The sequence below is a fragment of the Tardiphaga robiniae genome (genome assembly GCF_001618955.1).
Lineage (GTDB): Bacteria > Pseudomonadota > Alphaproteobacteria > Rhizobiales > Xanthobacteraceae > Tardiphaga > Tardiphaga robiniae_A.
Genome location: NZ_LVYV01000006.1, coordinates 1 through 115,343 on the forward strand (window position 1 = coordinate 1; position 115,343 = coordinate 115,343).

At 61.7% G+C, this 115,343-nt stretch carries 108 protein-coding genes and 1 tRNA gene (1 of these 109 running past the window's edge); 20 read left to right on the forward strand and 89 right to left on the reverse strand.

Annotation, left to right across the window (positions count from 1 at the left end; translation table 11 throughout):
• Positions 1–423 precede the first annotated feature (423 nt).
• The 3 genes from A4A58_RS09785 to A4A58_RS09795 form a co-directional block, all read right to left on the reverse strand.
• A complete protein-coding gene (locus tag A4A58_RS09785; RefSeq protein ID WP_068731401.1) occupies positions 424–3,912 on the reverse strand; it encodes an indolepyruvate ferredoxin oxidoreductase family protein in 3,489 nt (1,162 codons plus the stop codon).
• Positions 3,913–4,212: 300 nt separating this feature from the next.
• Positions 4,213–4,578: a response regulator gene (locus A4A58_RS09790; RefSeq protein ID WP_068731403.1), complete on the reverse strand. Its 366-nt coding sequence runs from the start codon at positions 4,576–4,578 to the stop codon at positions 4,213–4,215.
• Positions 4,579–4,580: 2 nt separating this feature from the next.
• Positions 4,581–6,068 carry an RAD55 family ATPase gene (locus A4A58_RS09795; RefSeq protein ID WP_068731405.1) on the reverse strand — a complete coding sequence of 496 codons (1,488 nt, stop codon included), beginning with the start codon at positions 6,066–6,068 and terminating at the stop codon, positions 4,581–4,583.
• A 210-nt stretch (positions 6,069–6,278) separates the two neighbouring features.
• Here A4A58_RS09795 and A4A58_RS09800 point away from each other — a divergent pair, with 210 nt between their 5' ends.
• Positions 6,279–6,530: a hypothetical protein gene (locus A4A58_RS09800; RefSeq protein WP_068731407.1), complete on the forward strand. Its 252-nt coding sequence runs from the start codon at positions 6,279–6,281 to the stop codon at positions 6,528–6,530.
• Here A4A58_RS09800 and A4A58_RS09805 read toward each other — a convergent pair.
• Complete coding sequence (locus A4A58_RS09805; protein WP_244499717.1) at positions 6,527–7,315, reverse strand: formyltransferase family protein; 789 nt, start codon at positions 7,313–7,315, stop codon at positions 6,527–6,529. The genes A4A58_RS09800 and A4A58_RS09805 overlap by 4 nt on opposite strands.
• Before the next feature lie 95 nt (positions 7,316–7,410).
• Here A4A58_RS09805 and A4A58_RS09810 point away from each other — a divergent pair, with 95 nt between their 5' ends.
• Complete coding sequence (locus tag A4A58_RS09810; RefSeq protein WP_068731411.1) at positions 7,411–7,872, forward strand: hypothetical protein; 462 nt, start codon at positions 7,411–7,413, stop codon at positions 7,870–7,872.
• Positions 7,873–7,931: 59 nt separating this feature from the next.
• On the opposite strand, the gene A4A58_RS09815 is transcribed toward A4A58_RS09810, so the two are convergent.
• Positions 7,932–8,240, reverse strand: a complete 309-nt coding sequence (locus A4A58_RS09815; protein ID WP_068731412.1) for an NIPSNAP family protein — start codon at positions 8,238–8,240, stop codon at positions 7,932–7,934.
• 70 nt (positions 8,241–8,310) lie between these two features.
• Here A4A58_RS09815 and A4A58_RS09820 point away from each other — a divergent pair, with 70 nt between their 5' ends.
• The 4 genes from A4A58_RS09820 (at position 8,311) to A4A58_RS09835 (ending at position 11,919) form a co-directional block, all read left to right on the forward strand.
• Entirely contained in the window at positions 8,311–9,024 is a 714-nt protein-coding gene (locus tag A4A58_RS09820) for an ArsR/SmtB family transcription factor (protein ID WP_068731414.1), read from the forward strand.
• Between the two features lie 73 nt (positions 9,025–9,097).
• A complete protein-coding gene (locus tag A4A58_RS09825) occupies positions 9,098–10,105 on the forward strand; it encodes an alpha/beta fold hydrolase (RefSeq protein ID WP_068731415.1) in 1,008 nt (335 codons plus the stop codon).
• A gap of 192 nt (positions 10,106–10,297) precedes the next feature.
• A complete protein-coding gene (locus A4A58_RS09830) occupies positions 10,298–10,555 on the forward strand; it encodes a GCG_CRPN prefix-to-repeats domain-containing protein (RefSeq protein WP_068731416.1) in 258 nt (85 codons plus the stop codon).
• A gap of 122 nt (positions 10,556–10,677) precedes the next feature.
• Positions 10,678–11,919 (forward strand): glycerophosphodiester phosphodiesterase family protein, encoded by a 1,242-nt coding sequence (locus A4A58_RS09835; RefSeq protein WP_068731417.1) that lies wholly within the window; start codon positions 10,678–10,680, stop codon positions 11,917–11,919.
• Between the two features lie 9 nt (positions 11,920–11,928).
• On the opposite strand, the gene A4A58_RS09840 is transcribed toward A4A58_RS09835, so the two are convergent.
• Positions 11,929–12,282: a trimeric intracellular cation channel family protein gene (locus A4A58_RS09840; protein ID WP_068731418.1), complete on the reverse strand. Its 354-nt coding sequence runs from the start codon at positions 12,280–12,282 to the stop codon at positions 11,929–11,931.
• 122 nt (positions 12,283–12,404) lie between these two features.
• On the opposite strand from A4A58_RS09840, the gene A4A58_RS09845 reads away from it, so the two are divergent.
• The gene (locus tag A4A58_RS09845) at positions 12,405–12,674 is read left to right on the forward strand and encodes a hypothetical protein (protein ID WP_139069821.1); all 270 of its coding nucleotides are present in this window, start codon (positions 12,405–12,407) and stop codon (positions 12,672–12,674) included.
• Positions 12,675–12,697: 23 nt separating this feature from the next.
• Here A4A58_RS09845 and A4A58_RS09850 read toward each other — a convergent pair whose 3' ends face one another.
• From A4A58_RS09850 to A4A58_RS09865, 5 genes are all read right to left on the reverse strand, one after another.
• Positions 12,698–13,015 carry a hypothetical protein gene (locus A4A58_RS09850; protein WP_068731420.1) on the reverse strand — a complete coding sequence of 106 codons (318 nt, stop codon included), beginning with the start codon at positions 13,013–13,015 and terminating at the stop codon, positions 12,698–12,700.
• 99 nt (positions 13,016–13,114) lie between these two features.
• A complete protein-coding gene (locus tag A4A58_RS09855) occupies positions 13,115–13,822 on the reverse strand; it encodes an alpha/beta hydrolase (protein WP_068731421.1) in 708 nt (235 codons plus the stop codon).
• A gap of 77 nt (positions 13,823–13,899) precedes the next feature.
• A complete protein-coding gene (locus tag A4A58_RS09860) occupies positions 13,900–14,568 on the reverse strand; it encodes a Fic family protein (protein ID WP_068731422.1) in 669 nt (222 codons plus the stop codon).
• The gene (locus A4A58_RS31130; protein ID WP_139069822.1) at positions 14,565–14,777 is read right to left on the reverse strand and encodes a hypothetical protein; all 213 of its coding nucleotides are present in this window, start codon (positions 14,775–14,777) and stop codon (positions 14,565–14,567) included. Before A4A58_RS31130 ends, A4A58_RS09860 begins: the two co-directional genes overlap by 4 nt.
• A gap of 43 nt (positions 14,778–14,820) precedes the next feature.
• Positions 14,821–16,353 (reverse strand): acyl-CoA carboxylase subunit beta, encoded by a 1,533-nt coding sequence (locus A4A58_RS09865; protein WP_068731424.1) that lies wholly within the window; start codon positions 16,351–16,353, stop codon positions 14,821–14,823.
• A 219-nt stretch (positions 16,354–16,572) separates the two neighbouring features.
• Here A4A58_RS09865 and A4A58_RS09870 point away from each other — a divergent pair, with 219 nt between their 5' ends.
• Together A4A58_RS09870 and A4A58_RS09875 are read left to right on the forward strand one after the other, a co-directional pair.
• Entirely contained in the window at positions 16,573–17,583 is a 1,011-nt protein-coding gene (locus A4A58_RS09870) for a dienelactone hydrolase family protein (protein WP_081421803.1), read from the forward strand.
• Between the two features lie 227 nt (positions 17,584–17,810).
• Positions 17,811–18,269 (forward strand): DUF4260 domain-containing protein, encoded by a 459-nt coding sequence (locus tag A4A58_RS09875; protein WP_068731426.1) that lies wholly within the window; start codon positions 17,811–17,813, stop codon positions 18,267–18,269.
• A 9-nt stretch (positions 18,270–18,278) separates the two neighbouring features.
• Here A4A58_RS09875 and A4A58_RS09880 read toward each other — a convergent pair whose 3' ends face one another.
• The 12 genes from A4A58_RS09880 to A4A58_RS09935 all read right to left on the reverse strand — a co-directional run bounded on the left by A4A58_RS09880 (position 18,279) and on the right by A4A58_RS09935 (position 29,587).
• A complete protein-coding gene (locus A4A58_RS09880) occupies positions 18,279–18,950 on the reverse strand; it encodes a carboxymuconolactone decarboxylase family protein (protein WP_068731428.1) in 672 nt (223 codons plus the stop codon).
• Between the two features lie 111 nt (positions 18,951–19,061).
• Entirely contained in the window at positions 19,062–20,291 is a 1,230-nt protein-coding gene (locus A4A58_RS09885; RefSeq protein ID WP_068731616.1) for an HlyD family secretion protein, read from the reverse strand.
• Positions 20,284–20,733 (reverse strand): hypothetical protein, encoded by a 450-nt coding sequence (locus tag A4A58_RS09890; protein WP_068731430.1) that lies wholly within the window; start codon positions 20,731–20,733, stop codon positions 20,284–20,286. The genes A4A58_RS09885 and A4A58_RS09890 overlap by 8 nt, the downstream gene beginning before the upstream one ends.
• A 235-nt stretch (positions 20,734–20,968) precedes the next feature.
• Positions 20,969–21,244, reverse strand: coding sequence for an EscU/YscU/HrcU family type III secretion system export apparatus switch protein (locus tag A4A58_RS09895; RefSeq protein WP_068731431.1), 276 nt, complete (start codon positions 21,242–21,244; stop codon positions 20,969–20,971).
• Positions 21,241–22,965 (reverse strand): flagellar hook-length control protein FliK, encoded by a 1,725-nt coding sequence (locus tag A4A58_RS09900; protein ID WP_068731618.1) that lies wholly within the window; start codon positions 22,963–22,965, stop codon positions 21,241–21,243. Before A4A58_RS09900 ends, A4A58_RS09895 begins: the two co-directional genes overlap by 4 nt.
• A 57-nt stretch (positions 22,966–23,022) precedes the next feature.
• A complete protein-coding gene (locus tag A4A58_RS09905) occupies positions 23,023–23,814 on the reverse strand; it encodes an ATP12 family chaperone protein (RefSeq protein WP_068731620.1) in 792 nt (263 codons plus the stop codon).
• 76 nt (positions 23,815–23,890) lie between these two features.
• Positions 23,891–24,205: a hypothetical protein gene (locus A4A58_RS09910; RefSeq protein WP_244499718.1), complete on the reverse strand. Its 315-nt coding sequence runs from the start codon at positions 24,203–24,205 to the stop codon at positions 23,891–23,893.
• Between the two features lie 38 nt (positions 24,206–24,243).
• Positions 24,244–24,924, reverse strand: coding sequence for a 5,6-dimethylbenzimidazole synthase (gene bluB, locus A4A58_RS09915; RefSeq protein ID WP_244499719.1), 681 nt, complete (start codon positions 24,922–24,924; stop codon positions 24,244–24,246).
• Positions 24,925–24,928: 4 nt separating this feature from the next.
• On the reverse strand, positions 24,929–26,377 hold the full coding sequence (locus A4A58_RS09920) for an RluA family pseudouridine synthase (RefSeq protein WP_068731435.1): 1,449 nt from the start codon (positions 26,375–26,377) through the stop codon (positions 24,929–24,931).
• Positions 26,374–27,705, reverse strand: a complete 1,332-nt coding sequence (locus tag A4A58_RS09925; RefSeq protein WP_068731437.1) for a replication-associated recombination protein A — start codon at positions 27,703–27,705, stop codon at positions 26,374–26,376. The genes A4A58_RS09920 and A4A58_RS09925 overlap by 4 nt, the downstream gene beginning before the upstream one ends.
• On the reverse strand, positions 27,702–29,114 hold the full coding sequence (locus A4A58_RS09930; RefSeq protein WP_068731439.1) for a DegQ family serine endoprotease: 1,413 nt from the start codon (positions 29,112–29,114) through the stop codon (positions 27,702–27,704). Before A4A58_RS09930 ends, A4A58_RS09925 begins: the two co-directional genes overlap by 4 nt.
• A gap of 65 nt (positions 29,115–29,179) precedes the next feature.
• Positions 29,180–29,587 carry a winged helix-turn-helix transcriptional regulator gene (locus A4A58_RS09935; RefSeq protein WP_068731441.1) on the reverse strand — a complete coding sequence of 136 codons (408 nt, stop codon included), beginning with the start codon at positions 29,585–29,587 and terminating at the stop codon, positions 29,180–29,182.
• A 119-nt stretch (positions 29,588–29,706) separates the two neighbouring features.
• Here A4A58_RS09935 and A4A58_RS09940 point away from each other — a divergent pair, with 119 nt between their 5' ends.
• Both A4A58_RS09940 and A4A58_RS09945 read left to right on the forward strand, forming a co-directional pair.
• The gene (locus A4A58_RS09940; RefSeq protein WP_068731443.1) at positions 29,707–30,720 is read left to right on the forward strand and encodes a zinc-binding alcohol dehydrogenase family protein; all 1,014 of its coding nucleotides are present in this window, start codon (positions 29,707–29,709) and stop codon (positions 30,718–30,720) included.
• 364 nt (positions 30,721–31,084) lie between these two features.
• Positions 31,085–32,530 (forward strand): OprO/OprP family phosphate-selective porin, encoded by a 1,446-nt coding sequence (locus A4A58_RS09945; RefSeq protein ID WP_068731445.1) that lies wholly within the window; start codon positions 31,085–31,087, stop codon positions 32,528–32,530.
• Between the two features lie 108 nt (positions 32,531–32,638).
• Here the strand turns inward: A4A58_RS09945 and A4A58_RS09950 are convergent, their stop codons facing one another.
• The 33 genes from A4A58_RS09950 to A4A58_RS10110 all read right to left on the reverse strand — a co-directional run bounded on the left by A4A58_RS09950 (position 32,639) and on the right by A4A58_RS10110 (position 53,768).
• A complete protein-coding gene (locus A4A58_RS09950) occupies positions 32,639–33,433 on the reverse strand; it encodes an SDR family NAD(P)-dependent oxidoreductase (protein WP_068731447.1) in 795 nt (264 codons plus the stop codon).
• Positions 33,434–33,567: 134 nt separating this feature from the next.
• Positions 33,568–33,981 carry a 50S ribosomal protein L17 gene (gene rplQ, locus A4A58_RS09955; protein ID WP_068731449.1) on the reverse strand — a complete coding sequence of 138 codons (414 nt, stop codon included), beginning with the start codon at positions 33,979–33,981 and terminating at the stop codon, positions 33,568–33,570.
• Positions 33,982–34,103: 122 nt separating this feature from the next.
• Positions 34,104–35,135, reverse strand: a complete 1,032-nt coding sequence (locus A4A58_RS09960) for a DNA-directed RNA polymerase subunit alpha (RefSeq protein ID WP_068731451.1) — start codon at positions 35,133–35,135, stop codon at positions 34,104–34,106.
• Positions 35,136–35,234: 99 nt separating this feature from the next.
• Positions 35,235–35,624, reverse strand: coding sequence for a 30S ribosomal protein S11 (gene rpsK, locus A4A58_RS09965; RefSeq protein WP_068731453.1), 390 nt, complete (start codon positions 35,622–35,624; stop codon positions 35,235–35,237).
• A 107-nt stretch (positions 35,625–35,731) separates the two neighbouring features.
• Positions 35,732–36,100: a 30S ribosomal protein S13 gene (gene rpsM, locus A4A58_RS09970; RefSeq protein ID WP_068731455.1), complete on the reverse strand. Its 369-nt coding sequence runs from the start codon at positions 36,098–36,100 to the stop codon at positions 35,732–35,734.
• Positions 36,101–36,279: 179 nt separating this feature from the next.
• Complete coding sequence (locus tag A4A58_RS09975; protein WP_068731457.1) at positions 36,280–37,209, reverse strand: adenylate kinase; 930 nt, start codon at positions 37,207–37,209, stop codon at positions 36,280–36,282.
• On the reverse strand, positions 37,206–38,537 hold the full coding sequence (gene secY, locus A4A58_RS09980) for a preprotein translocase subunit SecY (RefSeq protein WP_068731459.1): 1,332 nt from the start codon (positions 38,535–38,537) through the stop codon (positions 37,206–37,208). Before secY ends, A4A58_RS09975 begins: the two co-directional genes overlap by 4 nt.
• 150 nt (positions 38,538–38,687) lie before the next feature.
• Positions 38,688–39,173: a 50S ribosomal protein L15 gene (gene rplO, locus A4A58_RS09985; RefSeq protein ID WP_068731461.1), complete on the reverse strand. Its 486-nt coding sequence runs from the start codon at positions 39,171–39,173 to the stop codon at positions 38,688–38,690.
• Between the two features lie 115 nt (positions 39,174–39,288).
• Positions 39,289–39,483: a 50S ribosomal protein L30 gene (gene rpmD, locus A4A58_RS09990; RefSeq protein ID WP_068731463.1), complete on the reverse strand. Its 195-nt coding sequence runs from the start codon at positions 39,481–39,483 to the stop codon at positions 39,289–39,291.
• Between the two features lie 80 nt (positions 39,484–39,563).
• A complete protein-coding gene (gene rpsE, locus A4A58_RS09995; RefSeq protein ID WP_068731465.1) occupies positions 39,564–40,136 on the reverse strand; it encodes a 30S ribosomal protein S5 in 573 nt (190 codons plus the stop codon).
• 87 nt (positions 40,137–40,223) lie between these two features.
• A complete protein-coding gene (gene rplR, locus A4A58_RS10000) occupies positions 40,224–40,586 on the reverse strand; it encodes a 50S ribosomal protein L18 (RefSeq protein ID WP_068731467.1) in 363 nt (120 codons plus the stop codon).
• 11 nt (positions 40,587–40,597) lie between these two features.
• Complete coding sequence (rplF, locus tag A4A58_RS10005) at positions 40,598–41,131, reverse strand: 50S ribosomal protein L6 (protein WP_068731469.1); 534 nt, start codon at positions 41,129–41,131, stop codon at positions 40,598–40,600.
• A 13-nt stretch (positions 41,132–41,144) separates the two neighbouring features.
• Entirely contained in the window at positions 41,145–41,543 is a 399-nt protein-coding gene (rpsH, locus tag A4A58_RS10010) for a 30S ribosomal protein S8 (RefSeq protein WP_068731471.1), read from the reverse strand.
• A 12-nt stretch (positions 41,544–41,555) separates the two neighbouring features.
• Positions 41,556–41,861, reverse strand: coding sequence for a 30S ribosomal protein S14 (gene rpsN / locus A4A58_RS10015; RefSeq protein WP_068731473.1), 306 nt, complete (start codon positions 41,859–41,861; stop codon positions 41,556–41,558).
• 43 nt (positions 41,862–41,904) lie between these two features.
• A complete protein-coding gene (gene rplE, locus A4A58_RS10020; RefSeq protein WP_068731475.1) occupies positions 41,905–42,465 on the reverse strand; it encodes a 50S ribosomal protein L5 in 561 nt (186 codons plus the stop codon).
• Entirely contained in the window at positions 42,458–42,772 is a 315-nt protein-coding gene (rplX, locus tag A4A58_RS10025; protein ID WP_068731477.1) for a 50S ribosomal protein L24, read from the reverse strand. Before rplX ends, rplE begins: the two co-directional genes overlap by 8 nt.
• Positions 42,772–43,140 (reverse strand): 50S ribosomal protein L14, encoded by a 369-nt coding sequence (gene rplN, locus A4A58_RS10030; protein WP_068731479.1) that lies wholly within the window; start codon positions 43,138–43,140, stop codon positions 42,772–42,774. Before rplN ends, rplX begins: the two co-directional genes overlap by 1 nt.
• 42 nt (positions 43,141–43,182) lie before the next feature.
• The gene (rpsQ, locus tag A4A58_RS10035; RefSeq protein ID WP_068731481.1) at positions 43,183–43,431 is read right to left on the reverse strand and encodes a 30S ribosomal protein S17; all 249 of its coding nucleotides are present in this window, start codon (positions 43,429–43,431) and stop codon (positions 43,183–43,185) included.
• 10 nt (positions 43,432–43,441) lie between these two features.
• Positions 43,442–43,651 (reverse strand): 50S ribosomal protein L29, encoded by a 210-nt coding sequence (rpmC, locus tag A4A58_RS10040; protein WP_068731483.1) that lies wholly within the window; start codon positions 43,649–43,651, stop codon positions 43,442–43,444.
• A gap of 4 nt (positions 43,652–43,655) precedes the next feature.
• On the reverse strand, positions 43,656–44,069 hold the full coding sequence (gene rplP / locus A4A58_RS10045) for a 50S ribosomal protein L16 (protein ID WP_068731485.1): 414 nt from the start codon (positions 44,067–44,069) through the stop codon (positions 43,656–43,658).
• Between the two features lie 32 nt (positions 44,070–44,101).
• Positions 44,102–44,800, reverse strand: a complete 699-nt coding sequence (rpsC, locus tag A4A58_RS10050) for a 30S ribosomal protein S3 (protein ID WP_068731624.1) — start codon at positions 44,798–44,800, stop codon at positions 44,102–44,104.
• 19 nt (positions 44,801–44,819) lie between these two features.
• The gene (gene rplV / locus A4A58_RS10055; protein ID WP_068731486.1) at positions 44,820–45,206 is read right to left on the reverse strand and encodes a 50S ribosomal protein L22; all 387 of its coding nucleotides are present in this window, start codon (positions 45,204–45,206) and stop codon (positions 44,820–44,822) included.
• A 10-nt stretch (positions 45,207–45,216) separates the two neighbouring features.
• On the reverse strand, positions 45,217–45,495 hold the full coding sequence (gene rpsS, locus A4A58_RS10060; RefSeq protein ID WP_068731488.1) for a 30S ribosomal protein S19: 279 nt from the start codon (positions 45,493–45,495) through the stop codon (positions 45,217–45,219).
• A 12-nt stretch (positions 45,496–45,507) separates the two neighbouring features.
• Positions 45,508–46,341, reverse strand: coding sequence for a 50S ribosomal protein L2 (rplB, locus tag A4A58_RS10065; RefSeq protein WP_068731490.1), 834 nt, complete (start codon positions 46,339–46,341; stop codon positions 45,508–45,510).
• Positions 46,342–46,353: 12 nt separating this feature from the next.
• Complete coding sequence (locus A4A58_RS10070) at positions 46,354–46,653, reverse strand: 50S ribosomal protein L23 (RefSeq protein ID WP_068731492.1); 300 nt, start codon at positions 46,651–46,653, stop codon at positions 46,354–46,356.
• On the reverse strand, positions 46,650–47,270 hold the full coding sequence (gene rplD, locus A4A58_RS10075; protein ID WP_068731494.1) for a 50S ribosomal protein L4: 621 nt from the start codon (positions 47,268–47,270) through the stop codon (positions 46,650–46,652). Before rplD ends, A4A58_RS10070 begins: the two co-directional genes overlap by 4 nt.
• A 1-nt stretch (position 47,271) precedes the next feature.
• Positions 47,272–47,997, reverse strand: a complete 726-nt coding sequence (rplC, locus tag A4A58_RS10080; protein WP_068731496.1) for a 50S ribosomal protein L3 — start codon at positions 47,995–47,997, stop codon at positions 47,272–47,274.
• A 51-nt stretch (positions 47,998–48,048) separates the two neighbouring features.
• The gene (gene rpsJ / locus A4A58_RS10085; protein WP_013166261.1) at positions 48,049–48,357 is read right to left on the reverse strand and encodes a 30S ribosomal protein S10; all 309 of its coding nucleotides are present in this window, start codon (positions 48,355–48,357) and stop codon (positions 48,049–48,051) included.
• Positions 48,358–48,440: 83 nt separating this feature from the next.
• Positions 48,441–49,631, reverse strand: a complete 1,191-nt coding sequence (tuf, locus tag A4A58_RS10090) for an elongation factor Tu (RefSeq protein WP_068731498.1) — start codon at positions 49,629–49,631, stop codon at positions 48,441–48,443.
• 39 nt (positions 49,632–49,670) lie between these two features.
• Positions 49,671–51,743: an elongation factor G gene (gene fusA / locus A4A58_RS10095; protein WP_068731500.1), complete on the reverse strand. Its 2,073-nt coding sequence runs from the start codon at positions 51,741–51,743 to the stop codon at positions 49,671–49,673.
• A gap of 30 nt (positions 51,744–51,773) precedes the next feature.
• Positions 51,774–52,244 (reverse strand): 30S ribosomal protein S7, encoded by a 471-nt coding sequence (gene rpsG / locus A4A58_RS10100; protein WP_068731502.1) that lies wholly within the window; start codon positions 52,242–52,244, stop codon positions 51,774–51,776.
• A 15-nt stretch (positions 52,245–52,259) separates the two neighbouring features.
• Positions 52,260–52,631 (reverse strand): 30S ribosomal protein S12, encoded by a 372-nt coding sequence (rpsL, locus tag A4A58_RS10105; RefSeq protein ID WP_068731626.1) that lies wholly within the window; start codon positions 52,629–52,631, stop codon positions 52,260–52,262.
• Between the two features lie 738 nt (positions 52,632–53,369).
• The gene (locus A4A58_RS10110; RefSeq protein ID WP_068731503.1) at positions 53,370–53,768 is read right to left on the reverse strand and encodes a RidA family protein; all 399 of its coding nucleotides are present in this window, start codon (positions 53,766–53,768) and stop codon (positions 53,370–53,372) included.
• 111 nt (positions 53,769–53,879) lie between these two features.
• On the opposite strand from A4A58_RS10110, the gene A4A58_RS10115 reads away from it, so the two are divergent.
• A complete protein-coding gene (locus A4A58_RS10115; protein WP_068731629.1) occupies positions 53,880–54,476 on the forward strand; it encodes a TetR/AcrR family transcriptional regulator in 597 nt (198 codons plus the stop codon).
• A 25-nt stretch (positions 54,477–54,501) separates the two neighbouring features.
• Here A4A58_RS10115 and A4A58_RS10120 read toward each other — a convergent pair whose 3' ends face one another.
• The 16 genes from A4A58_RS10120 to A4A58_RS10195 form a co-directional block, all read right to left on the reverse strand.
• A complete protein-coding gene (locus tag A4A58_RS10120; protein ID WP_068731505.1) occupies positions 54,502–56,535 on the reverse strand; it encodes an ABC transporter ATP-binding protein in 2,034 nt (677 codons plus the stop codon).
• Between the two features lie 125 nt (positions 56,536–56,660).
• Positions 56,661–58,715 carry an FAD-dependent oxidoreductase gene (locus A4A58_RS10125; RefSeq protein ID WP_068731507.1) on the reverse strand — a complete coding sequence of 685 codons (2,055 nt, stop codon included), beginning with the start codon at positions 58,713–58,715 and terminating at the stop codon, positions 56,661–56,663.
• 267 nt (positions 58,716–58,982) lie between these two features.
• Positions 58,983–63,182, reverse strand: a complete 4,200-nt coding sequence (gene rpoC, locus A4A58_RS10130) for a DNA-directed RNA polymerase subunit beta' (RefSeq protein ID WP_068731509.1) — start codon at positions 63,180–63,182, stop codon at positions 58,983–58,985.
• 125 nt (positions 63,183–63,307) lie between these two features.
• On the reverse strand, positions 63,308–67,423 hold the full coding sequence (gene rpoB / locus A4A58_RS10135) for a DNA-directed RNA polymerase subunit beta (protein WP_068731511.1): 4,116 nt from the start codon (positions 67,421–67,423) through the stop codon (positions 63,308–63,310).
• Between the two features lie 430 nt (positions 67,424–67,853).
• A complete protein-coding gene (rplL, locus tag A4A58_RS10140) occupies positions 67,854–68,231 on the reverse strand; it encodes a 50S ribosomal protein L7/L12 (RefSeq protein ID WP_068731513.1) in 378 nt (125 codons plus the stop codon).
• A 54-nt stretch (positions 68,232–68,285) separates the two neighbouring features.
• Positions 68,286–68,804: a 50S ribosomal protein L10 gene (gene rplJ, locus A4A58_RS10145; RefSeq protein ID WP_068731515.1), complete on the reverse strand. Its 519-nt coding sequence runs from the start codon at positions 68,802–68,804 to the stop codon at positions 68,286–68,288.
• Positions 68,805–69,621: 817 nt separating this feature from the next.
• Entirely contained in the window at positions 69,622–70,263 is a 642-nt protein-coding gene (locus A4A58_RS10150; protein WP_068731517.1) for an Isoquinoline 1-oxidoreductase subunit, read from the reverse strand.
• Positions 70,260–72,425 (reverse strand): xanthine dehydrogenase family protein molybdopterin-binding subunit, encoded by a 2,166-nt coding sequence (locus tag A4A58_RS10155; protein ID WP_068731520.1) that lies wholly within the window; start codon positions 72,423–72,425, stop codon positions 70,260–70,262. Before A4A58_RS10155 ends, A4A58_RS10150 begins: the two co-directional genes overlap by 4 nt.
• Positions 72,426–72,428: 3 nt before the next feature.
• Complete coding sequence (locus tag A4A58_RS10160; RefSeq protein WP_068731522.1) at positions 72,429–72,893, reverse strand: (2Fe-2S)-binding protein; 465 nt, start codon at positions 72,891–72,893, stop codon at positions 72,429–72,431.
• A gap of 161 nt (positions 72,894–73,054) precedes the next feature.
• Positions 73,055–73,711, reverse strand: a complete 657-nt coding sequence (locus tag A4A58_RS10165; protein WP_068731523.1) for a TetR/AcrR family transcriptional regulator — start codon at positions 73,709–73,711, stop codon at positions 73,055–73,057.
• Between the two features lie 141 nt (positions 73,712–73,852).
• The gene (locus A4A58_RS10170; RefSeq protein ID WP_068731525.1) at positions 73,853–74,803 is read right to left on the reverse strand and encodes a 2-hydroxyacid dehydrogenase; all 951 of its coding nucleotides are present in this window, start codon (positions 74,801–74,803) and stop codon (positions 73,853–73,855) included.
• A 111-nt stretch (positions 74,804–74,914) separates the two neighbouring features.
• On the reverse strand, positions 74,915–75,607 hold the full coding sequence (rplA, locus tag A4A58_RS10175) for a 50S ribosomal protein L1 (protein WP_068731526.1): 693 nt from the start codon (positions 75,605–75,607) through the stop codon (positions 74,915–74,917).
• Positions 75,608–75,613: 6 nt separating this feature from the next.
• A complete protein-coding gene (gene rplK / locus A4A58_RS10180) occupies positions 75,614–76,042 on the reverse strand; it encodes a 50S ribosomal protein L11 (protein WP_068731528.1) in 429 nt (142 codons plus the stop codon).
• Between the two features lie 129 nt (positions 76,043–76,171).
• A complete protein-coding gene (nusG, locus tag A4A58_RS10185) occupies positions 76,172–76,702 on the reverse strand; it encodes a transcription termination/antitermination protein NusG (protein ID WP_068731530.1) in 531 nt (176 codons plus the stop codon).
• A 12-nt stretch (positions 76,703–76,714) separates the two neighbouring features.
• Positions 76,715–76,906, reverse strand: coding sequence for a preprotein translocase subunit SecE (gene secE / locus A4A58_RS10190; RefSeq protein ID WP_068731532.1), 192 nt, complete (start codon positions 76,904–76,906; stop codon positions 76,715–76,717).
• Positions 76,907–77,152: 246 nt separating this feature from the next.
• On the reverse strand, positions 77,153–79,309 hold the full coding sequence (locus A4A58_RS10195) for a hypothetical protein (RefSeq protein WP_068731534.1): 2,157 nt from the start codon (positions 79,307–79,309) through the stop codon (positions 77,153–77,155).
• Between the two features lie 322 nt (positions 79,310–79,631).
• On the opposite strand from A4A58_RS10195, the gene A4A58_RS10200 reads away from it, so the two are divergent.
• Positions 79,632–80,783, forward strand: a complete 1,152-nt coding sequence (locus A4A58_RS10200) for a GGDEF domain-containing protein (protein ID WP_081421805.1) — start codon at positions 79,632–79,634, stop codon at positions 80,781–80,783.
• Positions 80,784–80,852: 69 nt separating this feature from the next.
• On the opposite strand, the gene A4A58_RS10205 is transcribed toward A4A58_RS10200, so the two are convergent.
• Both A4A58_RS10205 and tuf (A4A58_RS10210) read right to left on the reverse strand, forming a co-directional pair.
• A tRNA-Trp gene (locus A4A58_RS10205) sits at positions 80,853–80,928 on the reverse strand.
• A 150-nt stretch (positions 80,929–81,078) separates the two neighbouring features.
• Positions 81,079–82,269 carry an elongation factor Tu gene (tuf, locus tag A4A58_RS10210; RefSeq protein WP_068731498.1) on the reverse strand — a complete coding sequence of 397 codons (1,191 nt, stop codon included), beginning with the start codon at positions 82,267–82,269 and terminating at the stop codon, positions 81,079–81,081.
• Between the two features lie 175 nt (positions 82,270–82,444).
• Between tuf (A4A58_RS10210) and A4A58_RS10215 the strand changes: the two genes are divergently transcribed.
• Positions 82,445–83,668, forward strand: coding sequence for a serine hydrolase domain-containing protein (locus A4A58_RS10215; protein ID WP_068731536.1), 1,224 nt, complete (start codon positions 82,445–82,447; stop codon positions 83,666–83,668).
• 212 nt (positions 83,669–83,880) lie between these two features.
• On the opposite strand, the gene A4A58_RS10220 is transcribed toward A4A58_RS10215, so the two are convergent.
• Both A4A58_RS10220 and A4A58_RS10225 read right to left on the reverse strand, forming a co-directional pair.
• Positions 83,881–84,648: an SDR family NAD(P)-dependent oxidoreductase gene (locus A4A58_RS10220; RefSeq protein ID WP_068731538.1), complete on the reverse strand. Its 768-nt coding sequence runs from the start codon at positions 84,646–84,648 to the stop codon at positions 83,881–83,883.
• A 41-nt stretch (positions 84,649–84,689) separates the two neighbouring features.
• Entirely contained in the window at positions 84,690–85,427 is a 738-nt protein-coding gene (locus A4A58_RS10225; RefSeq protein ID WP_068731540.1) for a histidine phosphatase family protein, read from the reverse strand.
• A 135-nt stretch (positions 85,428–85,562) separates the two neighbouring features.
• On the opposite strand from A4A58_RS10225, the gene A4A58_RS10230 reads away from it, so the two are divergent.
• Positions 85,563–86,348, forward strand: a complete 786-nt coding sequence (locus tag A4A58_RS10230; RefSeq protein ID WP_068731542.1) for an SDR family NAD(P)-dependent oxidoreductase — start codon at positions 85,563–85,565, stop codon at positions 86,346–86,348.
• Between the two features lie 29 nt (positions 86,349–86,377).
• Here the strand turns inward: A4A58_RS10230 and A4A58_RS10235 are convergent, their stop codons facing one another.
• The 5 genes from A4A58_RS10235 to A4A58_RS10255 all read right to left on the reverse strand — a co-directional run bounded on the left by A4A58_RS10235 (position 86,378) and on the right by A4A58_RS10255 (position 92,163).
• Positions 86,378–87,619: an MFS transporter gene (locus A4A58_RS10235; protein WP_158005668.1), complete on the reverse strand. Its 1,242-nt coding sequence runs from the start codon at positions 87,617–87,619 to the stop codon at positions 86,378–86,380.
• Positions 87,620–87,738: 119 nt separating this feature from the next.
• Positions 87,739–88,701: a DMT family transporter gene (locus A4A58_RS10240; RefSeq protein WP_349509573.1), complete on the reverse strand. Its 963-nt coding sequence runs from the start codon at positions 88,699–88,701 to the stop codon at positions 87,739–87,741.
• Between the two features lie 111 nt (positions 88,702–88,812).
• Complete coding sequence (locus tag A4A58_RS10245) at positions 88,813–89,724, reverse strand: DMT family transporter (protein ID WP_068731549.1); 912 nt, start codon at positions 89,722–89,724, stop codon at positions 88,813–88,815.
• A 119-nt stretch (positions 89,725–89,843) separates the two neighbouring features.
• Positions 89,844–90,905 (reverse strand): phosphotransferase family protein, encoded by a 1,062-nt coding sequence (locus A4A58_RS10250; protein WP_068731551.1) that lies wholly within the window; start codon positions 90,903–90,905, stop codon positions 89,844–89,846.
• Positions 90,906–90,927: 22 nt separating this feature from the next.
• Positions 90,928–92,163, reverse strand: coding sequence for an acyl-CoA dehydrogenase family protein (locus A4A58_RS10255; RefSeq protein WP_068731553.1), 1,236 nt, complete (start codon positions 92,161–92,163; stop codon positions 90,928–90,930).
• Positions 92,164–92,432: 269 nt separating this feature from the next.
• On the opposite strand from A4A58_RS10255, the gene A4A58_RS10260 reads away from it, so the two are divergent.
• Both A4A58_RS10260 and A4A58_RS10265 read left to right on the forward strand, forming a co-directional pair.
• Complete coding sequence (locus tag A4A58_RS10260; protein ID WP_068731633.1) at positions 92,433–93,104, forward strand: TetR/AcrR family transcriptional regulator; 672 nt, start codon at positions 92,433–92,435, stop codon at positions 93,102–93,104.
• A gap of 85 nt (positions 93,105–93,189) precedes the next feature.
• Complete coding sequence (locus A4A58_RS10265; RefSeq protein ID WP_068731555.1) at positions 93,190–93,918, forward strand: YkgJ family cysteine cluster protein; 729 nt, start codon at positions 93,190–93,192, stop codon at positions 93,916–93,918.
• 117 nt (positions 93,919–94,035) lie between these two features.
• Here the strand turns inward: A4A58_RS10265 and A4A58_RS10270 are convergent, their stop codons facing one another.
• Positions 94,036–94,269, reverse strand: coding sequence for a hypothetical protein (locus A4A58_RS10270; RefSeq protein ID WP_068731557.1), 234 nt, complete (start codon positions 94,267–94,269; stop codon positions 94,036–94,038).
• 265 nt (positions 94,270–94,534) lie between these two features.
• On the opposite strand from A4A58_RS10270, the gene A4A58_RS10275 reads away from it, so the two are divergent.
• Entirely contained in the window at positions 94,535–95,149 is a 615-nt protein-coding gene (locus A4A58_RS10275; RefSeq protein WP_068731559.1) for a hypothetical protein, read from the forward strand.
• Positions 95,150–95,179: 30 nt separating this feature from the next.
• On the opposite strand, the gene A4A58_RS30770 is transcribed toward A4A58_RS10275, so the two are convergent.
• Entirely contained in the window at positions 95,180–95,347 is a 168-nt protein-coding gene (locus A4A58_RS30770; protein ID WP_158005669.1) for a hypothetical protein, read from the reverse strand.
• 156 nt (positions 95,348–95,503) lie between these two features.
• Here A4A58_RS30770 and A4A58_RS10280 point away from each other — a divergent pair, with 156 nt between their 5' ends.
• Entirely contained in the window at positions 95,504–95,872 is a 369-nt protein-coding gene (locus tag A4A58_RS10280; protein ID WP_068731561.1) for a hypothetical protein, read from the forward strand.
• Between the two features lie 6 nt (positions 95,873–95,878).
• On the opposite strand, the gene A4A58_RS10285 is transcribed toward A4A58_RS10280, so the two are convergent.
• Complete coding sequence (locus A4A58_RS10285; RefSeq protein ID WP_068731563.1) at positions 95,879–97,006, reverse strand: serine hydrolase domain-containing protein; 1,128 nt, start codon at positions 97,004–97,006, stop codon at positions 95,879–95,881.
• A 236-nt stretch (positions 97,007–97,242) separates the two neighbouring features.
• Between A4A58_RS10285 and A4A58_RS10290 the strand changes: the two genes are divergently transcribed.
• Complete coding sequence (locus A4A58_RS10290; RefSeq protein WP_068731565.1) at positions 97,243–98,010, forward strand: DUF4145 domain-containing protein; 768 nt, start codon at positions 97,243–97,245, stop codon at positions 98,008–98,010.
• A gap of 435 nt (positions 98,011–98,445) precedes the next feature.
• Here A4A58_RS10290 and A4A58_RS10295 read toward each other — a convergent pair whose 3' ends face one another.
• The 5 genes from A4A58_RS10295 to A4A58_RS10315 all read right to left on the reverse strand — a co-directional run.
• Positions 98,446–109,173, reverse strand: a complete 10,728-nt coding sequence (locus A4A58_RS10295; RefSeq protein WP_068731567.1) for a filamentous haemagglutinin family protein — start codon at positions 109,171–109,173, stop codon at positions 98,446–98,448.
• A gap of 162 nt (positions 109,174–109,335) precedes the next feature.
• Positions 109,336–110,370 (reverse strand): FecR family protein, encoded by a 1,035-nt coding sequence (locus A4A58_RS10300; protein WP_081421806.1) that lies wholly within the window; start codon positions 110,368–110,370, stop codon positions 109,336–109,338.
• On the reverse strand, positions 110,354–110,923 hold the full coding sequence (locus A4A58_RS10305; RefSeq protein WP_068731571.1) for an RNA polymerase sigma factor: 570 nt from the start codon (positions 110,921–110,923) through the stop codon (positions 110,354–110,356). The genes A4A58_RS10300 and A4A58_RS10305 overlap by 17 nt, the downstream gene beginning before the upstream one ends.
• Positions 110,924–110,951: 28 nt before the next feature.
• On the reverse strand, positions 110,952–111,557 hold the full coding sequence (locus tag A4A58_RS10310) for an STN domain-containing protein (RefSeq protein ID WP_139069823.1): 606 nt from the start codon (positions 111,555–111,557) through the stop codon (positions 110,952–110,954).
• 302 nt (positions 111,558–111,859) lie between these two features.
• On the reverse strand, positions 111,860–115,343 hold the 3' portion of the coding sequence (locus A4A58_RS10315) for a filamentous haemagglutinin family protein (RefSeq protein ID WP_204378173.1). It continues 8,876 nt past the right edge of the window; the window shows 3,484 of its 12,360 coding nt (coding positions 8,877–12,360); its start codon lies off the right edge, out of view; its stop codon occupies positions 111,860–111,862.

Genomic DNA, 115,343 nt, shown 5'->3' on the forward strand with positions numbered 1-115,343 from the left:
GGTGCAACGGGCACCTGGCGTTCCGCACGCCCTCTCACAAGGGGCTAGGAATGCAAGCGACGACGGCGCCCCCGCGCCGCAAACAATGGGGGCGATGACGCATGTCTGAAGAGCAGTGGCTGTTTGAAATTCGAAGACGCTGAGGCGCGCAGGCGGTCGCGATATCCCTCCCTCAAGCGGCGAAGCCGCGCAGTGGGGTCTGGCGGACGAATTCGTCCGCCATGGTCGGGCGAACGAGACGATGCGTAGCATCGACGAAGTGGAGGCCGGGGTGGGGTGCCCCACGTGAGAGCGGTGCCTCTTGCACCACCCCACCCGTCACGTCGCTCGCAAGTGCTCGCAACGTGCCACCCATGGCGGACGAATTCGTCCGCCAGACCCCACTGCGCGGCTCGCCGCTTGGGGGAGGGAAAAGCAAGAGCCCTACTCCGCCGCGATCTGCCGCGGCGCGGGCGGCGGATTGGCGAGGTCCTTGGCGAGTTCGGCATAGCGCGCCTTCGCGGCCTGCACCGAGGCTTCCTTCACGGGGCCATAGCCACGAATGCTGTCCGGCAGCGAGAGGAGCTGCACGGCAGTATCTACAGTGAGCGGCGACAGCAGGTTCAACACCGTCGCGACGTCCTTCTCGTAGCCCGCAATCAGATCGCGCTCCAGCTTGCGGTCGGCGCTGTAGCCGAACACATCCAGCGGCGTGCCGCGCAAGGTGCGCAGCTTCGCCAGAATGCGAAACAGCGGCAGCATCCAGGCGCCGAACGCGCGCTTCTTTGGGCGCCCCGACGCGTCCGTACCCGGCAGCATCGGCGGCGCGAGATTGAAGCTGATCTTGACGTCACCCTCGAACTGATCGCGCAGCTGCTTCTCGAACTTGCCGTCGGTATAGAGCCGCGCGACCTCGTATTCGTCCTTGTAGGCGAGCAGCTTGGCGTAGTTGATCGCCACCGCACGCGGCAGTTCATCGTCATAGCCACCACGCATGGCGGCCTCACGGACCAGATCGACCATCGCCTGATAGCGCTCGGCGAGCTTGCTGTTCTGATAGTCCGTCAGCAATCCGCTGCGATGGGCGACGATCTCGTCGAGGCTCATCTCATCCAGCGTCTTTGGCGCGATGGTCTCATCGGCCCCCTTGAGCATGCCCGCGAGCCGTGCCGGATCGGCGGCGGCAAGACGGCCAAGCTGGAACGCCAGCATGTTCATCTTGATCGACACGCCATTGAGCTCGATGGCCTGCTCGATCGACGCTGCCTGCAGCGGCAGCAGCCCCTGTTGATAGGCAAAGCCCATCATCATCATGTTGGTCGCGATGGAATCGCCGAGCAGTGCTTCGGCCGCCTTGGTGAAATCGAGGAACGTCGATTCCTTGCGCAGCGACATTTCCAGCACGTTGTTGACCTTGCGGGACTGGAAATTGAAGTCGCGGTTGCGCACGAAATCCGCGATCGGAATGAGATGGGTGTTGACGATGCCAGTGGTGCGCGAGCTCTCGCAGAGCGAGATCGTGTCCTTGGCGATGGCCACCACTTCATCGGCCGCGATCAGGACATCTGCTGTGCCGGTGACGATGCGCGAGCAGGTAACGTCGCCGGTGTCGTTGGCGAGACGCACATGGCTGAGCACCGCGCCGCCCTTCTGCGCGAGGCCAGACATGTCGAGGATCATCGAGGCTTTGCCCTCGATATGCGCGGCCATGCCGAGCAGCGCACCGATGGTCAACACGCCGGTGCCACCGACGCCGCCGACGGCGACATTATAGGGCTTGTCGAGCGTCGGCCGCGTGGCGGGCTCCGGCAATGCACCGATGGCGCCGAGTTCGACGGGCGCCTTGCGCTTCAGCTTGCCGCCATCAACCGTGACGAAGGACGGGCAAAAGCCCTTGAGGCACGAATAGTCCTTGTTGCAGGAGGACTGATTGATGGTGCGCTTGCGACCCAATGGGGTCTCGAGCGGCTCCACCGAAATACAGTTCGACTGCACCGAGCAATCGCCGCAGCCTTCGCAGACTGCCGGGTTGATGAGCACGCGGCGCTGCGGATCTTCCAGAATGCCCTTCTTGCGGCGGCGACGCTTCTCGGCGGCGCAGGTCTGCACGAACACGATGGCCGAGCAGCCCGGCACATCGCGTAGCGTCTTCATCACGGCGTCGAGTTCGTCGCGATGCGCCAGCTTCACGCCCGGCGCAATGGTGTTGGCGGGATAGGCATCGGGATTCTCGGACACGAGGTAGATGTCGCGGATGCCCTCGCTGTGGAGCTGGAACGTGATCTTCTGCGGCGACAGGTCACCGTCATGGTGCTGACCACCGGTCATCGCCACCGCATCGTTGTAGAGGATCTTGTAGGTGATGTTCGCTTTAGAGGCGATCGACTGGCGGATCGCCAGCGAGCCGGAATGGAAGTAAGTGCCGTCGCCGAGATTGGCGAAGATGTGCTTCTCCTTGGTGAAGGGCGCGATGCCCGTCCATGGCACGCCCTCGCCGCCCATATGGGTGAAGGTCTCGGTGGAGCGATCCATCCACAGTGACATGAAGTGGCAGCCAATGCCGGCCAGCGCGCGCGAGCCCTCCGGGACCTTGGTCGAGGTATTGTGCGGACAGCCCGAACAGAAATACGGCGTGCGCGTGATCGGCACGACGTTCTGGACCTGCGAGGCCTCGCGTCCGTGAAACCAGTCGGCCTTGGCGCGCAGCAGTGCCGCGATCTCCGGATCGATCTCCATCGCCAGCAGGCGATCCACCAGCGAGGTCGCGACCTTGGCGACGCTCAGCTCTTCGGCGAATGGCAGGAAGCGATGATCGTGGGAATCCATCTTGCCGACGATGCGTGGCCGCACATCGTCACGCCAGTTGAACAGCTCCTGCTTGACCTGGTTTTCGACGATCTCGCGGCGCTCTTCGACGATGAAGATCTCTTCGAGGCCCACGGCAAACTTGCGTACACCTTCCGGCTCCAGCGGCCACGGCATGCCGATCTTGTACAGTCGCAGACGAATCTTGGCGGCGACCTCTTCGGTAATACCCAGCTCACGCAATGCCTGGCGCACGTCCTCATAGCTCTTGCCGGAGGCCATGATACCGAAGCGCGCATTCGGCGAGTCCATGGTGACACGGTTGATGTTGTTGGCGCGGGCAAAGGCAATCGCCGCGAAGCCCTTGTAGTCCTGCAAGCGGCGATCCTGCACATAGCGGTCGTCCGGCCAGCGCAGGTTCAGACCATCCGGCGGCAGTTCGAAATCGGTGGGAATATTGAACGGGGTCATCTCGTCATTGAGGTTGATCTCCGCCGTGGTCTCCACGGTTTCGGTGATCACCTTCATGCCAACCCAGCAGCCGGAATAGCGCGACATCGCGATACCGAGCAGACCCATCTCGATCATCTCGTGGATCGACGACGGGTAGAGATAGGGCATCAGCGCCGAGATGAAGGCATGGTCGGACTGATGCGGAACAGTCGAGGACTTGGCGCCGTGGTCGTCGCCGGCGAGACAGAGCACGCCACCGAATTTCGCGGAGCCGGCAGCATTGCCGTGACGGAAGACGTCGCCGCAGCGATCGACGCCAGGGCCCTTGCCGTACCAGATGCCGACCACGCCATCATATTCGGCGCCGGGCGAGAGATTGAGCTGCTGGGTGCCCCAGATCGCGGTGGCTGCGAGATCTTCGTTGACGCCAGGCTGGAATTTGACGCCGTATTGATCGAGGTGTTTCCGTGCCGCCACGAGCTGCTGGTCGTAGCCGCCGAGCGGCGAGCCGCGATAGCCGGTAACAAAGGCTGCGGTGTTCAGACCCGCCGCGCGGTCCCTGCGGACCTGTGCCATCGGCAGTCGCACCAGCGCCTGAATGCCGGTCAGGAAAATGTGGCCAGAGCCCTGGGTGTATTTCTGATCGAGACTGATCGCGCCTTGATTAATTCCCATTCCCACCCTCGTCACTGCGGCCTCTGAACTGTCGCCCGGGGCTATCGCCCCGGACTGCGTCGTCCGGCCTGCTCGCGCCTATTATCTGGGGTCGTTCGACTCCCTTAGAAACAGTCTATGTTGGATTTTGAACGGGACGCACCACAATTCTGGGCAATGGAGCCCCGCGTCCAAAGAACGCAATTTCGTGATGAATGCGGCCGGTAGACTTGTCACGTTGTGTCGCCGCAAAGGCCTTTGGCGCAAGGACGTAACGGCTTCACGCTGCAGTGCGATGCAGCACGATCTGCCAAAGGAGGCTCAGGCCTCGCCCGGGAATATCTCGCTGATGATCTTCATCAGATCGGCCTCGCGAAACGGCTTGCGCAGATAGGCGCGAAAACGCCCTGCCCGGTCGCGCACGACATGCTCCAGCAACGAGGTCATGACGACCACCGGAATTCCGCTCAGCCGCTCGTCCTGCCCCATCGCTGCGATCAGGCCGGCGCCGTCGAGGAACGGCATCATAAAATCGGTAAGCACGAGATCGGGCGTGTCCCGATGCAGAATGTCGAGCGCCTCGCGGCCATTGCCGGCCACGAGGACATTGAAGGCATATTCGCTCAACAGGACTTCGAGCCAGTCGGCGATCGCCCATTCGTCCTCGACAATCAGGACAGTTCGCACCGCTATTCTCCAGTCAACTTAAGATCCGTCGATGGAGTTGGTGCAGGTCCCTGACTAGAAATGTCCCTGAGGATGCGCTCCGCACTCTGGAAATCGGCATCAAGAACGATGCCGCCGTCGAGAATTTCAAAGCGGCGCATGCGCATATCGGTCCGGCGGTCACGCGATTTCAGAATGGTCATCAGACGATGGTTTTCCGAGCGCAAGGCTGCGAGATGCAGCGCGATGATGTTCTCGGCAACCGCCGAGAGACCCGTCTGGTTGACGCCCTTGAGCGGCTGCCCGGGTGTCATGCCAGCGTGGTCCGTTTCTGCGGTTGCCAGCGTGGTAACACCGAGTGCGCGCAACTCGTTGCACAGCGCCGACAAAAAAGAGCCGATGCGCTCCTTTTCGTCGGTGAGCTTCGAGAAGCCTTCGATGCCATCGATCACCAGACGGCGCACGCGGTTCTGCCTGATGGTCGAGAGCAGCTCGGTTGCGACCTCGTCGAGCACCGCTTCTGTCTGCGGACGCCACATCAGCGTGACTTTGTCGCCCCGCGATTTGAGCGGCAGCTTGAGGCTGTCGGCCTTGATGCGCAGTGCCATCGGATTCTCGTGGAACCCGAACAGCATCGCCGGTTCATTGGCGGGACCGCCGGTCAGGAACTGAAGACCGGCCGTGGTTTTGCCCGACCCGGAAGGCCCGAGCACCACCGTCACCGAATGCGTATCGACGCCGCCGCCAAGCATCTTGTCGACGCCGGCGATGCCGACCGACACCATCGGACCGTCGGCGCTGTCCCAAACGCTCGGTGTCTCCAGCAGCGCCTCGATACGCGGATAGATGGCGTGGCCGTTCTCAGTGATGCGATAGGAGTGCTTGCCGCCCATGAACCAGGTGCCACGCAGTTTATGGACCTGCAGCGAACGCTCGGCACGGCGGCCATGCAGTGCCGACTGCAGCTCGATGAGACCGTCCACCATCGTATGCTCAGGCGGATGCGCATCGGCGTCGAAGGCGCTGGTCAGAAGGAACATGGTGCAGTTACTGAAGGCGGCCTGGGTTTGCAATTCGTGGATGAACTTCTTCAACTCAAGCTCGGAGCGCGCCTTTTCGTGCACGGTGATGAGACCATCGAGCACGAGGATGCTGGCCTTGCGCGTGCGAACCTCGCGGCGGACCACGTCCAGCAGTCCGCGCAGCCCGTCGTCTTCCAGCGTCTTGAAGGCGCCGACATAGGACATGCGGTCGGGAATTGCTGCTTCATCGAAGAAGGTCATCCGCCGCATGTGTCCGATCATGCGGGCGTGGCTTTCGGCAAGCAGCGTGATGTAAAGCGCGTTCCGCCCCTGCGCGGCCTGCGCGAAACAGATCTGGTTGCCCAGAATCGTCTTTCCGGCGCCCGGGGCGCCCTGAATGATGTAGATGCCGCCGTCGAAAACGCCCCCACCCAGGATCGCATCGAGACCCGGTACGCCGGTTGCAAACCGGCCGTTATCGCCACTCATTCCGAAACTGCCCCTAACGTGTCACCTATACCGGTGAGATGTTGAAACGTGTCGGGGAGCGATGGGTTCCAAAGCTTTTTCAGAAATATTTCGAAACGCTGCCTCTCAGCAAGGCAGCATCCCGCTAATAGCGCACCCGAAACGGAACATCGGCCTTTACGGGCCATTGCTGTCCGGTCACCCTGACAACATCAGGCATGGAGGACGGAAATGGATCAGAAGCTGAATACCTGGACGTCGCAGCCTGAACTCGCCGGCAACGATATGGCGTCGACGAATGACGGTTCTTATCATCCGGATTGCGGCGAAGAGCATGATCACAAGCCGACCAAGGCCATCATCGGCGTGGGACTACTCGTGGTGCTGAGTTTCCTGCTCTATGAATTCAACGGCAAGGTGTCCAAGACCCACACGTCAGCGACCCCGCCCGCGCAGCACCAGAGCTTCGCGGCTAACCGTTAGGCTTCGACAGCTTCGTCCGCAATAGCGCTTTCAGTCTCGGGCACGACGACCCGAAACTGGAAGCCGTGCAGACCGATGGTCGGCACGATGCCGAAATGGTCAGTGCCGAAGACTTTGACCCGATGCTGCAATTCGTCTTTCTCGATGCTTACCGGGATGTCGCAGATCTGCTCATAGGCCTTGCGTGTGTGGCGCTTGTTACCCCAACGCAGTGCGCGCTCGATCAGCGGCTCCGGCTGTGTGGCCAGGACGCGTGCCATCCGCCAGAAAGTCTGCACCAGCTTCGTATAGGCAATCTCTTCCAGACCCGCGACACTGATGTCCGCCGGAATTGGGAACGCCTCGACATCCACGATCGGTCCGGCATCGACACGTGCAATCATGCGATGGACCGTGCAGCCGAAGTCGGTCGCATGATCGTAGAGCGCAAAATGTGCCGGGGCCCAGCCGGGATATTGCGGCGGGCCGGGATGGAAATTGTAGGCGCCAAAGCCAAGCTGATCGAGCACCGCGCCGGGGACTATCACGCCAGTGGTGAACGAAATCATCCGTGCCCGGCGCAGCCAATCGGGCTCGATCGCCGCCAGATCTTCAGCTGTGAAAACAGGAAGGACCGTCAGGGCCGGATTGTGACCACGGAGCAAAGTTGTAAAGACCGAGTGCTCAGCAGGACCCGTCAGGAGGATAATCGTATCGAACATTCGAGCTGCCACGCGCTTCTGCGAATCAATAATCGCCTCAGCGTCGCAGCCAGGTCTTAACATCTGATGAGCAGACCCGATCACGCTGCATTGCCACATAGGATGAGGCTCTGGAATGGCACAATCTCTGGAACATGCACCTCATCTGACGATTGTCTTGCCGCACAGGAGGACACGACATGGCGAACATTCCTAATCCCAATGATCCGTATCGTCCAAATCCCGCCGATGACATCCGCAATCCTGCGCGGCTCGACAATGAGCTGCAGGCCGATCCTGAACTCGCGGAAGGGCCAGCGAGCGGTAGCCGCATGGCAATTTATGCACTTGGCATTGTTGTCTTGCTCGGCGCCGTATTCTACGGCCTTAACAATACATCGATGAATCCGGGCGACGCGACGAAGACCGCATCCCAATCCGCGCCGGCGACGCAAGACAATACGCCAAAGGCGCCGGCGCCAACCAACGACATCGCGGATTCCTATTCGAAGCCGCCGGTGGCACCCGGCGTACGTGACGTGACGCCGACCAACAACCAGCCCGGCGTCACCACCGGTGCGGCACCTGCGCGACCGCAAGCCCCGCAATCGGCTCCGACCGGCACCGAGATCGACAGCTCGAAGGGCGGCGCGCCGAAGTAACGGCGCGACGGGCAGACAAAGCTGCGGACAGCAATGCCCGCGGCTTTGTCGCGCGTGGGCTATGCAGTCACCTGGCGCAGGAATGTGCGCTCTTCCGCCAGGATGAACTGGTGCTCCTCGGCCGACGCGAAATTCGCGACGCCGTCAGCGTCAGTGCGCAGTCTGGCGCGGTAGGCCTCATAGGCTGCCAAATCTGGAAACGAGATCAGGCCGAATGCAATGTTGTTCGTTCCTTCATGCGGCATCCAATAGCCCTGCAGATCACCACCGCATTTGGGAATAATCGTCAGCCAGCGCTTGGCATAGGCCTCGAACAATGTGCGTTTGAACGGATCGATCTGATAGCGAATGAAGACAGTGATCGTCATGACGGCTCCCTCTGCAGATGCCTGGATATAGCCGCTTGCTCGACCGAGATACTTCGATTAGCGTCGAAGTATGAAAGCAGGTCCGGACATCGCCATGGTCGCTGCGCTTGTTGGCGATCCTGCACGCGCCAATATGCTGACGGCGCTGATGACAGGCCGTGCGCTGACTGCGAGCGAGCTCGCCCAGGAAGCCGGGATTACGGCGCCGACCGCGAGTTCACACCTCTCCAAGCTCGAAGCGGGCGGCCTGATCGAGCCGGAAAAACAAGGGCGCCATCGCTATTATCGCCTCACCGGCCCCGATGTCGCCGGTGTGCTGGAAGGTCTGGCCGGCCTGGCAGCCCGCGCGGGCCATCTTCGCGTTCGCACCGGGCCGAAAGAACCCGCATTGCGCCACGCACGGATTTGCTACGACCATCTCGCCGGCGATCTCGGCGTGCAGATGCTCGACAGCATGCGGGCACAGAAGCTGATCCGGCAGACCAAGCAGACCATCGAACTCACGACCCAGGGCAGCCGGTTCGTTGCTGAAGAATTGAGGATAGATCCGGCGACGCTGGCGCATCCACGTCGGCCGGTCTGCAAGGCCTGCCTCGACTGGAGCGAGCGGCGCCACCATCTGGCCGGCACACTCGGCGCCGCCATCATGACCTCGTTCACCACGATGAAATGGGCGGCAAGGGACCCCTCGCCCAGCAGCCGCGTAGTGCATTTCACCCGCAGCGGCGAGAGGCGCTTCGAGGCATTGTTCGGCACGACCGGCGACGCTATCCGGAAAACGTGAAGACGCCGGCTTACCTTCGCCGCAATGCAGCCTGAAACCGCGCCGGACCTTCTTTCCCCCGGAGCTTTCCCCAATGAACCGCCTGCTGCTCGCCGCGCTGATTGCCACATTACCGCTCACCACATCGCAGGCGGCCGAGCCACCGGCGGCACGCGAGCCCTATGGCATCGGTCTCGAAGGCTTCCCCTATCCCTACCCCGTCAACATGCTGCCGCTGGTCAATGACGGCGAGCAGGTGCGCATGGCCTATATGGATGTGCCGTCGCAGAAGCCGAACGGACGCACCGTGCTGCTGCTGCACGGTCGCAATTTTCCGTCGAGCTACTGGGCACCGGTGATCGGCACATTGAACGATGCAGGTTACCGCGTGGTGGTCCCCGATCAGATCGGCTTTGGCAAATCATCGAAGCCATCAGGCGATCTGCATTTCGACAACCTTGCCCGCAACACCGTCGCGCTGATGGATCACCTCGGGATCGCGAAATTCGACATCGTTGCGCATTCGCTCGGCGGCATGTTGAGTGTGCGCATTGCCCGCGCCTATCCCGATCGCATCGATCACCTGCTGCTCGCGGCGCCGATCGGACTTGAGGACTATCGGCTCTATGTGCCACCGACACCGACCGAGAAGATTCTGGAGAACGAAGACAAGCTGACGGCGGAAGGCTACCGCAAACAGCTCGAGGTGAATTATTCGCTGAAGATGCAGCCCGACCAGGTAACGCCCTTGATCGACGCACGTTTCAACATCAAGGGGTCGGCTGAATATCCGCGCTGGCTGCGCGCCTTCGTCAGCTCGGCGCAGCTCATTTATCGCGAGCCCGTGGTGCACGAAATTCCGCTGATCGCACTGCCAACCCTGTTCATCATGGGGGCCGACGATCACAACGCGCCGGGCAAGCCGAATGCACCGGAAGCGCTACGGCCGAAGATGGGTCAGAACGCCGATCTCGCCAAGGCACTGGCGGCGAAGATGCCGAACGCGAAGGCCGAGGTGCTTCCTAACGCGGGTCATATCGTGTTTCTCGATGCACCGGCCAAATTCAACGAGCTGATGCTGGCATTTCTCGCGGCGAAGTAGCAACCACTGCGCCCTGCTACGCAGATATCCCGAAACATTCATGCTGTATTCAGATCGAATCGGCTTAACTCAGCCTGCGTAGCGTCGATCCCTTGCAACTTTCTTGCCCCCCTAAAAGAGCTGCACCGGGTGACGCGATGCCATCATTATTCTCTGCGCCGCAGAGCGGCACCATCGAGGGAGAACACACGAATGAAGACGATTTTTGCGGCCGCCTTGTTTGCCGCCAGCGTCGGGGGCATCGGTGCCGCCAGCGCAGCAATGCCACTGGCGCCGCTCAGCGCAGCCGATACGGCCGGCGTAATCCAGGTCGCTCAGGGCTGCGGCCCGGGCTATGCCCGTGGTCCGCAGGGTTTTTGCCGCCCGATGCGCATGGGCCCCCCTCCGGGCCGTTTCTGCCCGCCCGGCTTCTTTCGCAATCCCTACGGCCGCTGCATCCGCCGCTGGTGATCGATTCACAATCGTGACGACGAAAGCCCCGCCATTGGCGGGGTTTCTTGTTTTGCACGCTGCTCGGTTACAGCCGTCACACAGAGATGACAGACTGACTTTCCGCTATATTGGGGATCGCGATGTCAGGCACTCCGCTTCGTTTCATTCTGGCCGGGCTCCTTGGCCTCTCGCTAACGACCGCGCAGGCCCAGACGATCTCCCTGCCCGATCCGCAACTCGGCCCGCGGCCGTTCTATCTCGTCGACAAGATGAAAGACGGCCCGCTAAAGGCAAAGCTGAGCACCTGTACCGGGCCGTTTCGCAAGAGCGATTTTTCCATCGCCCATCGCGGGGCGCCGCTGCAATTCCCCGAGCACAGCCGGGAATCCTATCTGGCCGCGGCACGGATGGGCGCCGGCGTGATCGAATGCGACGTGACCTTCACCAAAGACCGCCAGCTCGTGTGCCGGCATTCGCAATGCGATCTGCACACGACAACCAATATTCTCTCGGTGCCGGCGCTGGCGGCGAAATGCACGCAGCCTTTCAGCCCCGCCGATCCCGCCACCGGCAAGAAAGCATCGGCGAAGTGCTGCACCAGCGACATCACGCTGGCTGAGTTCAGGACGCTGACAGCGAAGATGGATGCCGCCAACACCTCTGCCACGACCGTCGCGGATTATCAGAACGGCACGCCGCGCTGGCGCACCGATCTCTATGCAAGCTCTGGCACACTGATGACCCATGCCGAGAGCATCGCGCTGATCAAGAGCCTCGGCGCCAAATTCACGCCGGAGCTGAAGGCGCCGGAAGTGCCGATGCCGTTCGACGGCGATTACAGTCAGGAGAAATACGCAACCCAGATGCTCGACGAGTATCGCGGCGCCGGCATTCCACCTGGCGACGTATTTGCCCAGAGCTTCGATCTCAACGATATCAAGTTCTGGATCCGCACCGCGCCGGACTTCGGCGCGCAGGCGGTTTATCTCGATGGCCGCTATGAAACACCGGGTTTCGATCACATGCGCGCGGAAACGTGGAAGCCGTCGATGCCGGAGCTCAAGGCTGCCAATGTGAAGATTCTGGCGCCGCCGATCTATATGCTGCTGACGCTGGGTTCCGATGGGCGCATCGTCCCCTCCCCATATGCCAAAGCGGCGCGCGATGCCGGGCTCGATCTGATCACCTGGTCGCTGGAGCGCGACGGGCCGCTCGCAAACGGCGGCAGCTTCTTCCATCGCTCGGTCAAACCCGCCATCGACCGCGACGGCGACACGCTGACGGTGCTGGACGTGCTCGCGAAGGATGTCGGCGTCCGCGGTGTCTTTTCCGACTGGCCGGCCACGACGACGTTCTATGCCAGCTGCATGGGGCTGCGCTGACGCAGCACGCTATTTGGCGTCGCTGTCATAGATGAATTTCGGCATTTCCAGCTTCAGCCGGATCGCCAGCAGGCGGAATACCAGTCCGGTCACGGCCGCAACCAGCGTGACGAGATCCGGACTGAATCCGTATTTGATGCCGCCGATATAGAGAAGTCCCGTGACGATCGACACGCTGGCATAGAGTTCGGCGCGAAACAGCAGCGGCACGTCGTTGCACAGCACGTCGCGGAGCACGCCTCCGACGCAGCCGGTGATCATCCCGGCCACCACGACGATCAGCAGCGGCTGATCCATGGCGAGCGCAATGTTGCAGCCCATGATGGTGAAGAGAGGAAACAGCAGGGCTTCGGTATGGGGCATGGGACTCGTCGGCAGCGGATGACGGCGACCTGTAACACAAATCCGTGCATGCGGTGACCGGCGGCGGACAAATCCCCGCCATCTTCCTGAGCCTCCATCACAACCTCACAGCAGGAGGTGTCATGACCCGTCTGTTTCTCACCCTCTCCATTCTACTCATGGCTGGCGCGGCCATGGCGGAGGACGCGCGGCTGTCGATGCCCTATTACGGCAGCGCTACCATGAATGCCGATGACAGTCTGGTGCTGCATTTCACCCGCACGGTCGATGGCAAGGCGGCCGACGGTTCGCAGACCTTTGCCCCCGGCGATCGCAGCTATGACAATGTGCGTCGCCACCTGAGCGGCATTGCACCCGGCCAGACCAAACCGCTGACGCCCTGGAGAGACTGAGCGTCAGCACAAACGGGCTTTACCTACCAGTAGCGGCGGCGGCGCCAGTAGCGACGACGGACGACGTAGCGGCGACGCCAGCCCCAATGCCGACGGCGGCGATAGCCCCAGAACCGGCGACGCCGCCAGCCGCGACGATGCCACCGCACTTGCTCCGGCTGCAGCCGATCGACGTCGTCCTGCGACGCCACCGCGGCTTGCGGTTCTGTGTCCGGTTTGTGGTTGTCGAGCGGATTGGTCGGTAGCAGCGGAGCGGCTTGGGCCCGGGTGACAGTCTGGGCAACCAACCCGGCGCCTGCGACAAAGCCGAAGGCGATCTTCAGAAAATGACGGCGTTCCATCGCGATCCCTCCTGATATCCGTGAGGGCATCAGGATCGGACCGGCGGCATGAATGGAAACTGAATGTGCGTGGGAACTCACACATTCGGCATCTCGCCGTTATCGAAAGCCGGTAGCGAGCCCGACCACCTGGCCATCAAGCCCATTGAAGCCATGATATCCCCGTGCCTCGCAGGGATCGCCGTCGTTACGTCCGCCGCTCAGCCACGCCACGCGGGCGCGACCGGCCGACCATTTCACGAACGGAACGACGCCGGCCGGCGCGGTGAACTTGCAGCCGTCATTGCGATGATGGATGACGAGCGTGCGCGGCAACGCCGAGGGCGAGCCGACGATCGACATCACATTGCTGCCGCTGCCAGACTCCGCGCTGAGAAAGCCCGAGGTCAGCACCAGCGCATCCGGCCGCGCGCCGCGGGCGATGCCTTCGGCGGCACGCTGTGTGCCGCGGCTGGTCGCCACCACCGTCACCGGGCGCTTGATTGCGGCCATGTATTGCACGGCGCTGGACAGATCGACTGACGCGTCGACCACCAGCACCGCCAGCCCGCGCGCCGCATAGGCGCTGCGGGTTCGCACGAGCTGATTGCCTTTCAGCCCGTTGATCTCGCCGTGCTCGCCAGGATTGATGGCCCCGCTGCCGCCCGGCATCAGGATCACGCTGGCGCGGGGTGATGCAGGCTTGATGAGCACGGCGCGGGAGCCACCGACGCTGACGGTTTCGTCGGCAATAGCAATACTGTTGGAAAAGCAGATCAGGGTTAGAAAAGCGGCGATCCGGAGGACCCAGACAGGAGCCTTCGTCATGTCAAACCTCGCTGGTCGACGATCAAGGGTGCTGCAGCCACTATAGACGTATATGCCACACTCGTCGGTCTTGTGCGCTAATCTGGTAATTTCCCGCCCGCAGCTTGGTAAAAGCCGGCAAGTTGATTTGCCAGCAGCGACGCTAACAGCGTCTCCATCTTGGACACATCAATCTTGCCTTCCCGGCACGCCGCATCAGCAGCGTCCAAAGCGTCGAAATATGGTTTGCGATTGTCTACAATCTGATCAGGTATCGTTGGCGTGCCAGGAAGTATCGCTCCCGCTCGGATCGAAAGAACGACATAGGAAATAATGCGAGAAGTTCGTCCGTTTCCATCAGCGAATGGATGGATCCAGTTCAATCGCCACATTAGATAAGCGGCAAGATGGATCGGTGTGCTATCTTTCCAATGATCATTGACGTAGTCGCACATGTCCTCGATCAATTCGGGGACTAGATGCGCTCCAACAGGCTCGTGCCTGCTTCCCTCGATAGCAACCCCGCCCGGGCGATAGTTGCCGGCGTAAGAGCTTATGCCGATCAGCGCTTCTCGCTGAAGACCGAGAATTAATGAAGGGCGCAACTTAAACGAAGCACGATCGAGCGCGGTTTGGATTGCACCAAGAGCCGCATCGTACTGCCTAAAGCCATTTCGGGCTTCGGCCGCGGCCTTCGCTTGCGGATCGGTAATTAACTCAGGCTCAAGCGCGCGGCTATCTCGCCGTTCGCGCTCTTCTCCTGTCATTTGCCTTCCTTGGCAAGCTTTTCGGCCTCACGATCAACCATGTCGCGGGTAATCAAATCATTCTCAAAATGCGTGTTACCATAGACAAAGCTACGCCGTTGCTGCTCACGATGCTCAGGGCTTGGCTGAGCAGTTTTTGCAGCATCAAGAAGTTTTTTTAGAGCATCGGTCATAACAGCAATATAAGCGACTCGCCCGAGAGATTCCACGAAAATTCATCGCCCAACTGATGGGTGCGCCCAAGTTCCGCCCCTACAACGGCATGTTGTCATGCTTCTTCATCGGCACTTCGAGATGCTTGTCCTTCAGCATCGCCAGCGCCCTCGCGATGCGCTTGCGGGTTGAGTGCGGCATGATCACGTCGTCGATATAGCCGCGCTCGGCGGCGACGAAGGGTGACAGGAAGCGGTCTTCATATTCCTTGGTGCGCGCGGCGATCTTGTCGGCGTCACCGATGTCCTGGCGAAAGATGATTTCCACCGCGCCCTTGGCGCCCATCACGGCGATCTGCGCCGTCGGCCAGGCATAGTTCATGTCGGCGCCGATTTCCTTCGAGGCCATCACGTCGAACGCGCCGCCATAGGCCTTGCGGGTGATCACGGTCACCAAGGGCACCGTGCACTGGCTGTAGGCGAATAGCAGCTTGGCGCCGTGCTTGATGAGGCCGCCATATTCCTGCGCGGTGCCCGGCAGGAAGCCCGGCACGTCGACGAAGGTGACGATCGGGATGTTGAAGGCATCGCAGAAGCGCACGAAGCGCGCGGCCTTGCGTGAGGCGTCAGAGTCGAGCACGCCGGCCAGCACCATCGGCTGGTTGGCCACGAAGCCCACGGTCTTGCCGGCAATGCGGCCGAAGCCGGTGACGATGTTCTTGGCGAAGGTCTCCGCGATCTCGAAGAAGTCGCCCTCGTCCACGACCTTCAGGATCAATTCCTTCATGTCATAGGGCTTGTTCGGATTGTCGGGGATCAGCGTGTCGAGCGACAGGTCCTGGCGCTCGATGTCGTCGAAGCTCGGCCATTCCGGCACGCCTTCGGTATTGTTGGCCGGCAGGAAATCGATCAGCCGGCGCATCTGCAGCAGCGTCTCGACGTCGTTCTCGAACGCGCCGTCGGCGATCGAGGATTTCGTCGCGTGCACGCTGGCGCCACCGAGTTCTTCGGCGGTGACGACCTCGTTGGTCACGGTCTTCACCACGTCGGGGCCGGTGACGAACATGTAGCTGGTGTTCTTCACCATGAAGATGAAGTCGGTCATGGCCGGCGAATAGACGTCGCCGCCGGCGCAGGGTCCCATAATGACGGAGATCTGCGGGATCACGCCCGAAGCCTGCACGTTGCGGCGGAATACGTAGGAATAACCCGCGAGCGCCGCGACGCCCTCCTGGATGCGCGCGCCACCGGCGTCATAGAGGCCGATGATCGGCGCCCGCGCCTTCATCGCCATGTCCTGCAGCTTGGTGATCTTGAGCGCGTGGGTCTCGGACAGCGAACCACCGAACACGGTGAAATCCTTGGCGAACACGAAGGTCTTGCGGCCGTTCACGGTGCCCCAGCCGGTGACGACGCCGTCGCCGGGAATCCTGGACTTTTCCATGCCAAATTCCACGGAGCGGTGTTCGACGAACATGTCGAATTCCTCGAAAGACCCCTTGTCCAGCAGCAGCTCGATGCGCTCGCGGGCGGTCAGCTTGCCCTTGCTATGCTGCGACTCGATGCGCTTCTCGCCGCCGCCCAGTTTGGCGCCTGCACGACGCGCTTCGAGGGTGTCCAGGATGTCTTTCATTGTGCGTCCCCTAGCGGCCGCGGCGGGACCGCGGGCGTCACAAGCTTCGTTGTTGAGGGTTGTCTAGCATGCGGTTGCCGGGCTGCAAAAGCCGGGTCGAGCCGCGCGCTGGCCTGCGTCCCTGCAACTTGACAGTGAATATCCGCCCCGCTCTAGTTGCCGGCAAGATCGCCGCGACGGCCCAAGGCTGCGCAGGACGATCGTGCCAGGGAGAGAGCCATGCGCCACCGAGCAGCCATTCTCGCAGTGTCTCTGGTCTTTGCGGCGAGTTTCTTTGGAGAATGTCTCTTTGGGGGGTGTCATGCCCAAGCGCAAACCGCCAACCCCAAACAGGTCGCAGCCCGCGTCGAACTCCACGCGATTCCGACCACGACGCTGTCCGACCAGCAATTCCTCAATGGCGAAGCCGGCACGCCGGCGACGGTCACCGGCGAATTCCGTGTGGCGCAAGGCACTGGCCGCCTGCCCGTCATCATCCTGATCCACGGTTCCGGCGGCATCAGCGCCAACATGGAGCCCTGGACGCAGCATTTCAACGCCACGGGCGTCTCGACTTTCGTCATCGACGGCTTCACCGGACGCGGCCTCATCTCGGTCAACACCGATCAGGCCCTGCTCGGCCGGCTCAATTTCATCGTCGACATCTATCGCGCGCTGGCGATCGTCGCCAAACATCCACGCGTCGATCCCGAGCGCATCGCGCTGATGGGATTTTCGCGCGGCGGACAGGCGGCGCTCTATGCCAGCGTCACGCGCTTCCAGAGCATGTGGAATACATCCGGCGCGCAATTCGCGGCCTACATCCCGTTCTATCCAGATTGCGCCACGACTTACCTGACGGACAGCGATGTGGCCGCGCGACCGATACGGATTTTTCATGGCATGCCCGACGACTACAATCCGGTCGCCAGTTGCAAAGCCTATGTGCAGCGCCTGCGCGACGCCAAGCGCGACGTAGTGCTAACCGAATATCCCGACGCCCAGCACGGCTTCGATACGCCGCTGAATGTCGGGACCGTGGCGGTTGCGACCAATGCACAGACAGTGCGGTCCTGCAGCATTCGCGAGGCCGATGGCGGCATCTTAATGAACGCCAAAAGCGGCCAGCCATTCACCTACAAGGACGACTGCGTCCAGCTCAATCCGCATGTCGGCGGCAATGCCGAGGCGACGCGGGCCGCGCGTATCGCCGTCTCAGACTTCGTACGGCAGGTCTTCAAGTTGGAATAGTCGCCGTCACGGCCTTGTGACGCGATAGCCAAAGCGACGCGAACAAGCTGACTCACAGCCTGGTCGCGCCTATTTGTGCCAAGTCTCTGCCAGGCAAGTGATTTGCGCGGCTCCAGGCATGCCCGCAGGCTCCGGGCAACCGCGTTTTCGATGACCTGCAATGCCTCCAGATAAGATGGCAGCGGCGGCAATCCTCCCTATATCGGGCGAGAGGCAGGGAGGCCCCAATGGCGAATATCGTGATCAATGAAAACAGTGGCGCAGCCACGGGTGGCGTGCGTGATCTGCTGCGTTGGGAAGGCGTGGCACTGTTTGTCGGAATGACGCTGTTCTACTGGATCTCGGGCGCGCCCTGGCAGATCTACGCCCTGTTTTTCTTCGTCCCGGACCTCAGCATGCTGGCCTATCTGGCCGGCCCGCGGATCGGCGCAGGGATCTATAATCTGATGCATGCGACCATCGCGCCGCTGCTGCTCGCCCTCGCCGGTATCGCCACCGCCGAGCCAATCGCCGGTTCCATCGCACTGGTCTGGTTCGCCCATATCGGCTTCGACCGCGCACTCGGTTATGGGCTGAAATACGACGCCGGTTTCCGCTTCACCCATCTCGGCCGCATCGGTAAGGATGCGACCGCACCGGCCACGGCGGAAAACCCGACAACCGGCAACCCGATCAAGGCTGCCTGACGCACGGCCTCACGGCTCGCCGGGCTTGAACGGCGCCTCCTTGCCGGGCGGTGTGCTCTCCTCGGCCATCGCCAGCAACATCGCCACCATCACGTAATTGCCGGCCACGGCCGTGAGATCGACGATCTGCTGATCGTTGAAGATCTTCTTGGCGCGCGCATAGGTCGCGTCGGAAACCTTGTGCGTGGTCGTCAGCTCGGTGACGAAGTCGTACACCGTCGCCTCGTCCTCGGCCATATTCGCCGGCCGCTTGTTGGCCTTGAGATCGGCGATGATCTGTGGCGACAGCCCCGCTTTCTGTGCCAGCGGCGCATGGGCAAACCATTCGACCTGCGAGCGCCATTGCCGCCCGATAATGATGATCGCGAATTCGTTGAGTTTGACCGGAACGGACGTATCCCAGCGCAGATAGGCGAACAGATCGAACAGCTTTTGGCCAAGCACCGGGCTGCGCATCATCGGATTGTAAGGACCGGCGAGACCCACGCTCGAGACCTTCATCACCTGCTCCCCCAGCGGCTTCTGCCTGGCATCGAGCTGATCCATGGTGAGCTGCGGAAAACGCGGCTCCTTGCTGGTGGCGGGCCCTGCAAACATGGTGGCGGCGAACCAGCCGCTGGCCGCGGCAACTGCGAGCGACGACAGTCCGATGGACGACATCCAGAGCGATGGTGACTTCATGCTTTCCTCCGTGAGCTTTTTTATTGTTCACAGAGGCTAGTTCAGCGGGCATGACAACGCCAGTTTCAGAGCGTCCCGAAATTGACACGTCATCGCGCAAGAGAAGCGGAGCTAGTGTCCGCTCATCACCAGTGTCTTGACAGGAAGCAACAGCGCCTGGATCCGCAGCAACATCGCGTGGACGATGCCGACGGCATCGACGGCATGAAGCGCCAGCCGCTTGAAAAAGCCGGTCCCCTTCTCGGCAATGACGTCATGATTGCTGGTATAGGCGTTGACGATACAACTACTGCCGGGCGTCACACCGTCCAGACCGCCCTGATAGATTGGCTCCAGGAATGTGAGAATGGTGCCCGGCGCGCGGACATGCTGCGCTTCCACCAGCTGCTCGCCGCCTCGGAACTGACCGGCCGCGATATAATTCTGGACGCCGGTTACCACCATGGGGATGATGGTCCACGGCTTCGAAATACAGGTCGCCTCGGCAACCATGCCTACCTTCATCACCTGCGCTTCAATTTGCCCGAAACCCGCCGAAAGCACGCGGCCAGCATTCTCCGGAATGAGAATGCCCGCTGACCGCATGATGGGATTGACGACATCGCCAACACGCAGCGTGAACTGCTCGACGCGTCCGTCCACGCCTGCGCGAATAAACGTCTTGTCGAGATCGACTTGCGCCTCCGCAAGTGCCGCCTGCGCGCTCGCCTTCTCCGCCGGCAGCAGCGCGGAGATGCGTGTCATCGCGGATTGTCGCGCGGCCATGGCCGCATCGAGCGCCCCCTGGCGACCGGCCAGCAGCACCTCGAGTTTCTCGATGTCACGTTGCGGCACTATGCCGGGATTGCGCTTCTGTAACTCACGTTTGGTATCGAGTTCGTCCGAGGTCTGCTGATAGGATCCCTTGGCTTCCTGCGCCTGTCCTTCGGCCTTCAGGATATCGGCCTGTGCGGCCAGCATGGCGGCATCGACCTCGGCAATCTTGCGCCGCGCGGTCTCCATCGACGCTTCCTGCTTGGCGTTATCGAGCCGGAAGATCATGTCGCCCTTCCTGACCGGCGCGCTGAACTGAACGTGAACTTCCGCCACCCGGCCATTGACCTCGGGAAGGATCGGCACGGTTCGATAGTACAAGGTCGCCGTTGTCGTCGACGGATGGAAATAGAAGATCACCGTGATCAGAGCGACCGTCAGCATCACGCAGGCTGTGATCCCCCATCTGAGTTCGAACCACACCGAATAGAACGTGATCTCCCGCCCCAGGCGCTTGCCTTGTCTGTAGCGGCGATAGAGATAATCCGGAAAAACCGTCAGCAGCGAACAGAGGAGAAGCTCAAGCATGACCATGCCCTCCGGCTTCGCCGGGGCGGCTCGATGTTTCCGCCGTGATGGGAAGCGATGGCGCTTCAGCGGACAGCTCGGTGGTGTCGCTGGTAGCATCACCGTTGGCAATCTTCTGAACCGATCCTGCAATACTGCGCAGTGGCGTACTGAAATCCGGCAGATCGATCATCGCAAGTAACAGCCCGATCACCCAGAACAGATGGATATGGGTGAACAATGCGATCAAACCCAACACGGCGACGATTTCAAACTGCAGCTTCTGCGATTTGTGCGCCATGCGCTCCGGCATGCTGTGCAGACGCAGATACAGATTACCCACTATCATGACGGCGACGATCAGAAAGATTCCGACCACGACCATGAGCGTGTCAGTCTCGCCGGGAGCAGTAATGAAGCCAGGCAGATGATGCGGAGCGTTCGGATGCAGCGTCTCACTCACGTGATCCCCCATTCCAACAGCGTCAGTCGAGCATGAGCCTCTCCCGGTTTCCATAGTTGCATAAAGCTGGAACTTGGCAAGCATCAGCTTGTGCGCGATAGGAAATGCGCTGCAGCAAATCTACATACGGGCGGACTGAGGGTTGATAGCTCGCGGATGCGAGATCACCAGCCTCGAAAGGTCGGCGCAGAACAGCCACCGACGCGTTGACGACTATCGTCGCCAGATAACGCGACTAGGCGCGCCCGGACAGCCGCAGCACGAAGACCAGCACTTCCGCGACAGCCTTGTAGAGCTCGGCTGGAATCTCGTCGCCGAGCTCGACGTTGGAGAGTGCACCGGCCAGCACTTCGTTTTCCTCGATCGGAATGTTGTGGGCCTTCGCGACCTCGATGATTTTCTCACCGATCGCGCCCTTGCCTTTCGCGGTGACAACAGGCGCGCCGGTCTTGTCGTAATGCAGCGCGACGGCCAGCGATCTCTTCGATGATCCTTTGGGCTGCACGATCATAGCGCGCGGTCCAGAAAATGCCCGGCCGATGCCGGCGCGGGCTGCGTCGGTGCGCCCTCACGGACCACGATATCGCCGGGCTGCAAATTGGCGCGGATCAGCGCCTGATTGAGCTGCGCCGTACCGGCCTGCAATTGCAGCGCCGTTGCCGGCCGCTCCGCCCACATCCGCACCGATGTCTTGTCGCCGGTCAGCGAGACCAGCGCATGGACCGGGCCAGCGGGCTCGACATCGAGCGAAAAGCGCGCACGCCAGACTTGCTTGGCCGCTTCAGCCTCACTGCCCGTACCGCCATCACGCGAAATCTCGAACTGCGCCATGGCCGTGCCGGCCGGCACCGCAAACGGAATTTCAAAACTCCAGCGCGGCGATGCCTGATCGAGCCGCGGCGTCGCGAGGCCGTCCGCACGATCCGGCAACGATGCCACCTGCAGCAGGGTCTGGCGCGCCAGCGCCGCATCGGTGTCCGCGAGCAGATGATGCACGGTGGTGCCCAGCGGCGCGTTTGCCGGGAGCGTCGGCAGAGCCATCGCCTGCGCCGTCGGCAGCCCACCGCGCAATGGCGGCGGTGGCAGGGTGTTACGCGCGATGTTGGTGTCGGCACCTGGCTGGCCCGCTGGCGCCTTCGTAGCAGGCAGCAGATCCATCATCATGCTGTCGTCGAACACCAGCGATGCTGCGCTTCCCATGCCCTTCGGAGCCGTTTGCAGCGCTTCCCTAAGCAGATTGAGCGCTGCGCCATTGGTCGCCAAGCGTGCAGCCGCTTCGGGAGCTTTTGCCACGGCCGGTGCGGTCTGAGCCGGGACATCGAGCACGGGCTCGTCTGCAGCGAGAAGTCCAGCCTGCTGCAGCGGATCGTTCTTGATGCTCGCCTTGGGCAGCATGACCACCGTCGCTGCAGCGGCCTGCGCCTGCTGTGCTGTGACCTGCGCCGCTGCATTGGGAAGCGCGTTTGCCAACGCCGATACTGGCTGCTCCGGTGTCGCTGCATTCGCCGTCGCTGGCGTTGTGCTCTGGGTCGGACTCGCTGTGGCGAGTGTCGTCGCCAACGCCTGGCGCAACACGATCAATGCCGCTTTCATGTCGGGCAGCCCGCCTTGCGGCAGCGCTCCCTTGGCCAGCGATGCCTCCAGAAACAGGCCGGAATTTTGGAACGCCGATTTGACTTCCTCGCCGGTGAGCTGGGCGTCGAGCGGCGGACGTTGCGCCAGTACTTGCGCGACCGCTTGCTGCAACTGCTGCGGCAGCCCAGTCAGCGAGGTGGCGGCTCCGAGATTGGCAAACAGTGTGGCCAGGCTCGCCTGCTGCGTCACGGCACTTTGCGTGGCGGTAGAGAGTGCCTGTGCTTCCAGCGATGTCAGCTGGATCTTGGAAGTCGCGATGGCATTAGCGAGATTGATTGGCACGTCTGGCGCGAGCGTCACATTGCCGGAGGACGCGCCGCCCGCCTGCCCTGCACCTGTGTTCTGCGGTGTAACGACGGCAAGCTGGACATTGCCATTGTCCGTCTTCGACACGGCGAATTGCAGCACCTGCCCGGCCTGTAATGGCACCTGCGATTGCACGTCGATCGTGCTGTGCCCGATGGCGATACGGACCTGATTGTCTGGCGAGATCGACAGCACGCGGCCGGCAATCACGCTGCCGGGCTGAAACGCGACTTCGCTCGCCACGCCCTGCGCGGAGACAACCGGTAAGATCGAGTTGACGGGAGTCGGCATGATGAGCGGCACCGGACAATGGTGCAGCTACGCTAGTTAATGGTCGTTAACTTCGCATTAACCCGCTGACGGTGCGACCGCCTTCAGCACCAGCACGGCAGCCTTGAAATCCACCTGCCGCGCCGCGCGTCGGGCCGCGACTTCCTCATCGAGGCCCCACTTCTCGATATTCCAGTCCTCGTCGACAAAGGCGGCTGTCCAGACCTGATCGGCATTCAGATGGCCATGGAGCAGCGCCAGCGCGAGCAACGCCGAGCCGGTGATCGTCGTCACCAGATGCAGCGCGGCGATCGCCCATGGATCGCTCGGCAGCGCCGCGCGGGCAGATGCGATGGCCCGTTCGGGCTGGCTGACATGCACGATGCCCTCAGCCAGGATGAAATGCGCGCCGAGATCATCGGCAGCCCAGAACAATACGGGATCCCACGCCGCAGCCTCGCGCGCGCTAAGCGCCTCGGGATAGCCCGCGCGATAGAACAGCAGATCGGTGCTGAAGTATTTGGTGATATCGTCAGCCACCGCCTGGGTCTGCGCCTCATCGCGGATCGCGTCGATCACGCTGTTGGCCAGGCGTGTCACCGGCATGCTCGTGGGGTCGATGACATCCTGCTGTTCGTCCCATTCCGCGACCATGACTTCGGCAATGGCTGATGTAGGAACGACCAGCGGATGGCGCGACGGCGTGCGTACGGTCTTGTCGTCAAGCATGATGGCATAGCCGTCCGGTGTTTCGCTCAACCCGACGGTCTTGTAGAAGCGCTTGCGCTGCGGACCACGCGTCGACCGTCGCACCGCCTCTTGCGGATCGAGCTGCGCCTGGCCGTACACTTCGTCAAACAATTCACGCATCGATGGTCTCAATTCCTGTTCGCCAGCCATCAATTTACGCGACAGACGGGCGCCACGCGAGACCAAATCGCTCGTGTCAGCGATTGGCACAGGCCCGCGAATAGGTCGCACGATCATTCGGGCCGAGACCCGCAGCAGCACCATCGTGCAAACAATTGGTGATACGATCGCTGAAAGATCCCCGCGCCTGCGGTACATTCTGCTGCCGCGGCAGATCGCCGAGCTGAGGCACGACAGGTACTTCTATCCGTGGCGGTGGCGGTGCGGGCGGCAGTGGCGTGATCAAAGCCGAATTGCCGGGCACTCCGATAACCTGCGCGACCGCAGGCGCAGCAGAGAGCGCCGCCGCAACGGCGACCAACACAGCGAATGGGATGGAGTGATGTCTCATTGGTCTCATGTTGTCACGATTATCAGGCACATCAAGTGTCAGCGCCGGACAATGTGATCCGCTGCCGAATGACGGCGTTCCCATCCGGCGCGCTCGAGTTCCGGCCGATCGTCGTCGATCTCCGGATAACCGATGCAGAAATAGCCGATCAGCCGCCAGTCACGAGGTATATCGAGTGTCACGGCGATCGCAGCAGGATCGAGGATCGAGACCCAGCCCATGCCGATGCCTTCGGCGCGCGCGGCCAGCCACATGGTCGCAATCGCCGTCACAACCGAATAATCCGCCATCTCCGGCATCGTGCGCCGGCCAAGCCCGTGGCCGACCTCAGTGCCATGATCGGCAAATACCGCGAGATGGCACGGCGCTTCGCGCAAGCCGGCGAGCTTGAGCGTCGCATAGCTCTGCGCGAGATCACCGGTATAGGCTCTCAATGCCTCGGCGTTGCAGGCACTGAAATTCTCCAGCACGGCCTGACGGCGTGACGCATCATCGACGATGACGAAGCGCCATGGCTGGCTCAGGCCCACCGACGGCGCGAGGCACGCAGTATCGATCAGACGATCGAGCAGGCCCTCTGGCAGCGGATCGGATCTGAAGCGCCTGATATCGCGGCGCCACACGAACAGGTCGTGCAGGCGCGCACGAAACGCGGCGTCGAATTCAGGTGCGTCGGTTGTTGCCGGCGTCGCACACGGGATGTTGTCGGAGCCCGACAACGCCCTACTCTTCCGGTGCGTTCTCGATCGGGTCGAACCGGTCGTGTTCGAGACCGAGCAGATTCCACGACTGCAGCATATGCGGCGGCAACGGCGCCGTGGCGTCGATCACGCCGCCACGCGGATGCGGGATCACGATGCGGCGCGCCAGCAGATGCAGGCGCTTCTGAATGCCGCCCGGCAATTGCCAATTCTCGATGTTGAAATATTTCGGGTCGCCGACGATGGCGTGGCCGATATGCGCCATATGCGCGCGCAACTGATGCGTACGCCCCGTCACCGGCTTGAGCGATACCCAGGCGAGTTTCTGCGCCGAGGTTTCCACCACTGCATAATACGTCACCGCATGGCTTGCGCCTTCGTCACCATGTTTGGCGACGCGCATGATGGTGTCTTCCTCGTTTTCTTCCTTCGCCAGGTAGGTCGAGATACGGCCCTGCTTCGGCTTCGGCACGCCGGCAACCAGCGCCCAATAGATCTTTCGTGCTGAACGTTCGCGGAACGCGCCGGTGAGCTTGGTCGCCGCAAAACGCGTCTTGGCGATCAGCAGGCAGCCCGACGTTTCCCGGTCGAGACGATGCACCAGGCGCGGCTTCTGTCCCTTGGCGTCGCGCATCACCTCCAGCATCATGTCGACGTGCCGCGTCATGCCCGAGCCGCCCTGCACCGCAAGGCCGGCGGGCTTGTTCAGCACCATGACGTCGGCGTCCTCGTAGATCGTCATCTCCTTGAGCGCCTGCAGAGTCTTGTTGGCGGCCTCCGAGAGTTCACCGACGACCTTCGGCGCATCGAGCTTCAGCGGCGGAATGCGGACGGTTTGTCCCTCTTCCAACCGATCCTTGCTGTCAGCACGCTTGCCGTTCACGCGCAGCTCGCCTTTGCGGACGATACGCTGGATATGGGAGAACGACAGGCCGGGGAAATGCGCTTCGAGAAAGCGATCGACACGCATGCCGTTCTCGTCAGGCGTCACGATGACGTTCTGTACGGCGGTGGGCAGCGGCGCAGGCGCGACTTCAGGTTTAGCCGGCTCTTCAAGATAGGACACAGGCGGCCGCGGCTCACGCAGCGGCGCGTTGCCATAACGCGGCGCGGCCTTGCCGCCCGGACGCGAACCGGAAGGACGCGAGCTTGGCGGCCGCTTGCTGCTCGGCCGCTCGGAACGTTGCGGCGCATCGAAGCGCTCGCTTCGCTCGGCACGCTGAGGGCGTTCGGATCGCTCGGACCGCTCGGCCCACTCCGAACGTTCACCGGCGCGCGCGCGCGGCGGACGCGCGCTCATCGGACGATCGCTGCTCACGCGGCCGGCCTTGCCGAATGACGGCCGCTCGCCCTTCGACGGGGCGGCCTTGGATGCAGCGTTCTTCGGGGCGGCACCCTTGCCACGCGGCGCCTTGCTGCGCTCACCACCGGGACCACGCTTGGCGAGAGGCTTCTTGTCGCGACGGCTCATGATTGTCTCTCGTTCCTCAGTCTGGTCCAGTAATCCAGCCGCTTGCGAATCTCGCGTTCGAACCCGCGCTCCGGCGGATCATAGAAGGTCTGACGCCCCAAGGCTTCCGGGAAATAGTCTTGCCCGGAGAAAGCTTCGGGCGTGTCGTGGTCATATTGGTACCCGTCACCATAGCCTTCGGACTTCATCAGCTTGGTCGGCGAGTTCAGGATGTGTTTCGGAGGCAGCAGCGAGCCGCCCTCTTTCGCGGTCCGCATCGCGGCCTTGTAGGCCATATAGGCGGCATTCGATTTCGGCGCGGTGGCGATGTAGATCACCGCCTGCGCGATGGCGAGTTCGCCTTCGGGATGGCCGAGGAAATCATAGGCGTCCTTGGCTGCGTTGCAGATCACCAGCGCCTGCGGATCGGCAAGACCGATGTCCTCCACGGCCATCCGCACCACGCGGCGCGCCAGGAACAATGGATCCTCGCCAGCATCGAGCATGCGGCACAGGTAATATAGCGCCGCGTCGGGATCGCTGCCGCGCACCGATTTATGCAATGCCGAGATCAGATTGTAATGGCCATCGGCCGACTTGTCGTAGATCGGCGCACGGCGTTGCAGGATGTCCTGCAGTTGCGCGGCATTGAATATCTCATTGGTCCGCGCGGCGCGCCAGACTTCCTCGACCAGTGTCAGTGCAGCGCGGCCATCGCCATCGGCCATGCGTACCAGCACAGCGCGAGCCTCATCATCGAGCGGCAGAGCGCGACCGACGACGCTCTCCGCATGCGCAAACAGTTTCTCGATCGCCGCCGCATCCAGCGACTGAAATACCAGCACGCGCGCACGCGACAACAGAGCGGCGTTGAGTTCGAAGGACGGGTTCTCGGTAGTGGCTCCGACCAACACCACGGTGCCGTCTTCCATCACGGGCAAGAACGAGTCCTGCTGTGCCTTGTTGAAGCGATGCACCTCGTCGACAAACAAGAGCGTGCCACGGCCCATCTCGCGACGGGCGCGCGCGGCTTCGAACACTTTCTTCAGATCGGCGACGCCGGAGAACACCGCCGAGATCTGCTCGAACTGAAGCTCCGTCGCGTCCGCAAGCAAACGTGCCACGGTGGTCTTGCCGGTGCCGGGCGGTCCCCAGAACACCAGCGAACCCAGCGTGCGCGTTTCCAGCATGCGCGTCAGCGCGCCATCAGGCCCGAGGATGTGATCCTGCCCGACCACATCGGACAGCACACGCGGCCGCAGCCGCTCCGGGAGCGGACGCGGCGCGTCCTGCTCCAGCCCGGCTGCGGCAAACAGGTTTGCAGAAGGCGTGGGTTGTTTCGGGCTCATCCGCCGAGTGTGACGTTGATCTGCTGGCCTCCGCGCACCACGACGATGCGCCACAGCCGCGCGCCGTCGCGCGTCACCTTGTCGAGATCGCTGGTCTTGCCTATCTTGGTACCGTTGACCGCGATGATGAGATCGCCTTTCTGAAAGCCGACGCCAGCCGCAGTGGCGGAGTCGGTCAACTCTGTAATGACAACGCCTTCAGTGTTGGAATCCAGCCGCAACTCGTCGGCAACGGCCGGCGAAATATTGGCGATCTTGGCGCCCTGGAATGGCGAACGCGCCGTCAGCGTGATCTCGTCACGCCCCGTATCGGGCGCAGCTTCGAGCGCAACGGTCAGCTTCACCGGCTTGCCACTGCGTTGTGCATCGAGCTGCGCGGTCCCGCCGAGCGGCCGCGTCGCGAAGCGATATTCGAACGCATTTGGATCCTCGATGGCCTGGCCATCGATGGCAGTCACGAGATCGGAGACTTTGAGGCCGGCCTTCGCAGCCGGGCTGTTCGCGGTGACATTGACGACCAGCGCGCCAGATGGCGTCTTGAGCCCGAGCGTCTCGGCGATCTCAGGCGTGATGTTCTGCAGCCGCGCGCCGAGCCACGGACGCTTCACGGCCTTGCCACCGCTCTTGGCGGAGGCAACGACGACGCGCACCATATTCGCCGGGATCGCAAAGCCGATACCCTGCGAACCGCCGGAGCGCGAGAAGATCGCGGTGTTCACACCGATCAGCTTGCCGGTCATGTCGACCAGCGCGCCACCGGAATTGCCGGGATTGATCGCAGCATCGGTCTGGATGAAGAACTGATAGTCGGTGATGCCGACCTGCGTGCGCGCAAGCGCGGACACGATGCCGTGGGTCACGGTCTGGCCAACGCCGAACGGATTGCCGATCGCGAGCACGACATCGCCGACCAGCAGATCATCGGAGTTGGAGAAATCCAGCGTCGGGAATTTCTCCTTGCCGTCCTTGATGCGCAGCACCGCCAGATCGGTGCGGCTGTCCTTGAGCACGATCTCGGCCTCGAACTCGCGCTTGTCCGCCAGTGACACCTTCACTTGGTCGGCGCCTTCGATGACGTGGTTGTTCGTAACGACGAGGCCCGACGCATCGACCATCACGCCCGAACCAAGCGAGCGCTGCATCTGCTCCGGCTGCATACCCTGGCCGCCGAAGAAGCGGCGGAACACCGGATCGTCCAGCAACGGATTGCGATTCTGCACCGTCTTGGCCGCATAGACGTTCACCACGGCCGGCTGCACCCGCTGCACGATCGGCGCGTAGGACAGCTTCATTTCCGTCGGCGAAGTCGGGACCCGGCGATCCTGTGCAAGAGCCGGCGCGAGTGCGGACGACAGGACAATGGCGCACAAAGTCGAAGCGGTCGCGGCGTTGCGGAAAAATGGGATCATCGGGGCCTCTTTGAGGAAATCGCGGCGAATATAGGCTGCTGAGCGGGGCAATAGAAGGGCGGGAACTAGCTTGCGTCCGCCGGCACATCCTTGTTCTCCACCGGCGCTTTTTTGCGCGGCTGGGGCGCTGCGACCGCGGCCGACTTCTGGCGCATCTTGTGCGCATCACCCCATGCCTTGAGGGCATCGATTACCGGGCGCAATCCGAGCCCGGTTTCCGACAGTGCATATTCGACCCGCGGCGGGACCTCGGCATAGACCGTCCGGACGATCAGCCCATCCTCCTCGAGCGCGCGAAGCTGTTTGGTCAGCATGCGCTGGGTGATCCGTGGCATCAGCTTGCGCAGCTCGCCGAAACGCAGCCGCCCCTGCTGCAAATGATACAGGATCACGCCCTTCCATTTGCCGTCGATCAGATCGAGCGTCACCTCGACCGGACAGCCCGGCCCATTGCCGAAATCACGCCGCTTCATCGCAAATATCCAATAGTATCCATTCGGTGACTATATCCCTGAAATGACAGTACTTGCAATTATTGTCGCGTCGGGACACCTCTTCGGGACATTTCCGCCAGGAGCATGGAGCACACCCAATGAAGGCAGTCGGCTACACCAAATCCCTCCCGATCGACGCAGCTGACGCGCTGGTCGATTTCGAGGCTCCGAAGCCCGAACCGACCGGTCGCGACATCCGCGTATCGGTGAAGGCGATCTCGGCCAATCCCGTCGATTTCAAGGTGCGCAAGCGCGCGGCGCCGCCGGCCGGCGAAACTAAGATCCTCGGCTATGACGCTGCCGGCGTCGTCGATGCTGTCGGCCCCGATGTGACGATGTTCAAGCCGGGCGACGAGGTGTTCTATGCCGGCTCGATCCAGCGCCAGGGCACCAATGCCGAGTTCCATCTGGTCGATGAGCGCATTGTCGGCCGCAAGCCCTCCTCGCTCTCCTTTGCACAGTCTGCGGCGTTGCCGCTCACCGCGATCACCGCCTGGGAACTGCTTTTCGATCGGCTCAGCGTCGCGCCTGGCAAGAGCCTCGATCCGCGCACGCTGCTCATCATGGGCGGTGCCGGCGGCGTCGGCTCGATCCTCATCCAGCTCGCACGCCGCCTCACCGGCCTCACCGTTGTGGCAACGGCATCGCGGCCCGAGACGATCAAGTGGTGCCAGGATCTCGGCGCACATGCGGTGATCGATCACAGCAAGCCGCTGAAGGAGCAAATCGACGCATTGAAACTGCCGCCCGTCGCCCTCATCGCCAGCCTCACGGGGACGGAGCAGCACTACAAAGCGCTTGCCGATCTGATCGCACCGCAGGGCAAGCTCGGACTGATCGACGATCCCGTTGAATTCAACATGTCCGCGTTCAAGGGCAAGGCCGTCTCGGTGCACTGGGAATCCATGTTCACGCGATCGTCATTCCAGACGCCCGACATGATCGCGCAACACTACCTCCTCAACGACGTTGCAGACCTTATCGACAAGGGTGTGCTGCGCACGACGCTCGACAAGACCTTCGGCACCATCAATGCCGCGAATCTCAAGCGCGCGCATGCGCTGCTCGAATCCGGCAAGTCGCACGGCAAGATCGTGCTCGAAGGCTGGTGATCACGAAACTGTCACCACGACATTCCCGCCTGGAGACACCTACGATAACAGAGCGCATCCATGGATGCGCTCTTCTCAAACAATAGCTAATTAAGATAGCTAACTATCTAAATCGCTTGTGATCGAAAAGCGACACAGCGGTGTCGTTCACTACAATGCGATGCGGGTTTTACAGAACTGTCGCAAAGCTTGCCTAGTTTGCCCGCGAGCTCAACGGTAGCTCGCTTGTTAAATGAGAACGGTCCCTGGCGAGAGCCTCCGGACGTTCTCTTTCGCAAGATCACAAACACAGATCCATACGCGTCCATCACCTACGGAGCAATTCGCGGGGCGTGTCGGATTTTGTCTTCTACAGGGGTACTCCATGTCTTTCACGACACACAAAATCCTCGGCACGCTCGGCGTGATCGGTGCGCTGGCCGCAAGCCCGGCGCATGCGCAGTCATCGAATGACGAGATCGCCGTATTGAAAGCGCAGCTCCGCGCGCTGGAAAAGAAGCTCGATAACGTTCAGAAGCAGGCGAACACCACGCAAAAGCAGACGGAAACGGTCAAGCAGAACTTTGCGAACGCCAACGCTGCCATGCACAAGAAGGCTGTGCCCTTCATCAACGCGAACCTGACGATGCCCGGCAACCGTCCGACCTTCTGCACTGACGACGGTTTGAACTGCATCGCCATCACCGGCCGTCTGCACCTCGACACCGCCGCCTACTCGTTCTCGCCGAAGTCGGCCGGGACCACCCCGCAGAGCGTGAATGACGGCATCAACGCCCGTCGCGCCCGTCTCGGCCTGATCGGCACCTTCAACAAGGATTGGGAATACGGCGTGATCGTCGATGCCGGCGGTACCACCGATGGCGACGTCACTCTCAACAACGCCTATGTCGCCTATAAGGGCGTCAAGGGCCTGTTGATCCAGGGCGGCTATATCGACGTGCCGTATACGCTGGATGAAGCTACCAGCTCGAACAACATCATGTTCATGGAGCGCGCGGCTTCGCAGGTTCTCGCAACGAACCTCGCCGCAGGCGACAACCGCGCTGCGTTCGGTGGTCAGGTATTCGGCGATCACTACTGGGTCGGCGCTTACGTGACCGGTCCGACGACCGGCCTGAACGTCAATCACAGCCAGCCGCAGCCGCTCGGCGCCACCTTCCGCGCCGTCGGTCTGCCGATCAACAACGAAGTCGGCACCGTCCTCGTCGGCTTCGACGCGCTGTATCTCGCCCAGACCGGTGGTGTGACCAACAACACGCTCGGCATATCCGATCGCATCGAAGTTCGCGTCGATCCGGCGACCAACGCATTGCTTAACACCGGCACCATGAACTTCGTGAACAATGCCCGTGTGCTGAGCGGTGAAGCCGCCGTCAAGTTCGGCAGCTTCATGGCGTCGGGCGAATACTTCGACTACAACATCCAGCGCAGCAACGGTCTGTCCGACCTGAGCTTCAATGGCGGTTACGGCCAGGCCAGCTACGTCATCACCGGCGAACAGCACAAGTACAACACATCGGCCGGTGCCTTCGGCGGCATCAACCCGGCCCGTCCGGTCAACTTCGCGACCGGCGATCTTGGCGCATGGGAACTCGCGGTGCGCTACAGCTACGCCAGCCTGAATGACGGCGTCATTCGCGGCGGTGAGTTGAAGAACACCACGGTCGGCGTAAACTGGTACGTGAACCAGAACATGCGCTTCATGTTCAACTGGATCCACGGCACCGTCGACAAGTTCGCCGTCAACAGCAACGTGAATACCGGTGCTGACTACGACGTGTTCGCGATGCGCACCCAGGTGGCCTTCTAAGCGCAAAACTTTCTGTAATCCTCCAGGCTCGGGGCTACATGCCCACGGTCCCACAACGAAAAAAGGCGGCGCTTCAGCGCCGCCTTTTTATCTTTGCGGGGCGTAGGCTTATGCGATGGTCTGGACGATCCCGCCTTCCGCACGCAGTGCTGCACCGTTGGTCACCGATGCCTCCTTCGACGAGACATAGACGACCATGTTCGCGATCTCCTCGACGGTGGCGAAGCGCTGGATCAGCGACGTCGAGCGGTGCTGCTTGACGAAGTTCGAAGCAGCCTCTTCGACCGATTGCCCGTTCTGTTTGGCGAGATCCTTGACGAAAGTCTCGACGCCCTCCGACATAGTCGGTCCGGGCAGCACGGAATTGACCGTCACGGCCGTGCCCTTGGTGAGCTCCGCGAGACCACGCGAGATCGCGAGCTGCGCTGTTTTCGTCATCCCGTAGTGGATCATCTCGCCGGGAATATTCAGTCCGGACTCTGATGAGATGAAAACGATGCGGCCCCAGTTGCGCTTCAACATGCCCTGCATGTAAGCGCGCGACAGACGGATGCCCGACATGACGTTGACCTCGAAGAAGCGCGTCCAGTCCTCGTCGGGAATGTCGAAGAAGCCCTTGGGCTCGAAGATGCCGGCATTGTTGATAAGGATATCGACCTCGGGGAGTGCCGAGGCGAGCGCATTGCAGCCCTCCGCTGTCGACACGTCGGCAGCGACGCCTTTCACCTTGGCCCCGGGCACGGCCTTGGTGATCGCAGTGATTGCCGCGTCCACCTTGCCCTGACTGCGGCCGTTCACAACAACCTGAGCGCCAGTGGCGGCCAGGCCCTTGGCAATGGCGTGACCAATGCCCGAGGTCGAGCCCGTCACGAGTGCCGTCTTGCCCGTCAGATCGATTTTCATATCAATGCTCCATCAAGTGATGGGGCTCATATCGGAACGCGGACCAATAGATGCAACTGCATTCAACGGGCGATGGCACAACAAAAAAGCGGCGCACAAGGCGCCGCTTTTCCGAAATTCTGATGTGACGTGGCTTACGCCGCTTCGGCCGAGCCCTGCACCGGACCCGAATCCTTGCCCTTGGCGTCTTCGTCGCGATCGACGAATTCGATCAGAGCCATCGGGGCGTTGTCGCCGTAGCGGAAGCCGGCCTTGATGATGCGGGTGTAACCGCCCTGACGATCAGCGTAGCGCTTGGCCAGCACGTCGAACAGCTTGCGAACCTGATCCTGGTCCTTCATCTCGCTGATAGCCTGGCGGCGCATGTGGAGGCCGCCCTTCTTGCCGAGGGTGACGAGCTTCTCCACGATCGGGCGGAGCTCCTTTGCCTTCGGAAGCGTGGTGATGATCTGCTCGTGCTTGATCAGCGACGCGCACATGTTGGCGAACATCGCCTTGCGATGTTCTGCGGTGCGGTTGAGCTTGCGATGAACCTTGCCGTGACGCATTGGAATATTCCTTATATTTCAGTTTGCCGCGACGGTTCGTCGGACATCATGTTGCAGGTGGGCTGCCTGCGTTCGCCCATAACGTCATGGCCGGGACAACCCGGCCACGCCGCTCGTGATGCTCAGTAGTGATCTTCGAAGCGCTTGGCCAACTCGTCGATATTTTCCGGCGGCCAACCGGGCACTTCCATGCCGAGGTGCAGACCCATCTGGGCGAGCACTTCCTTGATTTCGTTCAGCGACTTGCGGCCGAAGTTCGGAGTGCGGAGCATTTCTGCTTCCGACTTCTGAACGAGATCGCCGATGTAAACGATGTTGTCGTTCTTCAGGCAGTTTGCCGAACGTACCGAGAGCTCGAGTTCGTCGACCTTCTTGAGGAAAGCCGGGTTGAAAGCGAGATCCGGAATGACTTCCTGAGCAACTTCCTTGCGGGGCTCTTCGAAGTTCACGAACACGTTGAGCTGGTCCTGCAGGATGCGCGCGGCGTAAGCGACCGCGTCATCCGGCGTCAGCGCGCCGTTGGTCTCGATGGTCATCGTCAGCTTGTCGTAATCGAGGATCTGGCCCTCACGCGTGTTCTCGACCTTGTACGACACCTTGCGAACCGGCGAGTACAGGCTGTCGATCGGGATCAGGCCGATCGGCGCGTCTTCCGGACGGTTATGCTCGGCAGCGACGTAGCCCTTGCCGCCGGCAACGGTGAATTCCATGCGGATCTCGGCGCCCTCGTCGAGGGTGCAGATCTGCATGTCGGGATTGAGAACGGTCACATCGCCGACAGTCTGAATGTCGCCGGCGGTCACGACGCCCGGGCCCTGCTTCTTCACGACCATGCGCTTCGGGCCTTCGCCCAGCATCTTGATCGCAATGTCCTTCACGTTCAGCACGATGTCGGTGACGTCTTCACGCACGCCGGCGATCGAGGAGAATTCATGCAGCACGCCGTCGATGTGCACCGACTGCACGGCAGCGCCCTGCAGCGAGGACAGCAGGATGCGGCGGAGTGCGTTACCGAGGGTCTGACCGAAACCACGCTCAAGCGGTTCGGCAACCAGGGTCGCAAAACGGGTTGGATCGCTGCCAGGGGTTACCTGCAGCTTGTTCGGCCGGATAAGTTCTTGCCAATTTTTCTGGATCGTCACTGTGTCACCCATGCCATCAAACTCACTGGCGTTGGAGATCGCGGATCAGTCCGCGTAAGTCGCATCGCAAAAGCGATCGCGGGCAGCCAAGCCACCCGCGATCAAAAAGTATCAAACGCGCCGACGCTTGCGCGGGCGGCAACCGTTGTGCGGGATCGAGGTCACGTCGCGGATCGAGGTGACCGTGAAGCCCGCAGCCTGCAGAGCGCGGAGAGCCGATTCACGACCCGAACCCGGACCGCCGACTTCGACTTCCAGCGTGCGCATGCCGTGTTCCTGCGCCTTCTTCGACACGTCTTCAGCAGCAACCTGCGCTGCATACGGGGTCGACTTGCGCGAACCCTTGAAGCCCATCGTGCCAGCCGACGACCAGGCAATCGTGTTGCCCTGCGCGTCGGTGATGGTGATGGTCGTGTTATTGAACGACGAATTCACGTGCGCGATGCCCGATGCAATGTTCTTGCGCTCGCGGCGACGAATACGTCCGGCTTCCTTTGCCATCTCTAACCTTTCTGAGGATCTCAACGCCGCCGTAATGCCAGCGGCTACACCAAAAATAATTGCAGAAGCGGATGATCATCCGCTTCCGCAAACTCGTATTCGAAAGCTTACTTCTTCTTGCCGGCGATCGACTTGGCCGGACCCTTACGGGTGCGCGCATTGGTATGCGTGCGCTGGCCACGAACCGGCAGACCGCGACGATGACGCAAACCGCGATAGCAGCCGAGGTCCATCAGACGCTTGATGTTCATGCCCGTCTCACGACGAAGATCGCCCTCGACCAGATAGTCGCGGTCGATGACTTCGCGAATCTGCAGAACTTCCGCGTCGCTGAGCTGATTGACGCGGCGCTCTGGAGTGATCTTCACCTTCTCGATGATATCGGCGGCGTTCTTCTGGCCGATGCCATGAATGTACTGCAGCGCGATCAGCACGCGCTTGTTGGTCGGGATGTTTACACCGGCGATACGGGCCACAACTTCTCTCCTGTCACCAGTCCATCACGAACCGGCATTATCATCATTTGTCGGGCGGGTATTCACAAACGCGAACACGACGCCCGTCCCCTGGATTTCAGTGGGGCCCGGCATCGTTGGAATCTTCCGACTGGATGAGGGCCTTATTAAAGTATTCGACTTCGTTTCGTCAACCTGCTCTAGCGTTTGACGCGCTTTTTGCCGGCTTTCTTGGCCACTTTACCGGCCTTCTTGGCTGGCTTTTTGGCCGACTTGCTGGTTTTGGCCTTCGAAGCCGATTTTACAGCCTTTTTGGCCGCTTTTACAGCCTTTTTGACGGTTTTCTTGACGGTCTTCTTTACAGCTTTCTTGGCGGCCTTTGCCTTCTTGGCGACTTTTACCGGCGCCTTCTTGGCCTTCTTGACTGCCTTCACGGCTTTTTTGGCCGATTTGGCCGCTTTCTTGGCCGGAGCAGATCCACGCTTGGCGGCAGCGGCCTTCTTGGCGGACTTGCGGGCCGACTTCTTCGCCGACTCATCGGCGGCGAGAATCGCTGCCAGCACGCGGTTGATCTCAGCCGTTACCTCTTCGATGGTCATCATGCCATCGATGGTCACCAGCTTCCTCTTCTCCGAATAATAATGCACCAGCGGCTCGGTCGAGGTGCGGTAGCTCGCCAAACGCTTCGACAGCACTTCCGGCGTATCATCGATGCGCACGGTCTCGCCGCGCTCCATCATCTGCGCGACACGGGCTTCGACACGCTGCAACAGCGCGCTCTCATTGACGCGGAGCTCAACGGCCGCATCGAGATGAAGCCCCTTGGACTTCAGCAGTGCATCCAGCGCTTCGGCCTGCGGCACGGTACGCGGGAAGCCGTCGAGGATGAAGCCGTTGGCGGCATCCTGCAACTCGATGCGATCCGAAATGATCCCGATCACAATATCATCGGGCACCAAGCCGCCAGCGGCCATGATGTCCTTGGCCTTGAGGCCAACTTCGGTCTCGGCGGCCACGGCAGCACGCAGCATGTCACCGGTGGACAGCTGAACGATGTTGTGACGCTCGACAAGACGATGTGCCTGAGTTCCCTTGCCCGCCCCCGGCGGCCCGAGAAGAATCAACCTCATTTGCGCCGGCCCCTCAGCTTCGACTTGCGGATCAAACCTTCATACTGGTGCGCCAGCAGATAGCCCTGCACCTGCGCCACAGTATCCATGGTGACACTGACCACGATCAGCAGCGACGTGCCGCCGAAGTAGAACGGCACCGAGGCGTAGGAAATCAGGATCTCGGGGATCAAGCAGACCACGGCGAGATAGGCAGCGCCGAGTACAGTGATGCGCGAGAGCACATAGTCGATGTATTCCGCGGTCCGCTCACCCGGGCGAATGCCTGGGATGAAGCCCCCGTGCTTCTTCAGATTGTCGGCAGTCTCGGTCGGGTTGAACACGATCGCCGTGTAGAAGAACGCGAAGAATACGATCAGCGACACATAGAAGATCAGGAACAGCGGACGGCCATGGCTGAGCTGCGTGGTCAGCCACTGGAACCATTCCGGCCCCTTCCCTGCGTTGAAGCTCGCGATAGTCGCTGGCAGCAACAGCAGCGATGACGCGAAGATCGGCGGGATCACGCCCGAGGTGTTGAGCTTCAGCGGCAGATGCGAGGATTGGCCCTCGAACATCTTGTTGCCGACCTGGCGCTTCGGATACTGGATCAGCAGGCGGCGCTGGGCGCGCTCCATGAACACGATAAAGGCGATCACGACCACGGCCATCACGATGACGACCAGGATCAGACCGGTCGACAGTGCGCCCTGACGACCCAGTTCGAGCATATTGGCGATCGCCGACGGGAGCTCCGCCACGATGCCGGCCAGAATGATCAGCGAGATGCCGTTGCCGATGCCGCGCGAAGTGATTTGCTCACCCAGCCACATCAGGAACATCGTGCCGCCGGTCAGCGTGACCGAGGTCGAGATCAGGAAGAACATGCCGGGTTCGCTGACGACATTGCCTGCGCCCTGCAGACCCGCCGCAATGGCATAGGACTGGAATGCAGCGAGGATGACAGTCAGGTAACGGGTGTACTGGTTCAGCGTCTTGCGGCCCGCTTCGCCCTCTTTCTTGAGAGCTTCGAGCTGGGGCGACACGGTGGTCAGCAGCTGAATGATAATCGATGCCGAAATATACGGCATGATGTTCAGCGCAAAAATCGCCATGCGATTGATGCCGCCGCCCGCGAACATGTTGAACATGCCGAGGATGCCGCCGGCCTGCTGCTTGAACACCTGTTCCCACGCGGCCGGATCGATGCCGGGCAGCGGAATATAGGTGCCGAGCCGATAAACAAGCAGCGCACCCAGTGTGAACCAGATGCGCTTCTTCAGTTCATCGGCCTTGCCGAGGGCCGAAAAGTTGAGGTTTGCTGCTAATTGCTCTGCTGCAGAGACCATGTTTGGCTTTCTCCCGCGCCCCTTTCGCCATCATGCCCCGAAAGAGCGGGGCATGCAGCGGAGGCCGGACATTATTTGGTGCTCGGCATTGATAAAATCTACTGCCACATCACGCAAGGCCGCCCACAGACGCAGGCGATGCCGCAGATGTTACGCAGCTTCGCCGTCGGCCTTCTTCGGCGCAATGATCTTCACCGAACCGCCGGCCTTCTCGATGGCTTCGATCGCCGTCTTGGTGGCGCCGTGCACTTCGATGTTGATCTTGGCCTTGATCTCGCCACGGCCGAGAACACGCACACCAGCCTTCGAGCGGCGCAGAACGCCAGCCTTCACCAGCGATTCAGCGTTGATCACGGCCTTGATGTCGATGGTCTTCGCATCGATCGCGTCCTGGAGGCGGTCCAGGTTGATCTCGGCGTAATCGAGACGGAAGATGTTGTTGAAGCCGCGCTTCGGCAGACGACGATGCAACGGCATCTGGCCGCCCTCGAAGCCCTTGATGCGGACGCCCGAACGCGCGGTCTGGCCCTTGCCGCCGCGGCCCGCGGTCTTGCCCTTGCCGGAGCCGATGCCACGGCCGACGCGCATACGCTTCTTACGGGAGCCGGCGTTATCGGCGATATCGCTGAGCTTCATCGTTCTTTTCCCTGTTTCGCCCTGTCTTCCCGAGGCTTACCGGCAGATCCGGACCTCGAAGGTCAACAGTGTCATCCCTGCGGCAACCTGGCGGCCGCAGTGAGACGACGTGAACTTACTTATCCTCGACCACGCGGACGAGGTGCTGCACCTTGGTGATCATGCCGCGAACTTCAGGAGTGTCCTGCAATTCGCTGACGCGACCGATCTTGTTGAGCTTGAGGCCGATCAGCGTAGAACGCTGCGAGTGGTGCCGGCGAATTGCGCTGGCGACCTGCTCGACCTTGATCATCTTTGCGGCCTTGGCCATCGTGATAACTCCAAAAGACTTCTTAGAGTGGCATGATCCTATCGGAAAACCGGAAAACCACTTTTCCGGATCATGCCTCGTTATTCGGCAACCAGCTCGGCGTCACCGCCAACGCGGCGCGACTGCAGGGTGGACACCTTGATGTTGCGGCGAGCAGCAACCGAACGCGGCGAATCCTGATGCTTCAGCGCGTCGAAAGTGGCGCGAACCATGTTGTAAGGATTCGACGAACCGATCGACTTGGCCACCACGTCCTGGATACCCAGCGTTTCGAACACAGCGCGCATCGGACCGCCGGCGATGATGCCGGTACCAGCCGGAGCAGCACGCAGATACACGCGACCCGCGCCATGACGGCCAGCGATGTCGTGATGCAGCGTGCGACCTTCGCGCAGAGCGACGCGCGTCAGGTTGCGCTTGGCCGACTCGGTTGCCTTGCGGATTGCTTCGGGAACTTCACGGGCCTTACCGTGACCAAACCCAACCCTGCCCTTCTGATCGCCAATGACGACCAGAGCTGCAAAGCCAAAGCGCTTACCGCCCTTGACGACCTTCGCCACACGATTGATGTGGACGAGCTTGTCGACGAACTCACTATCACGCTCTTCCCGGGGGCCCCGGTCGCGTCCGCCGCGTTCGCGTTCACCTGCCATGGTGTTTTCCAATCCTTGCGAAGCTTTCGCTTCTAACCCTGTGTCCGTTCAAATCTGCAACTTGCAAATCAACGAAAGTGAAATCGCTTAGAAGCTGAGCCCGCCTTCGCGAGCCGCATCTGCCAGCGCCTTGACGCGGCCGTGGTACAGATACTGACCACGGTCGAACACCACTTCCTTGACGCCATTCTTGACCGCGCGCTCTGCCAGCAGCTTGCCGACAGCCTGCGCCGCATCGACGTCCGCACCGGTCTTGCCGGTTTCGCGCATCGCCTTCTCCAGCGACGACGCGGAAGCGAGCGTCTCGCCCTTCAGGTCGTCGATGACCTGCGCGTAGATGTGCTTCGACGAGCGGAAGATCGACAGGCGCGGACGGCCATTGGCAGTCCGGCGGAGCGAGAGCCGCACGCGTTGCTTGCGCCGGGCATTCGTAATCTTGAGTTTCGACATGACCGGCTCCGTTACTTCTTCTTGCCTTCCTTGCGGAAGATAAACTCGTCGGAATAACGTACGCCCTTGCCCTTATAGGGCTCTGGCGGACGATAGCTGCGGATCTCCGCGGCTACCTGACCGACGCGCTGCGAGTCGTTGCCGGCGACGTTGATCTCGGTCGGCTTCGGCACCGTGATGGTGATGCCTTCCGGGATCGCGTAGACGACATCGTGGCTGTAACCGAGCGCCAGCTGCAGATTCTTGCCCTGCAGGGCCGCACGATAACCGACGCCGGTGATTTCGAGCTTCTTCTCGAAACCCTTGGTAACGCCTTCGAGCAGATTCGCGATCTGCGCGCGAGCCGTACCGTACAGTGCACGGGCGCGATTGGTTTCGACGCGAGGAGCAACCTTGATTGCGCCCTCTTCCATCTTCACCAACACGTCGTCGTGCACGACGAACTGAAGAGCGCCCTTGGGGCCCTTCATCTTGACGGTCTGGCCTTCGACGGACGCGGTAACTCCCGCGGTCACCGCCACTGGCTTCTTGCCAACTCGTGACATGACTGATCCTTCCTCAGAACACCGTGAAGAGAACTTCGCCGCCCACATTCGCGTCGCGCGCGTCGTGGTCAGCCATAATTCCCTTGGGCGTCGACAAAACGGAGATACCGAGGCCGTTCTTCACGCGCGGCAAGTTCTTCACCGAGACGTACACGCGACGTCCTGGCTTCGAAACACGCTCGATTTCGCGGATGACCGGTTCGCCATCGAAATACTTGAGTTCGATCTCGAGTTCGGAGCGGCCCGACGAATGCTCGACGCTGGCGAAGCCACGGATGTAGCCTTCGCTCTTCAGCACTTCGAGCACGTTCGCGCGCATCTTGGAGCCCGGGGTCGAAACCTTGGACTTGGTACGCATCTGCGCATTGCGGATGCGGGTGATGAGATCGCTGATTGGATCGTGGGTCGACATGTTCCGCCCCCCTTACCAGCTTGACTTCACGAGCCCGGGAACCAGGCCCTTCGAGCCCAGTTCACGCAGCGCGATACGGCTGAGCTTGTTGATACGATAGACCGAATGCGGACGACCGGTGATTTCGCAACGGTTCATGACCCGAACGGGCGATGAATTGCGCGGAAGCTCGGCGAGCTTCAGCGTCGCGGCGAACCGCTCTTCCATCGGCTTGGTCTTGTCGGCGATGATGGCCTTCAGACGCGCGCGCTTCGGCGCTGCGTTTGCGGACATCTTCTTCCGACGGTTGTTCTTCTCGATCGAACTCTTCTTTGCCATGCTTGGCTCCTGGGTTACCGCGTTTGAGAAGCTTTTCAGCTACTCACTGCCGGAACGGGAAATTGAAAGCGGTCAACAAAGCGCGGGCCTCGTCGTCGGTGCGGGCGGTGGTGCACACCGTGATGTCCATGCCCAGCGACGTATCCCCGGCCTTATCGAAATCGATTTCCGGGAAAATGATGTGCTCTTTGAGACCGAGCGAATAGTTGCCACGGCCGTCGAAGCTCTTCGCGTTCAGGCCACGGAAATCTCGCACGCGCGGCAAAGCCACGTTCACCAGACGATCGATGAACTCGTACATCTTGATCTTCCGGAGAGTCACCTTGGCGCCGATCGGCTGGTTTTCACGCAGCTTGAAGGTCGCGATAGCAACGCGCGAATAGGTCACGATGGCCTTCTGACCGGCAATCAGCGACAGGTCGCTGGCAGCGGTTTCGGCCTTCTTGCGGTCGTTGACGGCTTCGCCAACGCCCATGTTCAGCACGATCTTGTCGAGGCGCGGAACCTGCATAACGTTTTCGTAGCCGAACTGTTCAGTCAGCTTGGCACGAATGGACTTGTCGTATTCGACGCGCAGGCGCGGAATGTAGACGGTCTCAGACATCGATCTCTGCTCCCGAACGCTTGGCGATGCGCACCTTGGTGCCATCAGCCTGGATCTTGAAACCAACGCGAGTCGGCTTGCCGTCCTTGCCGACGATCGCGATGTTGGACAGTTGGATCGGCGCCTCTTTTGAGATGATGCCGCCTTCCTGTGCCTGGGTCTGCTTCTGGTGACGCTTGACCAGGTTGACGCCGCGAACCAGCGCCTTGCCCTCGGTCGGGCGCACTTCAAACACTTCGCCGGTACGGCCCTTGTCGCGACCGTTCAGCACGATGACCTTGTCACCCTTGCGAATTTTGGCAGCCATTACAGCACCTCCGGCGCAAGCGAGATGATCTTCATGTGGTTCTTGGCGCGCAGCTCACGCGGCACGGGCCCGAAGATACGGGTACCGATCGGCTCGGACTGATTGTTGATCAGCACGGCAGCGTTGCGATCGAAGCGGATGACAGAGCCATCCGGGCGGCGAATGTCCTTGCGGACGCGCACGACGACCGCCTTCATGACGTCGCCCTTCTTCACCTTCCCGCGTGGGATGGCTTCCTTGATCGATACGACAATTACGTCGCCAACGGATGCATAACGGCGCTTGGATCCACCAATCACCTTAATGCACATGACACGGCGTGCGCCTGAATTATCGGCCACGTCGAGGTTGGTCTGCATCTGAATCATTGATGCACCTCGTCCTCTTTTTGATGCGCAAAGCGCGCGTTTTTAGGCAGTCTTCTTCTGTTCGCCCCGGACAACCGTCCAGTGCTTCAGCTTCGACATCGGCTTGCTCTCTTCGATCCACACCATGTCGCCCGGCTTGAACTCACTGTTCTCGTCGTGGGCATGGTAGTTTTTCGAACGGCGGATGGTCTTCTTGTAGATCGGGTGCGTAAAGCGACGGTCAACGCGAACAACAACCGTCTTGGTCTGCTTGTCGCTGACGACCACGCCCTGCAAAGTACGTTTTGGCATGTTCGGCCCCTTACTTCGACTTACCGTCGCGCTTTTGCGCGGCGATCGTCTTGATGCGTGCAATATCACGACGAGCCTCACGAAGGCGCGTCGTATTTTCCAGCTGCCCAGTGGCACGCTGGAAGCGCAGGTTGAAGCGCTCCTTCTTCAGATTGAGGACGGCGTCGTCCATCTGATCGGGGCTCATTGCGCGGATATCGCTGGATTTCATATCGGCCATGGCTTTACTCCGCAATGCGCGTAACGAAACGCGTCTTGATCGGCAGCTTGGCGGCAGCGAGGGTCATCGCTTCCTTGGCAATCTGCGTGGTGACACCGTCGATCTCGAAGATCACTCGGCCTGGCTTGACGCGCGCAACCCACAGTTCCGGGGTACCCTTGCCGGAGCCCATTCGGACTTCAGCGGGCTTCTTCGAAACCGGAAGATCCGGGAAAATGCGGATCCAGACGCGGCCGGCACGCTTCATGTGGCGGGTCAGCGCGCGACGGGCAGCTTCGATCTGACGCGCGGTCAGACGTTCCGGCGCCATTGCCTTCAGGCCGAACTGACCGAAAGCCAGCGTGGCGCCCGAAGTCGCAACGCCGTGGATCCGGCCCTTATGCGCCTTCCGGAACTTGGTCTTCTTTGGTTGCATCATGGCTTACGCCCTCAAACCTTCTAATTAAACGCTCAAGCAGCGTCGCGACGCGGCCGGGAATTGTCACCCTCGGCCATGCGCTTGTCCTGAGCCATCGGATCGTGCTCAAGGATTTCGCCCTTGAAGATCCAGACCTTGACGCCGCAGGTGCCGAACGTCGTGAACGCGGTGGCTACGCCGTAATCGATATCCGCACGCAGCGTGTGCAGCGGCACGCGACCTTCGCGATACCATTCCATACGCGCGATTTCCGCACCGCCCAGACGACCCGAGCAGTTGATACGAATGCCTTCGGCGCCGAGACGCATTGCCGACTGCACTGCCCGCTTCATCGCACGGCGGAACGCAACGCGGCGCTCGAGCTGCTGTGCGATCGACTCGGCGACCAGGGTCGCATCGAGCTCCGGCTTGCGGATTTCGACGATGTTGATCACCACGTCCGACGAGGTGATGTCGGCAACCTTCTTGCGAAGCTTGTCGATGTCGGCGCCCTTCTTACCGATCACGACACCCGGACGAGCCGACTGGATCGTGACGCGGCACTTCTTGTGCGGGCGCTCGATGATGATCTTGGCGACGGCAGCCTGCTTGAGTTCCTTGTGCAGGATCTCGCGGATCTTGACGTCTTCGTGCAGCAACTTGCCGTATTCGTTCTTGCCGGCATACCAACGTGAATCCCACGTACGGTTGATGCCAAGACGCAGACCGATTGGATTGATCTTCTGACCCATCTTATTCTCCTGCGCCTGCTTACGCTGCTGCTTCTGCTTCGACCTGACGAACGACAATCGTCAGCTGCGCAAACGGTTTAAAGATACGGCCCGAACGGCCACGGCCGCGCGGACTGAAACGCTTCATGACGATGCCCTTGCCAACATGCGCCTCGGAGACGATCAGCGCGTCAACGTCGAGGTCATGGTTGTTCTCGGCATTTGCGATTGCCGATTCCAGGCACTTCTTCACGTCGACCGCGATCCGCTTGCGCGAGAACTGCAGGTCGGCGAGCGCAGCCGAGGCCTTACGGCCGCGGATCATCTGCGCAACCAGGTTCAGCTTCTGCGGGCTCACGCGCAACATGCGGGCGATCGCCTTGGCCTCGTTATCCGGGAGGCTCCGTTCGCGCTTTGGCTTGCTCATGACTTAGTCCTCAGCCCTTCTTGGCTTTCTTGTCGCCGGCGTGGCCATGGAAGGTACGGGTCGGCGAGAACTCGCCGAACTTGTGACCAACCATTTCCTCGTTCACAGCGACAGGTACATGCTTCTGGCCGTTGTAAACGCCGAAGGTGAGACCCACGAACTGCGGCAAGATCGTCGAGCGACGGCTCCAGATCTTGATCACATCATGACGACCAGACGAACGAGCGACATCTGCCTTCTTGAGCAGCGAACCCTCGACGAACGGGCCTTTCCAGACTGAACGAACCATGTCCGGCGATCCTTACTTCTTCCGCTTGTGGCGGCTGATGAGAATGAACTTGTTGGTCGACTTGTTCGACCGGGTCTTCTTGCCCTTGGTCGGCTTGCCCCAGGGCGTAACCGGGTGACGACCACCCGAGGTACGACCTTCACCACCACCGTGCGGATGGTCGATCGGGTTCATGACGACGCCGCGGTTATGCGGACGCCAGCCGAGCCAGCGGGTACGACCGGCCTTGCCGATCGAGATGTTCATGTGATCCGGGTTCGACACAGCGCCGATGGTGGCGGTGCAACGACCGTGAACCAGGCGCTGTTCGCCCGAGTTCAGACGGATGATCACGTAATCATGGTCACGACCGACGAGCTGGGCGTAAGTGCCGGCCGAGCGAGCGATCTGGCCGCCCTTCCCGATCTTCATCTCGACGTTGTGGATGATCGTGCCGATCGGCATGTTACCGAGCGGCATGACATTGCCCGGCTTCACGTCGACATAGCTGCCGGCGATGACGGTATCGCCAACGGCCAGACGCTGCGGCGCCAGGATATAAGCCTGCTCGCCATCGGTGTACTTGATCAGCGCGATGAACGCGGTGCGGTTCGGATCGTATTCCAGACGCTCGACCACGGCCGGAACGTCGACCTTGGAACGCTTGAAGTCGACGATACGATAGGACTTCTTGTGGCCACCGCCACGGAAGCGCACCGTGATGCGACCGGTGTTGTTACGACCGCCAGCCGAGTGCTTGCCTTCGGTCAGAGCCTTGACAGGCTTGCCCTTGTACAGCGCGGAACGATCCACCATGACCAGCTGACGCTGGCCGGGTGTCGTTGGGTTGAATGTCTTAAGTGCCATCGTTGATCGCCCTTACAGTCCGGTCGTAACGTCGATGCGGTGGCCCTCTTCGAGGGTCACGATCGCACGCTTGACGTTCGACTGTGAACCGAGGTTGCCACGGAAGATCTTCGTCTTGCCCTTGCGAACCAGCGTGTTCACGCTCTTTACCTTGACGTCGAACAGCTTTTCGACGGCTTCCTTGATCTGCGGCTTGGTGGCCTTGCCGTCGACCTTGAAAACAACCTTGTTGAATTCAGAAGCGACAGTGGCCTTTTCCGTCACCACAGGGGCGACGATCACGTCGTAATGGCGCGGGTCGATGTTCTTCATTTGAAGCGCGCCTCCAACGCATCAAGCGCCGCCCTGGTCAGAACCAGCTTCTGACGACGCAGAATGTCATAAACGTTGATGCCCTGGATCGGCAGCACGTCGATGTTCGGAATGTTACGGGCCGCCTGAGCGAAACCGACATGAACCTCGGCGCCGTCGATGATCAGCGCATTGGTCAGGCCGAGACCCGAGAAATGACCGAGCAGAGCCTTCGTCTTGGCGGCTTCCAGGTTGGCGTTCTCGATCACGATCAAGCCGCCGTCCTTGGCCTTCGCCGACAGAGCATGCTTCAGCGCGAGCGCACGGACCTTCTTCGGCAGATCGAACGCGTGCGAGCGAACGACCGGACCGAAGGCACGACCACCGCCGCGGAACTGCGGAACGCGAGCCGAACCGTGACGAGCACCGCCGGTGCCCTTCTGCTTGTACATCTTCTTGCCGGTGCGCCAGATTTCGGCGCGGCCCTTGGCCTTGTGGTTACCCGACTGGCGCTTTGCGAGCTGCCAGTTGACGCAACGCTGGATGATGTCGGCGCGCGGATCGAGACCGAAGATGGCATCCGACAGCTCGATCGAGCCGGCGTCCTTGCCCTCAAGCGTGGTGACGTTCAGTTTCATCTCACGCTCCTTCCTGCTCGGCGGCAGGTGCTTCAACGGTCGCACCCTCTCCTGCCAGCTTGAACTTACCGGGCTTCGGCGCGTCCTTCGGCAGAGCCTTCTTCACCGCATCGCGAACCGAAATCCAACCGCCCTTGGAGCCGGGAACGGCGCCTTCGACGAGAATCAGGCCGCGCTCGACATCAAGCTGCACGACGCGCAGGTTGAGCGTGGTGATACGATCGACACCCATGTGACCGGGCATCTTCTTGTTCTTGAAGGTCTTGCCGGGATCTTGACGACCACCGGTCGAACCGATCGAACGATGCGAAACCGACACACCGTGCGTGGCGCGAAGACCGCCGAAATTCCAGCGCTTCATACCACCGGCGAAGCCCTTACCAACCGAGGTGCCGGTGACATCGACGAACTGGCCAACCACGAAGTGGTCTGCCTGGATCTCGGCGCCGACCGGGATCAGCGCGTCTTCCGACACGCGGAATTCCGCGACCTTCCGCTTGGGTTCAACCTTGGCGACCGCGAACTGGCCGCGTTCAGCCTTGGGCAAATACACGGTCTTGCGCGAGCCCGATCCGAGCTGCAGCGCGACGTAACCGTTCTTCTCGCTGGTGAGGTGGCCAACCACCTGGCAGTTACCCAGCTTGAGCACGGTCACAGGGATATGTTCACCGGCGTCTGTGAAGACCCGGGTCATCCCGACCTTTTGTGCGATCACTCCGGAGCGCATCGGCGTGCTTCCTGTTCTTTCTGTCCGTTTGACCGGACGGGACCTAAATACTTAGAGCTTGATCTCGACGTCGACACCGGCGGCCAGGTCGAGCTTCATCAAAGCATCGACTGTCTGCGGGGTCGGATCGACGATATCGAGAAGACGCTTATGGGTGCGCATCTCGAACTGCTCGCGGCTCTTCTTGTCGACGTGCGGCGAACGGTTGACCGTGAACTTCTCGATGCGCGTCGGCAGCGGGATGGGTCCACGGACCTGTGCACCCGTGCGCTTCGCGGTGCTTACGATCTCACGGGTCGATGCATCGAGGATACGATGATCGAACGCCTTGAGACGAATGCGGATATTCTGGCCGTTCATTGCCGTGTCTTTCTTTGAAAGCGAATGGTTGTTGCGAGTAGCGAGTAGCGAGATCCGCTACTCACGACTTCCTGTTCGCGTCCTTACTCGATGATGCTAGCGACGACGCCTGCACCGACGGTGCGGCCGCCTTCACGGATGGCGAAGCGCAGCTTCTCTTCCATCGCGATCGGCACGATCAGGTGCACTTCCATCGCGATGTTGTCGCCCGGCATCACCATTTCGGTGCCTTCCGGCAGATGCACCACACCGGTCACGTCGGTGGTGCGGAAGTAGAACTGCGGACGGTAGTTGGTGAAGAACGGCGTGTGACGGCCACCCTCTTCCTTGGTCAGGATGTAGGCCTCGGCCTTGAACTTGGTGTGCGGCTTCACCGAACCCGGCTTGCACAGCACCTGGCCACGCTCGACGTCTTCACGCTTGGTGCCGCGCAGCAGTGCGCCGATGTTGTCGCCGGCCTGGCCCTGATCCAAGAGCTTGCGGAACATTTCAACGCCGGTGCAGATCGTCTTCTGCGTGGCGCGGATACCGACGATTTCGATTTCCTCGCCGACCTTGACGATGCCGCGCTCGACGCGGCCGGTCACGACGGTGCCACGACCCGAGATCGAGAACACGTCTTCCACCGGCATCAGGAACGGCTGGTCAACCGGACGCTCCGGCTGCGGGATGTAGCTGTCGACCGCCTTCATCAGTTCGAGAATGGCGTCATGACCGAGCTTCACGTCCGAGTTTTCGAGAGCGGCCAGCGCCGAACCCTTGATGATCGGAATGTCGTCGCCCGGGAAGTCGTACTTCGAGAGAAGTTCGCGCACTTCCATCTCGACCAGTTCGAGCAGCTCCGGATCGTCGACCATGTCGCACTTGTTCAGGAACACGACCAGCGCCGGAACGCCGACCTGGCGGGCGAGCAGGATGTGCTCGCGGGTCTGCGGCATCGGGCCGTCGGCAGCCGACACGACCAGAATGCCACCGTCCATCTGCGCGGCGCCGGTGATCATGTTCTTCACATAGTCGGCGTGGCCGGGGCAGTCGACGTGGGCGTAGTGGCGGTTGGCGGTCTCGTATTCGACATGTGCCGTCGAAATGGTGATGCCGCGGGCCTTTTCCTCGGGCGCCTTGTCGATCTGGTCGTAAGCGGTGAACGTGGCACCACCCGACTCCGCCAGCACCTTCGTGATCGCCGCCGTCAGCGACGTCTTGCCGTGGTCAACGTGACCGATCGTACCAATATTGCAGTGCGGCTTGTTACGTTCAAATTTTGCTTTGGCCATGACTCTCTCCGTTTAGTCGTCAACTGTCGCTAACGACAATCAGGCAAACTTCTTCTGGACTTCTGCCGACACATTGGCCGGCGCTTCCGCGTAGTGATCGAATGACATCGAGAACGTTGCACGACCCTGGCTCATCGAGCGCAGCGTGTTCACGTAACCGAACATGTTCATGAGCGGCACCATCGCGTTGATGACGTTGGCGTTGCCACGCATGTCCTGACCCTGGATCTGACCGCGCCGCGAGTTCAAGTCGCCGATGACCGAACCGGTGTAGTCTTCCGGGGTCACGCATTCGACCTTCATGATTGGCTCGAGCAGAACGGACTTGCCCTTCTGCAGCGCGTCGCGGAGCGCCGCGCGCGAAGCAATTTCGAAGGCCAGTGCCGACGAGTCGACGTCATGGTAAGCGCCGTCAACCAGCTGGACATGAACGTCGACCACGGGGAAGCCCGCGACCACGCCCGATGTCATGACGCTGTTGAGACCCTTTTCGACGCCGGGGATGTATTCCTTCGGCACCGAACCACCGACGACCTTGGATTCGAACACGAAGCCCGAACCCGGCTCGCCCGGCTCGACCACGAACTTGACGCGGGCGAACTGGCCGGTACCACCGGTCTGCTTCTTGTGGGTGTAGTCGACTTCAGCGCGCTTCGTGATCTTCTCACGGAACGCCACCTGCGGTGCGCCGATATTCGCGTCGACCTTGTAGGTACGACGCAGAATGTCGACCTTGATGTCGAGATGGAGTTCGCCCATGCCCTTCAGAATGGTCTGGCCGGATTCCACATCGGTGGAAACACGGAACGACGGATCCTCCGCAGCGAGCTTCGCCAGAGCGACGCCCAGCTTTTCCTGGTCGGCCTTGGTCTTCGGCTCGATCGCGATCTCGATGACCGGCTCGGGGAATTCCATCTTTTCCAGGATGACCTGCTTCTGGGGGTCGCACAGGGTGTCACCAGTGCGGGCTTCCTTCAGGCCAGCCAGCGCAACAATGTCGCCGGCATAGGCTTCCTTGATGTCTTCGCGGTTGTTCGCATGCATCAGCAGCATGCGGCCGATGCGCTCCTTGCGGTCGCGCGTCGAATTGACGACGCCCGTGCCGGAGATCAGCGTGCCGGAATAGATGCGGCAGAACGTGATCGTGCCGACGAACGGATCGTCCATGATCTTGAAAGCGAGCAGCGCAAGCGGCTCGGAGTCATTCGGAAGACGAAGGATTTCGTTGCCTTCATCGTCCATGCCCTTGATGGCAGGAACGTCGACGGGCGACGGCAGATAATCGACGACGGCGTCGAGCAAGGGCTGCACGCCCTTGTTCTTGAAGGCCGAACCGCACAGCACGGGATAGAAAGCACCGGTCAGCACGGCCTTGCGGATCATGCGCTTGAGGGTGGCTTCGTCCGGCTCGGTGCCGTCGAGATACGCAGCCATGACGTCATCATCGAGTTCGACGGCGGCTTCGAGCATCTTCTCGCGATATTCCTTGGCCTTCTCAAGAAGGTCAGCCGGAATGTCGACAGTTTCGTATTTCGCGCCGAGCGCTTCGTTGTTCCAGACATACGCCTTCATGATCACGAGGTCGATCATGCCGACGAAGTCATTCTCAGCGCCGATCGGCAGCTGGATCGCAACGGGCTTTGCACCGAGACGGTCGATGATGTCCTGGAGGCACTTGTAGAAGTCAGCGCCGGTCTTATCCATCTTGTTCGCGAAAACGATCCGCGGAACCTTATACTTGTCGCCCTGACGCCAGACGGTCTCGGTCTGCGGCTCAACACCCTGGTTGCCGTCAAGCACGACAACGGCCCCGTCGAGCACGCGCAGCGAACGCTCGACTTCAATCGTGAAGTCGACGTGGCCGGGAGTGTCGATGATGTTCAGGCGCTTGCCATTCCAGAACGCGGTGGTGGCAGCCGAAGTGATCGTGATGCCACGCTCCTGCTCCTGCTCCATCCAATCCATCGTCGCTGCACCTTCGTGCACTTCGCCGATTTTGTGGCTCTTGCCGGTATAATACAGGATGCGCTCGGTCGTCGTCGTCTTACCGGCATCGATATGCGCCATGATCCCGAAATTTCGGTAATCTTCGATGGCATGTACGCGGGGCATGGGCTCGTCCTTAAATCCGTTGTTTCGCCGTTACCAGCGATAGTGCGAGAACGCGCGGTTGGCTTCCGCCATCTTGTGCACGTCTTCCCGCTTCTTCACGGCGTTACCACGGTTGTTCGAAGCATCGAGCAGCTCAGCCGAGAGACGCTCGGTCATGGTCTTCTCGTTGCGAGCGCGCGCTGCGGTGATCAGCCAACGAATGCCCAGCGCCTGGCGCCGAATGCTGCGGACTTCAACTGGCACCTGATAGGTAGCGCCACCGACACGACGCGAACGAACTTCGATCGTCGGCATCACATTTTCCAGAGCCTGCTCGAACACGCCGAGCGGACCCTGCTTGGTCTTCGCTTCGATCATTTCGAAAGCACCGTAAACGATGGTTTCGGCGGCAGACTTCTTGCCGTCATACATGATCGAATTCATGAACTTGGTGACGATGACGTTCCCGAACTTCGGATCCGGGTTAACTTCACGCTTTTCAGCAGAATGGCGACGAGACATCGATCAGACCCCGGCTTACTTCGGACGCTTCGCGCCGTACTTCGAACGACGCTGCTTACGGTTCTTGACGCCCTGGGTATCCAGCACGCCGCGGAGGATGTGGTAACGCACGCCGGGCAAATCCTTGACGCGACCGCCGCGGATCATGACCACGGAGTGCTCCTGAAGGTTATGGCCTTCACCCGGAATGTAACCGATGACTTCGAAGCCATTGGTCAAACGCACCTTGGCAACCTTACGAAGCGCCGAGTTCGGCTTCTTCGGAGTCGTCGTGTAGACGCGCGTGCAAACGCCGCGCTTCTGCGGCGACTGCTGCAGCGCAGGAACCTTCTTGCGCGACTTCTGAATTGCGCGCGGAGTAGCGATCAGCTGGTTGATCGTCGGCATGTCAGCCTTCACCCTTTAGTTCGCTCGAAGCCGTAACGGCTTCCTCAAAATCACTCGGAGCAACCTGCCCCACGGTTCGGATCGCATGAAAAGCTTCACGCAAAACGAAATCACGCCAACCATTCATTGCTGAACGGAAAGCGCTTAACGCCACAGAGGACCGCGATCATGACCGTCAGACTTGCGTCTTTAGGTCTGCACCGAGGTCATGCATTCGAATTTAATCTCAAGAGAGAAGTCTCTCAGGAGACAAACGTCGTTTTGGCATTGCCTTGATATAGCGACAGCGTTTGAGCTTCTTGGTCGAGGTTGGTGCCCGATTAGCTCCGAAAAGCCGATTGGGTGATCCGTTCCGACACTGGCGAAGCTCACCGCCTGTCGTTGAATGGTCGGGTTGTATCCGCAGGGGATACCCAAGTCAACAACAAAGCGCGATGAAAGAAACGCTTCTCGCACTGCATCTTCTAGCATGTGGATCATGACAGAACATACGCGATTTCGACGCCCGCCATGTCATCCACGAAAGAATCCGCGACTCGGATTCGTTGCAGTTTGATGAAAGAGAATCGCCTGGGTTGCGGAATTTTTGCGCCCTGCCCCGCCGACTCGCATCCGACACAAGCCGTATCGCGTCCCGAATCGGCACACCGGGCCAGCATCGATCAGCAGCAAATATTACCTGGCGTCCGAATGGAGAGGGACGCAGCCCCACCCCACTCGAGACTCACGACCAGCCAATCAAGCGGACGCAGGGAGGCGCGCGATGACCTTGATCTCGAAATCGAAGCCCGCCAGCCAGTTGACCCCGACCGCGGTCCAATTCGGGTAAGGCGGTTCACCAATCACGGCCAATCGGACGGCGTTGACCGCCGCGAACTGCGTGGCCGGGTCGGTGTGGAAGGTGGTCACGTCGACCACGTCGTCGAATGTGCAACCTGCAGCCGTCAGCACGGCCGCAAGGTTATCGAATGCCAGCTGGACCTGTTGTTCGAAAACCGGTTCCGGCGACCCATCTTCCCGGCTGCCGACCTGGCCCGAGACAAACAGGAGGTCGCCCGAGCGTATCGCCGCCGAATACCGGTTGATCTCGTAAAGCGCCTGCCGGCCGGCCGGGAAAATCGCGTCGCGTTTGGTCATGGTGTCAGTCCTGTTCAAAAGATTATATACGCCCCGTATGTTAGAATATTCAGGCATACGCCTCGTATGTCAATACGCATACAGTGCGTATGTTATTTTGCGGAGATGACAGTGGTCGCGAGACGGCGTGCAGAAATGGTGGAGGAAACCCGGGCCAAGCTCATCCGGGCGGCCCGGACGGCTTTCGCCGCCAAAGGCTATGCCGCGGCATCGATGGACGATCTGACCGCGGAGGCCGGCCTGACGCGCGGCGCGCTCTATCACAACTTCGGTGACAAGAAGGGTTTGTTGCAGGCCGTCATCGATCAGATCGACGCGGAAATGTTAGCGCGCATGCGCGCTGCCCGCGGTCAGGCGGACACCGCATGGGACGGGTTTCTCAACGAAGGCGTGGCCTATATCGAAATGTCCCTCGAGCCGGAGATCCAGCGCATCATGCTGCTGGACGGCCCCGCCGTGCTCGGCGATCCCTCGCAATGGCCGAACCAGACCGCGTGTCTGCGCACGACAACACAGGCGATTCAACGGCTGATCGACGATGGAACGGTCAAGCCTGTCGATGCCGAAGCGGCGGCTCGTCTGATCAATGGCGCGGCGCTCAACGCCGCCCTCTGGATCGCTGCCGCCGACGATCCCCACGCGGTCCTTACGAAAGCTGTCGAGGCTTTCCGCCAGCTCGCGGCGGGCTTGCTGCGAACGGCGGGATGACCGCCTCACACATCTTCAGATGCGCTCACTCGTCGTCGTCATCCTCGTCATCATCATCGTCGTTGGCAGATGACCTGTGCCGCTGGTCGTCCCAGAGCTGGCGATAGGTGCCGTTCAGCGCCAGCAGCTCTTTGTGCGAGCCGCGCTCGATCGCCTTGCCGCCATTGATGACGATGATTTCATCCATATCCACCACGGCGGCCAGCCGGTGCGTCGACGAAATCAGAGTGCGGCCCTTGGCGAGTTTGAACAGCGTCTTGTTGAGCGCCGCCTCGGTTGTCTGGTCGAGGGCGGATGTCGCCTCATCCAGCAGGAGCACCGACGGATTGCGGACGACGGCCCGCGCGATCGCAATGCGCTGGCGTTGGCCGCCGGATAGCGTATCGCCGCGCTCGCCGACCTGGGTGTCGTATTTGTCCGGAAGGCTCATGATGTAGCGATGGATCTCGGCCTTGCGCGCCGCCTGCTCGACTTCCTCGTCGGTGGCGCCTTCCTTGCCGAGCCGGATGTTCTCGCGGATCGACATGTTGAACAGCATGTTCTCCTGGAACACCACGGCCATGTGGCCGCGCAGGGACTCGCGCGTGATCTTGCGGATATCGACGCCGTCAATGGTCACCCTGCCCTCGTCCGGCACATAGAGCCGCAGGATCAGGTTCAGCAACGTGCTCTTGCCGGAACCGGATGGGCCGACAATGGCGACGGTCTTGCCGACATTGATCTTGAGGCTGAGATTGTCGAGCACCGGCTGCTGGCTGTTCTCATACTTGAACGAGACGCGATCGAACGTGATGTCGTTGACGATGCGCGGCAGCTCCGGTGAGCCGGGCTTGTCGGCACCGCGGGTGGGCTCGTCGAGCATCTCCTCCATGTGCCGCACGGCGGCCGCTGCCTGGATCGACACCGGGATGAAATGCATCACATGGGCGATGTTATAGGACACCTCCCAGAACGCGCTTTCGAAGGTGACGAAGGTACCGACGGTGATCTGGCCCTTGGTGGCGAGATAGGCGCCGATCGCCAGCACCACCAAATGCAGCAACAACACCGAGACGGTGACCGAGCGCTCGACCATGGTCGACAGGAAGGTCGCCGCCGCAATCCTGTCGCGCGTTTCGTTATTGCGTAGCCGGAACCAGCCCATGGTGCGGCGCTGCAGGCTGAAGGCCTTGATCACCGCCTGCGCCGCGATGTTCTCCTGCACCATGCCGAGCACTGACGCTTCACTGAGCTTCTGGTCGTAATTGGCCTGCACGGCCTTCGGCGTCAGGATGCGCGGGCCGATCAGTGTGATCGGGAAAATCAATAGTGCGACGGCGGCAAGCTGCCAGTTCAGATACAGCATCAGCCCGATGCCGGCGATCAGTTCGAGGAACGGCAGCAATGCGCTGTTGGCGAAACTCTTGATGGCGGTCTCGAAAGACGACAGATCGATCGAGAAGCGTGACAGGATTTCACCGCGCTTGGTGCGGGCGAAATAGGCCGACGGCAGATCCTGCACGTGATCGAACAGGCGCGAGCGGACGTCCGTGATGATCGAGGCTGCCAGTTTGGCGTCCCAGCGCTCATACCAGATCGCAACGATCGACGTGACAATGCCGGCGACGGCCAGCACCGACAGGATCTTGAACAGCGCGTCGAAGTCTTCCTCGCCGAGCGCGTCGTCGATCAGATATTTGAGGCTGAGCGGCATGATGACGTTGAACAGCGTCTCGACCAGAACGCCGAAGCCAACGAAGCCGAGCAGCTTGCGGTACTTGCCGAGCAATGGCCGCGTGAAACGATAGACCGTTCCGAATGCGCCGGCGGCCTCGCGTGCGGTGAAGACGACCAGTTCCTCGTCATCATCATCGTCATCGAGCTCGTCGTCTTCATCCTCGTCGTCATCATCGACGGCAGGCTTGGCTTTTGCCGTCTTCTCGACAGCCGGCGGTTTCGTGCTGGGAACCTGTGCCGCAGCAGCGCCAACCGGGAGCGCAAACTTGTCATCGAGCGGCGTGGCCGGCTCGGCCGCGTTCTTGTCGTCGGATGGAGGCTTTGGAGGTGGCTTCGACGCCATGGAACGAACCGTTGCTGCACGGTCATTCGACCGCAAGAATCAATGAAGCGGCCCGGACAGCCACGGCAATGATCCTATGCGATCAGAATGTCCTCGGCAAAGCAACCGAGGGCGGATGCCAAAGATCAATCCTCGGCATCGACCTTGTCGAAGAACGAGTAACGCAGGCTGTCCGCGTCGGCATACCAGTGGCCCGGCCCCTTGCCGGCGGCCAGTGTGGCTTCCCACACTGCCTCGGTGCAGTCGCGGCGATGCATCGACAGGTCGAAGCCATTGCCGAAGAACAGTTCCGACCACTCCCACCAGGTGCCGAGCTTCTTGACGCCGCGCAGCAGGTCGTAGCGATCGATCACCGCCGGCGCCATATCAGACGTGACCGAGCCGAAGACGAGGCCGGTCTTCACGACGCGGTTGAGCTCCTGCACGGCCGTCACCACCTGCTTGTCGCTCACGTGACACAGGCTGGTCTCGAACACGAAATCGAACTGCCCGGCCTTGAAGGGCAGATCGGTGATCGAGCCGAGCTTGTTGAACTTCTGCAGCGCCTTTGGCGTCCTGGCGTGGATCGCCTTGTTGTTCTCGACACCCCAGGCGTCGATACCCTTGGCGCGCAGCGCGCCGACCAGTTCGCCTGATGCCGAGCCGGCGACAAGCAGCTTGTAGCCCTTGGCGCGGCCCCAGACGATCTTGATGAGATTTGTCAGATACGCCGGATCGGTGAACTGGCTCCAGACCTCGCTATAAGGACCGACACCGCGATAGTTCTGGAAATAGTCGCGATCGATCTTGTCGGAGATCGTCGTGCCATTCTGATCCTGCGCACGGCGCAGGCGCATCATCTCGGTGAGGATAATGTCGGTGGCGGCATCGGAGGAGTCGAGCAGACCGTTCAGCGTGGAGTCGAACAGATAGTCGCCGACCACGACGAGCCCCGGATGATCCTTCGGCTCCGGCCGGTGATTGGTCATCACGTCGCGCACCGGCATGCCGCCGGGAATCGCGTTGACCGATGACAGCCAGCGATGGATCTTGCCTTCCAGCAGATGCGCACGCGCATCGCCAAACGATACCGGCAACGACTTCAGTGCGGCATCAATCAACTCGTCATCTGTGAGGTTAGCAAAGGCCAGCGCGTCGGAGCCTGGCACCAGCCAGTTCAGCACGCCGTGCTTGCCGACATCGTGGCGCGCGCCCTCGTTATAGACACAGCAGCCGCCGAAGGCTTCCGACATGAACCAGGCGCCGGGAATCTGCTCGCCCCAGAACGGCGTATCGAACAGCAGCGAGATCCGCAGATAATGCGCCGGGCGGTCGAAGTAAGAGACATGCTTGACCATCGACTTGCGCAGCTGCTCGCCGTCCCAGCGCATGGTCGCCAGCCATGAATGCGGCAGGCACATCACCACGAGATCGAAATCGCGGGTGTCCGGCCCCTTGCCGTTCATCATGTCGAGCTGATAGCGGCCCTGCTCAGTCTTGCCGACCTTGAGCACACGGTGATTGAGCCGGATGTCGGCATCGACTTCTGACTGCAGGCAGGAGATCAGCTGCTCGTTGCCGTTCTGGATCGAATAGAGGCCGATATAGCCATCGACATCCATCACGAAGTTCTTCAGCGCATTGAGGCCGTTGGTGTTGTGCGTCTCGGTCGCGATGTCGGAGCGCGCCATCACCTTCAGGAAGCGCTTGGCAATGGGATCGCTGACTTCCTTATCAAGCAGCTCCTCGGCATTTATCCATGCCCAGGGGTGTTCGTTGTCGTGCGAACCGACGCCTTCGTAATATTCGATCGGCGACACCATGCTCGCGCACTTCTTGCGGAAGGCTTCAATGGCGGCTGCGGTCTTCGGGCCGTATTTCTTGCGCATGCCCGGCACGTCGTTGAGCAGCTCGCCGTCGAGCTGCACCTGCTCGGCATCCATCGGAATGGTCTGAAGGCCGAAATGCTGGATCAGCTCGCGCAGCGGATCCGGCCCTGTCATCGAGTAATCGTAGATTTCCGCAACGCCAGCTTCGTACATGGCTGGCGCTGTATCGAACTTACGCGTGAGAATCTTGCCGCCGACGCGGTCGGACGCCTCGTAGATGGTGACACGACAGAGATCGCCGAGCTTCTTCTTGAGATACCAGGCGCTCATCAGGCCGCCTGGACCACCACCAACAATTGCAAGATCAAGCATAGGTTTCTTTCACGCGTCGTGTTTGCCGGCGGCAATATCCGGCAACGGTCGATGTAACGTATTCCCAGCCAAAGCGGAATCCGCTGACGCTGCAAGGCTGGCCCGTCGACCCCGTCGACTCGCGCTACCCCCCTCCAAGTGAAAACATTTTTCAGCTGAAGGAAAGATGAACAAAAGCATGTAGTGCGCCGCAACACACGTCAGACGCGAAAAAGGCCGGCTTTCGCCGGCCTTTTCCATGGCATTGATGTGATCTGCAGTGACCGATTACTCGGCCGACGGCAGCATCAGCGGCTCGGGCTCCGGAGCCGACGGCACGATCGCCGCCTGCTTCTCGCGCTCGTCGAGGATCATCTTGTCGCGCTTCATTGCAACTTCGCGGATCTTCGCCATCGAGGCGCCGGTACCGGCCGGGATCAGGCGGCCGACAATGACGTTTTCCTTGAGGCCTTCGAGCGGGTCCACCTTGCCGTTGACGGCAGCTTCGGTGAGCACGCGCGTGGTCTCCTGGAACGACGCTGCCGAGAAGAACGAACGGGTCTGCAAGCTGGCCTTGGTGATGCCCAGCAGCACAGGGTTTCCAGTCGCGATCTTCTTGCCTTCTTCCTTCGCCTTCAGGTTCAGCGCGTCGAACTCGATCTTGTCGATCTGCTCGCCCGAGATCATGTCAGTCTCGCCCTGATCGGTAATCTCGACCTTCTGCAGCATCTGACGGACAATCACTTCGATGTGCTTGTCGTTGATGAGCACGCCCTGCAACCGGTAAACTTCCTGGATTTCGTTGACCAGATAGGCAGCGAGTTCCTCGATACCCTTGATCGCCAGAATGTCGTGCGGCGCCGGATTGCCTTCGACGATGTAATCGCCCTTTTCGACGATGTCGCCGTCCTGCAGATGGATCTGCTTGCCCTTCGGAATGAGGTACTCGCGGGTCTCCTCATTCTTGTCGAGCGGCTCGATCGAGATGCGACGCTTGTTCTTGTAGTCCCGTCCAAAGCGGATGGTGCCGCCGATTTCCGCGATGATCGCCGCGTCCTTCGGCTTGCGCGCCTCGAACAGTTCGGCCACCCGCGGCAGACCGCCGGTGATGTCACGCGTCTTCGCGCTTTCCATCGAGACACGGGCGAGAATGTCACCCGAGGTCACCTTGGCATCGACGTCGACCGACAGAATGGCGTCGGGCGACAGCATGTAACGGGCATCACCGCCACGTGCGAGCTTGAGGACCTTGCCGTCCTTGCCCTTGATGACGATGGCCGGACGCAGATCCGCACCGCCACGCGACGAACGCCAATCGGTAACGACGCGCTTGGCGATACCGGTGGACTCGTCGAGCGTTTCCGCAATCGACTGGCCGTCGACCAGGTCCTCGAACCCGATCGTGCCATCGACTTCGGTCAGCAGTGGACGGGAATACGGATCCCATTCCGCGATACGCTGGCCACGCTTGATCATGTCGCCGTTGGCCACGTGAACGCGAGCACCGTACTGGATACGATACGTCGCACGCTCGGTGCCATCGGCGTCAGAGATGGCGATGACCATGTTGCGCACCATTGCAACCATGTGGCCTTCGCCGTTCTTGGCGATGTTCTCGTTCTTGATCGTGATCTTGCCGTCGAAGTTCGACTCGATCACCGACTGCTCGTTGAGCTGCGCCGCGCCGCCGATGTGGAAGGTACGCATCGTCAGCTGGGTGCCGGGCTCACCGATCGACTGCGCCGCGATGACGCCGACGGCCTCACCGTGGTTGACGGGCGTGCCGCGGGCCAGATCGCGGCCGTAGCAGGTGCCGCAGATGCCGTTGACCAGTTCGCAAGTCAGAGCCGAACGGATCTTCACTTCCTGGATGCCGGCCTGCTGGAGCAGATCGACGTCCTTCTCTTCCATCAGCGTGTTGCGCTTGATCAGCACCTTGTTGGTCGCGGGATCGCGAATGTCTTCGCAGGCCGAACGACCGAGGATACGTGATGCCAGCGATGCGACCACCGAACCGGAGTCGATGATGGCGCGCATCTTGATGCCGAGATTGGTGCCGCAATCGGTCTGCGTGATGATGCAGTCCTGCGCCACGTCGACAAGACGACGGGTCAGGTAGCCCGAGTTCGCGGTCTTCAACGCGGTGTCCGCGAGGCCCTTACGAGCGCCGTGGGTCGAGTTGAAGTATTCGAGAACCGACAGACCTTCCTTGAAGTTCGAGATGATCGGCGTTTCGATGATCTCGCCCGACGGCTTGGCCATCAGGCCGCGCATACCACCGAGCTGACGCATCTGGGCCGGCGAACCACGGGCACCGGAATGCGCCATCATGTAGATCGAGTTGATCTGGGCTTCTTCACCCTGGGCATTCCTCTTTACCGAGGAGATTTCTTTCATCATCTCCTTGGCGACTTCTTCACCCGCCTTCGACCAAGCGTCGACGACCTTGTTGTACTTCTCACCGTGGGTGATCAGACCGTCATTGTACTGCTGTTCGAAGTCCTTCGCGAACGCACGGGTAGCGTCGACGATCTTCCACTTCGAACCCGGCACGACCATGTCGTCCTTGCCGAACGAGATGCCGGCTTTGAACGCGTTGTAGAAGCCGAGCGCCATGATGCGATCGCAGAAGATCACGGTCTCTTTCTGACCGCAGTGACGGTAGACCTGATCGATGACGCCCGAGATCTCCTTCTTGGTCATCAGCTTGTTGATGACGTCGAAAGGCATCTTCGGCGACTTCGGCAGAACCTGACCGAGCATCGCACGACCGGCAGTGGTTTCCACCATGCGCGTGACCGGCTTGCTGTCCGCATCGAGACCGGACCAGCTGTATTTGATCTTGGTGTGGAGGTGGATGACCTTTGCATGCAGCGCATGCTCGATCTCCGCCATCTCACGATACAGCTTGCCTTCGCCCGGGAGACCCGCACGCATGGTCGACAGGTAGTACAGACCCAGCACGATGTCCTGCGACGGCACGATGATCGGCTGACCGTTCGCGGGATGCAGGATGTTGTTGGTCGACATCATCAGGACGCGCGCTTCCAGCTGCGCTTCGAGCGACAGCGGAACGTGCACGGCCATCTGGTCGCCGTCGAAGTCGGCGTTGAAAGCCGAGCAGACCAGCGGATGCAGCTGGATCGCCTTGCCTTCGATGAGCACCGGCTCGAACGCCTGGATACCCAGACGATGCAGCGTCGGCGCGCGGTTCAGCAGCACGGGATGCTCGCGAATGACCTCGTCGAGAATATCCCAGACCTCGGGACGTTCTTTTTCAACGAGCTTCTTCGCCTGCTTCACCGTGGTGGACAGACCCTTGGCGTCGAGACGCGAATAGATGAACGGCTTGAACAGTTCGAGCGCCATCTTCTTCGGCAGGCCGCACTGATGCAGACGCAGTTCCGGACCGACGACGATGACCGAACGACCCGAATAGTCGACGCGCTTGCCGAGCAGGTTCTGACGGAAACGACCCTGCTTGCCCTTCAACATGTCAGCCAGCGACTTCAGCGGACGCTTGTTGGCGCCGGTGATGACGCGGCCACGGCGGCCGTTGTCGAACAATGCGTCGACGGCCTCCTGCAGCATGCGCTTTTCGTTGCGGATGATGATGTCCGGCGCGCGGAGCTCCATCAGACGCTTCAAGCGGTTGTTACGGTTGATGACGCGGCGATACAGATCGTTCAGATCCGACGTCGCGAAGCGGCCGCCATCCAGCGGCACCAGCGGACGCAGATCCGGCGGGATCACCGGCACCACCGTGAGGATCATCCATTCCGGCTTGTTACCGGAATAGCGGAAAGCCTCGACGATCTTCAGGCGCTTGGCGAGCTTCTTGTGCTTGATGTCGGATTCGGTCTCCTTCATCTCGACGCGCAGCTGCTCGTCGAGCTTCTCGAGCTCCAGACCCTTCAACAGTTCACGGATCGCCTCGGCACCGATCATGGCGGTGAACGAGTCCTGACCGTATTCGTCCTGCGCCTTCAGGTACTCTTCTTCGGACAGCAGCTGACGGTCCTTGAGCGCGGTGAGACCCGGCTCAAGAACGACGTAGTATTCAAAGTACAGGATGCGCTCGAGATCCTTGAGCGTCATGTCCAGCAACTGGCCGATGCGCGACGGCAGCGACTTCAGAAACCAGATATGCGCAACCGGAGCGGCCAGTTCGATATGACCCATGCGCTCGCGACGGACGCGCGACAAGGTCACTTCGACCGAGCACTTCTCACAGATGATGCCCTTGTACTTCATGCGCTTGTACTTGCCGCACAAGCACTCGTAATCCTTGATGGGCCCGAAGATGCGGGCGCAGAACAGGCCGTCGCGCTCGGGCTTGAAGGTACGGTAGTTGATGGTTTCCGGTTTTTTGATCTCGCCGTAGGACCACGACAGAATCTTCTCCGGGGACGCAATCGAGATCCGGATCTGGTCGAAGACCTGAGCCGGAGTCGTCGGATTGAAGAGATTCATAATTTCTTGGTTCATCGTCTTCTCCTCGCGTGCCGATCGCCATCAGCAGCAAATTCGAAATTCTTTAGAGCCACACACCCTGCCCCACGTCCCGGCTGGGTGCGGACGCCCGGCCATCAGGCCGGGCGTAACGCTTGTTCTTACTCGGCAGCTTCGGAGGTCGGCCCCGGCAGCTTGGAATTGTGCAGATCGACGTTGAGGCCGAGCGAGCGCATTTCCTTGACCAGCACGTTGAACGATTCCGGAATACCGGCCTCGAACGTGTCGTCGCCGCGCACGATCGCCTCGTAGACCTTGGTACGGCCCGCGACGTCGTCCGACTTCACCGTCAGCATTTCCTGGAGTGTGTACGCCGCGCCGTAAGCCTCGAGCGCCCACACTTCCATTTCACCGAAGCGCTGACCGCCGAACTGCGCCTTACCACCCAGCGGCTGCTGCGTGACGAGCGAGTACGGACCGATCGAACGCGCGTGGATCTTGTCGTCCACGAGATGGTGAAGCTTGAGCATGTAGATGTAGCCCACGGTCACCTTGCGATCGAACTGGTCGCCGGTCCGGCCGTCATAGACGGTGGACTGACCGGACGCGTCGAAGCCGGCCATCTTCAACATCTCTTCGATGTCGGCTTCCTTCGCACCGTCGAACACCGGCGTCGCAATCGGCACGCCCGGCTTCAGGTTACGGGCGAGTTCGAGCAGCTGATCGTCGTTCAGCGACTTGATGACTTCGTCTTCGCCGTAAACCTTCTTCAGGGTGTCGCGCAGCGGCTTCAGATCCTGCTTCTGGTAGTAGGCGTCGATGGTCTGACCGATCTTCTTGCCCATGCCTGCGCAGGCCCAGCCAAGATGCGTCTCGAGAATCTGACCGACGTTCATGCGCGATGGCACGCCGAGCGGGTTCAGCACGATGTCCGCATGCGTACCGTCTTCAAGGAACGGCATGTCTTCGATCGGAACGATCTTCGACACCACGCCCTTGTTGCCGTGACGTCCGGCCATCTTGTCGCCGGGCTGGATCTTGCGCTTCACCGCGACGAAGACCTTGACCATCTTCATCACGCCGGGCGGCAGTTCGTCGCCACGCTGCAGCTTCTCGACCTTGTCGAGGAAGCGCTGTTCAAGGCCCTTCTTCGACTCGTCGTACTGCTTCCGCATCGCTTCGACTTCGGTCATCAGCTTGTCGTTCGCGGTGGCGAACATCCACCACTGCGACCGCGGATTTTCGTCGAGCACGGCGCGCGTGATCTTGCTGTCCTTCTTGAAGCCCTTCGGACCGGCGATGCCGACCTTGTTCTCCAGGAGATCAGTCAGACGGCCGTAGACGTTACGATCCAGGATGGCCTGTTCGTCGTCACGGTCCTTGGCGAGACGTTCGATTTCTTCCCGCTCAATCGCCAGAGCGCGCTCGTCCTTGTCGACGCCGTGCCGGTTGAACACGCGGACTTCGACGATCGTGCCCTGCACGCCCGGAGGCACGCGGAGCGAGGTGTCGCGAACGTCCGACGCCTTTTCACCGAAGATGGCGCGCAGGAGCTTTTCTTCCGGCGTCATCGGGCTTTCGCCCTTCGGCGTGATCTTGCCGACCAGGATGTCGCCGGCGCGGACTTCAGCGCCGATATAGACGATGCCGGCTTCGTCGAGGTTCTTCAACGCTTCTTCCGACACGTTCGGAATGTCGCGGGTGATTTCCTCAGGGCCGAGCTTGGTGTCGCGGGCCATCACTTCGAATTCCTCGATATGGATCGAGGTGAAGACGTCTTCCTTCACGATCCGCTCCGAGAGGAGGATCGAGTCTTCGAAGTTGTAGCCATTCCACGGCATGAACGCGACGAGCACGTTGCGGCCGAGCGCGAGTTCACCGAGATCGGTCGACGGACCGTCGGCAATGATGTCGCCCTTGCGAATGATGTCGCCAACCTTCACCAGCGGACGCTGGTTGATACAGGTCGACTGGTTCGAACGCTGGTACTTCATCAGGCGATAGATATCGACGCCCGACTTGGTCGGATCGAGATCTTCGGTCGCGCGGATAACCACGCGAGTTGCGTCGATCTGGTCGATGACACCCGAACGGCGGGCAGCGATCGCAGCACCGGAGTCGCGGGCCACGACAGCTTCCATGCCGGTACCGACGAACGGCGCTTCAGCGCGTACCAGAGGCACGGCCTGACGCTGCATGTTCGAGCCCATCAGCGCGCGGTTGGCGTCGTCGTTCTCGAGGAACGGGATCAGCGCCGCGGCGACCGAAACGAGCTGCTTCGGCGACACGTCCATGTAGTCGACCTTGTCGGCCGGCAGCGGCAACACGTCGCCGGCGTGACGGCAGATGATCATGTCTTCGGTGAACTTGCCCTTGGCGTCGAGCGACACGTTCGCCTGCGCGACCGAGTAGCGCCCCTCTTCCATCGCCGACAGGTAAACGACTTCATCGGTGACGCGACCGTCCTTGACCTTGCGGTAAGGGGTCTCGACGAAACCGTACTTGTTGACGCGCGCGAAGGTGGCGAGCGAGTTGATCAGACCGATGTTCGGGCCTTCCGGCGTTTCGATCGGGCAGATACGGCCGTAATGGGTCGGATGCACGTCGCGGACTTCGAAGCCGGCACGCTCGCGGGTCAGACCGCCCGGTCCAAGCGCCGAAAGACGACGCTTGTGGGTGATTTCCGAGAGCGGGTTGGTCTGGTCCATGAACTGCGACAGCTGCGACGAACCGAAGAACTCGCGCACCGCGGCAGCCGCGGGCTTCGCGTTGATCAGGTCCTGCGGCATCACGGTGTCGATGTCGACGGACGACATGCGTTCCTTGATGGCACGCTCCATGCGCAGCAGACCGACGCGATACTGATTTTCCATCAGCTCGCCGACCGAACGCACACGGCGATTGCCGAGATGGTCGATGTCGTCGATTTCGCCCTTGCCGTCGCGCAGATCCACCAGCGTCTTGATGACGGCGAGGATGTCTTCCTTGCGCAGCGTGCGATGGGTATCCGGCGCATCGAGTTCGAGGCGCATGTTCATCTTCACGCGGCCCACGGCCGAGAGGTCGTAGCGCTCACTGTCGAAGAACAGCGACTGGAACATGTTCTGCGCGGATTCGAGCGTCGGCGGCTCACCCGGACGCATCACGCGATAGATGTCGAACAGCGCGTCTTCACGCGTCAGGTTCTTGTCGGCATTCAGCGTGTTGCGGATATAGGCGCCGATGTTGACGTGGTCGATGTCGAGCAGCGGGAGTTCCTTGTAGCCCTCCTCGTTCAGCGCCTTCAGCGACTTCTCGGTGATCTCTTCACCGGCTTCGGCGTAGATTTCACCAGTCTTCACGTTGACGAGGTCCTCGGCGAGGTAGTTGCCGACCAGCTCTTCGTCGGTCAGACGCAGCGCCTTGAGGCCCTTCTCGGCGAGCTGACGGGCGGCACGCACGGTGAGCTTCTTGCCGGCTTCGAGCGCGACCTTGCCGGTGTCGGCATCGATCAGGTCGTTGACGGTGGAGTAGCCACGGAAACGGGCGGCGTCGAACGGAACGCGCCAGCCTTCCTTGATCTTCTTGAACTGGATCTTCTTGTAGAACGTCGAGAGAATCTCTTCGCCATCCAGACCCAGCGCAAACATCAGCGACGTCACCGGAATCTTGCGGCGACGGTCGATACGCGCGAACACGATGTCCTTGGCGTCGAACTCGATGTCCAGCCAGGAACCGCGATACGGGATCACGCGGGCAGCGAACAGCAGCTTGCCCGACGAATGGGTCTTGCCCTTGTCGTGATCGAAGAACACGCCCGGCGAACGATGCATCTGCGAGACGATGACGCGCTCGGTGCCGTTGACGACGAAGGTGCCGTTCATGGTCATGAGCGGGATATCGCCCATGTAGACGTCCTGCTCCTTGATGTCCTTGACGGACTTGGCGCCGGTTTCTTCGTCGATATCGAACACGATCAGGCGCAGCGTCACCTTCAGCGGCGCAGCATAGGTCATGCCGCGCTGGCGGCACTCATCAACGTCATATTTCGGCGGCTCGAATTCGTAGCGCACGAATTCCAGCATCGAGGTGCCCGAGAAATCCGAGATCGGAAACACCGAACGGAAAACAGCCTGCAGACCTTCGTCGAGGCGACCGCCGGTCGGCTCATCGACCATCAGGAACTGGTCGTAGGACGCCTTCTGAACCTCGATGAGGTTCGGCATCTCTGCGACTTCTTTAATATGACCGAAGAACTTGCGAACGCGCTTGCGACCTGTGAACGTCTGCTGACCCATCGTGGCCTCTCATTGCGTCGCCCGAAAGGGGCGAACCTTCCGGAGCGCGACTGCCATCGCCTCCGGGTTGAATTTCCAAGAACGTTCCGAATTCGGCGCCCAATGTGAGGAATAAAACCCCTCTCCCGAGCATTTGAATCGCAGAACGCAAAACGACGTGCGCGATGCCCGACTGCATCCCGCCCGTCCAAACCGTCTAGCTACGGACCGAAAAGCCCGAAAATTGCCCATCTCCCAACGGCTTAACCGGAAGCGTCACCGCTTCCGCTGTCAGACCGTATTTTTCGTGCTGCCGTCCCGATATGGGATGGCAATCATGGAGATTCGAGGGTGGTTCCCAGCGCATCCCCACACATTCCTGTGTAGTCGAATGAGTTCCGGCCCAGAGAGCGACCAAACGGCCGCCCTCCAGATGGAACCCAAAAGGGTCTTACTTGAGTTCGACCTTCGCGCCAGCCTTCTCGAGCTGACCCTTGATCTTCTCGGCTTCGTCCTTGGAAACGCCTTCCTTGACGGGCTTCGGCGCGCCTTCGACCAGGTCCTTGGCTTCCTTGAGGCCAAGACCCGTGATCGCACGGACTTCCTTGATAACTTCGATCTTCTTGTCGCCGGCACCAGCCAGAACGACAGTGAACTCGGTCTTTTCTTCAGCAGCAGCGGCACCGCCGCCACCAGCAGCCGGACCAGCAACCGCAACAGCGGCAGCAGCCGAAACGCCCCACTTTTCTTCGAGCATCTTGGCGAGGTCGGCAGCTTCGAGCACGGTCAGGCTCGAGAGATCTTCAACGATTTTCTGTAGGTCAGCCATTGTCTATATCCTTAAGCGTATTTGGTTCGAACCAGGGTTTGAATGCGAAGGGCGTCAGGCCGCTTCGCTCTTTGAGGCATAGGCCTGAACAACACGCGCGAGCTTCGCCGCGGGAGCTGTCGAGAGCTGAGCGATCTTGGTCGCCGGCGCCACAAGGAGGCCGAGGATCTTCGCGCGCAGTTCGTCGAGCGAGGGCAGCGCGGCCAGGGCCTTGACGCTGTCGACGTTCAGGACGGTTTTACCCATCGAGCCGCCAAGAATGACGAACTTCTCGTTCGCCTTGGCAAATTCGACGGCAACCTTCGGTGCAGCTACCGGATCGTCCGAAGTGGCGATCACGGTCGGGCCCTTCAACAGGGAACCGATGGCAGCAACATCCGTGCCTTCAAGAGCAATTTTGGCGAGACGGTTCTTCGAGACCTTCACCGAGGCGCCAGCCAGCTTCATCTGCGAACGCAGGGTCTGCATCTGGGCAACGGTGAGGCCGGAATAATGGGCGACGACCGCAACGCTGGTGGTCTTGAAGACCCCGTTCAGCGCGTCGACCGCGTCCTTTTTAGCCGCTCTTTCCACAGCAAGCTCTCTCCGGTTGGCGGCCTCTATCGAGATAGGACCGCCGGGTTACACCCACCGCCCCACCTGAACCTGACCTCAAGACACATGGTCTCTTAGACACGTCGGGCGAGACGATATGATAGCCTGCCCTCCCGAACCTTCCTGGCGAACCAGCATTGGCGCGGGGTGTCGAGGTTCGAACCAAATACGCGTCACGTCGCACAAAACGACGTTGGCGAAATCCAGTCTTCACCCGTCTATGCTGGCTGCATCAAGTTTTACGATTAAGCCGTTGATGAAACTTGCGTTTATCGCAGGCGCCAGCAGTCTCGGACAGGATTCAGGATCATCGATAAGCCATCATCTGACCTATTGTTGATCCCTGCCCGCCTTCCTCAAATCCGCGTCGCGCTTCCTGTCCCCTTCGAGCGATCCGGATGGATAGCCTGAAAGGAAAAGTCTCCTGCGATGTGGGTTGTCGGAATGCGAACACAGACGCGCCAGCTACCAGCCAGCACGCCCGGAAACGGTTGTTTAACGAGTCTTTTTCGTGTTGCCAAGCGCGAAATGCCGATGTGGCATCTTTTCTGCAAGGGAGCCCCCGGGCCCTCCTTAATCCCTCCCCCTAGCACAGCGAAGCTGTGTGACGTGGGGAGGGTGGCGCGTTGCGAGCGCAGCGAGCAAACGTGACGGGTGGGGTGCCGCGCGCGCAGAATCCCGTATTGAACCACCCCCACCCGACCGGCCTACGGCCGGCCACCTATGGCGGACGAATTCGTCCGCCCGACCCCACGCAAGTGCGGGGGAGGGAAAGTGGGTCCTGCGCTCTAAGCCCTCACCCTTTCGGGCAGGCCGCTCCCGCATCGGCCCAGGCCTTGATCAGCTCACCGAACTGCTTCTGGGTACCCGGCGCCGGAGTCCGGTTGCCACCGGGATGCCAGCCCCAGCCGACCAGTTCGTCTTCGGCCATGTGCTTCACAAGTGCGGCCATGTCCTTGCCGCCATTGCGCTCCTTGTCCTTGATCTGGGTGCAGATCTGGCCGAGCGTCTTGCCCTGCCAGGCCATCTCGATGGGCGCTAGCGCCCACTTCGGATTGCCGGGGACGTTGGCGGCATCGAAGTTGTTCTCGTGGTGGCAGGTGGCGCAAGCGAGACCACCGGCCGCGCCGACACCGCCCTCGCCGCGCACGACCAGCGGGATATGCGGCCGCATGCGGTCAGTCTGGGTCGGACGCTCTGTCGCCGGATGGCAGTTCATGCAGCGCGGCGACTGGATGACCTTGCCGGCTTCCGTAAACAGCGCCACCGCACGCTCGTTCTTGTTCTTGATCTTGGCGAAGGCCGAGACCGACTGCAGCTTGGTCGGATTGCTGACCGCTGCATCGGCCTCCTGGAAGCTCGGCTCCGCGAATGCGAGAAGACCCGCCGCGAGGCCGCCGGCGACCAGCGCCAACATCGAGTTCTTAAACAAGCTCATGCTGAGGCTCCTGGCACGATCGGCAACTGCCGCGGTCTTCCCACTCCGAGTTTCGCCAGCGCGTTGGCAACGGCAGGCCCGAGCGGAGGCACGCCGGGTTCGCCGACGCCTGATGGCTTCTCGGTCGATTTCACGATGACCACTTCGATCTCCGGCATCTCGTTGATGCGCAGTGAACGATACGTATCGAAATTGCCGGACACCGGCGCGCCGGCATCCAGCGTCTGTTCCGCATAGAGGATGTGACCGAGGCCGAAGCCGATGCCACCTTCCATCTGCGCGCGGATGATGTCGGGGTTCACGGCGACGCCGCAATCCACCGCGCACCACACCTTGTGCACCTTCGGACCGTCGTCGGTCATGGACAGTTCGACCACCTGCGCGACGAAGGTGTTGAAGCTCTCGACCACCGCAACGCCGCGCGCACGGCCTGCCGGCACCTTGTAGTTCTTCCAGTCGGCGAGTTCGGCGACGGCCTTCAGCGCGCCCGCATGGCGTGGTTTCTTGCTCAGGAGTGCGAGCCGGCCTTCGATCGGATCCTTGCCGGCGGCCTCGAGCAGTTCATCGACAAAGGCTTCGACGACATAACCGGTGTGGGTGTGGCCCACCGAGCGCCACCACAACACGGGCACGCCGACATCGACCTGATGCATGTCGCAGCGGAAGTTCTCGACGTCATACGGGATTTCGTTCGAGCCTTCATAGGACGTCGGGTCGAGACCGTCCTTGAACATCATGGACTCGAAGAAGGACCCCTTCATGATCGACTGGCTGACGATGGTGTCGCTCCAGGCTTCAATCTTGCCGTCGCGCACCGCACCGCGCATGCGGTGGATGCAATAAGGCCGATAGTAGCCGCCGCGCATATCGTCCTCGCGCGTCCACACCAGCTTGACCGGCTTGCCCGGTCCGATCGCCTTCGCGACTTCGGCGAGCTCGATGGCCTGATGCGTGCTCTGCTGCGCGCGGCGGCCGAAGCTGCCGCCGGCAAGAAGCACGTCGATCTTCACCTTCTCGATCGGCAGCCCGAGCACCTTGGAGATCGCCATATGGTCAGGCGTTGGGAACTGGCAGCCGTAGCGCGCATAGGCGGTGTCGCCGTCCCATTTCAGATAGGCGTTGAGCGGCTCCATCGCGGCATGGGCCAGATACGGGAAGACGTATTCAACCTCGATCACGCGGCCGCCTTTGGCCATCGACTCTTCGAACTTGCCTTCGGCCTTGACGAGTTTGCCGGCCGTCTTCGACAGGCCGCGGAATTGCTGCAGCAGCTCCGCACTGCCACGCTTCTCCGCCTTGCTGTCGTCCCAGGTGATCTTCAGCGCGTCGCGGCCCATCTTCGCGGGCCAGAAGCCCTTGGCATAGACAGCGACACCATTCGACACCTGCTTGACGTCGACGACACCCGCCACGGCTTTCGCAGCCGTCGCATCGAAGGACGCGACCTTGCCGCCGAATTTCGGCGAACGCGCCACGACCACCGTGAGCATGTCCGGTTCGTTGATATCGAGCGTGTAGAACGCCTTGCCATTGGTCTTGTCGGCGCTGTCGAGGCGTTTCACGACGCCTTCCTTGCCGATCAACCTGAACTGCGACGGGTCCTTCAGCTTCGGATCGGCCGGCACCGGCATGGCCATCGCCTTGTCGGCGAATTCGCCGAAGCGACCTTCATGGCCAGATGCATGTTTGATCACACCGTTATCGACAGTGATCTCGCCTGCCGGCACCTGCCACGCATCGGCCGCAGCCGCGACCAGCATCTGGCGCGCGGCGGCGCCGACCTGTCGCATCTGGATGTAGGAATTGGCAATGGCCGTCGAGCCACCGGTGCCCTGCATGCCGAACGCCAGATTCTTGTAGAGCTGCGGATTCGACGGCGCGTGATCGGCACGCATCTGCGCCCAATCCGCGTCGAGTTCTTCGGCGACCAAAGTCGCCATGCCGGTGAACGGCCCCTGCCCGAATTCGATGCCCTTGCACAGCACCGTGACGGTGTTGTCGGGCTTGATGATCAGGAAGGTGTTCGGCGCGATATTGATCGACGGCTTTGCCGCCGCCTGCGCGAACAGCTTGTCGGCGCGCGCAACATAGGCGCCGAGCACGAGGCCAGCGCTGCCCTTGAGCAGCGTGCGACGGGAGAGTTTGGTGTCATGAACGGTCATGGCTCAACCCTCCAGCGATTTGGCGGCGCCATGAATGGCGGCGCGGATGCGGACATAGGTGGCGCAGCGGCAGATGTTGCCGTTCATCGCCAGATCGATATCGTTGTCGGTGGGGGTCGGATTGACGCTGAGCAGCGCGGTGGCGCTCATCACCTGACCGGATTGACAGTAGCCACATTGCGGCACGTCGAGCGCGACCCAGGCCGCCTGCACCGCCTTGGCTTCCTTGGAGTCGAGCCCTTCGATGGTGGTGATTTCGCTGGTGCCGATGGCCGAGACGGGCATTGAACACGAGCGGACGGTCTGGCCGTCCACATAGACCGTGCAGGCGCCGCATTGCGCGACCCCGCAGCCGTATTTGGTGCCGGTGAGACCGGCCCCATCTCGAATTGCCCAGAGCAGAGGTGTGTTGGGATCGACGTCGACCTGACGGGCCTGACCGTTGATCTTGAGAGTGAACGCAGCCATCGCTGATGTCCTATGTCGTCGAATGTACGCCTACATTCGAGTTGTTCTAAACAGCCGACATCTACATCCGCATTGCGGAATAACCCATTCAATTATTTTTGTACCGCGCGGGAACGAAATTGGTTCTTGCGAAACGGCCCTGCAGACCAGTCGCCAGCTTGTCAGAGGCGCCGCGACGCTTCGATGCCGCTCAGGATGAGATCGATTCCGGCGAGAAAGTCCCTGCGGTCGTCGTGCCCCCGCAAATGCGCAGCCATGCTGCGGGTGAATGCATACGCATCCGGATCGAGCTGAGACCAGGTGGTTGCGACCGCGTCCAGAAAGTCAGACCTGTCGATCCCTCGCGTCCGGCCGAGCTGCCCATTGGCCGCGTTCTGCGCACCGACGCCGAGGATGTAGTTCAGCAACGCCCCCACCGTCGCCCACTGTTCCTCGTCAGGCACGCCAAGGGCGCTCACCTGCCGGCCGATGCGTTCGAGTATTCGCACCATGGGCAACTGCCCGGGAGCGCGTGTGAGCGCCGACCCAACCCACGGATGCGCGTCGATCGCGTCAAACATGCCCAGCGCGAGGGTGCGAATGATGGCCTGAGGCGTCGCGCCGACCAGGGGCGCGTTCATCGCGCGGGCGATGATGGCGTCGCAGGCGGCAGTCAGCAGATCGCCCTTGTTGGGCACGTGCCAATAAATAGCCCCGGGGCCCGTGGCCAGCCGTTCCGACAGGGCGCGGAACGTCAGACCATCTTCCCCGCTGCCGTCCAGGATCGCGATCGACGCTTCGATGATGCGATCCCGGGAAGACGTCGAAGCCGCGCTCATCACTTACGAAATCGACCTCTTTCCCCGCAGTGCGTCTGTTGCCGCAGAGACCGATCGGAATCTGAAGCTGTTCTTCAACGACAACGCGCCTCAGAGCGTGGTTGACCTGTTCACCAGTTTCCAGATCGCCGAATAGCTGCCCTAGACCACCACCGCATACGGCAGCCCCTTGCCCGCGTAAAACGCGTCGAGATTGGCGATGACACAGTCCTGCATCGCCATGTGCGAGTCGAGTGTGTGACCACCGATATGCGGCGTCAGCACAACATTCGGCAAAGCCGTGAGTGCGTCGGGCGCGTGGGGCTCCTTCTCGAACACGTCGAGGCCGGCGCCAGCGATGGTCTTGTCGGTCAGCGCAGCCGTGAGTGCCGCCTGATCGATCACCGAGCCGCGCGAGATGTTCACGACGACACCATTGGCGCCGAGCTTCTTCAGCATCGCGGCATCGATGATGCGGTTGGTATCGCCCCCTGCCCGCACGGCGATCATCAGCACGTCGCACCATTCGACCAGCGCTTCGAGGCTGGGCTCATAGCGATACGGCACATCATGCTTGCTGCGGCTGTGATAGGCGACGTCGCATTCGAAGGCGGCGACGCGCGATGCGATTTTGCGGCCGATCTCGCCCATGCCATAGACGCCCACTCTGCGGCCGGGATTGCCGGGCTGGGGCGACATCAGCGGCGACGGCTTCGCACCCGACCAGCCGCCTTCGCGCAGATACTGATCCGCCGGCAGCAGACGCCGCGTCACCGCGAGCATGAGGGTCAGCGCGAGGTCGGCCACCGATGCCGCATTTGCGCCGGGGCTGTTGCCGACCACGATCTTGCGTTCGGCTGCGGCCTTGAAGTCGACGCCGTCATAGCCGGTGCCGTAGCAGATGATGGCGCCGAGCGCCGGCATCATGTCCATCACGTCTGCCTTGAGCACCTGACCGCCCGCGGTGATCAGCGCGCGCACGTCTTTCAGTTGGTCAGCGGAAAAGGTCTGCAGCGGTGGCTTGCCTGCAGCGTCTAGAAGATCGAAGTGCTCGCCGATGCGCACCATCTGGGACTTCGGGAAACGCGAATAGATCAGAACCTTCTCGGCCATCGTGACGATCCTTTGGGGGCATTCCTGCCGGGTCTAAAGAGCGGAAGACAAAAGAAAGGGCGGAACCGGTTGCCCGATTCCGCCCTGGTTTCTTGCAAGCCTTGTTCCGGCTTAGCCGAGCACGGTGCCCGTCTCAACCTTGACGCCGGGGCCCATGGTCGAAGACACGGCAACGCGCTGCAGATAGGTGCCCTTGGCGCCAGCCGGCTTCGCCTTGGAGACGGCATCGACCAGAGCCTTGATGTTTTCGACGAGCTTCTCTTCCGAGAAAGATGCCTTGCCGATACCAGCCTGCACGATGCCGGCCTTCTCGACGCGGAACTCGACCGAACCGCCCTTGGCACCCTTGACTGCGCCGGTGACGTCCATGGTCACGGTGCCGATCTTCGGGTTCGGCATCATGCCGCGCGGACCGAGCACCTTACCAAGGCGACCGACCAGCGGCATCATGTCGGGGGTTGCGATACAGCGATCGAAATCGATCTGACCGGCCTGGACCTTCTCGAACAGGTCTTCTGCACCGACGACGTCTGCACCAGCAGCCTTGGCTTCTTCAGCCTTCGGGCCACGGGCGAACACGCCGACGCGCAGGGTGCGGCCGGTGCCGTTCGGCAGAGTAACGACGCCACGGACCATCTGGTCGGCGTGACGCGGATCGACGCCGAGGTTCAGCGAAATTTCGATGGTCTCATCGAACTTCGACTTGGCGCGTTCCTTGACCATCTTGATGGCCTCGGCGACCGGATAGAGCTTCTCGCGGTCGATGCCCTCACGGGCGTTCTTCAAACGTTTTCCAATTGCCATGACCGTTTACCCCGCGACCTCGACACCCATCGAACGGGCAGAGCCCTCAACCATCTTCATGGCCGATTCAATGGTGTCGCAATTCAGATCCTTCATCTTCGCTTCGGCGATCTCGCGCACCTGCGCTTTGGTCACCGCGCCGGCCTTGTCACGACCCGGCAGCTTGGAGCCGGAGGTGAGCTTGGCGGCCTTCTTGATGAAGAAGGACATCGGGGGGGTCTTGAGGGCGAAGGTGAACGAACGATCGGCATAGATCGTGATCACCACCGGGATTGGGGTGTTCTTTTCTTCCTTCTGTGTCTGCGCGTTGAACGCTTTGCAGAATTCCATGATGTTCAAACCGCGCTGACCAAGCGCGGGACCGATCGGGGGCGAAGGGTTCGCCGCACCGGCCGGCACCTGAAGCTTCAGGTATCCGGTCACTTTCTTTGCCATGTGTCACTCCTGTTGTGCCGGTCATCGACCGGCTGTTTCAGGTTTCGTGGTTCGGTCGACAAGCGGTTGGCAACCGCCCTCTTCCTCCCACGGCCTTAGAAACGCGAGGCGAACCTCACGCTATTGCGATCAGACCTTTTCGACCTGACCGAATTCCAGTTCGACCGGCGTGGCGCGGCCGAAGATCGACACTGCGACCTTCACGCGCGAGCGTGCCTCGTCGATTTCCTCGACGACGCCGGAGAACGACGCGAACGGACCATCGGCCACCTTCACGTTCTCGCCGATCTCGAACGACACCGACGCCTTCGGGCGCTCCACGCCTTCCTGCACCTGGTGCAGAATGCGCATGGCTTCGGCTTCCGAAATCGGCATCGGCTTGTTTTCGGCGCCGAGGAAGCCCGTGACCTTCGGCGTGTTCTTGATCAGATGAAACGCTTCGTCGGTGAGCTGCATCTTCACCAGCACATAGCCCGGGAAGAACTTGCGCTCGGCGTCCATCTTGCGACCGCGACGTATTTCGGTGACCTTCTCGACCGGAACCAGAATCTGTTCGAACAGGTCTTCCAGGCCACGCTGCTTGGCCTGTTCCTTGATCGACTCCATCACCTTCTTTTCGAAATTCGAATAGGCGTGAACGATGTACCAGCGCATGCTCATAATTCAGTTCCGTCAGTGCATCGTGAGCAAAAAAGCGACGAGGTAGCGGATGACCTGATCCGCCGCAAAAAAGAAGATCGACGACAGCGCCACCATGACGAAAACCATGATGGTCGTGATGGTCGTCTCGCGTCGCGAGGGCCACGTGACCTTGTTGGTCTCGGTGCGCACTTCCTGCAGGAATTTGAACGGGCTGAACGCCATCGTTATGTGATCCGCATCCGTCGTGAGACGATTGAATTGGTTTCAGAATCCGAACAGCCCTCTTGCGCCCAACCCTTTATCAAGGATGAGCCGCCAAGCGGGCTCGTTCGTTCGGGGATTTGCCGCGTCGGATATCCGGTCACCGGGCCGACAGCGAGTGCAGCTTCCTACTTCGGACCGGACCAAAGGTCAAGGTATCCGGGCCGGACCGGCGGGAACCCTCCCCGCCACCGGATACCATCTGGATCAGCGCCCGCCCACCCCCGGCGACGGTTTGCCGACCGCCGCACGGACGTGCCGGACGACGTGATCGGCGACGATGGCGTGGCCCTCCGCGGTCGGGTGCACCGCGCCGCTATACATCGCTGCATAGACCGGCTGCAGGATGTCGAACTGGGTAAAGCCCACTGCATGCACATTTGCGGTCAGAAACGCGTCATTCGGGGTCCGGAACAGGCGCCAGCGGGACGCATAGGGCAGATAGGCCGCCGGCGAATAGGGCGTGAAGTCCTCCTTGCCGATCCAGCGCCGCGGCATCGCCATCGCCTCGCCGTCCGCCTGCGGCCGCTTCGGATCGCGCGCACAGAGCCCGCGTTTGGCGAATTCGCTCTGGTGATCGGTGATGAGCTGGAAGCCGGTTCCGGCGCCGGTGGCCAGCGCCGGGCAGCCACCGCCCCGTCCGTTGGTGATGCAGGCGGTCCGGGTGAAGAAATCGTTGAGAAAGCTCACCGTCTCGGCCAGCCGTTCGCGCGACAGCGACAGCTTCTTGTGGACGTCGAGACCGAGCGTCGGCTGCGCGCCGCACAAGGCGCCCGTCTCGTCGAACTGGATCGGCTCGTAAGCCGTCTGCAGCACCTTCGCGGGCGCCACGCCAAAGCCGTCGCGCAAGGCATCGCGGAGCGCCACCATGCGCTCGTCGAGCTGCTCCATATAGGCGCGCGACACCTGTGGCGAGAACCGGATCTGCTTGCCGAGCAGGTTCGCGATCGGCGCCAGATCGCCGGCGGACTCGGTCATCGCATAGACCATCAACGGCGAGAAGCCGACATCGTTGCCGCCAATCGACAGCAGCAGCGTGTCGATTGGCCGCTTGCGCTCATTCGGCGCACACCAGGATTTTGTCACCGGCATATTGGCAACCTGCACGCTGCCGCTCGCATAGGTCGGCAGATTGTAGGTTGCACGCTGCGTGCGACCCGCGGGGCTTTTGCAGATCAGATCGGCGAGTTGATCGAGCTGCGAACGCACCATCGCGTTGCCGGCGCCCTCGCGCGCCTTCTTCTCGAGGAACAGACCTTCGGTGACCTCCGAACCGGTACAGGCCAGACTGACCAGCGTGACCGACCGGTGCGGATTCTCCAAACTGAGTTGCAGCCCGACGCGAAACGGATAGCCGTATTGCGAGCGGTGGCAATCGGGGCTGAGCCAGCGCGGATTGGCGGCGTTGAACGCCTTGTCGAACTGCGCCGATGCGAGCGGGAAATAAAGCTCCTGCTCCTCGTCGGCAAGCTTGCGCCGCGGCAGGTTTTTATAGTCGAAACTTCCCACCGGTGCAGCGGGGGTCAATTTCTGCAGCGACTTGGCGGTGCTGCGTGTCGCCATCTCCTCACGCATCAGGGTTGGATCGTAGACCATCTCGCGGACGGCGCTGAATGTCACCGGAACGTCCGGATTGCTCTCGCCCGAGGCAAAGGAATCGCCGAGCGCCACGATGAACAGATCCTCGACGACGACCTGCGGGTCGTTCAACGTACGACCATCGGGCAATCTGACCTGGACCGATGCACCGGACAGGCTACGATCGACGGCATAAGGCAGGCGCGTGATCTTGAGCGGCGTCGCGCAGGATTGCGTTGTGGTCTCGGTCCTGCTGCCCGGCCGCCGCGGCGTCCAGCTCCAGACGCAATCATACGCGCCAGCTTCGGCAATGCGCTCGGGCGACAGCCGGATCAGCACAGTATGCGCATCCGGCAGTACGTAATCTTCCTTGGCCGTGCCCCACGAATAACGCCGGTCGCAACTCGCGAGATAGCGGCCCTGCCGGCTGTCGTAGCAGACGGCGTCGACGGTCTGCGACGCCCAGCCGAGACGCGAGCGATCGTAGCGCGCCCGCGCGGTGTCGGCGCAACTGGTCGGGCTGGTCATGTCGCGGCAATCGGGATCGTTCAGCCGCCGCTCGGTGCGCCACACCACATCGGCGGGCGGCAGCACCATCTCGTTGCGCGCAGCGGGATAGCCGCGCTCATACATCGCGAAGGACGCGGCATTCTTGAAGAAGCGAAATGGACTTTCCACCTGCCAGAGCAGATCGGCGGCATGAGCGCCATGACTCAATGACAAATGTCCAAAGGACGACACCAGCAACGTCGTGGCCCCCACGACGAACGTCACAAGTAATTTCATTCTCGACTTCCGACTGAATTCCCAACGGGTGTGTCGCGCGCGCGGCAAGCCAGGTTCATCGCCGCGACCGCACGCCGCAGGGACGCAACGCAACGCAAACGGGGATCAGCACGATCGCGCATGATTGGCAAAGCCGATGTCGGACATGGCCACCAGCCCATTAAGCAAATTGCCCCGCGGATCGTCAGATTCCATTAACCCCGCGGCCAGACTAAAACGCGAGAAGCTACCCGGATACTCCAGTAAGTGGATGTATTAGCAGACCTAAATGTTTTGATCGGCAGATTGCTAGTTTGATCGGCAATGCGACGGGCATCAGCGAATGACCAGCATCACCACCCTGTCCGAGGGAACCGACGCCTCCACGAGGGACCTTCGCAAGGATTCGGCATTGCGGATCGCGCGGCGGCGAACCGCCTATATCGCGCAGGCGTCGAGCTATCTGATCGATGCCGCGATCCTGCTGCTTTACGCCATGATCGGCGTGACCACCGTGGCGACGGGGGTCGTGTATCTGGCCATCAGGCTCGCTGTCGTCGGCATTGCTGCCTATTTCTCGGAGATCCAGGTCAACGACCGTTTCAAGGACCCGTACCTCACGGTCCCCCTCTCCATCGTCAGCATCATCGTCCAGATCGGTGCGATCTATCTCGTGCCGCAGATCGGCTTCTACTTCATCTCCATCATCTTCGTCGTGCTCGGCTTCGCCGCACTGCGCATGAGTGCGCGCCAGACCGGCATCGTCTGGTCCGCTGCAACGCTGGGCCTCGCACTACTTTTCCTGATGACCGACAAGCCGATCGGCATTCCCATGGCCACCGCGACCGAGCGCGCTCTGGCGCTGGCCTGTTTCGTCAGCGCGCTCGGCCGCTGCGCCAGCGCCGGCCTCTACGGCAGCTCGATGCGCGAACTGCTGTATCGTCGCAGTAACGACCTCGCGGCCGCCAATGCGCGGATCGAGGAACTGGCACAACTCGACGAACTCACCGGCGCGTTGAACCGGCGCTACATCATGAAGTGCCTGAACGACGAGATCGCGAAGGCCCAGCGCAACGCCACAACCTGCTGCATCGCGATCATCGACCTCGATCACTTCAAGAAGATCAATGATCACTTCGGACATCCGGTGGGCGATGAAGTGCTGCGCGCCTTCGCCATCTCGGTCTTCGCCAATATCCGCACCATCGACAGGTTCGGCCGTCAGGGCGGCGAGGAGTTTCTGCTGATCCTGCCGGACACCGACATTGATCTTGCGATCCAGACGCTGGATCGATTGCGCAGCCTGATCACGGAACTGAACTGGTCGGCGATTGCGCAGGATCTGACTCTGACGATATCCGCCGGGATCAGCGCCATCAGGCACAACGATACGCCGGAAGACATTTTGGCGCGCGCCGACCTTGCGCTCTACAGCGCCAAGGATACCGGCCGCGACCGCGTGGTGGCAGCCCCGCAAAAGCGGCAGTTCAGCTGAGCGGCAGCAGGAAACCCGCTTGAAAAGCGCGCTCAAACTAAAATATATCGATATTTCAAAGGCTTAAAATGGCAGGGGCGGTAGGGCTCGAACCTACGACAACCGGTTTTGGAGACCGGTACTCTACCAACTGAGCTACACCCCTACAGGAAGACGGCGCACCGTCATTTCCGCGCTGTTTGAAGCATAGGCGACGCCTGATTTGCAAGAGGCGAAGCACCCCTCCGAAATCAAATCCCGCCAGGAATCAAAACGGCGGGCAAGGGAACAAGCCCCTGCCCGCCGTCTGTATCGATTATTCGATGATGCTAGCGACGACGCCTGCACCGACGGTGCGGCCGCCTTCACGGATGGCGAAGCGCAGCTTCTCTTCCATCGCGATCGGCACGATCAGGTGCACTTCCATCGCGATGTTGTCGCCCGGCATCACCATTTCGGTGCCTTCCGGCAGATGCACCACACCGGTCACGTCGGTGGTGCGGAAGTAGAACTGCGGACGGTAGTTGGTGAAGAACGGCGTGTGACGGCCACCCTCTTCCTTGGTCAGGATGTAGGCCTCGGCCTTGAACTTGGTGTGCGGCTTCACCGAACCCGGCTTGCACAGCACCTGGCCACGCTCGACGTCTTCACGCTTGGTGCCGCGCAGCAGTGCGCCGATGTTGTCGCCGGCCTGGCCCTGATCCAAGAGCTTGCGGAACATTTCAACGCCGGTGCAGATCGTCTTCTGCGTGGCGCGGATACCGACGATTTCGATTTCCTCGCCGACCTTGACGATGCCGCGCTCGACGCGGCCGGTCACGACGGTGCCACGACCCGAGATCGAGAACACGTCTTCCACCGGCATCAGGAACGGCTGGTCAACCGGACGCTCCGGCTGCGGGATGTAGCTGTCGACCGCCTTCATCAGTTCGAGAATGGCGTCATGACCGAGCTTCACGTCCGAGTTTTCGAGAGCGGCCAGCGCCGAACCCTTGATGATCGGAATGTCGTCGCCCGGGAAGTCGTACTTCGAGAGAAGTTCGCGCACTTCCATCTCGACCAGTTCGAGCAGCTCCGGATCGTCGACCATGTCGCACTTGTTCAGGAACACGACCAGCGCCGGAACGCCGACCTGGCGGGCGAGCAGGATGTGCTCGCGGGTCTGCGGCATCGGGCCGTCGGCAGCCGACACGACCAGAATGCCACCGTCCATCTGCGCGGCGCCGGTGATCATGTTCTTCACATAGTCGGCGTGGCCGGGGCAGTCGACGTGGGCGTAGTGGCGGTTGGCGGTCTCGTATTCGACATGTGCCGTCGAAATGGTGATGCCGCGGGCCTTTTCCTCGGGCGCCTTGTCGATCTGGTCGTAAGCGGTGAACGTGGCACCACCCGACTCCGCCAGCACCTTCGTGATCGCCGCAGTCAGCGACGTCTTGCCGTGGTCAACGTGACCGATCGTACCAATATTGCAGTGCGGCTTGTTACGTTCAAATTTTGCTTTGGCCATAGATCCACCTGTTAAGCCACGCCCGTGCGCAGCACCAAACCGGCGGCTGGTTACAAGGGAAAACGGCCCTGTTCAAGCCCGAACTTCTAGGCCAAGCTCGTCCAACCATGCCGGCGAGCCCCCGTATGTAAGCCGGCAAATGACAAGATCAATCAAAGCACTATCGGGAGCCCCCATGAACGCCCAAACTGCCGCAAAACACGCCATTTCCCTCGAGACCCCCGAGCTGCCGCAGGCCCGGCCGGAAACGCTGGGATTGTCATCAAACCGTCTTCAAATCATGTCGGACGCGTTCAAGCGCGAGATCGACAAGGGCACCACGCCGGGCGTCACCATGCTGGTCTCCCGCCGCGGCCAGATCGGCTATTTCGAGGCCTTCGGCAAGCAGACTCCGGACGGCGCCGCTGCGATGTCGAAGGACAGCCTGTTCCGCATCTTCTCCATGACCAAGCCGATCGTCTCGCTGGGCATCATGCAGCTGGTCGAGAACGGCCACATCCTGCTCAACGACCCGCTCGCCAAATACATCCCCGAATTCGCCGACACCAAGGTCGGCGTCGAGCGCAACGGCGCGCTCGAACTGGCGCTGCCGCTGCGGCCGATCACGATCCAGGACCTGCTGCGGCATACGTCGGGCATCTCCTATGAGATCACCGGCAACGGCATGGTGCAGCGGATGTACCAGAAGTCGAACCTGCGCAATCGCGACATCACCAATGAAGAGCACGCGAAGATCGTCGCCAGCCTGCCGCTGATCTGCCAGCCCGGCAGCGAATGGAATTACAGCCGCTCCACGGACATTCTCGGCCGCGTCATCGAAGTCGTGTCCGGGAAGTCGCTGGGCAACTATCTCACCGACAACATTCTGGCGCCGCTGCAGATGGCCGAGACCGGCTTCCACACAGCAAGCGCGAACAAGGACCGTATCGCCCAGCCCTTCCCCACCGATCCCTGGACCGGCGAGAAAGTCGCACTGTTCGATCCGCTGGAGATTCCCAAGATGGAATCCGGCGGCGGCGGCCTCGTGTCAAAGACGATGGACTATGCGCGTTTCTGCCAGATGCTGTTGAACGGCGGCACGCTGGACGGCAACCGCGTGATCGGCAGCCGCACACTGCACCTGATGGCGTCCAATCACCTCAACCCCAACGTGAAGCTGGAGACACATCTCGTGCCGCCCGGCCACAGCTTCGGCCTCGGCTTTGCCGTGCGCACGGACGATGGGCTGGCACCTTACGCGGGATCGAAAGGGCAATTCTTCTGGAGCGGCGTCGCCGGCACGTTCTTCTGGATCGATCCGCAGGAAGAACTGTTCGCGGTGTTCATGTCGCAGGGGCCGGGACAGCGGGAATATTTCCGGACGCTGATCCGGAGTTTGGTCTACGCCGCGGTGGAGTAAGGACTCCGCACTCAGCCAACGCAAAACTCGTCATTCCCCGCCACTCCAATTGGAGTGGCTGGGGATGAGCGTAAGTCGGCGAAGCCGACTGAAGCTCAGACCCGGAATCTCGACATGGCCTGGCGCTGTCGGAGACTCCCACGTCGAGATTCCGGGTTCGCGTGCGCAAAGATGCGCCCGCGCCCCGGAATGACAGTGTAGGTGCTATCCCCTCAACTAATCGTAGCCCCGCCGTCGATCACCATGGTCTGGCCGGTCATGAAATTCCCGGCTGCTGATCCGAGGAACACCGCGGCGCCCGCGATCTCATCGGGGATGCCGATGCGCAGCAGCGGCGAGCGTGCGGTGGAGGCCTTGAGGTTCTCCGGATTGTCCCACAGCGCTTTGGCAAAGTCGGTCTTGATCAGACCCGGCGCAATGCAGTTCACACGCACATTGAACTTGCCGTATTCGCAAGCGAGATTGCGCGCGAGCTGCATGTCAGCGGCTTTCGAGATCGCATAGGCGCCCAGGATCGTCGAGCCCTTCAACCCACCGATCGACGACACGATGATCACCGAGCCGTCCTTGCGTTCGATCATGTCGGGCACGACCATGCTGGTCAGCCAGTTGTTGGCGACGATGTTGTTGTCGAGAATCTTGCGGAACTGATCGTCGGAAATGCCGGCCAGCGGCCCGTAATACGGATTCGATGCGGCGTTACACACGAGCACGTCGATCTTGCCGAACGCCTTCTTGCTCTCGTCGACAAGGTTCTGCAGGTTTTCCTTGCTGGAGATGTTCGCAGCGATCGCCACCGCAGTCCCGTCGCCGAACTGCGCGTTGATCTCCTTCGCCACCTCGTCGCAGACATCCTGTTTGCGCGAGGAAATCACCACCTTGGCGCCATGCTCGGCCATGCGCTCGGCAATGGCGCGGCCGATGCCACGCGTCGAGCCGGTGATAACCGCGACTTTTCCGGTCATGTCGAACAGGTTCATGTCTCTCTCCCCTTGATCCGGCATGAGCCGGTTGTTTTTGATTATGCGAGTTTCGTCGGCGTCACTTCCGGCCCCGCCGGCTGATGCATCGCTGCATGCGAGGGATCGGCGATCCATGGCTGCTGGTTGACCATCGGAATGCGCCAGCCACTGTGGCCGTCGCTGGCGAGATGATCGAGCCGCGTCACCGAACAATTGTCGATGGTGAAAGCGAGGCCGCGATCCGGCTGATCGTTGAGCGCAAGACCGATAGCCGCCTTGATGGTGCCGCCATGGGCAACCGCAATGATATCCTTGCCGGCGTGCTCGGCATTGATGCGTTCGATGCCGCGGCGAACGCGGTTGTAGAGATCCATGAAACTTTCGCCATTCGGCGATGGCTCATCGATCGGCGCGAACCAATAGCTGCCGACATTGATCGGACGGCTGGCGAAGAACGCGGCGCGGTTCATGCCCTGCCAGTCACCGAGATGCTGTTCGGCGAAATCCACTTCATGCGGCATCGCGTCGGGCTTCGGAAATCCCGCGGCCCAGATCGCACTCGCCGTCTGATGCGTGCGCTTGAGATTGCTGGCGACCCAGACGGCATTGCGCGGCAGGATCTTGCCGACCGCATCGAACACCACACGGTCGCTGCAGTCGCAGTCCATGTCCTTCTGGCCATAGATGTTGCCGCCGTCACTCCGCACCGGGGCGTGTCGCACCCACCACCACCGCGTCGCCGTCACACCTTGAGGGACTGTATGCTGCGCCACGAACGGTTTCTCGGCGTTGGACATCGTGACCACCCTTCAATACTGTTTCATCCGTCCTACGTCAGAGCGCGAAGCGCCTCAAGCATCTTCGCAGCTTGGCACGCATCATTGAATTCCATATGGCGGCACGCCGCACAAAAAACATACAGGGAGAGAGTTATGGGCCGCCTCGCAGGCAAATCCGTCATCATCACCGGCGCGGGCAGCGGCATCGGCCGCGCCGCAGCGCAGCTGTTCTCGAAGGAAGGCGCGAAGCTCATCATCGTCGATCGCAGCGAGAGCGTGCATGAAACCGCGAAACTCGTGAGCGACGCCGGCGGTACCATCGAGGCCGTCACCGCCGATGCCGGTTCCGAGAGCGATGTGAAAGCCTATGTCGAGAAGGCACTGTCCAAATACGGCAAGCTCGACGCCATCTGGGCCAATGCCGGCGTGTCGGGCGGCCTCGTGCCACTGCTGGAACAGACCGTCGAGCAATGGCAGGAAATCCTGCGCATCAATCTGATCGGGCCGTTCCTCGCGATCAAACATTCCATGCCGCATATGGTGAAACAGGGCCATGGCTCCATCGTTCTCACCGCCTCTGTCGCAGGCCTGAAGTCCGGCGCCTCCGGCCATCCCTATGCGTCCAGCAAGGCCGGCGTCATCAGCCTGGTGCAGACGACAGCCTATTCGCTCTCCGGCACCGGCGTCCGCATCAATGCCGTATGCCCCGGCCTGATCGAGACCGGCATGACCAAACCGATCTTCGACAATGCCAAGGAGCGCGGCACGCAGGGCAAGATCGGCCAGCTCAATCCGCTGAAGCGCGCCGGCCAGCCGCATGAACTCGCGGCGATGGGGCTGTTTCTGGCGAGCGACGACGCGTCCTATGTGAATGGCCAGGCGATCCCGGTCGATGGCGGCCTCACGGCCTCGATGCCTTACGCGGGCAAGCCGATCTAAGACGGAACGCGGGATGGGTTTGGCTTCGCTCAACTCATCCTGCGATCCAGAACAACTGCTGCATGCGTCCCTCGCGGTGCGGCCAATACGGCAAGCGCCGAGGCCACCTGAATGGCGACGCCGATGAAAATCGGTGTCGCGTAGCCGCCCGTAATGTCTCGCAGAAGCCCCATGGTTGCCGGCCCACAGGCGTTGATCACGCCGGCAATCCCGATGGACAGCCCGAGCACCACGCTGAACGCGTTCGACGGGAATTCGCGCTGAACGATTAGCGCCGGCAGCGTGATCAGATTGCCCATCGAAAAGCCGAACACCGCGCAGGCAAGGAATAGCCCGGTCGTGCTGGTCGATAATCCCAATACGCTCAGTGCCGCAGCCTGGCTGAGGATCGATACCGCGGCAGCGCGGCGTGGGGCGACGCGGTCGGCAACGAGACCAAGCGTAATGCGCCCGACCAGCGACATGGCCGTTGTAAGCGAGACCGCGCCGCCCGCCGACTGAAATCCGATTACCGGCGTCAGGATCGATATCTGATGCACGATGAACGCAACCTGCACCAGGATCGCGAACGCGAATGGTGCGGTCAAGCTCCAGAAGCCGGGATCGCGCAGGAGGTCTGCACGTGACAATGGCGGAGCCGCATGTACAGCTTCGGCAATCCGCCGTTCCCCTGCGCGCGGGAATCGAACCATGATTGCCACGACCGGCACGAGCACGATGGCCAACACGGCGGCGGCGATATCCAGCGCGTGACGAAATCCGGTGGCTTCGACTAGCAGGACCAGGCCGGGCATCAGCAAGATGCCACTGAACGTCGCCCCGGTGAAGGTGAGACTGATCGCCAGGCCGCGCTTGCGGTCGAACCACGCACCGACGATCGCCGCAGCGGTGATCGTCCCGAGGCCGACCCAGGCCAGCGCGAGCACGACAAAGCCCGCATAGAGATGCAGCAGGGAGTCCGCCGATGCCAGCAATACAAGACCTGTCGCAAGCGCGGCGACGCCCGCAAGGACCAGGCTGCGCGGCCCGATCCAGCGCAACAGATCGCTGACGAACATCGATAGCAGGGAGCCCAGTACGAGACAGAGCGTACTTCCCGTTGCGATTAGCCCGGTCGGCCAATCGTTGAGGCGGCGGAGTTCGGCGACATAGACGCCCTGCCCGTATAGGCCGAAACCGAAGATCGAAATCTGGACCAGAAACAGGGCGGCAACAATCCGCCAGCCCATATAGCGCAACGACGTCTCGTCGGCCGGATCGGTCTCGGCCATCGCATGCGTTTGCATTTCCCCACCGCCGCGCTCAATGCGTCCTCATAGAACGCTACCTATGATTGCGGCGCCATGCCATCGCTGCGTATCGGATGGCGGTCAAGAAATAACGCAGACAGTTACAATCCGTCAGGCGGAGCGTTCGATGAATTCGTCGCCAGCAAACGGTCGCGCACGCGCTCGCGGTGGAAGGTATAGATGCCGGACAGCACGATCACGCTCGCGCCGAGCACCATCATGGCGTCGGGCACATCACCGAAGACCAGATAGCCCAGCAGCATCGCGTAGAGCATCTGCGAATAGCGCATCGGCGCGACCGACGAGACGTCGCCGACGCGTAGCGCGAGGATGACGCACTGGAATCCGATCAGCGTCATCACTGCCGCCAGCGCCAGCAAAGCGAGCGAATGAAACGATAGCGCGGTCCAATCCCCGTGCAGCAGGGTGAACACTGCCCCTGCCAGCGTCACCGCAACGGCGGTGAGAAAGGTCACGAACAGCGTGGGAATTTCGGCCGGGATGCGTTTGGTGACGAGATCGCGCGTGGCGTAGAACAACACCGACAGCAGCGCCACCAAAGTGAACTGACTGAACCCCTCGGCGCCCGGCCGCACGATGATCAGCACGCCGGCGAAGCCCGCGGCAATCGCCAACCATCGGCGCCACCCCACCGGCTCGCCCAGGATCAGCACGGCGCCGCAGGTCATCACCAGCGGCAGCGATTGAACGATGGCGGTCACATTGGCGAGCGGCAGCGCGCTGACCGCGACCAGGAACAGCGCCGAGCCGCCGATCTCGCCAGAGATGCGCAGCGCCACCGACGGCACGAATAGCAGCCGCAGCGGCCGTAGCGCGCCCTGATGCACCGCCAGCGCACCGATCATGACGCTGGCGAACAGCCCGCGCAGCATCATTACCTCGCTGAAATGCATCTGCACGGTGAGGAATTTGGCAATGGCGTCGTTGACGCTAAAGGTTGCCATGGAGACAGCCATCAGCAGGCTGCCGCGCAGATTGGGAGAGAGAGGCAAGACAATCCTGGATGAGTTACGGTCAGAGCGGACAGGCTCCGAACAGAGCAAGACTCAGGCCAAATGATTGCGCCTCATGTGCACCAAAACAGAAACGCGAGCCAGACGACCCGCGCGTCCCTGCCATTCACTGCGCGCCGGACTGATGGCCCGGCGCCGAGCCTACAACCCATCCGGCGGCATGCTTGGCGCACTGGCCGCCGGCAACCGGTTGCGAACGCGCTCGCGATGGAACGCATAAAGACCGGACAGCACGATCACCGACGCGCCGAGAACCATCGGGCCGTCGGGCACATCGCCGAACACCAGGTAACCAAGCAACATGGCCCACAACAGTTGCGAGTACCGGAACGGCGCAACAGCGGAGATATCGCCGGCGCGCAGCGCCAGGATCACGCACTGATATCCAATCAGCACCAGCACAGCGGCGAGCGCCAGCAGGCCGAGCGACCGGTTCGAGGGCGGCGTCCAGCCGCCCAGCGGAACGAGCAGGATGGCGCCAACGATCGTCACGACGATCGTCGTCAAAAACGTGACGAACAGTGAAGGGATTTCGGTCGGAATGCGTTTGGTCGCGAGATCGCGCACGGTACAGAACGCGACCGACAACAGCGCCAGCAGCGAAAACTGGTTGAAGCCCTCGACGCCGGGCCGGACCACAATGAGAACGCCGACGAAGCCCGCAGCGATCGCCAGCCAGCGCCGCCAGCCCACCTGCTCACCGAAGATGAGCGCCGCTCCGAGCGTGATCGCGAGTGGCAACGATTGAAAGATCGACGATACGTTCGCAAGGGGCAGATGTGCGAGCGACGCCAGAAAAGTCACGGTGCCGCCGATCTCGCCGAATACGCGCAGCGCCACAGACGGCACGAACAGGATGCGCAGCGGACGCAGCGCCTTCCGCTGGGTGGCGAGCGCGCCGATCAGCACGACGGCGAACAGACCGCGCACCAGCATCACCTGGCCGAAGTTCATGTGCAGCGTCAGGAATTTCGTGAGCGCGTCGTTGAGGCTGAAGCCGGCCATCGCTATGGCCATCAGCACGCTGCCGCGAAGACTGGGAGAGAGAGACAAGTGCGTTTCCAGGTCGATCGACGCAGCAGCACTTGCTGCGGCCGGCCCTCTTGGCGGGGCATCTCTGAAGCGATCATGAAAGAGGCGCGATCCCCAGTCGGTCGCGCCTCTTCAATCGTTTATTTCGCGCCCGCGAGCTGTGCGTATTTCCACGAGGCCTGCGCCAGCGGAACGGTGCGCTTGGCGGATTCCATCGCCTTGGCTGATGACGCGGTGCCGTCGCGCACGCGGCCGGCAATACCCTGCAGAATGCCGGTGAGCCGGAACAGGTTGTAGCAATAGTACCAGTTCAGATCGGGCACGCTCTTGCGGCCGGCCTTGTCGCAATAGATCTTGGCGGCCTCGTCCATGGTCGGGATGTTGAGCGCCTTGAAATCGAGCCCGTCGAGGCCCGGCATGATCCACTGCATCAAAAGATAAGTGAAGTCGGCCATCGGATCGCCCAATGTCGACAGCTCCCAGTCGAGCACCGCCTGCACCTTCGGCTGCGTCGTATGGAACACCATGTTGTCGATGCGATAGTCGCCATGCACCACCGACACCCGCTCCTGTTCAGGCACGGAGGTCGGCAACCATTCGATCAGCCGCTCCATTTCCGGAATGAGCTGCGTCTCGGAGGCGCGGTACTGCTTGGTCCAGCGATCGACCTGACGGGAAAAGTAATTGCCGGGACGGCCGAAATCGCCGAGCCCGATTTTCTCGGGATCGTAGCTGTGCAGCTGCGCCAGCGTCTCGATCTTCGCCGTGAAGATCGCGCGGCGATCTTCCTTCGGCACCGTTGGCAGCGCCGGATCCCAGAAGATCCGGCCGTCTTCCATCGACATGATGTAGAACGCCGAACCGATGACATTGTCATCGGTGCAGAGTGCGTAGGCCTTGGCGACCGGGAAGCCCTGCTTGCCCAATGCCGCGATCACCTTGTATTCGCGATCGACGGCGTGCGCCGATGGCAGAAGCTTGCCGAACGGCTTGCGCCGCATCACGTAGGATTGCTTCGGCGTATTCAGCCGATAGGTCGGGTTGCTTTGTCCGCCCTTGAACTGCAGGACGGTCAGCGGTCCCTCATAGCCTTCCACATGCTCGCGCATCCAGGCTTCGAGGCTCATCTCGTCGAAGCGATGCCGCTCCTCCACAGGCCTCGTGCCGTTATACTCGTCGTCGCGCTTCACACCATCGGTCACGTCAGTCTCCGCTTAGCGTTTCTTAGTGCTTCGACTCATTGGCATACTTGCGCAGTTCGAGCCGCGCAATGGCACGGTTGTGCACCTCGTCCGGACCGTCGGCGAGACGCATGGTGCGCATCGACGCATAGTCACGGGCGAGACCGGCATCGTCGGACACGCCGGCGGCGCCGTAGGCCTGGATCGCATTGTCGATGATCTTCAGCGCCATGTTCGGGCCGGAGACCTTGATCATCGCGATTTCGAGCTGGGCGGTCTTGTTGCCGACCTTGTCCATCATGTCGGCGGCCTTGAGGCAGAGCAGACGGTTCATCTCGATATCGGTGCGAGCTTCGGCGATGCGCTGCTCCCAGATCGAATATTCGATGATCTTCTTGCCGAAGGCGGTGCGCGACGACAGACGGCGCACCATCTTCTCCAGCGCTTCCTCGGCCTTGCCGATGGTGCGCATGCAGTGATGGATGCGGCCCGGACCGAGACGGCCCTGCGCGATCTCGAAGCCGCGGCCTTCGCCGAGCAGGATGTTGCTGGCAGGCACGCGGACATTGTCCAGCTTCACCCGCGCATGGCCGTGCGGTGCATCGTCGAAGCCGAACACCGGCAGCATCTTCTCGATCGTCACACCCTTGGCGTCGCGCGGCACCAGTATCTGCGACTGCTGCTGGTGCTTCGCCGCGCTCGGATCGGTCTTGCCCATCACGATCATCACGGCGCAGCGCGGATCGCCCATGCCCGACGACCACCACTTGGTGCCGTTGATGACGTATTCGTCGCCGTCGCGCTTGATCGAGGTCTCGATATTGGTTGCGTCCGACGACGCGACATCCGGCTCGGTCATCAGGAAGGCGGAGCGGATCTCGCCGTTCATCAGCGGCTTCAGCCACTTCTGCTTATGCTCTTTCGAGCCGTAGCGCATGAACACTTCCATATTGCCAGTGTCAGGCGCCGAGCAGTTGAACACTTCCGAGGCCCAGCCGATATGGCCCATCTGTTCGGCGAGCAGCGCATATTCCAGATTGCTCAGTCCCGCACCGTGGAATTCGTCGTCTTCATGCGACGACGGCGGCATGAACATGTTCCACAGGCCTTCGGCCTTCGCCTTCTTCTTCAATTCCTCGACGATCGGGATCACCTTCCAGCGCTCGCCCGCTTCGTCCTGCTGACGATAGATCGGCACGGCCGGACGCACATGCTTGGTCATGAAGGAGGACACGCGCTCGAGCCATTCGCGCTGGCGGTCCGACATATTGAAATCCATGGGGCGATCCTCGCGTTTTTTAGAATTGTTGACGGCACTGTTGTCCCGTCGCTGGATCACCGCAAGAGCAAATTTGTCTCTGCTGATGCGGCACAGATCCGCGCGGGGGCGATGGCGTTGAGCAGATGCAATATGCCATCAGGCGCACATTGACATTTCCCGACGCTCAAACGATAGTTTCATACATGCGTTTGAAATGCAATGACCCCGATCCGCGCCGCTTCCATGGGGCCATGTTGCAAAAGGACGGTTTTGATCAGGACGATCGCATGGCAGCAGACCACACACGGACGGCGATCATCACCGCAGCCGAACGGCTCTATGCCGAACGCGGCTTTGCGGATGTGACCATGCGCGACATCGTGGCCGCAGCCGACGTCAATCTCGCGGCGGTGAATTATCATTTCGGCAGCAAGGACGAGCTGATCGCCGAACTGTTCGTAACGCGCAGCCTCGCCACCAATCGCGAGCGCCTGCGCGAATTGAAGGCGGCGGAGGAAGCCGGCGACGGCCGCGCCGACATCAACGCGATCTTTGCCGCCCTCGTCGGCCCGACGCTGCGCGGCTGTCTCGGTCCGGAGAAGCAGCGCTCGGATGCCGCGCGCTTCATGATCCGCGCCTCGATCGAATCCGTGCCGCCGATCCGCAAGATCAAGAACCGCGAGGTCGATCACCTCAAGCGCTTCGCCGCGGCGATGCGCCGGTCCCTGCCCGATCAGGACCCCGCCGATATCTTCTGGGCGCTGCATTTCGCGCTGGCCATGGCGCACCAGACCATCCGCGACAGCGAACGCCTGACGCGCATGTCCGACGGATTGTGCGACCTCAACGATGTGCAGGCGATCACCGACCGCGTGGTTGCGGTCGCTGTCATGGCGCTGACGGGGAAACCCGCCAAGGCCCCGCTGAAGGAACCTGCCAAAGCGAAAGCGCGCGCCTGAACGGTAAAGCCCGGTTCCCGCTTCAGATTGCTCGTGACGTCCCGCCGATTCGCGGCGTAGGACGGCAGCGGATCGGGACCGCATCATGAGCGCACAGGACGCCATCGACTTCGTGTCGGACAATATCGCGGAAGTGGGCACGCTGATGCGCTCGCTGTCCGGCCGCTATGAAGGCATCTTCGGCAATCTGCGCGCCGCCTATGGCGTCGCCTTCGAACAGGCGGACAGCATCGCGGATGCCGCGCGCGATGCGACCGCCATCGCGGACGCTATCACCGCAGCCATTCGCGACAACATCCCGAACCAGCCCGGCAATGCCTGCACCAGCGGCTGCGCCGCCTGCTGTCACCTTTACGTCCAGGTGCCACCCGGCACGGCGACGGTGATGGCGCAACATATCGCGGCGCATTTCGCGCCGGACGAACAGACGGCACTCCGCACCCGCCTCGAAGTCGCCGCGGCTGCGGCGCGCGATGCCGCCGACGTCATGAAACTTCGCATGCGCTGCGCGCTGCTCGGCACCGACAACCGCTGCACCGTCTATGAGGTCCGCCCGCTGACCTGCCGCGCCTTTACGTCGCGCTCGGTGGCGCGCTGCCACGACGTGGTGTTCGGCGACGTGCCTGAAGGCACCGGCGTCGAACAGAACGCCGCGCATTTCCGCATTCACATGGAAGCGACGTTTGCGCTTGAGCAGGCCGCACGCAATCGCGGCCTGCCGGATGTGCAGAAGGGACTGGCACAGGCGCTGCTGGATGAGATGGGGACCATCGATGGGCCTGCACCGGAAGCGAAGCGCCATACCGGTTCGTGATGGCTAATGCGCGACCCCGCTCACGACCAACAGCCGACATGATCGATGAGTATTTCCGTCCCTTCGTCGCGCGACTCTACGTTCATATCCAGCGGCTGACGCCCTCCCCGCCATCGGCTATCGGCGCCGCGATTTGCGTGAAGGCTGGACCGGTGCAGACGCTGTAGGCTGCGACACGAGTGAGCCCGACTGGTTTGTCACGTAGCCGCGGGATTCCTGCAGCCGGCGCTGATAGCCCGGCGAGTTCATAAAGCTGCTGCCACCGCCTCGGGCAGATGCCGCGTCAGCGAGCGCGAGTTCGGCGACGGCAGCCAGGACGAGTGCGGCAACCTTCTTTGACATGATGGTCATAGTTCGAACCTCTCCGACGTGAGCAAGCAGCGCAAGGCAAAATTGTTCCTGTGAGCGCGTTAGCACTTCCGGCGCTCCGATCCAAAGCCGACGCCCATCGAACATTCCGCATTCACATGGAAGCGACACTCGCGCCGGAATGAGGCTGCGTGAGCGCGCCTGTGGTCCCGATCACTGCGACGTGATGCTCCCCCGCGTAATCATTGCGATCCCGAAACGTAACTCTTCCGGCACCACGCCAGAGCGTTACGTGAAAGGACGAAATATGAGAGCGTTTTCTGCTGTAATCACCGGGCTGGGCATTGCCCTGCTGAGTGCAGCCACCATTCCGGCCGCAAGCGCAGCCGAGACGGTTCGCGTGCGCGGCACGGTCGAGAGCGTCGACGGCGCGAAGCTGACGGTCAAAACCCGCGAGGGCAATTCGACCGCGATCAAGCTGAACGACAACTGGAAAGTCACCGGCGTGGCCAAGGCCTCGCTCAACGACATCAAGCCCGGCGACTTCGTCGGCATCGCCTCGCTGCCCAAATCCCGCGGCGGCGACGGCGCCCTCGAAGTCCTGATCTTCCCGGCGGGCATGAAGGGCACCGGCGAAGGCAGCTACCCCTGGGATCTGAAGCCGAACAGCACCATGACCAACGCCACCGTCACCAACGCCGTCAAGGACGTCGACGGCCGTAACATCACGGTGACCTTTCACGGCAAGGAAAAGACCATCTCGGTCGCGGACGACACCACGGTCGTGACCTTTGCGGCTGCCGCGCAGGGTGACCTCAAGCCCGGCATGACGGTGTTCGTGCCGTCGCAGAAGGCGGACGACGGAACGCTCACCACCGGCAACGTGGTCGCCGGCACCAACGGCGTCGTGCCGCCGATGTAGCCCGCGCGAAGCGCGCATTGCACCGGGGGATCAGTCGAGCGGCTTGTCGTCGTCGGTCGGAGGCTCAGCTTCCGGCGAACAGATGTCGCCGCCACCGAACTGATCCTCCGGAGGCGGATGATCGCCGAGGATCGTAAGCGGGTCCGGTTTTTCGCCCGGACCTTTGGGTCCCCGCTCCGCTGGCTTGCGTCCGTTCATCTCGGTGTCTCCCTTTGCAAGCCAACGCCACCACGCGCAATCCGTTGCATGGTCGCATGTGCCGATTGGGACGATGACCGATATCGCTCGGTCCGTTGAACGAAAACCCGTCCCGGACTGACCCAAGACCGACCGAACGGTCCTGGAGACGATGTCATGAAACGGTTTCTGATCTTCCTTGTGCTGTTTCCCGCCATTGCCACTGCGGCGTTCTACGTCGTGACCTACATCCTGACGGGCGCTGCGCAGGACAGTGGCACAGGGCCGGTTCTCATCTATCTCGTCTTCATCGTGCCCGGGCTTCTCGTCGCTTTGCTCGACTGGCTGGCCGCCAGATCGTCCATTTCTGCTGTCATCATCACGACGCTTCTGACCTACGGAGCATCGGTGCTGGTGATGGCTTTGCTTCTCGGATGGAGCAAACAGGTCCTGGCGCTCGGTCTCATCTGTGCCATACCCGCCGGCTTGTGTTCGTGGCTGTCCAGCCGTAGCGACGCCGCGGCGCAGGCGTCGTCGCCGGCATGACGCGTTCTAGATGCGCGCCGCGATCAACTGACGGATGAACTCCGGCGCCTTCGCGCTGGGGAGCCACCGCGTCACCGCGATCATCTCGGCGTCGCGATCGATCCAGATCATGTTGCCGCCGGCCCCTAACGCATAGACCGCCGTCTCCGGCGCGGCCTTGTTTGCATGCGGCCCGCGGTTCAGCCACCACAGGAAACCGTAATTCGGCTGCTGCGACGACTGCGCCCACATCGCATCGACCCAGGCCTGCGACAGCAGCCGCTGGCCATTCCAGTCGCCGCCGCGCGCCATCAAGAGACCAAAGCGCGCATGGTCCTCCGCGCCGATGAACATGCCGCCGCCCCAATGGCCGCCGCCCGGCACCGACTGCATCCGCTGGCCGTCGATCTCGACAAAGGAATTGTCATAGCCGACCCACTCCCAGTCCTTGGACGCGCCGATCGGATCCATGATGCGCGCACGCAGCACCTCCGGCAGCGGCCGCTTGAACAGATTCAGCAGGCAGAGCGACAGCAGGTTCACGCGGACATCGTTATATTCGTAGAAGCTGCCCGGCGCTTGCCACTCGCGCAGCTCGCCCTTGCGGCTGTTGTCGGCATTCGGCGCGACCAGACGGTTGTGATCGATCTGGTCGGGCTTGCCGAACAGCTCGCCGCGCCACTCGCTGGTCTGCTCCAGCAGATGCCGCCAGGTGACCTTGGCGTTATGGGCATCCGCAAATAGCGGCCCGGGCACGCACGTGGCCACCGGCTCGTCGATATCCCCAATCAGCCCGTCATCGACCGCGAGGCCCGCCAGCACGGCCAGATAGCTCTTGGCGATGGAGAAGGTCATATCCGCCCGCGCGGTCTCGCCCCACGACGCCAGCACGCGACCATTTTGCAGCACCATGCCCGCGGAGCCGCCGCGCTCACGCACCGGCCCCAGCACAGCGCTCCATGGCCCGACCTCATTCCAGTCCACATTCGGCGCGTAGCGGCCGTCGTCGTAATAGAAGCCTCGCGGCCACGGCGTTTCATTGGCCTGCGCAAACGCGACGGCAGCAGCGAGCTTGTCCGGCGCATAGCCGGCCTCGCGCGGATCGACCTTGTCCCAAGTGTTTCCGCTGGTCGGAAAATAACGTGACTCTGTCATGGAGATATCAAGCTCGCTTTGGACAACACGCCAAGGTTATTGACTGGATGGGACGTGGCGGCAACCTGTAAAGACGTGCGTGATTTTCGGGATTGCGATTGGAGCTGTCGAACCTTCGTATTCAGCTTCGAAGTCGAGGCCCGCTACCATCATTGCAATTTATTGTACTATACTCACTCTTACGGCTTCAACCACTTAGCCGAAAACCACTTACGCAATTCAGGCACGGCAGTCCAATGAGCGAGACGACTCAGCCATCGACCATCATGAAAGCGATGTGCGCAATTTGTGCGGGAATACGGAACTGTGAAATCCGTGGCCATGCAGACGAAAGCTGGGACGATGCGGGCGGCATGGTCTGGGGTAGAACCAGCTGGTACATTCTTCAATGTCGCGGATGTGACCACATGTTTTGCCATACGGTCAAAATCTTCTCTGAAGACTATGACCATCAGTGGGATTCCGCGACTCAGCAAGACGTTTTGGTCTACGACGAGACCATCGCCTATTGGCCAGCCATATTTGAGAGAAAGCAGCCCGATTGGTTTTCACCAATGGGCTTCGCAGGCGACAAGGACAACGTCCTCCACGGCGCGATGCAGAAACTATATGTCGCCCTCGAAAATGACCTGACACGCTTGGCTGCGGCGGGAGTGCGAACCGCTTTTGATATCGCATCTGAATTGCTTGAAGTGGACTCACGCCTTTCGTTCAAGCAAAAGCTGGATGCCTTGGTGGCCACCAACCGAATTAGTAGCCTAGACCGCGACAGCTTGGAAACTCTGACCGAAGCGGGAAGCGCTTCCATCCATCGTGGATGGCTTCCCGATGCAAACAATCTCTCAACAATGGTCGATCTACTCGAACATTTTATTCACAGCGCTTTTGTTGCCCCTGCTCTCAAGAGAAAGTTGGACGAAAGAACTGCGGCGCTGAAAGAAACTGTGCCAGCGAGAAAACCACGAGAGAAATCGCCAGTCGATAAATCAATACCGAGCGCTTGATCGATATCGACCACGAGCTTGCCGTTTGGCGTCAGCATCTGGAGCAACACCTACCGCAAGACGAAGCGCAACGCCCACATGCGCAACCCATGGCGCGGGCATTTGACCCCATCCTCACATTGAAGGGCACGTGACGTGCCAAGCACGTACCTATGTGACGAGTATAACAATTAGATGTCAGGCCAGAACCGCCCGAAAAGTCACAGACTTTTCCTGCGCACGAAGCTGCGTTAGCTTATCCGGTGCACCTTGCACGATGTCTGTGATCGGCACGTCAAACATTCTTACTCGATCACTTAATTCAAAGGCAGGCAAGCGAGCACATCAATCCGCGGCCGAGTGTCTGCTTAACGTCCCAGGAGCGGATCCGGCTCACCGGATCGTTGAGGAAGATGAGCCGTTAGAAACCACACAGGCCGATCTGCCCGGCCCTCATCAAGGGCGTTGGCGGCGCTTCTCTGCGGCTAGCTCCGCAACCTGGCTGTCCGTCAATGGACCCAGCCCAAGAACTTGATTTGGGCTGTTGGCATCATAGCCGCGGACATCGCTTCGCTTGCGGCGCCTCTCCTCCTCTTCCTTCCTGGCCTTTTCCGCGTCGGATGGGCTTCTATCGGCATCGCCGACACCGCCACCGTAACCCAGCACCTCGACGATGATCACCGACGGTTGGGCCGTTGCGGTCTGCTGGCCGGCGTCCTTGACGGCATCGGCGGCGGCCTTGTCCTTTGTGTCCGGCATCGTAATGACCGGTGGAGCTTCCGTCTTCGGCACGCCGTTTTTGTCGCCATCGACCTTGATGTTATCAAAGTTCCGCACCTCGCGTGCGGCGACGTACAGATTTCCCGAGGCCCTGCCGCCAGCGTCATTGAAATCGACCGTGCCATCCGGCGCGATCAGATCGAGATCGCCGGGCTCGACGCCGGCATAGCCGATCACGGTGCCGATGCCGGCGCCGCTGATCCCTGACTTTTCAACCAGTCGCGTGACTGCATCCTTGTCGGTGACGATCTGCGGCGGCGTTCCGACGCGCGTCGTCTTGGCGCCGCGGCCGGCATCAATATCCCCGAGCGTGGCCCAGATCGTGACGTCACCGCCGCTGAAGGTCAGCGCGCGGGAGCGGTTCACGACCACGCTCCGTTTCGCGAAGATGTCGATCTTGCCGTAGCCCAGCGTGATCAGGCCGAAGCCCGGCTGGACCACCTGGTTCAGCGCGGCGATCTGCAGCCCGCCGCCCGGCGTCATCACCTCGATATTGCCGCCCGACATGGTGCGGAACATGGCGTTGTCGCTCTCGACATTGCCCTTCCAGCCGTCGCCGGGGAACAGCGTGGCGATTGCGGCATAGCCGCGCCTGTAGCCGCCGGTCGCGCCGCCGGCGGTCTGGTCGCGGCCGGCTTCTCGAAGCTCCTGCATGTAGACCTGGCGCAGGAAGCGCTGCTGCGTTAGCGCCGGCATCGCCTTGAACGCCGCCCAAGCGTCAATTGGCGAGAGCGTCGTACCGGTCATGTCGAGGACGAAGGAAACTAGGCCATAGCGAGTCTGCTTGTCGCCGCCGAGGGCGGGCCGACTGTCGTCCGTAAAATACAGCGGCAGCACCTGACCGCCAACCATCGTGGTGAGATAAGCAGGCATCGTCTGCGTTGGATCTAGATAGGTCTTTGCCATGGAAGCGTAATCCGGCTGCTTGCCGTCGAGGCCCGCAATCATTTCGATTGAGGCGCCGGTCTTGGACAAGCCGTTGATTGTGGTGTTCGGCCGCACCTCGTTGGTGGTCGCGTCATACAGACGGTTGCCGTCGCTTCGGATCGCCAGCGCATCGCCATATATATCACGTCCGCTGGTCAGCAGGAGCGAGCCCGGCCCCTGGACGACGATCGCAGGAACGATGCTTGGATCCTGCGGTCTGATGTTGTGGTGGATGTAGTCATTGCCGGCATTCAACCACGACACGTCGGTGGAACGCAGATTGCGCAGGTTCAGGTTGAGGTCGCGGATATCCTTGTCAGCCGACATCCAGACTTGCTCGTTGGTGGTGATGGTGTTCTCGGTCTTGACAACCTCGCCGGCCAGGATGCGTCCGGCGCCGCGGAGGATGTTTCCATTCAGCGCATAGAACCGGCTCGGCTCCATGTCGCCGGCATTGGTCAGGACGTCTGGATTATTGATGCTACGAAAATACGCATTGCTGCCACCAAAATCGACCAGCGGATCAATCGGATTGCGCAGGATGTCAAGAAACCGCGTCTCGGAGAACCGCGTGTTGGTGTTGAGCTGCAGCGTGGCCCCGCCAAACGGGCGCAGATAGGACGGCAACATTCCGGGCGTAGCGCGGGCCATCACGATCATGCCAGCGGTGATATCCTGCGACGCCAGCATCGTCAGGTCGGAGGTGGCGCCGGGCAATGTTGCAATGCGGCCGAGATTGCTGATCGAACCATTCAGCGACGCAATCCGGGTCTGCGCCGGATATAGATTGCCGGAAAACTGGTTCAGAAAGGCAAGGACGTTGGGCGTAGTTGCCCTTGCGGAAGTCACATCCTGTGACAGATAGTTAATCTGGTTGACCAGCGTAACGTCGCCCCCCAACGAGGTCAGGTTCAGACGACTGTCGCCGGTTTCGCCGACCATCAGGGCCTGAGCATTGGCGCCCTTTTTCCGATCGAAGGCCATCAGCGGATCCATCACCGTCTGCAGACGCAGCTCCCCCGCGGTGCGAACGTCGAGACGCGCGTCGCCGAGCGCCAACACCGGCGCGATGTCGTAAGTCGTCCGCGAGGCGGGGCTGGTGATGATTGACAGGACCTGACGTCCGATAGCGAAGGTGTCGGCATCGATACTCCCCGTCCCCCGCGCGACATAGTAGTAGCCAGCCTTGATGGCGCCGCCGGCGACGACGTTCATCGCACCGCCATTGTCGATCCGCACCACGCCGTCGTCGGCCGTGACGCCGCCGGTGACGCGTCCCGTGGTGGCCAGCGCCACCATCAGGTTATCGAGATTGCTTCCGGCCTTGACGTTGACGTTGCCGCCGCCGAGCACGCCTATGCCCTGGGTGAAGGCGCCGTGATCGACCCACCAGGTCGATTGCGATTGCTGCGTGAAGCGCAGGTTTGCTCCGACATTGCCCTCCTTCTTGAGCCAGTCGCTGATGACCATGTTGTTGGTCATGACCGTCGGCAGCACCGAGCTGATGCTGCCGTTGGCGGCGATGTCGAGATGGCCGCCGAGCACGCCGTAGACCGCAGCGCCCGGCGCGCTGAAGCCCGCATAGCCGACATTGTCCTTGCGGCCAGCGGTGTAGATCACCGACTGATAGTGCGCGAGGTTGATGTCGCGGCCGGCGCGCACCGCGATATCGCCCGTGCCGGTGCGCACCTGATAGCCGGCCGCAGCGGTGCCGACGGTCAGCGAGCCGCTATTGGCCGCGAGGCTTGCCTGCGGCTTCACCGTCAGCGCACTAGCCGCGCCGAGATCCGCGCCGGCGACCAGCCGGATGTCCCAGGAAGCCTGATCCAGCAGTGCGCCGGTGCGGGTGGCGTTGCTGAAGCCGTCGCTGATGTTGCCGAGAATGTTCAGGTTGCCGGCGGCGCGCAGCGTCAGGCCGCCTTCACGGGCCGCGAACGTATTGGCAAGATCGATGTCGGAGGTCAGCGACAGATCGTCGGCGCTGCGGATCTCGATGCCGGCCATCACGTCGATGCCCGGGACAATCCGCGCTGCGATGCCGGGCGCTGCCGCCATGAATGCGCCGGCATCGACGATGGCGCCTGGGATGCCGGGGGCGCCGGGCAGCAACTGGGATTCGACCCTCCCGTCGGTGCTGGTGTAGACGGCGACGCCTTCCAGCACTGCCGAGCGCGCGCCGCTGATGACCGCCGCCAGATTGCTCACCATGACATCGGTATGAGCTGACTTTTGCAAGGCGCGGAAGCGCACCTTGCCGCCCTCGCCACCAGAGACGTCGATGCTACCGCCGCGGACGTCCAGCGTGCCGTTGCCGGCCTCGAGCACCACCCGGCCGCTGCCGAGCGTCGTGGTCGAACGCGCGGTCAGGCTCGATCCGGCCAGCATCGTCAGCCCGTTGCCGCCGGCGATCGCGATGCTGCCGCCATAGGCGGCGCTGGCATCGACGCTGCCGGTGATGGTGACAAGGCCGGCATCGGCGCTAAGCGAAAAGCTTTCTGCCCGGCTGCTGCCATCAAGCACGACATTGCCCGCGCGGACACGGAATGATTGCGAGCGCGTGAAGCCGGAAGCTTCCAGCTGCTGCGCCAGGCCTGCGAAGTTGGTGAGCGTGCCGACGTCGAGCGCAAATGACCCGCCTTTGCCCGCATCCGCCTGCGCATGGACGATGCCGCCGAGCACGACAGTTCCGCCCCCCGATGTCACCGCAAGGGTGCCTGCATCGCCGCCGGTCGCCGCGGCCAGTTTGAGAACCGAGCCGGCATGGGCGATCACGCTGCCGCCGGCCGAAGCCAGGTTGATGGTGCCGGCATTGGCGGAGGCCGTGACGTCGTTGAACGTCTTGATGAAGCCGCCGACATCGATCATCGCGCCATCGAGGATGTTGACGTCGCCCGACGTCGCGCTCAGCGAGACGATGCCGCCGATGGCATCGACGCGGCCGCCGAAGTCGATGCGGCCGCCGCTGAACGCCCAGCGCGAACCGAGGCTGTCCACGTCGCGCGCCACCACGGCATCCGCGCCGGCGACGACGAGGCTGCCGCCTGTCGCGATCGACTGGTTGGCGCCCTTCTGCCCGGTGATGAGAGGCGCGGAGAGGCTGACGGTCGCAGTACCGGCATTGAGGCTGCCGACGCCTTGGCCGCTGATGCTGCTGCGTCCCGTCAGCGCCACGGTGGCGAAGCCGCGGAAATTCTTGGCGCCGCTGCCGAGCACCAGCCGGTTGGCGCTGAGCGCCAGCGTGCCCTGTTCGGGCACCAGCGGATCGACGAAACTGCTGCTGGAATTACGCAGCACCACGATGTCGCCGTTAAGTGCAACCGAATTGGCGCTGCGCCCGACCAGCGCGGCGGCATCCAGCGTGACGGATCGCAGGCCTGAGGCGCCGAAATCGATCCCGGTGTAGAAATCGATGCTCGTGTAGCTGCGCAATGTCAGATTCTCGGCGCGATTGAACTGCGCCAGGCCATTGGCATCGAAGACAAGACCAGTGCCGCCGCCGAATCCGATTCTGCTGCCGGACAGCGTGATGTCCTTGGCCAGGACGAGCGCGGAGCCGGACAGCGTGGTGTTGCGGGTGGCATCGACCGTCAGGGCATTGCCGCCATCGATCACCGCCCCGGCGCCGATGGTGACGGTGCCTGTTGCGGTCCGATCGACGTTACTCCGCAGCACGTTGACCGCACCGCCGTTGGACAGCCGGATCAGTGCGCCATAGTCGCGCGCCGGGGTTGCAACCTGCGGTACGATGGTGAGATCGCTGTCGTTGCTGCTGGATGCACCCTGGGCGCGCAGCACGCTGCCGTCCGCGATCACAATGGTGTCGGTGGCGGCGAGGATGATCTCGGGGCTGGTCAGCGCGCTGCCGGCGTCGTTGCGGATGATAATGTTGCCCGCGCCAACGGTCAGCGCAACGCCGTTGATGGAATTGCTACGGGTGCCGCCGAGCAACAGGCTGGCTGCGCCAAAGCTGCTGAGCCGCGCCGAGTCGATGATCAGATAGCCGGCAAGGCCCGAGCGATCCTGTCCGGCACCGACCACGGCGATGTTGGTCGCAAAGATATCGACGAGGCCGCCGCGACCGCCATCGGCCGCTTGCGACAGAAGCTGCCCGTCCAGCGTCAGATCCCGGCGGGCCTTGAAGACCACCGAACCACCGTCCATTGGGCGGTCAGGAATGGCCGGGGTGAGCGCCGACAGGCGATATTGCGTCGTCCGGAAGGTTTCCGACGCAAAGAACGTGTTGGCGCTGGCTTCGTTGTATTCGCTGTAGGCGCGAACCACGCTGCCGCTCATCACCCGCCAGTTCGAGGCCTGAACATCAGACGCCCCGCTCACCGCATTGCCGGACCGGCCGGACATCAGAAGCGTGCCATCGGGCAGCCTGGTCGATGTTGGGATCGATTTTCCGGCGCTGCCCGCGACCATCTGGACCGCGAACGCCCCCGGCATCAGCGCATATTTCGCCGGCATCAGGTTGTACCACCCGGCTGCCAGACCATTGCCGCCGGCCAGCCACACGCCGCTGCCGACGGTGCCCGCGGGCGCCGTTGCCGACGCGAAGGCCGGCATGATGGCATAGGTGTTGGGCATAGCCAGGATGTCATGCGAACCGCCGCTGCCGACCACGAATTCCGACGCGTGCAGATTGCCGCCGCCGCGGATGTCGATGGTCGATCCCGCCGCGACGTTTACCGACGGCGCGTCGAGCATGATCTTCTTTTCCGGCAGCGCCGTAAGGACGGTCGGCGGATTGCCCGCGCTGCTGATCTGCACGGCCCAGTTCTCACGGTTGAGCAGCACACCATAAGGCAGGTCCATTCCGTCGCCAGACACCGAGACCACGGCACCGGCCCCAAGCGTGACCGAATTGGACGCGGACAATGTCAGCGAGCCGAACGGCACCCGGACGGTACCGCCGATATCGATGTCCGGCGCCTTGATCGTCAGGTTGCCGCCAGCCGACAGTGCCGCCGTTGGAGCGCCGTTGGCGCGGACGAGGATCCTGTCGGTGGCAGTGACAGTCGCCGTGGTCTGTGTTGTCGGATAGATTTGCCCGGCCTGCAGCGTCAGCGTACCGACCATATCCAGTAGCGCGCTCACCCCCGTCAGGGTCTCGCCTCTCACAGTGACCTCCGGCGTGCGCAAGCGCAGGTCGCCGGCGATCAACATCGTCGAGGCATAGCCGCGCACCACCGCGAGCGTGGCATCGATAACGCCTGCTCTCAGCACAAGTGAGCCGGTCCCTGCCGCGGCGCTGGTGGCGCTCAGGCCGCCATTCAGCGACAGCATACCGGCACGAATTTCGCCGCTGGCAACCGGATTGGCGGCAATGATCGTTCCAAATACCGTGACCGCCGCAGTCGGCACATCCATCACGGCGCCGTTGCCGATCATCAGGCCCAACATTGTGGAGAGATTGATAGCGGAGAAGCCGCCACCGTTGATCGCACCGATCGATGCCGTCACGTTCGTGCCGTTCGCACCGATCAGACTGATCGCGTCGAACAGGTTCGACGACGGCACGTTGCCGGCGCCGGCCAACGACGGATTGTAGATGCGTAGTCGGCCGCCAGCCGCACCCGGACCGCCCGCTCTGGCCTGCAGGCTGGCCTCGATCGACGACGGAGCGAGAGTTCCACCCTGCAACGAAATCTCGCCGCCATCGCTGGCCAACGAAATCGTCGCGTGGCCGCCGCGGCGGTACAACGGATCGTCGATTACGCCACTGGCCCCCGACACGTCAATCAGTACGCCAGATGCCAAATTCATCGCGCCCGTCAGACGGATGGCGCCACCGTTGAGCACACTTCCGCCGAGCAAACCGGTCTTGAAGTCCGGCGCAATGGCGGCGAGACCTCGCGCAGTAAACTGTGCATCGGGCGCAACGCGTAGCGTCGTAGCGGAAATCGAAATGGTGCCTGCCGGCGCATCGATGTGACCATTGACGACTACCGTGCCGCTGGCAACAGGAACGGCTGCAGTGGTGTTTTCAGCAAGGGTGATGCTGCCTTCGACGTCGGTCGTCAGCGTCGTTCCTGTTCCAACCGTGATGACCCTGGGTGCCGTGACGGTCAGCGAAGCGGATTTACGCGCCAGGCGCTCCGGCAGGTCGAGCACGCGAATCCGTCCGATATCCGCCAGCTTCGTTCCGGAAGGCACCGAGACGAAATCGGTGCCGAGATCGATGTTGACCGGGATCTGACTGATCGCCGCACCTTCGGCGAAGGTGACGTTGTCCTGCGCTTCGATCCGCACCGACCGGAAGCCGCGTTCGGCCAGCAATGTCGCTGGCAGATAGCTGATCGCCGGATCCGGCGGCACGATCCCGCCGATCTGGACACTGCCCGCGGCGCTGATCGTAAACGAACCGCCCGATCCGGCGGCGAAAGCACGCAGATCGATATCCGCCACGCTGGTGGCAAGGTTGCCCAGCGCAATGGCACCGGCATCGCCAAACTGCAGCTTCTGCTTGCTGCCAAGTTTTTTGAGCCAGCCGCCGCCGGAGACATCCAGCAGCGCCGTCTTGGCGATACTGACCTTGCCGTCAAATCCGAGAATCGTCGCATTGGGGTCGATCTGGATCTGGATCTCGCCACCGTTGATCTTCGGTGCGAGTGTCGCCGCGCCGTTACTGTATTCGTTGATCCACTGGCCGGACACGTCCAGCGTTACGCGATCGCCGATCACGACGTTGTCGTCCGCAAACAGTCTGATCTTGCCGCCGGCGATACGAATGTTGCCGTTGATCGCAATCGTACCAAGACTCCCCGTCGAGGGAGATCCGATCGTGCTGATGTTCAATTCGGCACCCGGCGACAGATCAAGGTCGGCGCCCGCTTCCTGCACGAACGACCTGTCGAAGAACAAGTTGAATTTTCCCATCCCCGACCGGTTGAGCATTCCGGAATCGAGCCAAACGGTCTTGGCACGGCTAGCCAATGGCAGTGGCGTCGTAGAATCGAAATAGGCCGTTGGCAGCATGGAATTGACATCGAAGTCACCCGCGAGGTGAACGGGCGATCGTGTGACGATCACGTTCGACGTCAGCCACGGATTGTCCTTTGTCGGACTCCCGCCACCGATCTGCAAAAGGCCGCCTGCCGCGGCCTTACCGCCGGCCGCCTGCCGTTCGCCGGTAATGACGTGGCCGTCGAGTTCGCCCTCCATGGCAAAGCCCGCACCGTTGTAGATGTAAATGCTGCCCGCGTTGCGGCCTTCCGAATAGCCCTGTTCGAACCGTCTGCCGTTGTGCCGGTCGAAAATCGAACTCCAGGTTTCGGTGACGTTGATCCGTGCGTGATAGCGCGAGAACCCGCCTGCCAGGCCGACATACTGCCGGTCGGGCATTGCCGCCCCGATATCGTAGATTCGGCCGTCGGCCCCGAGCAGTTTGGTCGTGGTGATGTAACCGTCGGCGTAACGAACCGAGCCACCGGCGATGTCGAGCATCGCGCCGGCGCGGACAACGATGTCACCGCTCGATTTCAGGTTGATCCTGCCGCCAACGGTCGATAGTTCAGCGAGATTGGTCGAGCCTGTGCCGATCCAGCCGCTGACATCGCCGATCGGCGTGCCTTTCCAACTACCGATCTTGTAGCTGCCGTCCTTGTTCTGGATCCAGTTCACGCCGGCCATCGGCCCATCGACGAATGTACCTTCGACGCGCTTGTCGACGTAGATGGTCGCGCCACGCAGCCAGGAGTCGATATAGAGTACGCTGTCGCGCAATTCGTTGATCCGCAGCTCGGCCTTCACCGTGTTGCTTTCCATCGTCAACAACACATCGCGCAGGCCAGCGACGCTCAACAACGCCCCTTCGCCAATGTAAAGTCGGCTGCCATCGGCGATGGACTTTTCTCCGTCGAGCGGTTCGACGGCGATATTGGGTATCTTGCTCGCGATCGCCGAAATGGTGCCCGACGGCGCCACTACAGTGGCACCCGCTTTGATGTCGATCAGGTTGCCGCGTAGATCGATGCTGCCGGCGCGGTAACGCGTATCGACGGCCGAAAGCTCTATGGCGCTGGTGTCGGTCAAGTCCGGCACCACGGTCGTGACGCTGTCCGATCCCAGTGTCAGCGTGCCGGCTCGCCAGCGATTCAGGGCATAGCTATCGCCGTTATGTCCGACGAAGCCCTGGCTCCAGCCGTGCAGAATGATTGAGCCATCCTGGTTGTTCAGCGCCGTCGAGGCAAACGCGCCCCCGTTCTGGGCGACGTTACGAGCCACCATCGTGATGTTGCCACGCGCGGCCTCGACCACGCCGCTGTTCAAGATACTGTAGCCTATGTCGGCGGCACGGGCGTCCATTTCGGCGATCGCGGACGCATAAATCAACCTCACCGCGGGTAGCGCATAGGTCCCATCGAAGTCGCTGTAGTTCATGGAGAAGCGCATTGGCGACGATGTCGTGACATCCAGACCGCGAACGGCGCTGGTCGCATCGAAAGTAAACGGGTCGAACAGCCACGCATTTTCGCCGGCGGCGAGCAGCGTCTGGCCATTCGGCGTCCGGATGGTGCCGGCATTGATGACATGCGGCGCAAACATCATGGCCTTACCGCCGACCTGGCTCTCGATCAGCGCACCGGCTTCGACCGTGACGTCGCCCGGCGTCCGTCCATACACGATAGGAGCTGCCGTGGGTTCCACGCTTGCGGGAATATCGCCGAAGGTCTGCAATACGATTGTGGAGTTATTGTTATTGTAACGGGCAATGACTGTGTTGATGCCTGCCATGAACTGCGCGTTACTGAGGTTCAGCGACGACGCCACCAGAGTGTGGACGTTGACCTGACTCGAACCGCCGAACACGATGCCGTTGCGGTTGATGACATAGACCTGTCCCTCGGCCTTGATGGTACCGAGAATCCGGCTCGGCGCAGCGGAAGAATCCAGCACGCGATTGAGCGCGATCCAGCTTGCGGAATTCGCACCGCTGGCGCTCTGGTCGAAGCGCAGGTCGGTCTCGCGGCCGACGTTGAACTTGTCCCAGGTGAGGATCGCCTTGGCTTCGTTCTGCTTGACCACGACCTCGGTTCGTCCGCCCGATGTGGTTTGCGTCGGCAGGTTGGCGCCCTGCCACAGGCCCGCACCGCCATCGGTCCTGCCCGACGTTGCACCGGGCGCGACGACGAGACCGCCCGGCACAAGCCCGTTCGGCACACCTGTTGCGGTCGCCATCGCCGCCGCACGCGCCGCTTGCTGCAGGTTGCGCATGGTCTGCATGGCGCTCGCTGCACGGATCATCGCCTGCGATCCGATTTGCGCGGCTTGCTGCGCCCGCGCCTGAGCCGCCTCTGTCGCGACATTGACCGCCGACGTCGGCGCTACACTCGAACTGCCGCCGCCGAGACTGCGCGCATCCGCTCCGCCAAACGACGTGGCCAGCAGTGCGACCACGCTGGCCCCAGCCAACAAAGCGCTATGCCCGAGACCGCGATACGCCTGCTTCGGACGCGTGTGCTGGACTGACATGCTGGCGCCTTCTCGATAACGGATTACAAACCGGCAGCATCGCCATTTCGCGACACTTCTAAGCCCGGGATGAATGGCACCGACGACGACCGAACAACTTTTTCAGGTTTCGTAAAGATTATTTCGACCGCAGCCGCGTCATCCGACGGCGGATACCAGCCATCATGTCAGGAACACGACACCGCCAGGCAATTCGCGGGCTTTTGCGCCGAAAATCTGGACGATCTGCACGATGATCTTGTCGGTCTCGGCGATCTTGATGCGGGCATTGAGCAAGCGCCGTCCGATATCGCCATTCATCAGAACGATGCGTCCCGGCCGATAGCGATTGAGCTCGGAGATCACCTGATGCACCGGTGTCGCATCGAATGTCAGTACGCCCTGCTGCCATGCCGTGATGCTGGCCGGGTCGATTGCGGCGACAGCGCCCATGCCCTGGCTACCGTATGTAACTTGCTGACCATCGGTAAGCGCCATGGACTGACCATCGCGCGCAACGTTAAGTTGGCCCTTGAGGCAACTGATGGACGCCTGCCCGCCGTCGCATCGCAGGTTGAATTCGGCATTGGTCGTGATTACGCGTCCGTTCGCCGCAACCACCGTCAACGGCGATTCAGATGCAGCCGTTGAAATGGCAGCTTCCCCCGATAACATTTCGATCTCCGTCGCCATCGGCGACTGGGTTCGGACTGCGATGCTGGTTTTTGTATTCAGGTCGAGCGCGACATGATTGGACAGCTGAACCTGCCGCCGCTCACCCGCGCCAGTGCGGTAATCGGCCATCAGCTCGGTATAGGACGGCCAGAGATCGAGCGGCGGGCGGATCGCGACGCATGCCACCGACGCTGCCGCCAACGCTCCTCCCAGGAACAACCGCCGGCTCGGCATCGCCGGAGACCGCCGCGGAGCGGCACGCGCCATCGGAATCACCTGCCGGTTGTGCGGGCCGCGACGGCTCTCGCTGGCGATCGGCCCCAGCGATTGCCACACCCGCCGCGCTTCAGCATAAGCGCTCCTGTGCTCCGGGCTCTGCCGATACCAGGCTTTCATTACGGCGACATCTGCCGGTGTCATATGCCCGGCCATGAAACGCACGATCCAGTCATAGGCCTCTTGCCTGACCGGATCGAGGTCCACAGGACGATCATCGGCAACGGACGCAATCTTCATCGGTGTTATCTCATTCGGCGTCGTCATGGCGGTCTTCGCGTGTTGCCGGGACGGGTGACACTTCCAAGGAAGATGCTTCTCGCGCGCCCGGACCGAATCTCCGGATCACGTCGCGGCTCACTTTCGCGCCACAAAACATCAGTGCTGCTTTCAGTTCTTTTTCGACGAGGCGCTGCGAGACGGCCAGTTCGTCGGCGATCTCGCGCAACTTGCGCCCTTCCAGCCGCGATGCAAACAGGATGTAGCGCCGACGCGGAGAGAGTTCGTCGAACGCCGCCTTGAGGGCCTCGAACTCCTGCCGGGCTTCCAGGCTGCGCAGCGGATCGGGCGCTTCATCGACAAAGCCGAGCGCTTTATCCAAGTCGGACAGGCTGGTCAGGCGGCGTTCGCGGCGAAAGCGCATCCGCGCAATATTGGTGGCAATCGTCAGCAGATAGCGCTTCGGACTATCGATGACGCTCATCAGCGAGGAACGCTCGAGATGCAGATAAGTCTCCTGCAACACCTCGCTTGCAACATCCTCGGATCCGAGCCGACGCGTGAGTCGCCGTCGCAGATCGTCATACTCGCCGACCAGCATCTGTCGTAGCAGGGTGACATCCGCGGAATTACTCATGGGCAGCGGATCGCGAATCCGTCCCTTGCCCCTGCATCATGCAGGCCGACGACCCCTGAGACTGTTTCGGCATGATCATCAGATTGACTGGCTGAGGCATGGCGGCCGGTGGCGGCGCGCCGATCAACAGCCCCGTCAGGGCGGCTATGTAGACACGATCACGCGCTTCGATCCCGGTTCCCGGCAGCAGCTCCGCGCGTTGCACGTCGCCCGTCGGCGATATCCAGACCCGCGCGAGAAAATCGTCAGGGTCGCTCGCAGCCACGGGGGCGCGGCAGAACGCCCGATCCAGGCCTTGCTGGACCAAAGCGAGATAAAGGGAAAACTCCGCGAGCCCCGCCTTTGCCCGTTTCACATCGGAGGCCACGGCGTGTAGTGCCGGCGCAAGAATGGTGATGGTACCGCGATCGAACGAGGTGCTCGACAAGCCGGTGCCCTTCAACATCACCCGCAGCGCAGCGTCTACCGGATATTCGCCATGCACCGGAAACGAACGCCGCCCGGAGACGACGCCAGTTTCGTAAAACAACGCGACCTGCGTGGCGACACCGAATGCCTTGAGCGCGACGTCCAGGGCCTGCGACGGAATATCCAGCATGACAGACTTGACGCCGGCGTCTTCCTGCGTCGCATCAACGCGCACGCGATCGATCCTGCTTTCCGCAGCGAGGGGGTGACTGGACAGCAACAAAACGAGACCTATCAGCGACGCACGGCCAGACCAGGCACGGGTCCAGATCGACAAACGCGCGCCCGGAGCCACGTCCGTCCTCCCCATCTGCAACTATCACATCAGCGCTGATGTAGGCCCCGTCTGTGACACTGACATGTCAAACAACCGCTCCGGGACATTGCGCCCGGCGACCATGACCTCCCCAGATCGATCATTCGCCCTGCATCTTACCGCGTGTTTAACGACCGACGCTCGGACATGCTGAGGTTCTGTTTCTCCGTTTCGTTCAGTTCGCCAACGCCGACGACCTGGAATGCGCTGTTGTGGTCGTAGCTGCGCTCGCTTCGCTTCGATCGCTTCAAGTCCTCGCTGCCGGCTGGCGTTGAGCCTTCTCCGCCACCATAGCCCAGCACTTCGACGATGATCACCGATGGATTGGTGTTGGTGGCCTGCGTCGGCGTTGCCGTCTGCTGCGTCGCCGTGGTCGCGTTCGAGCTCGACAGGGCCGCCGTGATGCTCGGCGCCTGCACCGTCGGGATGCCCGACGATGAGCCCTGGACTTGGATGTTCGCTGCATTGACGATCTGCAGCGCCGCAAGATTGACGTTGCCGGAGACGCGGATGCCGGCTTCACCTGCATCGATGGTGCCGAATGGCGCGATCAGGTCGATATCGCCGGGCGGTACATCCGGGATCGGCTGGAGCGTCGCGATACCGGCGCCCGACGACGGCACCTGTGGCGAAAGCGTGACGTTGCCGTAGTTGTCGTAGATCCGCTTCGGCGGCGTATAGAGCACCGTGGTCTTCGAGCCTCGACCGGCGTTGATGTCACCCGACGCCGACCATGCGAGGATATTGCCGCCGAAGGTCGTCATGATGCGCGAAAGGCCGAGCAGCACGCTGCCCTGAGCATAGATCTGGATGTCGCCGCGGCCTTGCGTAACGATGCCCGCTGTCGAGGGCGGCGTTGTACCTTCAACGCCTATTACCACTTGGCCAGAAGGTGCCAGCATCTGGATATCACTACTGATATTGGTGTGGTTATCAGTACTGCCGGCAGTGTATACACCGGCGCCACCGAACATGGTGATGTCGCCGCTGCGCGCGATCGGATTGCCTTGGGCATCCTGATCCGGGAACAGCGTCGCGATCATCTGGCGACCGCGCAGATAGGACCTGTAACGCGAGCTTGCCGTGTCGTTATATTCGCGGCCGCCTGCGCGGAGCTCTGCGAAATAGACTTGCCGCAGGAAGATGCGCTGCTGCTCCGGCGGCAGCGCGGCGAAAGCGGCGCGCGCCTCCTCCACCGAACCGGAGAAGCCGTTGCGCTCTTTCAGCCAGGTAACGAGTTCGCCTTCATAGGTTTTGGCAACCCGGCCGACCTGATCGGCGAGCGGCACGCCGGCCGTCGCTACAGTGGCAGGATCGAGATAGAGCGCCGCGAGCCTGGCGTAGTCCGGCCCGTTGACGCCGACGCCCGCCATCATCGCGATGGATGCGCCCGGTCGATCGTCGCCCGCGACCAGTGGCCCGATCGAGGTGACCGAGGCCTGGTCTGCTTGATCGAGATTGCGCCCGGCCATGATTTCCAATGCGCCCGGCCCGGCAACCTGCACATTGGCATAAGTGATGTCGCGGCCCGCCTGCAGCAGCGAGACGTCGTCGCTGTTGTTGTTCACGATCATCAGGTCGGGATTGATGATGTCGCCGCTGGCACGCACCCGCATGGCGATGCCGGCGCGATACCAGGTCAGTTGTGCGCGCCCCGCCGCGGCGCCCGGTTCGAAGGTCCGGATCGCGCCGCTCGACAGTCCGACGATATCGCCATTGGCCGCATAGAACAGAGCGGATGACGGATCGCCGGCATGCAGCGAGGTCGTGCCGATGGTGTCGGGGCCGAAGGCGAACAGCGGATACGTGTCAGATATACCGATGACCGAGCTTCCATAGGAATCGACCAGCGCGCCCTGCGGACTGGTGTTGGAGAATTCGGGGGTACCTCCGGCCTGATAGCCGACAAAGGCCGCACGGAACGGCGTCGGAAGCGGCGCGTCCGAACCAGACATGCCGATGCCGTAGCCGCCGCCATAGATCGATGTCCCCGCCAACAATTCCAGCGCACCTTTCGTGGACGGCGCCAGCAGGATCGAACTCGTGGGCGGGGTCGCGCCGCCGCCGCCGGCCCCATTGCCGTAATAGATGCTGCCCGATCCGGCCACCGCGCGCAGGATGGACGGATAGACGGTCGCCGTATCGCCGGTATTGGCATTGCCGAAATTGTAGTTCCGGTTCCGGTTGAACGCATCGGTGCCCGGCGTCAGGTTGCCGCCTGCGGACAGCAGATTGATGGCCGTGTGGTCGGTCCAGAGCGAGAACCAGCTCTGGCCGATGGTCGCCGCGCCGCTGGCCGTGAGCTTCGAGAGATTGCTGGTGAAGACGCGGCCGGGATCGGACGCGGTGCCGAGCACCAGATCGCCCGACGTGTTCAGGTAGATCGCGGAATCGCCCGGCAACAACTCGATGCCGCCCTGGCTGTTGGCCACGCTCGAGGTAAACGGATCGACCGGCCGGACATCCATGAGGTCGCCATCGAAGCCGCGTAGCGTGGTCGGATTGATGCGATACAGCAGATTGACGCCGCCGACCGCCGCCGCCGACAGGGTCGTCAGACCGCGCAGATTGGTCAGCGTGCCATTGAGGCCCGTATCCTGGCTATTGGACGAGCGGCTGCTCGCAAACTGGACCGCGTCGAGATTGGGGTTGAGCGCGCCGCCAATCTTGATCTGCAGGTCGCCGCCGCCGGTCAATATCAGATTGCCCGATGCATCGACACGCCCGGTGCTGCCCACCGCAACGACCAGCGCCTGGCTGCGCGGCGCGGCGGCCACAACAATATCCCCACGCGGCGCAATGATGCCGGCATCGCCCGCGGCATTGATGGTGATGTTGCCGCCGCCCAGTGTCCCGAAGCCGGTAAAGCCGGCCATATATGGCGACGCCGGCTGATTGCTGATCGGCGCCGACGTATAGGCCCCGAAATTGATCCACCACGAGGTCGCGATGCCGGATGCATCGGTCACTGCACTGCCGGTGCCCTGCCGCCACAACCAGTTGCCGACGCCCGAGCTGGGCACGTTGTCGTGCGGCATCTGCCCCCAGACGTCGCCGACGAGATCGCGGCCGACGCGAATATCCAGATTGCCGCCGTGCTCGGGATACCAGGCCTGATAAGTGCTCGCCACATCGTCATAGTCCGCAGGCAAGGCCCCGTTGACGCTCTGGCCGCGTTCCAGGTTAAACGGGTTTTTGCCGGCGCCGTCCAGGATCGCGGCAGACTGCGTGCCGGCGGTATAGACGCCGAAGGCCGAATTCATCCGCAGGTCGCCCGCAGCAACCATGCCGAGATCGCCGGTTCCGGTCCGGACCACGCTGAATGCAGGCGACAGATAGTTCGCGGTGGTTACGTCGCGGATTGGGGTGCTGACGAAAGAGCACCACGTCGGCTCCATATCGCAGTAGAAGCCTTGGTCGCCAACGGGGTCACCGGCGGTACCAAGCCCAACATCGGCGCCTGCTTGCGTCCACGCATAGTAGTCGCCACCAGCCTGCACGACTGCCGTGGTCATGTTGGAATGCGTGTCGGCGAGAATGATCGACCCACGCGACGACGGATTGGTGGCGCGGCGATCCGCCGAAGCGACGTCCGCACCG

Excerpts from the sequence above, each read along its gene's own strand:
- A4A58_RS09785 (WP_068731401.1), bottom strand. The coding sequence starts at position 3,912 with ATGGGAATTAATCAAGGCGCGATCAGTCTCGATCAGAAATACACCCAG.
- A4A58_RS09795 (WP_068731405.1), bottom strand. The coding sequence starts at position 6,068 with ATGAGTGGCGATAACGGCCGGTTTGCAACCGGCGTACCGGGTCTCGAT.
- A4A58_RS09800 (WP_068731407.1), top strand. The coding sequence starts at position 6,279 with ATGGATCAGAAGCTGAATACCTGGACGTCGCAGCCTGAACTCGCCGGC.
- A4A58_RS09810 (WP_068731411.1), top strand. The coding sequence starts at position 7,411 with ATGGCGAACATTCCTAATCCCAATGATCCGTATCGTCCAAATCCCGCC.
- A4A58_RS09815 (WP_068731412.1), bottom strand. The coding sequence starts at position 8,240 with ATGACGATCACTGTCTTCATTCGCTATCAGATCGATCCGTTCAAACGC.
- A4A58_RS09820 (WP_068731414.1), top strand. The coding sequence starts at position 8,311 with ATGAAAGCAGGTCCGGACATCGCCATGGTCGCTGCGCTTGTTGGCGAT.
- A4A58_RS09825 (WP_068731415.1), top strand. The coding sequence starts at position 9,098 with ATGAACCGCCTGCTGCTCGCCGCGCTGATTGCCACATTACCGCTCACC.
- A4A58_RS09830 (WP_068731416.1), top strand. The coding sequence starts at position 10,298 with ATGAAGACGATTTTTGCGGCCGCCTTGTTTGCCGCCAGCGTCGGGGGC.
- A4A58_RS09835 (WP_068731417.1), top strand. The coding sequence starts at position 10,678 with ATGTCAGGCACTCCGCTTCGTTTCATTCTGGCCGGGCTCCTTGGCCTC.
- A4A58_RS09840 (WP_068731418.1), bottom strand. The coding sequence starts at position 12,282 with ATGCCCCATACCGAAGCCCTGCTGTTTCCTCTCTTCACCATCATGGGC.
- A4A58_RS09845 (WP_139069821.1), top strand. The coding sequence starts at position 12,405 with ATGACCCGTCTGTTTCTCACCCTCTCCATTCTACTCATGGCTGGCGCG.
- A4A58_RS09850 (WP_068731420.1), bottom strand. The coding sequence starts at position 13,015 with ATGGAACGCCGTCATTTTCTGAAGATCGCCTTCGGCTTTGTCGCAGGC.
- A4A58_RS09855 (WP_068731421.1), bottom strand. The coding sequence starts at position 13,822 with ATGACGAAGGCTCCTGTCTGGGTCCTCCGGATCGCCGCTTTTCTAACC.
- A4A58_RS09860 (WP_068731422.1), bottom strand. The coding sequence starts at position 14,568 with ATGACAGGAGAAGAGCGCGAACGGCGAGATAGCCGCGCGCTTGAGCCT.
- A4A58_RS09865 (WP_068731424.1), bottom strand. The coding sequence starts at position 16,353 with ATGAAAGACATCCTGGACACCCTCGAAGCGCGTCGTGCAGGCGCCAAA.
- A4A58_RS09870 (WP_081421803.1), top strand. The coding sequence starts at position 16,573 with ATGCGCCACCGAGCAGCCATTCTCGCAGTGTCTCTGGTCTTTGCGGCG.
- A4A58_RS09875 (WP_068731426.1), top strand. The coding sequence starts at position 17,811 with ATGGCGAATATCGTGATCAATGAAAACAGTGGCGCAGCCACGGGTGGC.
- A4A58_RS09880 (WP_068731428.1), bottom strand. The coding sequence starts at position 18,950 with ATGAAGTCACCATCGCTCTGGATGTCGTCCATCGGACTGTCGTCGCTC.
- A4A58_RS09885 (WP_068731616.1), bottom strand. The coding sequence starts at position 20,291 with ATGCTTGAGCTTCTCCTCTGTTCGCTGCTGACGGTTTTTCCGGATTAT.
- A4A58_RS09895 (WP_068731431.1), bottom strand. The coding sequence starts at position 21,244 with ATGATCGTGCAGCCCAAAGGATCATCGAAGAGATCGCTGGCCGTCGCG.
- A4A58_RS09900 (WP_068731618.1), bottom strand. The coding sequence starts at position 22,965 with ATGCCGACTCCCGTCAACTCGATCTTACCGGTTGTCTCCGCGCAGGGC.
- A4A58_RS09905 (WP_068731620.1), bottom strand. The coding sequence starts at position 23,814 with ATGCGTGAATTGTTTGACGAAGTGTACGGCCAGGCGCAGCTCGATCCG.
- A4A58_RS09910 (WP_244499718.1), bottom strand. The coding sequence starts at position 24,205 with ATGAGACATCACTCCATCCCATTCGCTGTGTTGGTCGCCGTTGCGGCG.
- A4A58_RS09920 (WP_068731435.1), bottom strand. The coding sequence starts at position 26,377 with ATGAGCCGTCGCGACAAGAAGCCTCTCGCCAAGCGTGGTCCCGGTGGT.
- A4A58_RS09925 (WP_068731437.1), bottom strand. The coding sequence starts at position 27,705 with ATGAGCCCGAAACAACCCACGCCTTCTGCAAACCTGTTTGCCGCAGCC.
- A4A58_RS09930 (WP_068731439.1), bottom strand. The coding sequence starts at position 29,114 with ATGATCCCATTTTTCCGCAACGCCGCGACCGCTTCGACTTTGTGCGCC.
- A4A58_RS09935 (WP_068731441.1), bottom strand. The coding sequence starts at position 29,587 with ATGAAGCGGCGTGATTTCGGCAATGGGCCGGGCTGTCCGGTCGAGGTG.
- A4A58_RS09940 (WP_068731443.1), top strand. The coding sequence starts at position 29,707 with ATGAAGGCAGTCGGCTACACCAAATCCCTCCCGATCGACGCAGCTGAC.
- A4A58_RS09945 (WP_068731445.1), top strand. The coding sequence starts at position 31,085 with ATGTCTTTCACGACACACAAAATCCTCGGCACGCTCGGCGTGATCGGT.
- A4A58_RS09950 (WP_068731447.1), bottom strand. The coding sequence starts at position 33,433 with ATGAAAATCGATCTGACGGGCAAGACGGCACTCGTGACGGGCTCGACC.
- rplQ (WP_068731449.1), bottom strand. The coding sequence starts at position 33,981 with ATGCGTCACGGCAAGGTTCATCGCAAGCTCAACCGCACCGCAGAACAT.
- A4A58_RS09960 (WP_068731451.1), bottom strand. The coding sequence starts at position 35,135 with ATGGGTGACACAGTGACGATCCAGAAAAATTGGCAAGAACTTATCCGG.
- rpsK (WP_068731453.1), bottom strand. The coding sequence starts at position 35,624 with ATGGCAAAGGAAGCCGGACGTATTCGTCGCCGCGAGCGCAAGAACATT.
- A4A58_RS09975 (WP_068731457.1), bottom strand. The coding sequence starts at position 37,209 with ATGAGGTTGATTCTTCTCGGGCCGCCGGGGGCGGGCAAGGGAACTCAG.
- secY (WP_068731459.1), bottom strand. The coding sequence starts at position 38,537 with ATGGTCTCTGCAGCAGAGCAATTAGCAGCAAACCTCAACTTTTCGGCC.
- rplO (WP_068731461.1), bottom strand. The coding sequence starts at position 39,173 with ATGAAGCTCAGCGATATCGCCGATAACGCCGGCTCCCGTAAGAAGCGT.
- rpmD (WP_068731463.1), bottom strand. The coding sequence starts at position 39,483 with ATGGCCAAGGCCGCAAAGATGATCAAGGTCGAGCAGGTCGCCAGCGCA.
- rpsE (WP_068731465.1), bottom strand. The coding sequence starts at position 40,136 with ATGGCAGGTGAACGCGAACGCGGCGGACGCGACCGGGGCCCCCGGGAA.
- rplR (WP_068731467.1), bottom strand. The coding sequence starts at position 40,586 with ATGTCGAAACTCAAGATTACGAATGCCCGGCGCAAGCAACGCGTGCGG.
- rplF (WP_068731469.1), bottom strand. The coding sequence starts at position 41,131 with ATGTCACGAGTTGGCAAGAAGCCAGTGGCGGTGACCGCGGGAGTTACC.
- rpsH (WP_068731471.1), bottom strand. The coding sequence starts at position 41,543 with ATGTCGACCCACGATCCAATCAGCGATCTCATCACCCGCATCCGCAAT.
- rpsN (WP_068731473.1), bottom strand. The coding sequence starts at position 41,861 with ATGGCAAAGAAGAGTTCGATCGAGAAGAACAACCGTCGGAAGAAGATG.
- rplE (WP_068731475.1), bottom strand. The coding sequence starts at position 42,465 with ATGTCTGAGACCGTCTACATTCCGCGCCTGCGCGTCGAATACGACAAG.
- rplX (WP_068731477.1), bottom strand. The coding sequence starts at position 42,772 with ATGGCTGCCAAAATTCGCAAGGGTGACAAGGTCATCGTGCTGAACGGT.
- rplN (WP_068731479.1), bottom strand. The coding sequence starts at position 43,140 with ATGATTCAGATGCAGACCAACCTCGACGTGGCCGATAATTCAGGCGCA.
- rpsQ (WP_068731481.1), bottom strand. The coding sequence starts at position 43,431 with ATGCCAAAACGTACTTTGCAGGGCGTGGTCGTCAGCGACAAGCAGACC.
- rpmC (WP_068731483.1), bottom strand. The coding sequence starts at position 43,651 with ATGGCCGATATGAAATCCAGCGATATCCGCGCAATGAGCCCCGATCAG.
- rplP (WP_068731485.1), bottom strand. The coding sequence starts at position 44,069 with ATGATGCAACCAAAGAAGACCAAGTTCCGGAAGGCGCATAAGGGCCGG.
- rpsC (WP_068731624.1), bottom strand. The coding sequence starts at position 44,800 with ATGGGTCAGAAGATCAATCCAATCGGTCTGCGTCTTGGCATCAACCGT.
- rplV (WP_068731486.1), bottom strand. The coding sequence starts at position 45,206 with ATGAGCAAGCCAAAGCGCGAACGGAGCCTCCCGGATAACGAGGCCAAG.
- rpsS (WP_068731488.1), bottom strand. The coding sequence starts at position 45,495 with ATGGTTCGTTCAGTCTGGAAAGGCCCGTTCGTCGAGGGTTCGCTGCTC.
- rplB (WP_068731490.1), bottom strand. The coding sequence starts at position 46,341 with ATGGCACTTAAGACATTCAACCCAACGACACCCGGCCAGCGTCAGCTG.
- A4A58_RS10070 (WP_068731492.1), bottom strand. The coding sequence starts at position 46,653 with ATGAAGAACATCGACCCGCGCCATTACGACGTGATCGTCGCCCCTGTG.
- rplD (WP_068731494.1), bottom strand. The coding sequence starts at position 47,270 with ATGAAACTGAACGTCACCACGCTTGAGGGCAAGGACGCCGGCTCGATC.
- rplC (WP_068731496.1), bottom strand. The coding sequence starts at position 47,997 with ATGCGCTCCGGAGTGATCGCACAAAAGGTCGGGATGACCCGGGTCTTC.
- rpsJ (WP_013166261.1), bottom strand. The coding sequence starts at position 48,357 with ATGAACGGCCAGAATATCCGCATTCGTCTCAAGGCGTTCGATCATCGT.
- tuf (WP_068731498.1), bottom strand. The coding sequence starts at position 49,631 with ATGGCCAAAGCAAAATTTGAACGTAACAAGCCGCACTGCAATATTGGT.
- fusA (WP_068731500.1), bottom strand. The coding sequence starts at position 51,743 with ATGCCCCGCGTACATGCCATCGAAGATTACCGAAATTTCGGGATCATG.
- rpsG (WP_068731502.1), bottom strand. The coding sequence starts at position 52,244 with ATGTCTCGTCGCCATTCTGCTGAAAAGCGTGAAGTTAACCCGGATCCG.
- rpsL (WP_068731626.1), bottom strand. The coding sequence starts at position 52,631 with ATGCCGACGATCAACCAGCTGATCGCTACTCCGCGCGCAATTCAGAAG.
- A4A58_RS10110 (WP_068731503.1), bottom strand. The coding sequence starts at position 53,768 with ATGACCAAACGCGACGCGATTTTCCCGGCCGGCCGGCAGGCGCTTTAC.
- A4A58_RS10120 (WP_068731505.1), bottom strand. The coding sequence starts at position 56,535 with ATGGCGTCGAAGCCACCTCCAAAGCCTCCATCCGACGACAAGAACGCG.
- A4A58_RS10125 (WP_068731507.1), bottom strand. The coding sequence starts at position 58,715 with ATGCTTGATCTTGCAATTGTTGGTGGTGGTCCAGGCGGCCTGATGAGC.
- rpoC (WP_068731509.1), bottom strand. The coding sequence starts at position 63,182 with ATGAACCAAGAAATTATGAATCTCTTCAATCCGACGACTCCGGCTCAG.
- rpoB (WP_068731511.1), bottom strand. The coding sequence starts at position 67,423 with ATGGGTCAGCAGACGTTCACAGGTCGCAAGCGCGTTCGCAAGTTCTTC.
- rplL (WP_068731513.1), bottom strand. The coding sequence starts at position 68,231 with ATGGCTGACCTACAGAAAATCGTTGAAGATCTCTCGAGCCTGACCGTG.
- A4A58_RS10150 (WP_068731517.1), bottom strand. The coding sequence starts at position 70,263 with ATGAGCTTGTTTAAGAACTCGATGTTGGCGCTGGTCGCCGGCGGCCTC.
- A4A58_RS10155 (WP_068731520.1), bottom strand. The coding sequence starts at position 72,425 with ATGACCGTTCATGACACCAAACTCTCCCGTCGCACGCTGCTCAAGGGC.
- A4A58_RS10160 (WP_068731522.1), bottom strand. The coding sequence starts at position 72,893 with ATGGCTGCGTTCACTCTCAAGATCAACGGTCAGGCCCGTCAGGTCGAC.
- A4A58_RS10165 (WP_068731523.1), bottom strand. The coding sequence starts at position 73,711 with ATGAGCGCGGCTTCGACGTCTTCCCGGGATCGCATCATCGAAGCGTCG.
- A4A58_RS10170 (WP_068731525.1), bottom strand. The coding sequence starts at position 74,803 with ATGGCCGAGAAGGTTCTGATCTATTCGCGTTTCCCGAAGTCCCAGATG.
- rplA (WP_068731526.1), bottom strand. The coding sequence starts at position 75,607 with ATGGCAATTGGAAAACGTTTGAAGAACGCCCGTGAGGGCATCGACCGC.
- rplK (WP_068731528.1), bottom strand. The coding sequence starts at position 76,042 with ATGGCAAAGAAAGTGACCGGATACCTGAAGCTTCAGGTGCCGGCCGGT.
- nusG (WP_068731530.1), bottom strand. The coding sequence starts at position 76,702 with ATGAGCATGCGCTGGTACATCGTTCACGCCTATTCGAATTTCGAAAAG.
- secE (WP_068731532.1), bottom strand. The coding sequence starts at position 76,906 with ATGGCGTTCAGCCCGTTCAAATTCCTGCAGGAAGTGCGCACCGAGACC.
- A4A58_RS10195 (WP_068731534.1), bottom strand. The coding sequence starts at position 79,309 with ATGAAATTACTTGTGACGTTCGTCGTGGGGGCCACGACGTTGCTGGTG.
- A4A58_RS10200 (WP_081421805.1), top strand. The coding sequence starts at position 79,632 with ATGACCAGCATCACCACCCTGTCCGAGGGAACCGACGCCTCCACGAGG.
- tuf (WP_068731498.1), bottom strand. The coding sequence starts at position 82,269 with ATGGCCAAAGCAAAATTTGAACGTAACAAGCCGCACTGCAATATTGGT.
- A4A58_RS10215 (WP_068731536.1), top strand. The coding sequence starts at position 82,445 with ATGAACGCCCAAACTGCCGCAAAACACGCCATTTCCCTCGAGACCCCC.
- A4A58_RS10220 (WP_068731538.1), bottom strand. The coding sequence starts at position 84,648 with ATGAACCTGTTCGACATGACCGGAAAAGTCGCGGTTATCACCGGCTCG.
- A4A58_RS10225 (WP_068731540.1), bottom strand. The coding sequence starts at position 85,427 with ATGTCCAACGCCGAGAAACCGTTCGTGGCGCAGCATACAGTCCCTCAA.
- A4A58_RS10230 (WP_068731542.1), top strand. The coding sequence starts at position 85,563 with ATGGGCCGCCTCGCAGGCAAATCCGTCATCATCACCGGCGCGGGCAGC.
- A4A58_RS10235 (WP_158005668.1), bottom strand. The coding sequence starts at position 87,619 with ATGGCCGAGACCGATCCGGCCGACGAGACGTCGTTGCGCTATATGGGC.
- A4A58_RS10255 (WP_068731553.1), bottom strand. The coding sequence starts at position 92,163 with ATGGATTTCAATATGTCGGACCGCCAGCGCGAATGGCTCGAGCGCGTG.
- A4A58_RS10260 (WP_068731633.1), top strand. The coding sequence starts at position 92,433 with ATGGCAGCAGACCACACACGGACGGCGATCATCACCGCAGCCGAACGG.
- A4A58_RS10265 (WP_068731555.1), top strand. The coding sequence starts at position 93,190 with ATGAGCGCACAGGACGCCATCGACTTCGTGTCGGACAATATCGCGGAA.
- A4A58_RS10270 (WP_068731557.1), bottom strand. The coding sequence starts at position 94,269 with ATGACCATCATGTCAAAGAAGGTTGCCGCACTCGTCCTGGCTGCCGTC.
- A4A58_RS10275 (WP_068731559.1), top strand. The coding sequence starts at position 94,535 with ATGAGAGCGTTTTCTGCTGTAATCACCGGGCTGGGCATTGCCCTGCTG.
- A4A58_RS30770 (WP_158005669.1), bottom strand. The coding sequence starts at position 95,347 with ATGAACGGACGCAAGCCAGCGGAGCGGGGACCCAAAGGTCCGGGCGAA.
- A4A58_RS10280 (WP_068731561.1), top strand. The coding sequence starts at position 95,504 with ATGAAACGGTTTCTGATCTTCCTTGTGCTGTTTCCCGCCATTGCCACT.
- A4A58_RS10285 (WP_068731563.1), bottom strand. The coding sequence starts at position 97,006 with ATGACAGAGTCACGTTATTTTCCGACCAGCGGAAACACTTGGGACAAG.
- A4A58_RS10290 (WP_068731565.1), top strand. The coding sequence starts at position 97,243 with ATGAGCGAGACGACTCAGCCATCGACCATCATGAAAGCGATGTGCGCA.
- A4A58_RS10295 (WP_068731567.1), bottom strand. The coding sequence starts at position 109,173 with ATGTCAGTCCAGCACACGCGTCCGAAGCAGGCGTATCGCGGTCTCGGG.
- A4A58_RS10300 (WP_081421806.1), bottom strand. The coding sequence starts at position 110,370 with ATGACGACGCCGAATGAGATAACACCGATGAAGATTGCGTCCGTTGCC.
- A4A58_RS10305 (WP_068731571.1), bottom strand. The coding sequence starts at position 110,923 with ATGCTGGTCGGCGAGTATGACGATCTGCGACGGCGACTCACGCGTCGG.
- A4A58_RS10310 (WP_139069823.1), bottom strand. The coding sequence starts at position 111,557 with ATGCTGGATATTCCGTCGCAGGCCCTGGACGTCGCGCTCAAGGCATTC.